This window comes from Marinomonas sp. GJ51-14, from assembly GCF_055808695.1.
This window is the reverse complement of sequence record NZ_CM147879.1, coordinates 786,218-898,794: the sequence shown is the minus strand read 5'-3', so window position 1 is coordinate 898,794 and position 112,577 is coordinate 786,218. Positions and strand designations below refer to the sequence as shown.

At 41.7% G+C, this 112,577-nt stretch carries 121 protein-coding genes, 1 tRNA gene and 2 pseudogenes (2 of these 124 running past the window's edge); 79 read left to right on the top strand and 45 right to left on the bottom strand.

Features of this window, described 5'->3' with window-relative positions; translation table 11 throughout:
* Both AC0L3Y_RS04435 and AC0L3Y_RS04430 read right to left on the bottom strand, forming a co-directional pair.
* Window positions 1-788, bottom strand: the 5' portion of a protein-coding gene (locus AC0L3Y_RS04435) for an ABC transporter ATP-binding protein (RefSeq protein WP_473469267.1). It extends 337 nt beyond the left edge of the window; only the first 788 of its 1,125 coding nucleotides appear in the window; its start codon is at window positions 786-788; its stop codon lies beyond the left edge, outside the window.
* A 2-nt stretch (window positions 789-790) separates the two neighbouring features.
* Window positions 791-1,879, bottom strand: coding sequence for an ABC transporter ATP-binding protein (locus AC0L3Y_RS04430; protein WP_473469264.1), 1,089 nt, complete (start codon window positions 1,877-1,879; stop codon window positions 791-793).
* A gap of 382 nt (window positions 1,880-2,261) precedes the next feature.
* Here AC0L3Y_RS04430 and AC0L3Y_RS04425 point away from each other — a divergent pair, with 382 nt between their 5' ends.
* Window positions 2,262-4,322, top strand: a complete 2,061-nt coding sequence (locus AC0L3Y_RS04425; RefSeq protein WP_473469262.1) for a sigma-54-dependent Fis family transcriptional regulator — start codon at window positions 2,262-2,264, stop codon at window positions 4,320-4,322.
* Window positions 4,323-4,456: 134 nt separating this feature from the next.
* Entirely contained in the window at window positions 4,457-4,984 is a 528-nt protein-coding gene (locus AC0L3Y_RS04420) for a DUF7482 domain-containing protein (protein ID WP_473469259.1), read from the top strand.
* Between the two features lie 19 nt (window positions 4,985-5,003).
* Here the strand turns inward: AC0L3Y_RS04420 and AC0L3Y_RS04415 are convergent, their stop codons facing one another.
* The 3 genes from AC0L3Y_RS04415 to AC0L3Y_RS04405 form a co-directional block, all read right to left on the bottom strand.
* Window positions 5,004-6,053, bottom strand: a complete 1,050-nt coding sequence (locus AC0L3Y_RS04415; RefSeq protein WP_473469256.1) for a peptidase M42 — start codon at window positions 6,051-6,053, stop codon at window positions 5,004-5,006.
* Window positions 6,054-6,143: 90 nt separating this feature from the next.
* Complete coding sequence (locus AC0L3Y_RS04410; protein WP_473469254.1) at window positions 6,144-7,196, bottom strand: DUF21 domain-containing protein; 1,053 nt, start codon at window positions 7,194-7,196, stop codon at window positions 6,144-6,146.
* 378 nt (window positions 7,197-7,574) lie between these two features.
* A complete protein-coding gene (locus AC0L3Y_RS04405) occupies window positions 7,575-8,669 on the bottom strand; it encodes a PA0069 family radical SAM protein (RefSeq protein WP_473469251.1) in 1,095 nt (364 codons plus the stop codon).
* A gap of 132 nt (window positions 8,670-8,801) precedes the next feature.
* Between AC0L3Y_RS04405 and AC0L3Y_RS04400 the strand changes: the two genes are divergently transcribed.
* Window positions 8,802-9,269: an OsmC family protein gene (locus AC0L3Y_RS04400; RefSeq protein WP_473469249.1), complete on the top strand. Its 468-nt coding sequence runs from the start codon at window positions 8,802-8,804 to the stop codon at window positions 9,267-9,269.
* Between the two features lie 24 nt (window positions 9,270-9,293).
* Here the strand turns inward: AC0L3Y_RS04400 and AC0L3Y_RS04395 are convergent, their stop codons facing one another.
* The 5 genes and pseudogenes from AC0L3Y_RS04395 to AC0L3Y_RS04375 all read right to left on the bottom strand — a co-directional run bounded on the left by AC0L3Y_RS04395 (window position 9,294) and on the right by AC0L3Y_RS04375 (window position 13,679).
* A complete protein-coding gene (locus AC0L3Y_RS04395; RefSeq protein ID WP_473469246.1) occupies window positions 9,294-10,352 on the bottom strand; it encodes a FecCD family ABC transporter permease in 1,059 nt (352 codons plus the stop codon).
* Window positions 10,352-11,338: an ABC transporter substrate-binding protein gene (locus AC0L3Y_RS04390; protein WP_473469244.1), complete on the bottom strand. Its 987-nt coding sequence runs from the start codon at window positions 11,336-11,338 to the stop codon at window positions 10,352-10,354. Before AC0L3Y_RS04390 ends, AC0L3Y_RS04395 begins: the two co-directional genes overlap by 1 nt.
* A 3-nt stretch (window positions 11,339-11,341) precedes the next feature.
* A pseudogene (locus AC0L3Y_RS04385) lies at window positions 11,342-12,112 on the bottom strand (ABC transporter ATP-binding protein); the annotation flags it as partial.
* Between the two features lie 418 nt (window positions 12,113-12,530).
* Window positions 12,531-13,142, bottom strand: coding sequence for a glutathione S-transferase family protein (locus AC0L3Y_RS04380; RefSeq protein ID WP_473469242.1), 612 nt, complete (start codon window positions 13,140-13,142; stop codon window positions 12,531-12,533).
* A gap of 258 nt (window positions 13,143-13,400) precedes the next feature.
* The gene (locus AC0L3Y_RS04375; protein WP_473469239.1) at window positions 13,401-13,679 is read right to left on the bottom strand and encodes a putative quinol monooxygenase; all 279 of its coding nucleotides are present in this window, start codon (window positions 13,677-13,679) and stop codon (window positions 13,401-13,403) included.
* A gap of 197 nt (window positions 13,680-13,876) precedes the next feature.
* Between AC0L3Y_RS04375 and AC0L3Y_RS04370 the strand changes: the two genes are divergently transcribed.
* Both AC0L3Y_RS04370 and AC0L3Y_RS04365 read left to right on the top strand, forming a co-directional pair.
* Complete coding sequence (locus AC0L3Y_RS04370; protein ID WP_473469237.1) at window positions 13,877-14,311, top strand: MarR family winged helix-turn-helix transcriptional regulator; 435 nt, start codon at window positions 13,877-13,879, stop codon at window positions 14,309-14,311.
* Window positions 14,312-14,453: 142 nt separating this feature from the next.
* A complete protein-coding gene (locus AC0L3Y_RS04365; RefSeq protein WP_473469235.1) occupies window positions 14,454-14,876 on the top strand; it encodes an organic hydroperoxide resistance protein in 423 nt (140 codons plus the stop codon).
* Window positions 14,877-14,958: 82 nt separating this feature from the next.
* On the opposite strand, the gene AC0L3Y_RS04360 is transcribed toward AC0L3Y_RS04365, so the two are convergent.
* The 4 genes from AC0L3Y_RS04360 to AC0L3Y_RS04345 all read right to left on the bottom strand — a co-directional run bounded on the left by AC0L3Y_RS04360 (window position 14,959) and on the right by AC0L3Y_RS04345 (window position 17,703).
* A complete protein-coding gene (locus tag AC0L3Y_RS04360) occupies window positions 14,959-15,435 on the bottom strand; it encodes a helix-turn-helix transcriptional regulator (protein WP_473469232.1) in 477 nt (158 codons plus the stop codon).
* A gap of 257 nt (window positions 15,436-15,692) precedes the next feature.
* On the bottom strand, window positions 15,693-16,514 hold the full coding sequence (locus AC0L3Y_RS04355) for an amidohydrolase family protein (protein WP_473469230.1): 822 nt from the start codon (window positions 16,512-16,514) through the stop codon (window positions 15,693-15,695).
* Window positions 16,504-16,941 (bottom strand): RbsD/FucU family protein, encoded by a 438-nt coding sequence (locus tag AC0L3Y_RS04350; protein WP_473469227.1) that lies wholly within the window; start codon window positions 16,939-16,941, stop codon window positions 16,504-16,506. The genes AC0L3Y_RS04355 and AC0L3Y_RS04350 overlap by 11 nt, the downstream gene beginning before the upstream one ends.
* 69 nt (window positions 16,942-17,010) lie before the next feature.
* Window positions 17,011-17,703: a GntR family transcriptional regulator gene (locus AC0L3Y_RS04345; RefSeq protein WP_473469225.1), complete on the bottom strand. Its 693-nt coding sequence runs from the start codon at window positions 17,701-17,703 to the stop codon at window positions 17,011-17,013.
* A 109-nt stretch (window positions 17,704-17,812) separates the two neighbouring features.
* Between AC0L3Y_RS04345 and AC0L3Y_RS04340 the strand changes: the two genes are divergently transcribed.
* From AC0L3Y_RS04340 to AC0L3Y_RS04310, 7 genes are all read left to right on the top strand, one after another.
* Entirely contained in the window at window positions 17,813-19,333 is a 1,521-nt protein-coding gene (locus tag AC0L3Y_RS04340) for a UxaA family hydrolase (protein ID WP_473469223.1), read from the top strand.
* A gap of 29 nt (window positions 19,334-19,362) precedes the next feature.
* Entirely contained in the window at window positions 19,363-20,112 is a 750-nt protein-coding gene (locus AC0L3Y_RS04335) for an SDR family oxidoreductase (protein WP_473469221.1), read from the top strand.
* Window positions 20,113-20,168: 56 nt separating this feature from the next.
* Window positions 20,169-21,662 (top strand): sugar ABC transporter ATP-binding protein, encoded by a 1,494-nt coding sequence (locus AC0L3Y_RS04330; protein ID WP_473469218.1) that lies wholly within the window; start codon window positions 20,169-20,171, stop codon window positions 21,660-21,662.
* Window positions 21,663-21,684: 22 nt separating this feature from the next.
* Window positions 21,685-22,692, top strand: coding sequence for an ABC transporter permease (locus AC0L3Y_RS04325; protein WP_473469216.1), 1,008 nt, complete (start codon window positions 21,685-21,687; stop codon window positions 22,690-22,692).
* 91 nt (window positions 22,693-22,783) lie between these two features.
* Window positions 22,784-23,731 (top strand): substrate-binding domain-containing protein, encoded by a 948-nt coding sequence (locus AC0L3Y_RS04320; RefSeq protein WP_473469214.1) that lies wholly within the window; start codon window positions 22,784-22,786, stop codon window positions 23,729-23,731.
* Between the two features lie 61 nt (window positions 23,732-23,792).
* A complete protein-coding gene (locus AC0L3Y_RS04315; protein ID WP_473469212.1) occupies window positions 23,793-24,647 on the top strand; it encodes a fumarylacetoacetate hydrolase family protein in 855 nt (284 codons plus the stop codon).
* A 97-nt stretch (window positions 24,648-24,744) separates the two neighbouring features.
* A complete protein-coding gene (locus tag AC0L3Y_RS04310) occupies window positions 24,745-25,734 on the top strand; it encodes an aldo/keto reductase (protein ID WP_473469209.1) in 990 nt (329 codons plus the stop codon).
* A gap of 86 nt (window positions 25,735-25,820) precedes the next feature.
* On the opposite strand, the gene AC0L3Y_RS04305 is transcribed toward AC0L3Y_RS04310, so the two are convergent.
* Entirely contained in the window at window positions 25,821-26,672 is an 852-nt protein-coding gene (locus AC0L3Y_RS04305; protein ID WP_473469207.1) for a LysR family transcriptional regulator, read from the bottom strand.
* A gap of 179 nt (window positions 26,673-26,851) precedes the next feature.
* On the opposite strand from AC0L3Y_RS04305, the gene AC0L3Y_RS04300 reads away from it, so the two are divergent.
* Complete coding sequence (locus AC0L3Y_RS04300; RefSeq protein WP_473469205.1) at window positions 26,852-27,574, top strand: HPP family protein; 723 nt, start codon at window positions 26,852-26,854, stop codon at window positions 27,572-27,574.
* A gap of 16 nt (window positions 27,575-27,590) precedes the next feature.
* Here the strand turns inward: AC0L3Y_RS04300 and AC0L3Y_RS04295 are convergent, their stop codons facing one another.
* On the bottom strand, window positions 27,591-27,980 hold the full coding sequence (locus AC0L3Y_RS04295; RefSeq protein WP_473469203.1) for an ArsR/SmtB family transcription factor: 390 nt from the start codon (window positions 27,978-27,980) through the stop codon (window positions 27,591-27,593).
* Window positions 27,977-28,258 (bottom strand): hypothetical protein, encoded by a 282-nt coding sequence (locus tag AC0L3Y_RS04290; protein ID WP_473469200.1) that lies wholly within the window; start codon window positions 28,256-28,258, stop codon window positions 27,977-27,979. Before AC0L3Y_RS04290 ends, AC0L3Y_RS04295 begins: the two co-directional genes overlap by 4 nt.
* Before the next feature lie 104 nt (window positions 28,259-28,362).
* Between AC0L3Y_RS04290 and AC0L3Y_RS04285 the strand changes: the two genes are divergently transcribed.
* Complete coding sequence (locus tag AC0L3Y_RS04285; protein WP_473469198.1) at window positions 28,363-29,331, top strand: permease; 969 nt, start codon at window positions 28,363-28,365, stop codon at window positions 29,329-29,331.
* Window positions 29,332-29,367: 36 nt separating this feature from the next.
* Here the strand turns inward: AC0L3Y_RS04285 and AC0L3Y_RS04280 are convergent, their stop codons facing one another.
* A complete protein-coding gene (locus tag AC0L3Y_RS04280; RefSeq protein WP_473469196.1) occupies window positions 29,368-29,901 on the bottom strand; it encodes a YgjV family protein in 534 nt (177 codons plus the stop codon).
* Window positions 29,902-30,165: 264 nt separating this feature from the next.
* On the opposite strand from AC0L3Y_RS04280, the gene AC0L3Y_RS04275 reads away from it, so the two are divergent.
* The 11 genes from AC0L3Y_RS04275 (at window position 30,166) to AC0L3Y_RS04225 (ending at window position 40,847) form a co-directional block, all read left to right on the top strand.
* Window positions 30,166-30,999: a MurR/RpiR family transcriptional regulator gene (locus AC0L3Y_RS04275; RefSeq protein ID WP_473469194.1), complete on the top strand. Its 834-nt coding sequence runs from the start codon at window positions 30,166-30,168 to the stop codon at window positions 30,997-30,999.
* 339 nt (window positions 31,000-31,338) lie between these two features.
* Complete coding sequence (locus AC0L3Y_RS04270; protein WP_473469193.1) at window positions 31,339-32,103, top strand: energy-coupling factor ABC transporter ATP-binding protein; 765 nt, start codon at window positions 31,339-31,341, stop codon at window positions 32,101-32,103.
* Window positions 32,078-32,692, top strand: a complete 615-nt coding sequence (locus tag AC0L3Y_RS04265; protein WP_473469191.1) for an energy-coupling factor transporter transmembrane component T family protein — start codon at window positions 32,078-32,080, stop codon at window positions 32,690-32,692. Before AC0L3Y_RS04270 ends, AC0L3Y_RS04265 begins: the two co-directional genes overlap by 26 nt.
* Window positions 32,692-33,252 (top strand): biotin transporter BioY, encoded by a 561-nt coding sequence (locus AC0L3Y_RS04260; protein ID WP_473469189.1) that lies wholly within the window; start codon window positions 32,692-32,694, stop codon window positions 33,250-33,252. The genes AC0L3Y_RS04265 and AC0L3Y_RS04260 overlap by 1 nt, the downstream gene beginning before the upstream one ends.
* A 3-nt stretch (window positions 33,253-33,255) precedes the next feature.
* Entirely contained in the window at window positions 33,256-34,011 is a 756-nt protein-coding gene (locus AC0L3Y_RS04255) for a BPL-N domain-containing protein (RefSeq protein ID WP_473469187.1), read from the top strand.
* Between the two features lie 147 nt (window positions 34,012-34,158).
* Window positions 34,159-35,382, top strand: coding sequence for an amidase (locus AC0L3Y_RS04250; RefSeq protein ID WP_473469185.1), 1,224 nt, complete (start codon window positions 34,159-34,161; stop codon window positions 35,380-35,382).
* Window positions 35,379-36,980 (top strand): gamma-glutamyltransferase family protein, encoded by a 1,602-nt coding sequence (locus AC0L3Y_RS04245; protein WP_473469183.1) that lies wholly within the window; start codon window positions 35,379-35,381, stop codon window positions 36,978-36,980. Before AC0L3Y_RS04250 ends, AC0L3Y_RS04245 begins: the two co-directional genes overlap by 4 nt.
* A gap of 53 nt (window positions 36,981-37,033) precedes the next feature.
* Window positions 37,034-37,852, top strand: coding sequence for a sulfite exporter TauE/SafE family protein (locus AC0L3Y_RS04240; RefSeq protein ID WP_473469181.1), 819 nt, complete (start codon window positions 37,034-37,036; stop codon window positions 37,850-37,852).
* A 40-nt stretch (window positions 37,853-37,892) separates the two neighbouring features.
* Window positions 37,893-39,113 (top strand): pyridoxal-phosphate-dependent aminotransferase family protein, encoded by a 1,221-nt coding sequence (locus AC0L3Y_RS04235; RefSeq protein ID WP_473469179.1) that lies wholly within the window; start codon window positions 37,893-37,895, stop codon window positions 39,111-39,113.
* A complete protein-coding gene (locus AC0L3Y_RS04230; protein ID WP_473469177.1) occupies window positions 39,113-40,339 on the top strand; it encodes an allantoate amidohydrolase in 1,227 nt (408 codons plus the stop codon). The genes AC0L3Y_RS04235 and AC0L3Y_RS04230 overlap by 1 nt, the downstream gene beginning before the upstream one ends.
* A 142-nt stretch (window positions 40,340-40,481) precedes the next feature.
* Window positions 40,482-40,847, top strand: a complete 366-nt coding sequence (locus AC0L3Y_RS04225) for an AraC family ligand binding domain-containing protein (RefSeq protein WP_473469174.1) — start codon at window positions 40,482-40,484, stop codon at window positions 40,845-40,847.
* Window positions 40,848-41,120: 273 nt separating this feature from the next.
* Here the strand turns inward: AC0L3Y_RS04225 and AC0L3Y_RS04220 are convergent, their stop codons facing one another.
* The 5 genes from AC0L3Y_RS04220 to AC0L3Y_RS04200 all read right to left on the bottom strand — a co-directional run bounded on the left by AC0L3Y_RS04220 (window position 41,121) and on the right by AC0L3Y_RS04200 (window position 46,719).
* Window positions 41,121-41,900: a methyl-accepting chemotaxis protein gene (locus tag AC0L3Y_RS04220; RefSeq protein WP_473470585.1), complete on the bottom strand. Its 780-nt coding sequence runs from the start codon at window positions 41,898-41,900 to the stop codon at window positions 41,121-41,123.
* Between the two features lie 384 nt (window positions 41,901-42,284).
* On the bottom strand, window positions 42,285-43,676 hold the full coding sequence (locus AC0L3Y_RS04215) for an APC family permease (protein ID WP_473469172.1): 1,392 nt from the start codon (window positions 43,674-43,676) through the stop codon (window positions 42,285-42,287).
* Window positions 43,677-43,729: 53 nt separating this feature from the next.
* Window positions 43,730-45,022: an NAD(P)/FAD-dependent oxidoreductase gene (locus tag AC0L3Y_RS04210; RefSeq protein WP_473469170.1), complete on the bottom strand. Its 1,293-nt coding sequence runs from the start codon at window positions 45,020-45,022 to the stop codon at window positions 43,730-43,732.
* A 27-nt stretch (window positions 45,023-45,049) separates the two neighbouring features.
* Window positions 45,050-45,538, bottom strand: a complete 489-nt coding sequence (locus AC0L3Y_RS04205) for a Rid family hydrolase (RefSeq protein ID WP_473469168.1) — start codon at window positions 45,536-45,538, stop codon at window positions 45,050-45,052.
* Between the two features lie 41 nt (window positions 45,539-45,579).
* Window positions 45,580-46,719 (bottom strand): tyramine oxidase subunit B, encoded by a 1,140-nt coding sequence (locus AC0L3Y_RS04200; protein ID WP_473469166.1) that lies wholly within the window; start codon window positions 46,717-46,719, stop codon window positions 45,580-45,582.
* 250 nt (window positions 46,720-46,969) lie between these two features.
* Between AC0L3Y_RS04200 and AC0L3Y_RS04195 the strand changes: the two genes are divergently transcribed.
* Entirely contained in the window at window positions 46,970-47,803 is an 834-nt protein-coding gene (locus AC0L3Y_RS04195; protein WP_473469163.1) for a helix-turn-helix domain-containing protein, read from the top strand.
* A gap of 81 nt (window positions 47,804-47,884) precedes the next feature.
* Here the strand turns inward: AC0L3Y_RS04195 and puuE are convergent, their stop codons facing one another.
* The 4 genes from puuE to AC0L3Y_RS04175 form a co-directional block, all read right to left on the bottom strand.
* Complete coding sequence (puuE, locus tag AC0L3Y_RS04190) at window positions 47,885-48,826, bottom strand: allantoinase PuuE (protein ID WP_473469160.1); 942 nt, start codon at window positions 48,824-48,826, stop codon at window positions 47,885-47,887.
* Between the two features lie 92 nt (window positions 48,827-48,918).
* Window positions 48,919-49,788 carry an ethanolamine ammonia-lyase subunit EutC gene (gene eutC / locus AC0L3Y_RS04185; protein WP_473469157.1) on the bottom strand — a complete coding sequence of 290 codons (870 nt, stop codon included), beginning with the start codon at window positions 49,786-49,788 and terminating at the stop codon, window positions 48,919-48,921.
* Window positions 49,785-51,206: an ethanolamine ammonia-lyase subunit EutB gene (locus AC0L3Y_RS04180; protein WP_473469155.1), complete on the bottom strand. Its 1,422-nt coding sequence runs from the start codon at window positions 51,204-51,206 to the stop codon at window positions 49,785-49,787. The genes eutC and AC0L3Y_RS04180 overlap by 4 nt, the downstream gene beginning before the upstream one ends.
* A 68-nt stretch (window positions 51,207-51,274) precedes the next feature.
* Window positions 51,275-51,610, bottom strand: coding sequence for a winged helix-turn-helix transcriptional regulator (locus AC0L3Y_RS04175; protein WP_473470583.1), 336 nt, complete (start codon window positions 51,608-51,610; stop codon window positions 51,275-51,277).
* 188 nt (window positions 51,611-51,798) lie between these two features.
* Here AC0L3Y_RS04175 and AC0L3Y_RS04170 point away from each other — a divergent pair, with 188 nt between their 5' ends.
* The 7 genes from AC0L3Y_RS04170 to AC0L3Y_RS04140 all read left to right on the top strand — a co-directional run bounded on the left by AC0L3Y_RS04170 (window position 51,799) and on the right by AC0L3Y_RS04140 (window position 57,440).
* The gene (locus tag AC0L3Y_RS04170; protein ID WP_473469153.1) at window positions 51,799-52,518 is read left to right on the top strand and encodes an SDR family NAD(P)-dependent oxidoreductase; all 720 of its coding nucleotides are present in this window, start codon (window positions 51,799-51,801) and stop codon (window positions 52,516-52,518) included.
* 290 nt (window positions 52,519-52,808) lie between these two features.
* Window positions 52,809-53,312: a GNAT family N-acetyltransferase gene (locus tag AC0L3Y_RS04165; RefSeq protein ID WP_473469151.1), complete on the top strand. Its 504-nt coding sequence runs from the start codon at window positions 52,809-52,811 to the stop codon at window positions 53,310-53,312.
* A 144-nt stretch (window positions 53,313-53,456) separates the two neighbouring features.
* The gene (locus AC0L3Y_RS04160) at window positions 53,457-54,332 is read left to right on the top strand and encodes an arylamine N-acetyltransferase family protein (RefSeq protein WP_473469149.1); all 876 of its coding nucleotides are present in this window, start codon (window positions 53,457-53,459) and stop codon (window positions 54,330-54,332) included.
* Complete coding sequence (locus tag AC0L3Y_RS04155; protein ID WP_473469146.1) at window positions 54,329-55,273, top strand: DMT family transporter; 945 nt, start codon at window positions 54,329-54,331, stop codon at window positions 55,271-55,273. Before AC0L3Y_RS04160 ends, AC0L3Y_RS04155 begins: the two co-directional genes overlap by 4 nt.
* Window positions 55,248-55,838: a Crp/Fnr family transcriptional regulator gene (locus AC0L3Y_RS04150; protein WP_473469144.1), complete on the top strand. Its 591-nt coding sequence runs from the start codon at window positions 55,248-55,250 to the stop codon at window positions 55,836-55,838. The genes AC0L3Y_RS04155 and AC0L3Y_RS04150 overlap by 26 nt, the downstream gene beginning before the upstream one ends.
* Window positions 55,839-55,936: 98 nt before the next feature.
* Window positions 55,937-56,524, top strand: a complete 588-nt coding sequence (locus AC0L3Y_RS04145; RefSeq protein ID WP_473469143.1) for a DUF938 domain-containing protein — start codon at window positions 55,937-55,939, stop codon at window positions 56,522-56,524.
* A gap of 166 nt (window positions 56,525-56,690) precedes the next feature.
* Window positions 56,691-57,440 carry a hypothetical protein gene (locus tag AC0L3Y_RS04140; RefSeq protein ID WP_473469141.1) on the top strand — a complete coding sequence of 250 codons (750 nt, stop codon included), beginning with the start codon at window positions 56,691-56,693 and terminating at the stop codon, window positions 57,438-57,440.
* A 64-nt stretch (window positions 57,441-57,504) separates the two neighbouring features.
* Here the strand turns inward: AC0L3Y_RS04140 and AC0L3Y_RS04135 are convergent, their stop codons facing one another.
* On the bottom strand, window positions 57,505-58,167 hold the full coding sequence (locus AC0L3Y_RS04135; protein ID WP_473469138.1) for a DsbA family oxidoreductase: 663 nt from the start codon (window positions 58,165-58,167) through the stop codon (window positions 57,505-57,507).
* Between the two features lie 244 nt (window positions 58,168-58,411).
* On the opposite strand from AC0L3Y_RS04135, the gene AC0L3Y_RS04130 reads away from it, so the two are divergent.
* Complete coding sequence (locus AC0L3Y_RS04130) at window positions 58,412-59,161, top strand: TSUP family transporter (RefSeq protein WP_473469135.1); 750 nt, start codon at window positions 58,412-58,414, stop codon at window positions 59,159-59,161.
* Window positions 59,162-59,288: 127 nt separating this feature from the next.
* On the opposite strand, the gene AC0L3Y_RS04125 is transcribed toward AC0L3Y_RS04130, so the two are convergent.
* Both AC0L3Y_RS04125 and AC0L3Y_RS04120 read right to left on the bottom strand, forming a co-directional pair.
* Window positions 59,289-60,128, bottom strand: a complete 840-nt coding sequence (locus AC0L3Y_RS04125; protein ID WP_473469133.1) for a 2OG-Fe(II) oxygenase family protein — start codon at window positions 60,126-60,128, stop codon at window positions 59,289-59,291.
* A gap of 107 nt (window positions 60,129-60,235) precedes the next feature.
* Window positions 60,236-60,382 carry a hypothetical protein gene (locus AC0L3Y_RS04120; RefSeq protein WP_473469131.1) on the bottom strand — a complete coding sequence of 49 codons (147 nt, stop codon included), beginning with the start codon at window positions 60,380-60,382 and terminating at the stop codon, window positions 60,236-60,238.
* Between the two features lie 322 nt (window positions 60,383-60,704).
* On the opposite strand from AC0L3Y_RS04120, the gene AC0L3Y_RS04115 reads away from it, so the two are divergent.
* From AC0L3Y_RS04115 to AC0L3Y_RS04060, 12 genes are all read left to right on the top strand, one after another.
* Window positions 60,705-61,277, top strand: coding sequence for a YqgE/AlgH family protein (locus tag AC0L3Y_RS04115; protein WP_473469128.1), 573 nt, complete (start codon window positions 60,705-60,707; stop codon window positions 61,275-61,277).
* Window positions 61,277-61,747, top strand: a complete 471-nt coding sequence (gene ruvX / locus AC0L3Y_RS04110; RefSeq protein WP_473469126.1) for a Holliday junction resolvase RuvX — start codon at window positions 61,277-61,279, stop codon at window positions 61,745-61,747. Before AC0L3Y_RS04115 ends, ruvX begins: the two co-directional genes overlap by 1 nt.
* Window positions 61,748-61,809: 62 nt before the next feature.
* Window positions 61,810-62,307, top strand: coding sequence for a bifunctional pyr operon transcriptional regulator/uracil phosphoribosyltransferase PyrR (pyrR, locus tag AC0L3Y_RS04105; RefSeq protein ID WP_473469124.1), 498 nt, complete (start codon window positions 61,810-61,812; stop codon window positions 62,305-62,307).
* 297 nt (window positions 62,308-62,604) lie between these two features.
* A complete protein-coding gene (locus AC0L3Y_RS04100) occupies window positions 62,605-63,609 on the top strand; it encodes an aspartate carbamoyltransferase catalytic subunit (RefSeq protein WP_473469122.1) in 1,005 nt (334 codons plus the stop codon).
* A 1-nt stretch (window position 63,610) separates the two neighbouring features.
* Window positions 63,611-64,888 carry a dihydroorotase gene (locus AC0L3Y_RS04095; protein ID WP_473469119.1) on the top strand — a complete coding sequence of 426 codons (1,278 nt, stop codon included), beginning with the start codon at window positions 63,611-63,613 and terminating at the stop codon, window positions 64,886-64,888.
* Window positions 64,889-65,050: 162 nt separating this feature from the next.
* Window positions 65,051-66,112 carry a diguanylate cyclase domain-containing protein gene (locus AC0L3Y_RS04090; RefSeq protein ID WP_473469117.1) on the top strand — a complete coding sequence of 354 codons (1,062 nt, stop codon included), beginning with the start codon at window positions 65,051-65,053 and terminating at the stop codon, window positions 66,110-66,112.
* Window positions 66,113-66,234: 122 nt separating this feature from the next.
* Complete coding sequence (locus AC0L3Y_RS04085; protein WP_473469114.1) at window positions 66,235-66,963, top strand: YggS family pyridoxal phosphate-dependent enzyme; 729 nt, start codon at window positions 66,235-66,237, stop codon at window positions 66,961-66,963.
* Between the two features lie 49 nt (window positions 66,964-67,012).
* A complete protein-coding gene (proC, locus tag AC0L3Y_RS04080; RefSeq protein WP_473469111.1) occupies window positions 67,013-67,840 on the top strand; it encodes a pyrroline-5-carboxylate reductase in 828 nt (275 codons plus the stop codon).
* Between the two features lie 16 nt (window positions 67,841-67,856).
* A complete protein-coding gene (locus AC0L3Y_RS04075) occupies window positions 67,857-68,399 on the top strand; it encodes a YggT family protein (RefSeq protein ID WP_473469109.1) in 543 nt (180 codons plus the stop codon).
* Window positions 68,400-68,571: 172 nt separating this feature from the next.
* On the top strand, window positions 68,572-69,057 hold the full coding sequence (coaD, locus tag AC0L3Y_RS04070) for a pantetheine-phosphate adenylyltransferase (protein WP_473469107.1): 486 nt from the start codon (window positions 68,572-68,574) through the stop codon (window positions 69,055-69,057).
* Window positions 69,058-69,111: 54 nt separating this feature from the next.
* Complete coding sequence (locus AC0L3Y_RS04065) at window positions 69,112-69,363, top strand: YfhL family 4Fe-4S dicluster ferredoxin (protein ID WP_473469105.1); 252 nt, start codon at window positions 69,112-69,114, stop codon at window positions 69,361-69,363.
* Window positions 69,364-69,381: 18 nt separating this feature from the next.
* Window positions 69,382-71,112: a potassium/proton antiporter gene (locus tag AC0L3Y_RS04060; protein ID WP_473470582.1), complete on the top strand. Its 1,731-nt coding sequence runs from the start codon at window positions 69,382-69,384 to the stop codon at window positions 71,110-71,112.
* A gap of 132 nt (window positions 71,113-71,244) precedes the next feature.
* Here the strand turns inward: AC0L3Y_RS04060 and AC0L3Y_RS04055 are convergent, their stop codons facing one another.
* Window positions 71,245-72,348 carry an ion channel gene (locus tag AC0L3Y_RS04055; protein ID WP_473469103.1) on the bottom strand — a complete coding sequence of 368 codons (1,104 nt, stop codon included), beginning with the start codon at window positions 72,346-72,348 and terminating at the stop codon, window positions 71,245-71,247.
* 14 nt (window positions 72,349-72,362) lie between these two features.
* On the bottom strand, window positions 72,363-72,830 hold the full coding sequence (trmL, locus tag AC0L3Y_RS04050) for a tRNA (uridine(34)/cytosine(34)/5-carboxymethylaminomethyluridine(34)-2'-O)-methyltransferase TrmL (RefSeq protein ID WP_473469101.1): 468 nt from the start codon (window positions 72,828-72,830) through the stop codon (window positions 72,363-72,365).
* Between the two features lie 121 nt (window positions 72,831-72,951).
* Between trmL and AC0L3Y_RS04045 the strand changes: the two genes are divergently transcribed.
* The 14 genes from AC0L3Y_RS04045 (at window position 72,952) to AC0L3Y_RS03980 (ending at window position 85,272) form a co-directional block, all read left to right on the top strand.
* Window positions 72,952-73,027: transfer RNA gene (locus tag AC0L3Y_RS04045), tRNA-Phe, on the top strand.
* A gap of 477 nt (window positions 73,028-73,504) precedes the next feature.
* On the top strand, window positions 73,505-73,756 hold the full coding sequence (locus AC0L3Y_RS04040) for a type II toxin-antitoxin system ParD family antitoxin (RefSeq protein WP_473469098.1): 252 nt from the start codon (window positions 73,505-73,507) through the stop codon (window positions 73,754-73,756).
* A 90-nt stretch (window positions 73,757-73,846) separates the two neighbouring features.
* Window positions 73,847-74,035, top strand: a complete 189-nt coding sequence (locus AC0L3Y_RS04035) for a type II toxin-antitoxin system RelE/ParE family toxin (protein WP_473469094.1) — start codon at window positions 73,847-73,849, stop codon at window positions 74,033-74,035.
* Window positions 74,010-74,297: a type II toxin-antitoxin system ParD family antitoxin gene (locus tag AC0L3Y_RS04030; protein ID WP_473469092.1), complete on the top strand. Its 288-nt coding sequence runs from the start codon at window positions 74,010-74,012 to the stop codon at window positions 74,295-74,297. The genes AC0L3Y_RS04035 and AC0L3Y_RS04030 overlap by 26 nt, the downstream gene beginning before the upstream one ends.
* Window positions 74,298-74,858: 561 nt before the next feature.
* Window positions 74,859-77,222 (top strand): MASE1 domain-containing protein, encoded by a 2,364-nt coding sequence (locus AC0L3Y_RS04025; protein ID WP_473469089.1) that lies wholly within the window; start codon window positions 74,859-74,861, stop codon window positions 77,220-77,222.
* A gap of 73 nt (window positions 77,223-77,295) precedes the next feature.
* Window positions 77,296-78,021, top strand: a complete 726-nt coding sequence (locus AC0L3Y_RS04020) for a response regulator (protein ID WP_473469087.1) — start codon at window positions 77,296-77,298, stop codon at window positions 78,019-78,021.
* A 33-nt stretch (window positions 78,022-78,054) separates the two neighbouring features.
* Window positions 78,055-78,402, top strand: a complete 348-nt coding sequence (locus AC0L3Y_RS04015; protein WP_473469085.1) for an Hpt domain-containing protein — start codon at window positions 78,055-78,057, stop codon at window positions 78,400-78,402.
* A gap of 305 nt (window positions 78,403-78,707) precedes the next feature.
* Entirely contained in the window at window positions 78,708-80,009 is a 1,302-nt protein-coding gene (gene ugpB, locus AC0L3Y_RS04010) for a sn-glycerol-3-phosphate ABC transporter substrate-binding protein UgpB (protein ID WP_473469083.1), read from the top strand.
* Between the two features lie 78 nt (window positions 80,010-80,087).
* Window positions 80,088-80,966 carry a sn-glycerol-3-phosphate ABC transporter permease UgpA gene (gene ugpA / locus AC0L3Y_RS04005; RefSeq protein WP_473469081.1) on the top strand — a complete coding sequence of 293 codons (879 nt, stop codon included), beginning with the start codon at window positions 80,088-80,090 and terminating at the stop codon, window positions 80,964-80,966.
* On the top strand, window positions 80,963-81,811 hold the full coding sequence (ugpE, locus tag AC0L3Y_RS04000) for a sn-glycerol-3-phosphate ABC transporter permease UgpE (RefSeq protein WP_473469079.1): 849 nt from the start codon (window positions 80,963-80,965) through the stop codon (window positions 81,809-81,811). Before ugpA ends, ugpE begins: the two co-directional genes overlap by 4 nt.
* A gap of 2 nt (window positions 81,812-81,813) precedes the next feature.
* Window positions 81,814-82,881, top strand: coding sequence for a sn-glycerol-3-phosphate ABC transporter ATP-binding protein UgpC (ugpC, locus tag AC0L3Y_RS03995; protein WP_473469076.1), 1,068 nt, complete (start codon window positions 81,814-81,816; stop codon window positions 82,879-82,881).
* A gap of 7 nt (window positions 82,882-82,888) precedes the next feature.
* The gene (locus AC0L3Y_RS03990) at window positions 82,889-83,680 is read left to right on the top strand and encodes a glycerophosphoryl diester phosphodiesterase (protein WP_473469074.1); all 792 of its coding nucleotides are present in this window, start codon (window positions 82,889-82,891) and stop codon (window positions 83,678-83,680) included.
* A gap of 22 nt (window positions 83,681-83,702) precedes the next feature.
* Complete coding sequence (locus AC0L3Y_RS03985; protein ID WP_473469072.1) at window positions 83,703-84,461, top strand: DeoR/GlpR family DNA-binding transcription regulator; 759 nt, start codon at window positions 83,703-83,705, stop codon at window positions 84,459-84,461.
* Between the two features lie 7 nt (window positions 84,462-84,468).
* On the top strand, window positions 84,469-85,272 hold the full coding sequence (locus AC0L3Y_RS03980; protein WP_473469070.1) for an HAD-IIB family hydrolase: 804 nt from the start codon (window positions 84,469-84,471) through the stop codon (window positions 85,270-85,272).
* 29 nt (window positions 85,273-85,301) lie between these two features.
* Here AC0L3Y_RS03980 and AC0L3Y_RS03975 read toward each other — a convergent pair whose 3' ends face one another.
* The gene (locus AC0L3Y_RS03975) at window positions 85,302-86,210 is read right to left on the bottom strand and encodes a DUF808 domain-containing protein (protein ID WP_473469068.1); all 909 of its coding nucleotides are present in this window, start codon (window positions 86,208-86,210) and stop codon (window positions 85,302-85,304) included.
* 183 nt (window positions 86,211-86,393) lie between these two features.
* Between AC0L3Y_RS03975 and AC0L3Y_RS03970 the strand changes: the two genes are divergently transcribed.
* The 3 genes from AC0L3Y_RS03970 to AC0L3Y_RS03960 all read left to right on the top strand — a co-directional run bounded on the left by AC0L3Y_RS03970 (window position 86,394) and on the right by AC0L3Y_RS03960 (window position 89,232).
* Complete coding sequence (locus tag AC0L3Y_RS03970; RefSeq protein ID WP_473469066.1) at window positions 86,394-87,578, top strand: GAK system CofD-like protein; 1,185 nt, start codon at window positions 86,394-86,396, stop codon at window positions 87,576-87,578.
* Between the two features lie 158 nt (window positions 87,579-87,736).
* Window positions 87,737-88,750, top strand: coding sequence for a response regulator (locus AC0L3Y_RS03965; protein ID WP_473469063.1), 1,014 nt, complete (start codon window positions 87,737-87,739; stop codon window positions 88,748-88,750).
* Window positions 88,750-89,232 carry a hypothetical protein gene (locus tag AC0L3Y_RS03960; protein WP_473469061.1) on the top strand — a complete coding sequence of 161 codons (483 nt, stop codon included), beginning with the start codon at window positions 88,750-88,752 and terminating at the stop codon, window positions 89,230-89,232. Before AC0L3Y_RS03965 ends, AC0L3Y_RS03960 begins: the two co-directional genes overlap by 1 nt.
* Before the next feature lie 91 nt (window positions 89,233-89,323).
* Here AC0L3Y_RS03960 and AC0L3Y_RS03955 read toward each other — a convergent pair whose 3' ends face one another.
* Window positions 89,324-89,800 carry an ATP-dependent zinc protease family protein gene (locus AC0L3Y_RS03955; RefSeq protein ID WP_473469058.1) on the bottom strand — a complete coding sequence of 159 codons (477 nt, stop codon included), beginning with the start codon at window positions 89,798-89,800 and terminating at the stop codon, window positions 89,324-89,326.
* A gap of 240 nt (window positions 89,801-90,040) precedes the next feature.
* Here AC0L3Y_RS03955 and AC0L3Y_RS03950 point away from each other — a divergent pair, with 240 nt between their 5' ends.
* On the top strand, window positions 90,041-90,967 hold the full coding sequence (locus AC0L3Y_RS03950) for a D-hexose-6-phosphate mutarotase (RefSeq protein WP_473469055.1): 927 nt from the start codon (window positions 90,041-90,043) through the stop codon (window positions 90,965-90,967).
* Between the two features lie 107 nt (window positions 90,968-91,074).
* Here AC0L3Y_RS03950 and AC0L3Y_RS03945 read toward each other — a convergent pair whose 3' ends face one another.
* Window positions 91,075-91,851 carry an exodeoxyribonuclease III gene (locus AC0L3Y_RS03945; protein ID WP_473469053.1) on the bottom strand — a complete coding sequence of 259 codons (777 nt, stop codon included), beginning with the start codon at window positions 91,849-91,851 and terminating at the stop codon, window positions 91,075-91,077.
* A gap of 116 nt (window positions 91,852-91,967) precedes the next feature.
* Here AC0L3Y_RS03945 and pyrE point away from each other — a divergent pair, with 116 nt between their 5' ends.
* On the top strand, window positions 91,968-92,615 hold the full coding sequence (pyrE, locus tag AC0L3Y_RS03940; RefSeq protein ID WP_473469051.1) for an orotate phosphoribosyltransferase: 648 nt from the start codon (window positions 91,968-91,970) through the stop codon (window positions 92,613-92,615).
* A 37-nt stretch (window positions 92,616-92,652) separates the two neighbouring features.
* On the opposite strand, the gene slmA is transcribed toward pyrE, so the two are convergent.
* The 5 genes from slmA to AC0L3Y_RS03915 form a co-directional block, all read right to left on the bottom strand.
* Window positions 92,653-93,246: a nucleoid occlusion factor SlmA gene (gene slmA / locus AC0L3Y_RS03935; protein WP_473469047.1), complete on the bottom strand. Its 594-nt coding sequence runs from the start codon at window positions 93,244-93,246 to the stop codon at window positions 92,653-92,655.
* A 58-nt stretch (window positions 93,247-93,304) separates the two neighbouring features.
* The gene (gene argB, locus AC0L3Y_RS03930) at window positions 93,305-94,213 is read right to left on the bottom strand and encodes an acetylglutamate kinase (protein ID WP_473469045.1); all 909 of its coding nucleotides are present in this window, start codon (window positions 94,211-94,213) and stop codon (window positions 93,305-93,307) included.
* Between the two features lie 322 nt (window positions 94,214-94,535).
* Window positions 94,536-94,994, bottom strand: a complete 459-nt coding sequence (gene dut, locus AC0L3Y_RS03925) for a dUTP diphosphatase (RefSeq protein ID WP_473469043.1) — start codon at window positions 94,992-94,994, stop codon at window positions 94,536-94,538.
* Between the two features lie 56 nt (window positions 94,995-95,050).
* Window positions 95,051-95,965 carry a bifunctional phosphopantothenoylcysteine decarboxylase/phosphopantothenate--cysteine ligase CoaBC gene (gene coaBC, locus AC0L3Y_RS03920; protein ID WP_473469040.1) on the bottom strand — a complete coding sequence of 305 codons (915 nt, stop codon included), beginning with the start codon at window positions 95,963-95,965 and terminating at the stop codon, window positions 95,051-95,053.
* A complete protein-coding gene (locus AC0L3Y_RS03915; protein WP_473469037.1) occupies window positions 95,896-96,270 on the bottom strand; it encodes a flavoprotein in 375 nt (124 codons plus the stop codon). The genes coaBC and AC0L3Y_RS03915 overlap by 70 nt, the downstream gene beginning before the upstream one ends.
* Before the next feature lie 138 nt (window positions 96,271-96,408).
* Between AC0L3Y_RS03915 and radC the strand changes: the two genes are divergently transcribed.
* The 10 genes from radC (at window position 96,409) to AC0L3Y_RS03865 (ending at window position 104,847) form a co-directional block, all read left to right on the top strand.
* Window positions 96,409-97,083 carry a RadC family protein gene (gene radC / locus AC0L3Y_RS03910; RefSeq protein ID WP_473469034.1) on the top strand — a complete coding sequence of 225 codons (675 nt, stop codon included), beginning with the start codon at window positions 96,409-96,411 and terminating at the stop codon, window positions 97,081-97,083.
* 213 nt (window positions 97,084-97,296) lie between these two features.
* Entirely contained in the window at window positions 97,297-97,533 is a 237-nt protein-coding gene (gene rpmB, locus AC0L3Y_RS03905) for a 50S ribosomal protein L28 (protein WP_317005857.1), read from the top strand.
* Window positions 97,534-97,544: 11 nt separating this feature from the next.
* Window positions 97,545-97,715: a 50S ribosomal protein L33 gene (gene rpmG / locus AC0L3Y_RS03900; protein ID WP_024023741.1), complete on the top strand. Its 171-nt coding sequence runs from the start codon at window positions 97,545-97,547 to the stop codon at window positions 97,713-97,715.
* Between the two features lie 118 nt (window positions 97,716-97,833).
* Window positions 97,834-98,652 carry a bifunctional DNA-formamidopyrimidine glycosylase/DNA-(apurinic or apyrimidinic site) lyase gene (gene mutM, locus AC0L3Y_RS03895; protein WP_473469031.1) on the top strand — a complete coding sequence of 273 codons (819 nt, stop codon included), beginning with the start codon at window positions 97,834-97,836 and terminating at the stop codon, window positions 98,650-98,652.
* 216 nt (window positions 98,653-98,868) lie between these two features.
* Window positions 98,869-99,858 (top strand): BMP family lipoprotein, encoded by a 990-nt coding sequence (locus AC0L3Y_RS03890; protein WP_473469029.1) that lies wholly within the window; start codon window positions 98,869-98,871, stop codon window positions 99,856-99,858.
* Between the two features lie 219 nt (window positions 99,859-100,077).
* Window positions 100,078-101,637 (top strand): ABC transporter ATP-binding protein, encoded by a 1,560-nt coding sequence (locus tag AC0L3Y_RS03885; protein WP_473469027.1) that lies wholly within the window; start codon window positions 100,078-100,080, stop codon window positions 101,635-101,637.
* A complete protein-coding gene (locus AC0L3Y_RS03880; protein WP_473469025.1) occupies window positions 101,634-102,731 on the top strand; it encodes an ABC transporter permease in 1,098 nt (365 codons plus the stop codon). Before AC0L3Y_RS03885 ends, AC0L3Y_RS03880 begins: the two co-directional genes overlap by 4 nt.
* Before the next feature lie 9 nt (window positions 102,732-102,740).
* Window positions 102,741-103,709: an ABC transporter permease gene (locus AC0L3Y_RS03875; protein ID WP_473469023.1), complete on the top strand. Its 969-nt coding sequence runs from the start codon at window positions 102,741-102,743 to the stop codon at window positions 103,707-103,709.
* A gap of 2 nt (window positions 103,710-103,711) precedes the next feature.
* The gene (gene cdd / locus AC0L3Y_RS03870) at window positions 103,712-104,119 is read left to right on the top strand and encodes a cytidine deaminase (RefSeq protein WP_473469021.1); all 408 of its coding nucleotides are present in this window, start codon (window positions 103,712-103,714) and stop codon (window positions 104,117-104,119) included.
* Between the two features lie 344 nt (window positions 104,120-104,463).
* On the top strand, window positions 104,464-104,847 hold the full coding sequence (locus AC0L3Y_RS03865; RefSeq protein ID WP_473469018.1) for a septal ring lytic transglycosylase RlpA family protein: 384 nt from the start codon (window positions 104,464-104,466) through the stop codon (window positions 104,845-104,847).
* Here AC0L3Y_RS03865 and AC0L3Y_RS03860 read toward each other — a convergent pair.
* On the bottom strand, window positions 104,844-107,261 hold the full coding sequence (locus tag AC0L3Y_RS03860) for a bifunctional acetate--CoA ligase family protein/GNAT family N-acetyltransferase (RefSeq protein ID WP_473469015.1): 2,418 nt from the start codon (window positions 107,259-107,261) through the stop codon (window positions 104,844-104,846). The two genes, AC0L3Y_RS03865 and AC0L3Y_RS03860, sit on opposite strands and share 4 nt — an antisense overlap.
* A 159-nt stretch (window positions 107,262-107,420) precedes the next feature.
* Here AC0L3Y_RS03860 and AC0L3Y_RS03855 point away from each other — a divergent pair, with 159 nt between their 5' ends.
* Window positions 107,421-108,344: a histone deacetylase family protein gene (locus tag AC0L3Y_RS03855; RefSeq protein ID WP_473469013.1), complete on the top strand. Its 924-nt coding sequence runs from the start codon at window positions 107,421-107,423 to the stop codon at window positions 108,342-108,344.
* A 55-nt stretch (window positions 108,345-108,399) separates the two neighbouring features.
* Here the strand turns inward: AC0L3Y_RS03855 and AC0L3Y_RS03850 are convergent, their stop codons facing one another.
* From AC0L3Y_RS03850 to AC0L3Y_RS03835, 4 genes and pseudogenes are all read right to left on the bottom strand, one after another.
* Window positions 108,400-108,783, bottom strand: coding sequence for a hypothetical protein (locus tag AC0L3Y_RS03850; protein WP_473469009.1), 384 nt, complete (start codon window positions 108,781-108,783; stop codon window positions 108,400-108,402).
* 200 nt (window positions 108,784-108,983) lie between these two features.
* A pseudogene (gene nadS, locus AC0L3Y_RS03845) lies at window positions 108,984-109,238 on the bottom strand (NadS family protein); the annotation flags it as partial.
* Between the two features lie 23 nt (window positions 109,239-109,261).
* Window positions 109,262-109,906, bottom strand: coding sequence for a hypothetical protein (locus AC0L3Y_RS03840; RefSeq protein WP_473469007.1), 645 nt, complete (start codon window positions 109,904-109,906; stop codon window positions 109,262-109,264).
* Window positions 109,890-110,297, bottom strand: a complete 408-nt coding sequence (locus AC0L3Y_RS03835; protein ID WP_473469005.1) for a helix-turn-helix domain-containing protein — start codon at window positions 110,295-110,297, stop codon at window positions 109,890-109,892. Before AC0L3Y_RS03835 ends, AC0L3Y_RS03840 begins: the two co-directional genes overlap by 17 nt.
* 138 nt (window positions 110,298-110,435) lie before the next feature.
* Here AC0L3Y_RS03835 and AC0L3Y_RS03830 point away from each other — a divergent pair, with 138 nt between their 5' ends.
* The 3 genes in view from AC0L3Y_RS03830 to AC0L3Y_RS03820 are tightly spaced (at most 10 nt apart) and all read left to right on the top strand, a layout consistent with a single transcriptional unit that may run on beyond the window.
* Window positions 110,436-110,666 carry a Trp family transcriptional regulator gene (locus AC0L3Y_RS03830; RefSeq protein WP_473469002.1) on the top strand — a complete coding sequence of 77 codons (231 nt, stop codon included), beginning with the start codon at window positions 110,436-110,438 and terminating at the stop codon, window positions 110,664-110,666.
* Window positions 110,663-112,090 carry an anthranilate synthase component I family protein gene (locus AC0L3Y_RS03825; RefSeq protein WP_473469000.1) on the top strand — a complete coding sequence of 476 codons (1,428 nt, stop codon included), beginning with the start codon at window positions 110,663-110,665 and terminating at the stop codon, window positions 112,088-112,090. Before AC0L3Y_RS03830 ends, AC0L3Y_RS03825 begins: the two co-directional genes overlap by 4 nt.
* Before the next feature lie 10 nt (window positions 112,091-112,100).
* Window positions 112,101-112,577: the 5' portion of an anthranilate synthase component II gene (locus AC0L3Y_RS03820; protein ID WP_473468998.1), read on the top strand. Its footprint extends 186 nt past the window's final position; the window shows 477 of its 663 coding nt (coding positions 1-477); its start codon is at window positions 112,101-112,103; its stop codon lies off the right edge, out of view.

The window sequence follows — 112,577 nt, the reverse complement described above, 5'->3', positions numbered from 1 at the left end:
TGTTTACCAAAGACGATTTCATTGTTTCTTAATTCGGCTTCGAAGAAGTTCATCCCTGGGCTACCAATAAAATAACCAACGAAAGTGTGAGCTGGATTTTCAAATAGTTCTCTTGGTGTACCGAATTGCACGATTTGCCCGTTGTACATTACGGCGATTTTATCGGCGAAGGTCGATGCTTCTAACTGATCGTGGGTGACATACACCATGGTGATGTTGAATTGCTCGTGAATCTGCTTGAGCTTACGACGCAGTTTCCACTTTAATTGTGGATCAATAACGGTAAGCGGTTCATCAAACAAAATGGCTGATACATCGTCACGAACTAAACCGCGGCCCATGGAGACTTTTTGTTTCTGGTCAGCAGATAAGCCTTTGGCTTTTCGTTGCAATTGATCAGATAGCTCTAGAATTTCTGCCACTTCATGAACTTTAGAAGTGATCTTATGTTTTGGAACACCAATATTACGCAGTGGGAAGGCAAGGTTATCGAATACCGTCATGGTGTCGTATACCACAGGAAACTGGAAAACCTGAGCAATGTTACGCTCTTCTGGTTTTAGTTCGTTGACGCGTTTTCCGTCGAATAAGACTTCGCCATTGGATGGCTCTAACAAGCCAGAGATGATGTTCAGGAGTGTTGATTTACCACAACCTGAAGGGCCGAGTAATGCAAATGCACCGCCTTGTTCCCAAACATGAGTCATTTCACGAATGGCATAATCTTCTGGCCGTGTTGGGTTTTCCGTATAGGTGTGAGCCAAAGCATTTAATGTGATTTCAGCCATGGTTATTGCTCCCTCATTCGTGCTGGGGAATGCACCATTTTGCCTTGGTCGTCAAAGGCATAAAGTTTGTGCGTTGGAAAGTAAACCTTAATTTCTTGGTCCACTTGGTAAGCGTGAACACCAGATAAATGCAACACCAAATCGAAATGTTGGTTGTGAACGTGCAAGAAGGTTTCTGATCCACTTATCTCTGCTAAATCAACTCGAACTGGTAATTCCAAATCATCATCAGAGTGTGGTACCAAACCAATATGAGAAGCGCGCACACCAAATTGATATTCTCCTGGTGTTAGGCGACGTAAGTCGTTATTTAAACGGAAATGTACAGTGTCATCGAAGGTAACTTCTTCTTCATTGACTCGACCAGGCACAATATTTATTGGCGGTTCAGAAAACATTTCTGCTGTGATGATGTCTTTTGGTTGGTGGTAAACCTCAGCCGTTGGCCCCATTTGTAACAAGCGGCCTTCGTTTAATACTGCGGTGTTACCGCCAAGAGCAAGTGCTTCGTTTGGCTCTGTGGTTGCGTAAATGGCGATACAGTTACGTGCCTTAAATAAAGCTCGTAGCTCTTGGCGTAATTCTTCACGTAATTTGTAATCGAGATTGACCAAAGGTTCATCGAAAAGAATAATTTGAGAATCTTTTACCAGCGCTCGTGCCATGGCAGTACGTTGTTGCTGACCACCAGAAAGCTGTAATGGAAGACGATCTAAGAAAGAATCGATGCGCAACATTTCGGCAGTTTCACGAACTCGACGATCAACTTCCGCTTCATCCATTTTTGCAAGACGAAGTGGTGAGGCGATGTTTTCGTAAACCGTAAGATTGGGATAATTGATGAATTGTTGGTACACCATGGAAATATTGCGTTCACGAACTGCCACACCGGTGACGTCCACGCCATTCATGATAATTTTACCAGTGGTAGGTCTATCAAGACCCGCCATGAGTCGCATCAGCGTCGTCTTACCAGACAGGGTTCTGCCTAGTAGAACATTGAAAGATCCTGGTTCTAGAGTCAGATTGACTTGATCGATCCAGGTTTCACCTTCAACAACGCGCGATACATTCTGCAGCGTCAAAGACATTGTCGATACCTTCTTGTTGTTATTATTTTTTTATTCTGTGTTCACGGTAATACTTTTTGGAAACCGAGTGTTTACGTTGAAAAGTGAACACACACATATCCCAAGTTACATTACAAATCCCATGCCAAAACTATTTTATTTCTCTTGTGTGTTTTTATCTTATTGAAAGTTAAGGTGTTTTTTTGTATTTGTCATACATTTGAGGTGTTTTCATTTTCGAAAGAGGGCTGTTCAGGAGTGTTCAAAGTGTTTACAGTTCATCCATAATAATGAACACCTTGTGCACAGTTCGTACTCTTTTTGACCGTTGCTTTTATGGGTGTCGATGATAGAAAGGCGCATGGGTTTACGCTCCTTCGCCCCAGTGATTTTGGAGCTGGATATGCAAGACGAAGATGAAAAACAACAACAAAATCAACAAGACGTTAACGTATCAGAGGACTCGGATTCCACGCAGGAAGGAGGGCTCAAGCAGAGTCATAAAGATCGAATTCAAGATTCGTGGTATCGCTGTGAGCAGTTTGGATTGGATCATGGCAGTCGTCCTGATTTTGCCACCTTACCTAAGGGCACCTTGAACGATTTAGTGGATCAACATCGTAGTTTGTTGGAAACCACCGAGAACGAAGTACTGCCCTACTATGAAAATATTCTTAGTAATTCTGCCTGTATGATTGTCTTAGCTGATCGTCAAGGGCATGTGCTGAATACGTGGGGACAGCCTCGTTTTGGTAGTGCTGCAGAGCATGGTTTGGTTGGCGGTAATCAATGGAGCGAAATGGGCGCAGGCACCAATGCAATTGGTACTGCTTTGATTACCGGGGAGGCCATTCAAGTTGGCCGAGACGAGCATTTTTTAAGAGCCAATCGTTTTATGGTGGGTTCCGCATCGCCTATTTACAATACGAAAAACGATTTAGTAGGTGTGTTAGATATTTCCTCGGACGCTTATTTACCACAAGACCACACCTTCGGAATGGTGAAGCTTATGTCGCTGAGTGTAGAAAATCGTCTGATTTTTTCCGCCTTTCAACAAGAGCATTTTATTCTGAGTTTTAATACTAACGTGGTCAGTTTGGACAGTCATTGGTCGGGTATTTTGGTGCTAGACGAAAACGGCACTATCGTTTCCGCAAACCGTCGAGCTGAAGTGGTTTTAGCACGAGATTTAGCCTTGTTGAATATTAACCAAATATTCGACATTGAAATGCGTGAAATCAAACATCACCCTTCCAGTTTACCGATGAAATTGATCGCTATGGGACGTTACCAGTTTTATGTCAAAGTGATTCCACCAGTACAACAAGTCATGCGCGTGCCTGATTTTCGTCAGCGTGCCGATTATGTGTCGCCTTCACAGTTAAGTGCCTATGCAGCGAGTAACGATAATCAAGCTGAAAGCACAAAAGAAGAGAGTTTTCAGGTGAAAAGTTCGACAACTCAAAGAACGGTTGAAAAAATGGTTGAAGCGGATAAAAAAACACCTCCAAATGTGCCAGATAATGTTATTCCATTGGCTGAATTACAGCATGGCGATGAAAATGTTGAGCGTCTAGTTAACCAAGCTCATAAGATTATGGAGAAAGATATTCCTATTCTGATTCATGGTGAAACCGGTGCAGGAAAAGAAATTTTTGTACGTAGTTTGCATTATCACAGCTCTCGTTCGAAAGAGATGTTGGTGGCAGTAAACTGTGCAGCTATACCTTCTGATTTAGTTGAATCTGAACTTTTTGGTTATGAAAAAGGCGCTTTTACTGGTGCTCAAAATAAAGGTTCCATTGGACTGATTCGCCGTGCCCATCGAGGTACATTATTTCTTGATGAGATTGGTGAAATGCCCATGGCTGTACAATCGCGGTTGTTGCGAGTTTTACAAGAACGTGTTGTTACTCCTTTGGGGTCCACAGAAGTGTATCCTGTTGATATTAAACTTATTTCAGCAACAAACAGGGCGCTTAAAACCGAAATCAAAGAAGGTCGTTTTCGACAAGATTTATATTATCGGATTTCAGGTTTGAACATTAAATTACCTGCTTTGCGGGAACGCACGGATAAGGCTGAATTGATCAAGTACCTGCATAATCGATTACGAAAAGAAGAACCTGGCCCAGAGTTATCGGAAGAAATGATAGATTTATTGGTTACACATCCATGGCCAGGAAACATACGTCAACTTGCTCATGTACTTAAAGTCGGTATGGCTATGGCGGATGAAGAAACACTCGAAGAGTGGCATTTACCGGATGATTTTTTTGATGACTTAGATGCAATGGAAGAACTGTCATCAAACCTCAATGTTGAGCAAGCAGAACCGCTAGAAAAGTTGATTCCTAGATTGTTAAGCGAATTCAAAGGTAATGTGTCACAAACAGCGAAAACCGCTGGAGTGAGTCGAAATACGGTTTATAAATACGCAAAATTGAAAGAAGAAAGTGATTGAACTCTTATGTTTAAAAACACTCTATTTTCATATAAATACTATAAAGCCTAATAATCACATTAGGCTTTCTCAGAGATGTAGTTAATAATGTGTATTCACAACTTTTTGTTATTCAAAAATCTGGAGTTTAGTTGATGTTTAATCGATGCCTTTTAGGATTATTCGCTGTGTTAGTACTAGCGTCATGCAGTACCTATTCTAATAAGGATCATGGTATTCAACAGGAAACCGTTAGCTTACCTTTGCATCGAGGGTGGCATGATGGTGAAGAAGTTTTATACATAACCACGGATGTCTCTGACCGAGTGATAGCCAAGGCAAAAAATGCCAACTACGCGCCACGTTTGCGCGATGCTGTGCCGAAATATCCAAAGCCACCTCAAGTGAAAACCGCTTTAGAGCGTGTTTATGATTTTCCGAATCAAGAACAAGACAAAGGCGTTTTTGCTTCTGTTCCTAAGCCATTAGGACCAGAGAGTCGCGATCGACATTATTCTCCACTTTGGTTGATGTACACAGTGGTTTGGAATGATCCAAGCAAGGTTTATGAATTGACGTCTGAAGAAGCTATTTTTGTGGCGGAAGATCAGGGCTTGGTTACCATCACTCGAACGGATGTTGTGCTCAATTGCCCTGTTATTCCTTTCGCCTTAGAAAGTTAAAGCGCTATAAAACATTAAATCAAATATTCGATACCACTTTTAGCATGTCTAAAAATGCATCAACAGATTCCACCGCGGCCGATTCATGCATTGTATGATAGCCGATGGTCGGGATTTGTATTGTTGTGCCATCCACTAAGCCATTAGACGCAGCGATAATTCGACCGAGCTCGGTACTGCCCAAGGAATTTGGTGGTAAACCTTGTTCGGCACGTTTACTGTTTTCATTTTCTACATAGCGGTTTTTATACAAATAAGGGACTTTTTTGTGTATGCAAAGCTTTTCAAGTAATTCAGTGCTGTCTTGATTAAAGGTGGCGTTAGCGTCTTTTTCACGTAATACCAAATGTTGTTTGTTGGCCGCTTCGATGTTTGGAAATGGACTGGTATCAACAACAAATAAACGATTGGTTGAACCACCGAAACGACGGAACCATTCAAGTAAATAACGCCAGCTTTTACCCGCTTCTTCTTGAGCGGTAAAAAATGCTGTTCCTTTAAATCCAAGACTAAAAAGATGTACTAATGCCGCCGCTGAGATGACGTTATCGAGCTGGCCTTCTAAACGATTGTCTATGATGTTGAGTTGGTCTTTGAACGCAATGGGAGTGCCAGCAACAACACTTTCTAAACCATCAATCTCGAAGATTAAGTTGTTTCTAAATTCACATACGTAAGATTTTTTGATGACGCCTTTTCCGCGATAAACACCAGACCAAGGTTCGTAAGCGTACACTTCTTCATGATTGAAGCGCTCTGTTACCTTGCTCATTAATTCTTCTGATACAGAGTTGTTTAATAAATCCGTGCGATTGGCAGAGACAAATGCGGCGTATTGAAACTCATTTGGTCCAGTGCAAACCAAACCATGGCGATCAATATGAGCTGAAAACATAGTGCTAAAAGGATCACTGCCTTGAGCCACTAATAAGCCTTCATACCAAGTAACTTTTGCCCCACCTTCTTCTAGCTCGCGCTGTAAGATTCGGAAAAAAGAATGTTCCGCACCGACAACGCTAGGTTGGCGAACAAGGAGTTTAAGCAAATCAATAAAATCATCACTAGGCATGCAATAAGAATCCAATAATAGGAAGAATCTAAAGCATGTTTATAAACTGAATATCGCGATTTACATAACATTTTTTTATCAATTCTTAATTTATTCTTTATTGGTTTTTTTGTCCGTTGATTGCTCTGTAGATGACATGCCTTTTAATAGCAATCCAAAGATATCTCCGCCTGTAATAATGCGTTTTTCCTCTCCCCAAATCAGCAGAACATCATGCTCAATATCGCCATCAAAGTTTTTATCTGTAGAGGTATTCAGTTTCATTTTTAACATGGCGTCATTTAATGCAGTGGAACCATCTTTAATGACTACAGGGCGGTGACAATAGCTGTAAGGATCGAAATTGTCTTTTTGATATATGGCGGCACGTGAAAAACCGTCTGCATCCAAAGCAAGCAAGGGCTCGCCTTTAAGGTCAGTTAATATCACCCAACTGTAATTCGTCTTGTTGATTAATGTAAGAAAAGGATCATCAGGTGTTTGAGTTAACTCTGGAATAATTGGTAAGTCTAATTTGATAGGTAAAGGGATGATTGATTTTGGATCAATTACTTCACCTTCTTGAGCTACGTGTATTTCATCAAGTGCAAAGAAATTTAAAGCACCAATACCTTCAACATGATTTAAATCGGCTTCTTCTGCAGTTATATGTTGACGAATAATATTACGAAGTTCTTTCTCTTCAAGATAAGTAATACCTTCTTTACCTAGCCAAGCATCAAGAATAAGTGCTGTTGGCTTAGCCACAGGGTAAAATAAAAATTGATAGAAGCGAATAATAGGAGATAAGAGACTTCCCATTTTTAATGCGTTACGTGAAAAATAAGCTTGGGGTGTTATTTCACCGATTACGGTAATGGCAATAGTAGAAAATAAAAAAGCACCTAGCCCAGTAAGGACAGAATCAGAAAGCATGGTTAATAAAACATTAATACCAACGTTTCCCCATAAAATGGTTGCTAATAAAAAGTTAGAATCATTTCGAAGCTTCAAAACAATTTTTGCTGCTTTATTACCTTTTTTAGCTTCAACATCTAAATGTAGTCTACTGATTGAAAAAAAGGCGAGATTTAACCCAGAAAAAATTGCAGACTGTGAAATGCAAAGAAAAATTGCACACCAAATTATAATTTCTGTTGTCATTTGATTATCCATTTTTTATATTTCTATTTTTTTTCGATAAAAGTTAACGAAGTAATTACTATGATTTTTTTAATTTTATGGTTTTATGTGAATTTTAATCTATAAAGATTGTAGTGTTTATTAAGTATTAATAATAGCATTTGTTTTAGAATAAATTTTTATAAATCAACAAAAATTTTTTATCGTGTATTTTTTATAGATGTTTTAAATCTAGATGTTTGATTAAATTATGGTTTTTAATCATGCTATGGGTGGTGTTTTTTTAGATTTTTTGGAGTTTAAAATTTAGTTTTTGTTATTTTAAAAATGGATTTTTTTATTTAAATATATAAACCAAATAAAAAATCAAGTGATAGTTTTTTATTTTTAATGATGATTCTAAAAAAGAGCGATTTGATCACCTTTTTTTGGCGGTACCTTAAACTGACGACAATCCAGAAAGCTGAGTCGATTATCATTGAGTCCATATTTCCTTCTTGCTAGGTGAAATCGTTGATTAATAATATCAGAGAAAATTCCTTCACCTGTCATACGTTTTCCAAAACGACTGTCATAAAGTTTTCCTCCACGCATGTCCATAATTCTTTTTAATACATGTTCAGCACGATCTGGATAATGCTGTTTCAACCAATCTTCAAATAAAGGGGCCACTTCATGTGGAAGACGCAACATAATATAATTAATAGATTGAGTACCCGATTTTGCAGTAGCCGCAATAATATCTTCTAACTCATGGTCATTAATAAAAGGAATAATAGGTGCAGCGAGAACACTAACTGGAATGCCAGCGTCACGTAGTTTTTGAATAACTTGCAATCGAATTTTTCCCGATACGGTTCTTGGTTCTAAAATACGTTTTAAATGATTGTCTAATGTTGTCACACTAATCGCGACATGAATGAGTTTTTTTTCTGCCATTTTAGTTAATAAATCTATGTCACGAAGAATTAATGTGCTCTTAGTAATGAGTGAAATAGGTTGATGATGAGACAAGGCAATTTGTAATAACTTGCGAGTAATTTTTAGTTCTTTCTCAATTGGTTGGTATGCGTCTGTGTTAATACCAAGCGCGATCGGTTCACAACGATAATTAGGATTAGCCAGCTCTTCTTCAAACAAATAGGCGGCATTGGTCTTCGCGATTAACTTTGTTTCAAAATCTAATCCAGGTGATAAATCTAAATAGGCATGGGCTGGCCGTGCAAAACAATAAATACAACCATGCTCGCAACCTTTGTAAGGATTGATAGATTGTCTGAATGGAATATCAGGTGAATTATTTCGGCTGATGATGGTTTTTGCTCTTTCATAGCGAACTTCAGTTATTGGCGACGAGGTTTCTAATAATGCTACGGTTTCGTCATTTTCATCTACTTCTACTAAGGTGATCGCAAAACGCCCAACGAGATTGTTGGCTGTACCTCGGCCTTTGATTGGCTGGTGAAAGGGGTTTTTATTGTTCGGAGTAGACATAAATAAGCGACCTTTTACTGTATATATGTACAGTATATTGATTGTTTACAATTCATAATGCAAGGCTTATTAAGTTTGCTTTACTGCTAATATAAGAGTCTTAAAAAATGACAATTACAAGGGTAAGTCTTTATGTCGGAATACTTTGCTACAGTGGAATGGAAACGTCACTCTCAAGATTTTTTGAGCCGAGAATACAGTCGAGCACACGAATGGAAATTCGAAGGTGGCGTAGTGATTCCAGCTTCATCTTCACCGCATATTGTCCCTGTTCCCATGTCGATTGCAGACAATGTTGACCCAGAAGAAGCCTTTGTTGCGTCCATATCAAGTTGTCATATGTTATTTTTTCTCGATTTTGCATCACGTAGAAAATTGATTGTAGATCAATACACAGATAAGGCTGTCGGCACCTTGACCATTGGTTCGAATGGAAAAATGATGATGACGGAAGTGGTATTAAAACCGGATGTGACTTTTGTTGGAGAAAGACCGAGTGCTCAGGTTTTACAAGAGTTGCACCATCAATCCCATGAAGCTTGCTTTATTGCCAATTCAATACTGACTGATGTTCGAGTTGATGATGCTTTTTGTGTCTAGTGGCTCATGACAATGTAGTGAGAGTTATAAGGCCACGTTACGTCTTTGTCTCATTAGGAAGACAAAGGCGATGCCACCCGCCAAGCCAGTTAAAATACCGATTGGCATGTCTTCTGGTGGAATAATGACTCTGGCAATGATGTCGGCGAAGACCAAAAATAATGCGCCGAATAACGCCGACAAAGGTAGGATTTTTCGGTAATCCCCGCCAACCAATAAACGCACAATGTGTGGCACCATCAAACCGACAAAGCCAATCACGCCCGAGAATGCGACTGCGGCTCCAGTTAATAAGGCACACACCACAATCACGATAAGACGAAAGCGCTGCACTGGTACGCCTAAGGTACTGGCGGATTCATCACCTAATATCATGGCATTCAGATACCTTGCTTTGTAAATAAGGTAGCTTGCACCCAATAATAAAGTCAAAAACGGAAACCAGAGTTGTCCCCATTGTGCGAGACCTAATCCGCCTAGCATCCAGAAAATCACTGTGTGCGATGCTCGATGATCGCCCATGAAGATAAACAAATTTCCCAATGCCGTTAGCACAAACGCCACCGCAACACCGGCAAGAATCAATCTACCTGCGCTGTGTGCCATGGAGAAGTTTGCTACGCCTAATACAAGACACATTGCAAAGAGTGCTCCAAGGAAGGCAAATACAGGCACAGTCACCACACCTAAAATCATGCCGGTATGTAACAAGGCAATAATGGCGCCCAATGCGGCACCAGACGAAATCCCCAACAGATGAGGATCAGCCAACGGATTTCGAGTCACTGACTGTAACGCGGCCCCGACAACGGCGAGAGTGGCACCCACAATCGCCGCTAAGATCACTCTAGGCATACGAACTGACCAGACAATGTTTTCTCGCCCCATAGACCAAGTTGGTAAACTATTGGTAAAGGACAGTTTATTACCAATAATGCCCCAAATCGTTGATTGCGAAATCGATACTGAACCAACGCCAATGGCGATGCCCATTAAAATAATGAGTAAAAGGCTCAATGCTAATAATAGAAATCGTAAAGGTATTTTAGCGATGTACATGGTTTTCTGTTTGGGTGCGTTCATTATTCTGTTCTAAAGGCCTTAGCTAAGCGTTTGATCGCTTCAATATTACGCGGACCGGGTGTTGCTTCAACGTATTCTAAAACGACAAAGCGATTATTTTTAACCGCTGGAATATCACTGAACGCAGAGTTGCTGCGTAAGAAATCTATTTTTTGCTGCGCAGTTACTTCGCCATAATTCACGATGACGATCACTTCAGGTGCGCGATCAATGACAGATTCCCAACCAATTTGAATCCAGCTTTTTCGTACATCATCGACGATGTTTTTGCCGCCAGCCGCTTCAATTAAAGCGGTTGGCATGGCATGTCGTCCTGCGGTAAATGGTTGTTCTTCGCCTGAGTCGTAGACAAATACACTGACGGGTTGAGCTAGTGGCGCTAGGTTTTCTTGGAAGGCGTCGAGTTCTTTTTTATAGCCATCGACTAAGTTATTTGCACGTTCTTCGACATTAAAAATACGACCTAAATTTAATAAATCGTTGTACATGTCGTTCAAAGACACTTTTGGTTTGTCCATGATATGAATGCAGCTTTCGGTCAGTTCATACACCTTAATACCTAACGGTGCCAATGTATCAGGCGTCACGCCACCGCCGACTCGCATGCCATAGTTCCAACCAGCAAAATAGAAGTCAGCGTCTGCACCAAGTAAGACTTCTTTAGTTGGGTATTTGGGAGAGAGCTCAGGCAGTTCACCAATGTCTTTGCGTAACTCTGCGTCTAAGGTTTTCCAGCCAGATACACCTGTAAACCCCACCATGTGATTTTGAAGGCGCAATGCCAGCATCATTTCGGTTAAGTTTGAATCGTTTGGAATCGCTGCTTTCGGTGCTTGATTAAAGGTTACCGTACGATCACAACTTTTTACTTGAACTGGGTAATGAGACTCAGCGGCTTGTAATGCATTTGTTTGTAATACACAGAACATCAAACCTGTGATGACAAAATAAGCAGGTTTGATGTGTTGGCGAGTTGAAAGAGTCATAAGCTAATCCTGCTTTTTATCGAGCTGTTTTGCATTTAAGTGCTTTTTGTTTAGCTGCTTATTGTTTAAGTAAAAGGAAAATCGTGGTCGTTGTGTGATTGGGTGTTCATCAATGACGGTTTCCACATCAAATACTTGTCGTATTTGTTCCTGAGTAAATACGCTTTGGGGTGTGGAATAATCTTGCATCTGACCTTCTTTCATCACCAAAACGCGATCCGCGTAAGCCGACGCAAGAGACAGGTCATGCAAAGACACAATAATAGTACAAGGAAGCGTTACGAGTAGTTCCAGCACTTCGAGCTGATGGCGAATGTCCAAATGATTGGTTGGTTCGTCTAGAATCAGAATGTCTGGGTTTTGTACTAAAGCACGGGCAATCATAACGCGCTGGCGTTCGCCGCCAGACAATGAGCTAAATGAGCGATCCACAAGGTGAGATACATCTAACAAGGCTAAGACGTCATTGATAATATCAACGTCTTCGTTTGTACGTTTCCAATTGGTCGACTTTGGCGTTAGACCGATCTCGATCATCTCAAAAACACTCAAACCAAACTCAGCGCCAGTGTCTTGTAAAACGGTTGCGATACGTTGCGCGCATTGGCGAGCAGAAAGCGCCCAGATGTCTTTTCCATCCATTAAAACTTGGCCAGCAGTGGGTTTGTTTACACGATAAAGGCAACGCAATAAGCTGGTTTTTCCTGAACCATTCGGACCCACGACAGCAACAAACTCTCCGGCATTAACCGATAAGCTAATGGGTGCGAGTAAGGGTTTGTCTTTGTAAGGGGACCAAGACACATTATCTAGTATCAAAGCGGCGGGTTGGCAACCTGAAAAACAGGAAGGCAACGCATCATTTTGCTGTGAATGCGGATTGGAATGGGTATTGTCAATCAAGGGTAATCGGATTCCATAAGTTCAATAATGTTATAATATAACATTAAAGGGTGTAAAGACAAACACAGTTTCAACACCGCAGACTATACGTAGCTGGCTTTACATGAACAAGCGACGAAATCGTGAGAATTTTCATCTTTACATGCAGTGATTAAATGAAGAGGCTTAGCAAGGGGATGAATGAAGGTAAGAGTATGGATATTCAGTGTGGATTTTAATAAGGAAGTTAAAGTAAAAGCGACAAGATGTCGCTTTTACTTTTAGAAGAGAATACTCTTTTGAAAAAGTGTTAACGCTGAGAGATTGGAATAAACCAATCTTGTGATTCGATGGTTTTAATCCAACGCTGCACATTTGGGAAGTCACTTAATTGATAAGCGCCGCCTTCTTCTGCCACATGGGTGTAAGCGAACAAACAAATATCTGCCAATGTTATTGCCTCACCAATTAAGAAAGTTTGGTTTTGCAATGTGTTGTCCATTAACTTTAATGCCGCGTTACCTTGCTGAATACGGTCAGGAAGCATCTGCTCTTTTAGCGCGTTCATGGCATTGTGTGTTAACCAAAAACGTACGGAAGCAATGCTTGGTTCGTGACTGTATTGTTCCCAAAATAACCATTTATACACAGCGGCCTTTGCTATTAGGTCTGTTGGTAATAATGGCGATCCATGTTGCTCCGCAAGATATAACAGAATAGCGTTACTCTCGCTCAATACTTCACCATTATCTAATTCTAAAACAGGAATTTTTCCATTAGGGCTAAGCGTCAAAAACGCCTCAGTTCGTGTCTCGCCTTTGGTAATGTCGTATTCTTTTAGTGTCACTTTAAGCCCTAAACAGGCACATAATAAACGGATTTTATAACCGTTCCCTGAAGGTAAAAAGTCGTGTAAAACCATAAAGCATTCCTACATCGTATGGTGTTGATTAATAAGCGCTAAGTTGATTCCTTATCTTCTATTAATAAAGAGACGGAGAAAAGCAAATTTAATTGATAGCAGGTGTAACGTAATTTGATGGATAGAGGGAATTATTAAGAAAGACCTTCTTCCCAGCTGGTTGTTTTTTTAGATTACTTTTAGTCGATCCATGCTTGTACCTGAATGTTGATCGTTATAGCACCCAAAAAAATAGTTGGTGAGTATTTGATATTGCTTCTAATCCTCTGTGATCCTATAAAACCGTTTAACGTTTTGAGTTACTTTACCCCAATGGGAGGCTTTGACTCTGGCTTGGTGCTTTTCAAGGGCGGCCTTATCAATAAATTCTTCATAGACATCAAATCGATATGGTTTTTCTAGGTTTTTGGTTACTGTAAATGTAATGCAGCCCCTTTCTTGCCGAGTCAGTGCTATATGGTTTGGTAGCTCAAGATTGATCGTGTCTGCATCTTCTTTAGGTACTTCAATATAACCACTCAATGTTACTTTCGACATAATGGATTACTCCTTGATGGTTTTAAGGGCGACTTTCAGTGTACAGACAACCAATAAAAAAATACGAATATAGCAGAGATAAATACGCGATATCTGTCCGAATTCTATAAATCATGGTGGTGTGGTAAATCATATAAATGTGTAAAATGCTCAACTATTATCGCTATAATTGTTTGCGCAACGACTTATGAGACCTTATGAAATTAGATAATCCATTACTACTCGATAACCAATTATGTTTTGCTTTGTACTCTACATCTCTTGCTATGACGCAGTTGTATAAAGAGCCTTTGTCAGAAATTGGGCTAACGTATCCGCAATATACAATCATGCTAATTTTGTGGGAACAAGATGGCGTTAGCTTGAAGCACATTGGTGAAGCTCTTGGACAAAAGTCGGGAGCATTAACTCCAGTTATCAAGCGAATGGAAGCCGATGGTTTGGTTAAGCGACTACGTGGTGTAGAAGACGATCGAAGTTTAAGTATTGCTCTGACTGAAAAAGGTCAAAAGCTGAGAGAAAAAGGGTTGATTGTAAATCGCTGCGTAATTGAAGCTTGTGGAATGGATTTAGATGAGATTCAGGCTTTACAGAAGCAACTGGTCGCTTTAAAAAAGAAACTAATAAAATAATTATTGCGCGATAATGTTTATTGCAATAACATAAATTCAACAGCTCAGAACAACTGAGCTTTTATTTAGTAATATTATTATCGCGATAACTATATTGCTAAATGTTTATTCACAAAAAACATCTAATTTAAGGGTATCAATCATGCAAGCAATTTACAGTGCAACAGCAACATCTACTGGTGGCCGTGATGGTCGTTCTACTTCTTCTGACAACAAATTGGACATTTCTTTAAGTACGCCAAAAGAATTAGGTGGTGCTGGTGGCGAAGGTACAAATCCAGAACAGCTTTTCGCCGCGGGTTATTCTGCTTGTTTTATTGGTGCATTAAAGTTGGTGGCTTCACAGAAAAAAATCCACATACCTGCTGACGTAAATGTTACGGCGACAATTGGTATTGGCCCAAATACTAAAGGTGAAGGTTTTACTATAAGTGCAGAGTTGGAAGTTAATATTCCTGGTGTTGAGAAAGACGTAGTAGAGGAATTAGCTGAAGCCGCGCATCAGGTTTGCCCTTATTCAAATGCAACTCGTGGCAACATTGATGTTACAATTTCAGTGAAGTAATAGAAATGAGAAAACCTTCGAGTATAGAAATCATACCGAAGGTTTTTTGTGTTTAAAATATAGAACATTTGATTGTTTTTAATTAACGTAAAAGTGTTTTTAAGGTAGAGCTTGATGTTGGCATTAGAGCCATTTTTAGCTCAAAAGGTTGAAAGACTTTGTTGATGGTTTCTGGTGTGTAGTTACCCTTGTCGTTTTCAATTTCGGATAAGGTTTTACGAGAAACACCAGTGAGTTCTGTATAAGCTTCTTGTTTTAACCCTAGAACACTTACACGTAACTCACGTAATGCAGCGCCTTGGGTAATCTCATCTAATATCAAACTCTTAATTATTTTATTAATGGCGACACGCTGCTGTGCTTTCGTCATTGGTGTTAAGCTTTTTGATGCACGTGTTCGAACTGTTTGAGTATCCGTGGTGTTGGTAATTGGCTGCGTTGTATTTGAAACAGGTGGTTCCGCAATAGATGGTGCGGTCGAAGTAGTCGTTATCTCTTTTGCTGTCGTTGGCTCCTTTACTTTGGATGGCTTTTCTACCTTTTCTGCAGGTGTTGGCAATGGTGCAAGGTTGGCCTGTTTTTTTCTTTTGATTGTTTCTTTGCTTCCAGTTTAGCTCGTTTTTTCTTTTTTAAATCGGCTTTCTTCGATTTAGTCTTGTGCTTTTTCATGGGTTGAGCACTGTCTAATTGATCCTTCATTTTCATTTTATATCATCTCCAATTACTGAAATGGTGTGTATATAAAATGAGCATACATGGCTAATATGACAGATAAGTAACAATAGATGATGAAAGGGTATTTAAGTAAGGCAGTGATTAAATTTCATAAATTCTAAGCGCATTGCCTCCAAGAACAGCGTCGCTAGATTGTTTCTTTTCATACAGGTAAAGCTCAACGAGTTTGAACCATTTCTCATAAGAGCTAGCAAGTAAGCAGACAGGCCAATCACTCCCCCAAAGAACCCGTTGATCACCAAATACTTCGAAGAGTGTGTCGATATAGGGGTATAAGTCTTTTGCTTGCCAATTATCTTTGGCTTCCGTTACCAAGCCAGATAGTTTACAGCTTACTTGCTGGTGCTCGCGAAAGGTGGATATATCAGAGTGCCACTGTGCGAACTCTTGATCTTTTATATTGGGTTTGGCGGCATGGTTTATCACAATGCTTAAGTTTGGGTTTTGTTTGATGACTTGTTTCAGGTTTTTTAAATGTTTGGGCATAACTAGAGCGTCGAATACAAGGCCAGTTTTACTCATCGTCTGTAACGCTTTTGCGACATTCGGTCTTAGCATCCAGTCTATATCTTCAATGTCTTGAATCATGGGACGCAAGCCAACAAGTTTTGGGTGTGTCGCCAAGTTTATGATACGTTTTGAAGCCTCTAAATTATCAAAATCCACCCAGCCGACGACGCCTTTTATGCTGTCATTTTGTTCGCTCAGTTGTAGTAAGAAATCTGTTTCTGCATCGGTTGGTGCCGCCTGTACTAGCACTGTACCATCGATTTTATGTTGTTTTAGTAAAGGGGCTAAATCGTTTGGTTCAAAGTTTTTGTACAGCTTTGTTAATTCTGGAGTAAGCCAGCCGTAGTCATTTCGCTGTAGTCGCCAGAAATGTTGATGAGCATCAATTCGCATGATTAATGACGCCTTTTTTGATGATGATATTGGCATAAGGGCGAATGTCTGAAGTTTGAATAATGACAAAGGCTTTTTTCGCACGTTCATAAAACTCAAAACGTTCCAATCCTATAGGTGAAGAGCTAAAGGCTGTTTTTTTCTGAATGATCTGAGCGAAATCTTGGACAGTCGGGGGTGTTATATCTGGATTGTCGACAACTTCCATTGTAATAAAAGGGTTGTCTACAAAAGTGTCAATTGGCAGTAAAGTTAAAATAGCAATGAGTGCTTCTGAGCTGTCTACGCCACTTAATCGAATACATTCTTGCCCATGACTAGTAGCTGGGAAGTTTGCATCTGTGATGAGTAATTCATCACCGTGCCCCATTGCTCTCATAGCATAAAGTAGTTCTGGAGTGATCAGGCTGGGTATGTTGTAAAGCATTTTGTATCCCTCTTATTTTTATTGGGTATGGACGTGTTTTACGGTCTGTCTATTTTTAAATGTGATGTACTAGGGTTTGAAATACTCGGAATGAGATTCCTCTAAAGGTAGAATTCGCGGAATCAATTGACCAATGTGAGATTTCATTGCTTCTCGTGCTGCATCGACATCTTGGTTTTTAATCGCCGCTAAAATAGCTCTGTGTTCTTTGACTGTTTCTTTTGGTCGTCCTTCGTCTGGTAATACCAGCATACGAGCTCTCGTTAAATGCAAAGAAACACTTTCTAGCACCTGAGGCACACCATTAAACCCAGTAAAATTCATTAACATGGTGTGAAATTCTTCATCGGCTTCATAAAACCCTACAAAGTCTTTATCTTCAATTAACAATTCCTGCATACGAATGTTTCGAGTCAAGGCAGCTAACTGTTTTGGTGTTCGCTCTAGCGTAACTTTTTCTACCGCCGCAATTTCTAATGCCTGTCTTAAGAAGCTAGCTTCACGGATTTCATCCATTGAGAAACAAGATACTTTAGTAGCAGATTGAGGAATGATATCCACCAATCCTTCTGCAGAAAGACGAGCTAAAGCTTCTGCCACTGGTGATCTCGATACACCGAGCTGTTCACAAATAGCGCCTTTTCGAATCACTGTGCCGGGTGGATATTGCATCGACAATATAGCTTCTCGTAATGACTGATAAACGCGTTGAGACAGTGAGCCGCTCAAGTTCTCAACTTTATTAAGCGATGACGCTGCCATAATTTTCTTTCCTTTATACTAACATGTTAGTTGACGACTGATTATGTTGGTGCTAGTTTAAATATACAACAACAATAATTAAATGTGAATTTAGAACAGGGGATAACCCATGATCATTGGGTCCATACAAACCATTCGTTTACATAATAACGATAATGTCGTTATTGCTTTAAGTGATCTTGCCGAAGGCAGTAAACTGAATGATTTCGACGTCACACTGCTTAACTATGTACCTAGAGGCCATAAAGTTGCTATTCAGCAAATTGCCAAAGGGGACAATATCATTCGTTATGGTCAGATCATCGGTCAGGCCACTCAATCTATTGCTATTGGTGAACATGTACATGTGAAAAACATGGGCATGGGTGAGCATCTTCAAGATTATGCTTTTTCTCAACAAAGTACGCCACTTACACCAGCATTAACTCTTCGTACTTTTAACGGTTACCACCGCGCTAATGGCAAAGTGGGAACGCGTAACTATCTCGGTATTTTGACATCGGTAAATTGCGCTGGCTCTGTTGCTCGATTCATTGAAGAAGCAGCTAACAAAGTCGATTTTCTGAAAAACTACCCAAATATTGATGGCATTGTTCCTATTGTTCATAGCACAGGTTGTGGTATGTCCGGTGAAGGCGAAGGCTATCAAACTCTACATCGTACACTGACAGGTTATGCCCAGAATCCTAATTTTGGCGGCATCTTATTAGTGGGGTTGGGTTGCGAAGTATTGCAAGTATCTAGCCTGGTCGAGGGGAAAGAGCCTAGTGCAGCCTTTCGTTATATGACAATTCAATCTGAAGGCGGTACACGTAAAACCATAGAAAAAGGTTTGCAAGAACTCCACCTTTTGGCTGATGAGGCGAATAAAGCTAAACGTTCACCTGCTCCTGTCTCAGAGATTATGGTTGGTATGCAATGTGGCGGGTCAGATGGATATTCTGGTATTACGGCTAATCCAGCACTGGGTTATGCCTCAGATCTACTTGTTCAACATGGCGGTACAACCATTCTTTCCGAAACATCTGAAATCTATGGCGCTGAACACTTATTAACCCGACGTGCTGTTTCTAAGGATGTGGGAGAAAAACTTATTCGCCGTATCCATTGGTGGGAAGATTACTGTGCTCGTAATGGCGGTGAAATGGATAACAATCCAAGCCCAGGTAATAAAACAGGCGGCTTAACTACCATTCTTGAGAAATCATTAGGTGCTGTTGCTAAAAGTGGTAGTGCGCCATTGACGGATGTGTACTTATTTGCAGAACCAATTAATAAGAAAGGTTTTGTATTCATGGATAGTCCTGGCTTTGACCCTTGCTCTGTAACAGGGCAAGTGGCATCTGGTGCCAACATGATTATTTTTACCACCGGTCGAGGTTCTGTTTCAGGCTATAAACCCACACCTTGTATAAAGTTGGCGACAAATACAGAAATGTATAGCCGACTTCAAGAGGACATGGATTTGAACTGTGGTGATATCGTTTCGAGCGGTGTGTCTATCGAAGAAAAAGGTCATGAGTTGTTTGAATTAATTATTCGAATTGCTTCAGGCGAAGAAACAAAAAGTGAAGCGTTAGGTTTTGGTGGGGCAGAATTCGTGCCTTGGCAAATCGGCGCTGTCATGTAGTTGTTACCTATTAAAACGGAGAAATGATTGTGAGACTTAAAGGCAAAACAATATTAATAACAGCCGCGGGTCAAGGTATGGGTCGTGCAAGTGCTGAAGCGTGCATGAATGAAGGTGCAAATGTTATCGCTACCGACATTAATGAAGCGGCATTGAAGTCCTTGAAAAAAGATTGCCCAAGTATCCAGACACACGTACTAGATGTAATGGATGCGAAAGCAATTAAATCATTTGCTGAACAGATGCCTAACCTTGACGGTTTATTTAACTGTGCAGGTGTTGTTCATAACGGTACAGTGCTAGACATCAGTGATGAAGACTGGGAATTCAGTGTAAATTTGAACGTCACATCAATGATGCGTATGTGCCGAGTATTTCTTCCAGGCATGATAGAACAAGCCAAAATTACAGGTACTGCTTCTGTATTAAATATGGCTTCAATGGCGTCTTCTATTAAAGGCTTTCCAATGCGAACGGCCTACGGAGCAACAAAAGCAGCGGTAATTGGTTTGTCAAAAGGTATTGCTGCTGATTTCGTAACACAAGGTATACGTTGTAATACGATTTGTCCTGGTACGGTTGATACGCCTTCTTTGCGTGGACGAATTAATTCGGCACCAGATCCAGTACAGGCTCAGAAAAATTTCATTGCTCGCCAGCCAATGGGGCGTCTTGCAGAAGTAAGCGATATTACTCCTATGATTGTTTATCTATTATCGGATGAAAGCGCGTTTGTAACTGGGCAGTCTTTATTAGTCGATGGTGGCGTGACTATTTAGGTCTATTTTTATTAGATGCTAAACCGAGTCAATCTACTATTTGTTACGGAGTGAAGATGATGCCGTTATTGGTTGAAATGCGTGGAATAGAAAAACGATTTCCCGGTGTTTATTGTCTTAAAGGTGTGGATTTCGACCTGTATAAAGGTGAAGTACATGCACTGATGGGAGAGAACGGTGCCGGAAAGTCGACTTTAATGAAGATACTGTCTGGCGTTTATCAAAAAGACGGTGGCACAGTTAAAGTGGATGACATCGCGACTTCATTTGATGGCCCTAAAGCGGCTCAAAAGGCAGGGATTGGCATTATCCATCAAGAACTTAGTTTGATGAATGATCTGACTGTTGCTCAGAATGTATTTATTGGTCGTGAGCCTCGTTCATTATTTGGTGTCATTGACGAAAAAGCTTTGAATAATCAAGCTGAAGACATCTTCAAAAAAATGAACTTTGATCTTAATCCAACGACTGAGATTGGGTCTCTGACCGTGGCAAAACAGCAAATGGTTGAAATTGCCAAAGCACTTTCATACCAATCACGAGTGCTGATTATGGATGAGCCAACAGCCGCATTAAATGATGCTGAAATTGCTGAGTTGTTTGTCATTATTCGTCGCTTAAAGTCAGAAGGTGTTGGCATTATTTACATCAGCCACAAAATGGACGAGATCAAGAAGATTGCGGACCGAGTGACTGTAATGCGTGATGGCGAGTACATAGGTACTGTTGAAGCTGAAAATACACCATTGACTAAAATCATTTCCATGATGGTAGGCCGAGAAGTCAAAGACGAGCACGTCAATATTCCAGACTTGTCAGATGCTCAAACCTTGCTAGAAGTTAGAAATTTGAATCGTGGCAAAGAAATAAAAGATGTAAATTTTTCTTTGAAGAAAGGCGAAATACTTGGCTTCGCAGGTTTGATGGGAGCAGGGCGAACGGAAGTAGCACGAGCTATTTTTGGCGCTGATCCTATCGATTCTGGTGAGATATTAGTGAACGGTAAAACATGTCAAATTGCATCACCTAATGATGCGGTAGCGGCAGGTATTGGTTATTTATCAGAAGACCGTAAGCACTTTGGGCTGGCGTTAGGTATGGATGTTAGAGCAAACGTCGCCATGGCAACTTTGAGCAAATTTACCAATTCTTTTGGTGTGTTGAATGAGCCTGAAATGGAAGATGTTGCTAATGATTACATCCAGAAACTGGGTATTCGAACACCATCAGATAAGCAGGAAGTTGGCTTTCTTTCCGGCGGTAATCAGCAAAAAGTGGTTATCGCCAAATGGTTATTAAGAGATTGCGATATTTTGATTTTTGATGAGCCAACCCGTGGGATTGATGTGGGTGCTAAAGCAGAAATCTATAAATTACTCGAGTCATTAGCGGAGCAAGGTAGAGCCATCATAGTGATCTCTTCTGAGTTACCTGAAGTGATGCGTTTGAGTCATCGAATCGCAGTTATGTGCCAAGGCAAATTAACCGGTATTTTGCCTGGTGGAAAAGATACAACACAAGAACAAATTATGGCATTAGCCACTCAATAACGGCTAACAGGAGATAAAAATAATGACAACCGAAGGCCAAGCAACGTCCCCAACGTTAATCAGAAAACTGATAAACATAACAGCCCATCAGCGGTTATTAGCATTTACCAGTTTGATCGTTTTACTGGCGGTTTTTTCTGTCGCCTCCCCTAACTTTATGCAAACGTCGAATATGTTAGCCATTTTACAGGCGACCTCTGTTAATGGCGTGCTAGCAGTGGCAGCCACTCTGGTTATTATCTCCGGTGGTATTGATCTATCTGTTGGTACCTTAATGACCTTTACCGCGGTGATTGCAGGAGTGTTATTAACCAATATGAACCTGCCTTTACCTGTCGGTGTACTTGGTGCTGTGTTGGCTGGTGCATTTTGCGGTTTTTGTTCAGGCTCCTTTGTTGCCAAAATGAAAATTCCACCATTTATCGCAACCTTAGGCATGATGCTGATATTAAAAGGTTTGTCTTTAGTCGTTAGTGGCGCACGTCCTATTTATTTTAACAATACGGAAGGTTATGACGCTATTTCACGAGGCTCGTTAATTGGTGAGGTATTACCTTTCCTACCGATCCCAAATGGCGTACTGATTCTATTCGTCGTCGCAGGTGTGGCTAGCTATGTTTTAAGTAAAACAGTGCTAGGTCGTTACTGCTTTGGTATTGGCTCCAATGAAGAAGCAGTACGTTTATCCGGCGTAAATACGGATCGTTGGAAAATTGCTATTTACTCTGTGGCTGGTGGCATCTGTGGTATTGCTGGCATTTTGATTTCGTCACGTTTGAATTCAGCTCAGCCAGCTCTTGGTTTGGGTTATGAGTTGGAGGCCATTGCTGCTGTTGTTATTGGTGGTACGTCTTTATCTGGTGGTCGAGGAACCATTATAGGGACTCTTATTGGAGCTCTTATTATGGCAGTACTAACCAACGGCTTACGGGTTTTGTCTGTGGCACAAGAATGGCAGACAGTTATTACTGGCATCATCATTATTTTGGCTGTGTATGCGGACATGGTTCGTCGCCAGAAATCAAAGTAATGCAAAAGAATTAAGTTTAATAAAAGAATGGTGGCATTCCGCCACGTTAGAAAGTGAACCTCAAAAATAAAAAGTAAATGGAGGAACAGATATGTTTTCACGTCGTATGCTAATCGGTTTAATCAGCGCTGCATCTATTATGGCTACATCGTCTCTTGTAAAAGCGGATGACCAACTATATATCCCATTGGTTTCAAAGGGTTTTCAGCATCAATTTTGGCAAGCTGTTAAGCAAGGTGCAGACCAGGCTGCTGAAGAGTTTGATGTTCGAGTGACTTTTGAAGGGCCGGATACAGAGGCGCAAGTGGATCGTCAAATAGATATGCTTGCCGCAGCATTAGCGAACAAGCCTGCAGCCATTGGTTTTGCTGCATTGGATAGCCAAGCCGCTATTCCATTGCTACGTAAAGCTCAAAAAGCTGGCATTCCAGTTGTGGCGTTTGATAGTGGTGTAGCGAGTAATATTCCTGTCACAACGGCAACAACAGATAACATTGCTGCTTCTGCTTTGGCTGCAGATAAAATGGCTGCTTTGATTGGTGGTAAAGGTCAAGTGGCAGTTGTTGCTCACAGCCAAACAGGAACAACTGGCATGGATCGCCGCGATGGTTTTCTTAATCGTATGAAACAAGCCTACCCAAATATAGACGTTGTAACCGTTCAATATGGTGATGGCGATCAGCTTAAGTCGACTGAAGTAGCACGCGCTATTCTGACTTCTTATCCAAAATTAGCAGGTATGTTTGGTACTAACGAAGGTTCTGCTGTTGGTGTTGTAAATGCAGCGCGAGAATCAAATGCCAAAGACCTCGTTATTATCGGTTTCGACTCTGGTCGAGCTCAAGTTGATGCCATTCGTAGTGGTTTGATGGCAGGTGCTATTACTCAGAATCCAGTGGGTATCGGTTATGAAACAGTAAAAGCAGCTGTATTAACGCTTCAGGGAAAATCTGTACCAAAAATTATTGATACTGGTTTCTACTATTACACAGCTGAAAACGTTGACGATCCAAAAATCGCTGCGGTTCTTTACGATTAATTGTTATCAAGAAATGACCTGTTAATACAGGTCATTTTCTTTTTTATAAGAGGAATTAATAATGAAATTAGTACGTTTCGGCCCATTAGGACAAGAGAAACCAGGCTTGCTTGATAATGACGGACGCGTTCGTGATTTATCATCCATCATTCCGGATCTTGCTGATGAACATTTAAGTGCGGCGACTATGGCGCATTTACAATCTATTGATATCAATTCATTACCATTAGTTGAAGGGACACCTCAAGAAGATTTACGTCTAGGCGCTTGTGTAACCAATGTGGGTAAATTCATTTGTATTGGCCTTAACTATGCTGACCATGCAGCAGAGTCTGGAATGCCTGTACCTGCAGAGCCTGTTATTTTCGGTAAATGGACCTCAGCAATGGTGGGGCCGAATGATGATGTAAAAATTCCAAAAGGCTCAGAAAAAACAGATTGGGAAGTGGAGTTAGGTGTTGTTATTGGTGAAGGTGGTAGTGACATCTCCGAAGCGGATGCAATGAAACACGTTGCTGGTTTTTGTGTCATCAATGATGTCTCAGAACGCGCTTTTCAACTAGAAGGCACGGGAACCTGGGACAAGGGTAAGGGGTGCGATACGTTTGGTCCAACAGGCCCTTGGTTAGTGACGCCTGATGAAGTGGGTGATTTCAATGATCTTGGCATTTGGTTAGAAGTAGATGGTAAGCGTTACCAGAATGGTTCTACATCCACTATGGTTTTTAAAGTCCCACATTTAATTGCTTACTGTAGTCGTTTTATGAGCCTGCAACCAGGTGACATTATTTCAACGGGTACACCACCAGGCGTTGGCCTAGGTTTCAACCCTCCTATTTATTTGAAAGGTGGTGAGGAAATGAAATTGGGCATTGATAAGCTTGGTGTGCAATGTCAAAAAGTGGTTAAGGCTTAATTGAATAAAAGCCATATTGGTATCTGTATTTAGATGTGACTAACCCAACCTCTTTTGAACCTATGTGATTAAGAGGTTGTGACTTAGAGAGTGGATAATGAAAACAAGAATAATAAACAGCAGTGGTTCCATCATCACGGAACTGGGTTTTGGTAGTGCTGGGGCAGGTAATTTATTCCGCCCAGTGTCTTATGATGAGATTACGAAAGCCATCAATAAAGCTCACTCTCTTGGTATTCAGTATTTTGATACCGCTCCTCATTATGGTGCTGGCCTTGCTGAACGTCGCCTTGGTGTGGCTTTAGATGAAATGCCACGCGCCGATATTTTCTTATCGACCAAAGTCGGTCGAGTGTTGCATGCCGATAAAAATAGCGTAAAAAAAGACGCCGATTGCTATGTAGAAGCCAGTCCTTTTGATCGTGAATACGATTACTCCTATGACGGTATTATGCGTTCATTTGAAGATTCTTTGCAGCGTTTAGGTGTGAGTCAGGTAGACATGCTTTTGATGCACGATATCGGTGAGTTAACCCATAAAGAAAAGCATCAAGCCTATTTACAGCAAGCGATTGATGGTGGTTTTAAAGCCATGACCGAGCTACGTGAACAAGGTGCTGTGCGCAATATCGGCTTAGGCGTTAACGAATGGCAAATTTGTGATCAAGTAATGGAGCATGCTCCATTTGACTGTTTCATGGTGGCAAATTGTTTCACTCTTTTAAACAATGATATTACTGATTATTTCACCGATAAATGCTCTAAAAACCAAGTGTCTTTGATCGCTGCTGCGCCTTTTAATTCGGGTATATTGGCAAAAGGCTCCAAGGGGTTAGGACATTATTTTTATGGTGAGGCGCCACAAGACATTGTGAAAAAAGTGATTGCCATAGAAGCTGTTTGTGAACAGTTTAATGTCTCACTTCAGGCCGCTGCCATTCAATACGCACTTCGTTATGACTGCGTTAAATCTATTCTAATTGGCATGACGAATGAAAGCCGAGTGGCACAAAATATCGCTTGGTATGAAGAAGACATTCCTGAGTCATTCTGGTTGTCATTAGAAGGTGTGATCTCATCTCGTTAACCTTTTAAAAAAGAGTGATCAATGAAATAAAAAAGTGTCTTTGGGCACTTTTTTTATTTCCAGTTTGAGTCAAAAAACAGAGACAGTTAAATCGGCCAGTTTGAGAAGTTTTTTACCTTATCTAAGAGCATTTCTTTAGCCTGCTCAAATCCGTCTGGCAACGTGTTGTTTTTATGATAGACAAGGTAAAGAGGATAAGTGAATTCCGCGGCATCATTCACTTTTATCAATGACCCATTTTGAAGGTATTGAGCTACGACGCGAGTGCGGAAGTAGCCATTTCCACCATTCGCCAAGAGATATTTCAACGCCATGGGGCCGAGTGAAAACTGCATGGCAGACTTGCGGTTAAAAGGCACACAGCGATCAAATTGTAATGTGAACTCCTCTCCCCAATCTATAAATAAATCTGGTGTTGGTTGTTTTATTGATGCCACATGAATGAGCTTTTCTTCGGCAATTTGTTCAACAATTAAATTAGATAAGTAGCGCGGACTATGAACAATAATGGCATCCATTTCTTGTTTCTGAAGAGACTCATAAAGCATGTCAGTGGTTGTTACCGAGCTATGAATAATCCAGTGGGACATTTCTGCATTAATCGCCAAGAGCCAGTCGATTAATATTGGATTCCAAAGACTGATCTCACCACCAATTCTGAGCGTGTTTTGTATCTGATAGTCTGAATTACCACACACTTGTTTTGCTTGTTCCCAAGCTTCGATCATTTTCTGAGCTGGTTTGACAAAAGCTTCTCCGTCTTTTGTGAGCTTTGCTCCCGCTCTATTACGAATAAATAAAGTGCAATTTAAAGCGGATTCTAGAGCTTTTACTCTTGCTGTAATCGTAGTCTGAGTGACATGTAAATGCTCAGAAGCTCGTGCAAAGGTACCGGAATGAATAATCTCTAAAAAGGTTTTTGCCTGCTCAATATCCATTTTGACTTGCTTTAAATGCAACAATATTGCATTTAATCCTCATTTTAATTCGTTATACATGAGGCTATTTTAATCATTAAAATGGCGCCATTACTAGGTAAATGTTCAGCGAAATAAGCTTGTGACATTGTTACTGTTGTTTTAAATGCGTGTTATTTTAGTAAGGCTTATTTGTTTTTATGTTCATTTCCCTATGTCGTAGTGTTGCCCGGTTTATTGGTATTGAAACGAACAAAACTTCTCACTTCGAACGTTTTCTGTCTGGTACAACGGCTTGTGTGGCTTTGGTCGGTGTGTTTTATCTTTCAAATCTATTTTTATCGCTACCCGATTCGCTATTAGTGGTTTCTTCTATTGGAGCCAGTGCTGTTTTACTTTTTGCCGTGCCCCATGGTGCTTTGTCACAGCCTTGGCCTTTTGCTGTTGGGCACCTTATTTCTGCGTTTATTGGTATTAGCTTTTATCAGGAATTTGGCTCGTCTTTTATCTCTGGAGCGATGGCTGTTGGTGCATCGATTATCGTGATGCACTACCTCGGATGTTTACATCCACCAGGAGGATCAACCGCATTGTCTTGTGTCGTTGGCGGAAGCAGCATACATACTATGGGTTATGAATTTTTATTGTATCCATTACTGATTAATTTACTGGTGATGTTGGCGTTAGCTTTTATTCTTAATAATGGATTTCACTGGCGACGTTATCCATTATTTTTGAACTCGACAGTTCGCAATGAAACTAATGAAAAACACCTGTTCGAGATTGACGATCTCTATCATGTGCTAGAAGAAGAGAATGTTTTTATTGATGCGAGTGCAGAAGAGCTTATGCACATATATAACGTGGCAAGAGACAGTGCGAAAACCCGACACAAAAAGCTTGTGTCACGACTGCCTAAATAAAACTTGTGATCTTATTTTAAGATATCTTATCGAACCACTCTTCACTGTTCGGCCCAACCATACATTCGCCATTCACTCGCATGGAAAGTCGTTTTTTACAACGGGACATAATGTCTACAAATCCTTCTTGTGGCAGGCTGCGAACGGATTCTACTAATTTTTCCAAATGCGGTTCGAATTGAGGCATCAGAGTATAGTAGACCCATTTTCCTCGTTTTTCTTGCGTTAGCAGCTTGGCTTTGTAGAGTGTTTTTAAGTTTCTTGACGCGCTGTATTGTGTGTCTCCAGTTACATCCATTGCTTCAGCAATAGTAATACGCTGATTGACTTGGATGAGTAACCAAAGCAGGCGGAGTCGATTAGGTTCTGCGAGCGCTTTAAGCGCATCTATATAATGTTCGTTCATTCATGCCTTTTTCGCTTTATTAAACTGATGATCATTATAACGACTCCAATTAGAAAAACGATACTAGAATGTGCCGCATGAAATATCAGTGTTGTACCACTTGCTCCAGAGAAAAGTGCTATCCAAAAGAAAGGACAGAAGAGACCGAGTAATGCAATGTTACGGCCTGTCCGAGTTTGTCCTGACAAGCTTTTTCCGTGAATGAACATAGAAATTATGTTGGCGATATGACTGTAAGCACACCATTTTTTTAATTCCATCACTCTTGTTTTGAACATGAACTTTATCCTAACACCTAAATGATATATGCATACTTGCACAAATGTGCTTATATGTATATATTTCGAATCTCTTTTTAATCAAGATGGTTTAGGGTGATATTGTGGATACAGAAAAGCTCATGGTTGCGCTCAACGAATTTATCCACGTTGGTGGCGCGTTAGTTTTAGTTATTGCGGTGGTTTCGGTTCTTACTGGCTTTATGCGTGAGTACACTCCGCAGGATAAATTACAGAAAACACTTAGCAAGCATGAAAAATGGGGCCCATTACTAGGAAGTTTATGCGGTATGTTGACGCCGTTTTGTAGTGCGTCTGTTGTGCCAGTCACCATGGGAATGGCGACAATGGGGGTTTCGCTTGGAACCGTGTTGAGCTTTTTAATCTCGGCTCCGCTATGTAACTTCGTTGTTCTTGCCATGGTATACGTAACATTTGGCTTTAAAATCACAGCAAGCTATCTGGCTATCACCTTTATCGCGGCGGTTTTTGGCGGATGGTTTATTACAAAAACGCCTTGGCGCAATGAAATTAAACGGGGTGAGGAGCTATTAGAGGGGAAAAAAGCAAAGTCGAGCTGCTCTGCGGCACCAGTATGTGGTGCTGCGCCAACATCGAGCCAAGGCTGTGGCGGTGTAATTAACAATGATTCAGCTAGCAAACCAAGCAAAACAAAACCTGCATTGCGCTTTGCGTGGGCCTTGTTTAAAAAAATTATTCCCTATGTTTTGATCGGTGCCTTTATTAGCGGCTTGTCTGCGGCTTACCTTCCTGCAGAAATGGTTGAAAAATATGTGGGCGGCGACAGCATTATGTCGATCGTTTTTGCGGCATTGATCGGTGTGCCTTTGTATTTGCGAATTGAAATGGCGATCCCGTTGCTAAATGTATTAATTGTAAAAGGCATGGGGATGGGACCTGCAATGGCGCTTATTATTGGTGGTACTGGCGCAAGCTTGCCAGAAATTGCTTTGGTGTCTTCTGTGCTCAAACCGAAAGCCGTTTTTGCTTTCGTTTCGATTATTTTGACGACCGCTATTATTGGCGGTGTATTGTTTCAATATGTGATTTGATTTTTACTGAGAAACCTTTACTCAATGTAGTTGAAGCTATTTAACTTTAATGGTTTCAACTACATTGTTTGCGCTGCGTTTATCTCTTAGTAGTCGAATAATTGTAGTGATATTAACACTTATTAAAGTTGCTTCTAGAAACGTTCCACCGATGGAACCAACCAATATATTGTTGATTAACCAGCATATTGCGCCGATCAAAAATCCCACTCGCATCTGAATACCTTTCAATACAAAGAAAGAATAAGTGCCAATGCACATACCGAGCATTGCCCACAAATCCCATATGCTATCCGCTAGATAAATACCGCTGATCAAACCAAATAGGATGAATGTAAAAGCCAGCCATTTTGATGAAATATAAATGGAAAGCCCTGTTCGTAAAGCGGAAAGTAAGGCACTGAGCGCGGAAACCATAGAGCCTAATAATAGGTAATGAAGTGTGTGATTGAGGCTAAAAATAAACATGATGATTTTTAGTTTTTTGTCATCCTTTTGAAAAAAGGCGTACATACCAATCGCAAAGCTGGCGAATCCTAATAACTGAGCGATAAAGGGCTGGTCTATCATGTTGTTCCTATGGTTTTAATTCTTATGTCTGCAGCTAGAGTAAATTGAAACGCTGTTTTATCCAAACGTTATTGTCGCTTTTAGTAAGATATTCTGTATTGATACGCTGATAAAGGAAGATGGCTTTAGATGATTAAAAGCAGTTCATTGATGAAACTTCCGTTTCTTTTTTGCTGCATGATGAAATAAAGCACGAATCTAAGTTGGCAGGCAGTCTACAATCGATTACCTTATTAGAAATAATTATCAAACTGAGGTTCTTACGTGACGACAAAGCTGGTGACGACAAAGCAGGATGTGTTATCCCTTATCGAGAAAAACTACCCTAATCTCTCTCCTTCTGCGCGTTCGATTGCGAATTATTTACAGCAGAATCCGTTGGCGATTGTCAGTCAGACGTCTGCTGAAATCGCAGATAACACCAATACCTCTAAAGCGACAGTGAGTCGGTTTTTTCGTCAACTTGGTTACGATTCCCATCAAGGCGCGAAACAAGCCCAACTGGCCCTAAGAGAAAGCGGCGTGCCGATTTTCACTCAAGGTTCGTCTTTGGATCAGACCTCGCAGGAATTGAAAAATTTAGCCTCAACCTTTGAAGGTTTACGTCCTGAAATATTGAATGACATTAGTCAGCGTTTGGCGAAAGCGAGCCGAGTGACTTTAATAGGTTTCAGGAACGCGTACCCATTGGCACTGCATTTTCGTCAGCAACTACAACAAGTACGCCACTCCGTGCGTTTGTTACCTCAACCGGGACAAACATTAGGAGAAGACTTACACGATATTTTGGATGATGAAGTCATCGTCTTACTTGGTTTTCGTCGACGTACTCGCCAGTTCAAGCAGATTGTTGCCGCGCTGGAAGGGCGAAACACTATATTGATTACCGATCCGACAGGGCAGGTTTATAACCAACAAGTGGCTCATGTGTTGATCTGCCACCTTGGCAGCGACAGCCCATTTGACAGTTACGCCGCACCAATGAGTTTGATTTCTATGCTTTGTAATCGGGTTTATGGCTACCTTGGTGATGGCGCCAGCCGTCAAGCGCAAGACATTGCAGCCTTATATGAGTCTTTAGATGAATTAGAACCTTAAATCTGTCTGTTAGTTTTTGTTTTACTTTATTATTTTCATGGGGCTTTTGCTGCATAAATTAAGCATGGACAGTTTGATCTAGTATTCCCTGTGATTAACTCTAAAATCCTTCATCAGGGTATTTCAAGTAGTGAGTTAATAATTTACCCAGTAGATGAATTTTACCTATTTGTTTGTTTTTTAATCATCAGTATTCCATTAATAATTTTGAAGTTTACATTCATTGCTGGTGTTGCTAATATCTCGCGCTCAAAGTGTATGGATGCGCGCATTTCCCCCGTGATTTTTAACGGGGCGTGTGTCCACGGCACGTTTTATCTGTGATTAACGCTGGTGTGCATGATCAATAATATAAACAGCCCTGCAGAAGAACTAACCACGACTGGTTGTGCCATTCGGTTAGATCAGGTTTGCCTAGAGATTGAAGGTAAACAAGTGATCAATCAGTTGTCTCTGGATACTAATGTCCGTCGGCTTGGAGTGATTGGTCGTAATGGCTCGGGCAAGTCCACTTTATCCCGCTTGCTTTCAGGTTTGATTGACACTACCTCTGGGCAGCTTGAAATTGCTGGTTTCAACCCATTTAAAGACCGCCGCGCTGCATTGCGGGAGGTCGGCCTGTTGTTTCAAAATCCAGACCATCAGATTATTTTTCCAACTGTCTTAGAAGAATTAACATTCGGGTTGCGCCAATTGGGCCAAGATAAAACCGATGCCAAAAAGAATGCGTTGGAAATGTTGTCGGCGTTTGGTAAAGAGCACTGGCAGGATGTACATTGCTCTGCTTTATCTCATGGACAAAAACATCTGGTCTGCCTGATGTCGATTGTCGCCATGAAACCTAACCTAATTATTCTCGATGAGCCGTTTGCTGGCTTGGATATTCCTACCAAACGCCAATTGCAGCGTTACCTCGATACGTTTTCCGGTAGCCTTATTCACATCAGTCACGACCCAGACGATCTTCAGAATTATGACCAACTTTTATGGTTGGAAGCTGGTCAAGTGGCGGCTTTAGGGGATTCTGACGAAATTATGCCACGTTATTTAGCGGCCATGTACGAACTGGGAGAAAGCGATGATATCTCTGACCTCGCCAGTTAAAACCCGTGCACATCATTGGCCTGCAGGGTTAAAACTAGGGTTGATGAGCCTGGTGACCTTTGGCTTGTTCTTTGTTGATAGTGTTGTCTTTCACGGCCTGTTTTTGATTTTTGTCGCTGTGCTCTATGCATTACCGGGAGCACTGTTCTTTAAAAATGGCTGGAAGCATCTGAAGATCTTGTGGCCGTTTGTTTTTATGGTGATTGTTTGGCACCTATTCACAGATGAGCTACCGCTGGGTTTAACCGTTGCCTTTCGTATGATTTCTGCGGTGGGGATGGCGAATCTGGTGACCATGACAACACGCCTTTCCGACATGATTGATGTTGTACATTGGCTAACTCGACCGCTGCAACGACTAGGTTTTAACCCTCGTGTGCTAGAGCTGGCAATTGCCTTGGTGATTCGCATGACACCTGTGCTTGTTTCCAAAGGTCAAAATCTGACTTTGGCTTGGCGCGCTCGCTCAACTCGTCGTTCTGGCTGGCGAATTATTTTACCCTTTACGGTCCTCGCGCTCGACGATGCGGATCATGTTGCCGAAGCTTTAAAGGCTCGCGGCGGATTAACAAACCAAGAGAGAGAATAATGGAAAAAAATATTGCCTATATCGCTTTGTTTGCGGCTTTGGTTGCAGCACTGGGCTTGATACCTAAACTAACCCTTGGCTTTGGTGTGCCGATTACTGCACAGAGCCTTGGTATTATGCTTTGCGGTACGATACTGGGAGCCAAACGCGGTGCTTTAGCTGTGTTATTGTTGCTGTTACTGGTCGCAATTGGCCTGCCTTTATTGGCGGGTGGTCGCGGCGGTTTGGGGCTGTTTTTTGGCGTAACGGGTGGTTTTCTAATTGGCTGGCCGATCGCTGCTTATGTGACGGGTTTGATTGTTGAGAAGTGGCGCACTGGTTCTATTGTCCTTGTCTCAATCATTGCCTCCATTGTCGGCGGCATCTTCGTGAGCTACTTGTTTGGTATTGTTGGTATGGCGATCGTCTTGGAAAAAACATTCCTTGAGTCCGCAGCACTGATGGTTGCTTTTATTCCTGGAGGCATTATTAAAGTGATTATTGCTGGCTTGCTCACTGGGGCCATCGCTAAAGCTCGCCCTGCAAGCTTGCTGTCACGCCAGATTAAAACGAAACCGTAACAGATGAATATTCAGATTTATGCCGATAATGTCTCCGCTAACCACATCCTTTATTATGCGCTGACACGGCTTTACGGTAAAAACAGCGTTTGCTTCATTAATGCCAATGAAATTTTAAACGGTGCTTTAAGCAAGGATGTGGATCTGTTTGTAATGCCCGGCGGTGCCAGCCGCTACAAAGCAGATAAACTCAATGGCACAGCAAACCGCATGATTAAAACCTATGTTGAGCAGGGCGGCCGCTATTTAGGTATTTGTGGCGGCGCCTACATGGGCTGTAATGTGACGAAATGGGCGCAAGGTCTGCCCCATGAAATCATTGTTCGCAATGAACTGAATTTTTTCTCGGGGGCTGCTATAGGCCCGATTGAGGCGTTTGGCCGCGGCGATAATTACAACCAGACCGATGCTCATTTAGTGACTCTAGAATACCAAGGTAAATTGGTCTCCTCACTGTATTTGGGCGGTTGTGTTTTTCAGCCCAATGTCGCGGATGACCATGATAAAAGTGGTTATAAAGTACTGGCGTCTTTTGCCGATTTACCGGACAAGCCAGCCGCTATTGTCTCTGGCCGTTACGGTCAGGGGCGATGGTTACTTTGCTCAACACATCCCGAGTACGATAACGAAGCGATTGAACTGGTTGATTTTAATGTGATCGGTAATCAGTACGAACATTTTTCTCGGTTGCCAAACGGTGCCGATTTACGACTTGAGCTGCTGGAGAGCTTATTAGTTAATCTAGACCTTCCTTCCTGAGACCTCTTTCTGTTAATAAGACGTCCATTTCAAGAATATCTGGCTCAGTGTGTTCATAACATCCTACCTAACACATAGCACCTAGTGCTGTTTCAGTTGACTTTTTAGTGAAACGATTGTTTCATAGTTCTTCACCAAGGGGGAAGCATGAAACATTTCATCGTAAAAAATCCATTTCTTACGTTAAGCGATCAAGACGGAAGTAGCGCTCTTTTTACTAGTACAACAGCGGATTCAGTTACTCATAAAGATCAGCCTTTAAAAGGCCTTCGCTTAGCCGTGAAAGACTTGTTTCATATGGCAGGATTACCCACTTCCGCAGGCAATCCAACTTGGCTAGCCAGTCATGACATCCCAACTCAAACATCATCAAGCGTAACGGCATTACTTGCGGCTGACGTTGAATTCTGTGGCAAAACCATTACCGATGAACTGGCTTACAGTTTAAATGGCCAGAATATTCATTACGGAACCCCTGAAAATCCTATTACAGCTGATCGTTTACCGGGTGGATCCTCGTCTGGTTCAGCGGTAGCGGTATCTTCTGGAATGGCGGATATTGGCTTAGGAACAGATACGGGTGGTTCGATCCGCGTGCCTTCTAGTTACAACGGTTTATTTGGTTTACGCCCTACTCATGGTGCGATTGATTCTGACAACATGGTTGCTCTAGCACCGTCTTTTGATACGGTCGGATGGATGACGAAAGATCTAGAGACTTTAGAAAATGTCGCTAAGGTTTTACTTACCAAAGCCTTACCAGAAAACGTCCTAACTTCCTTTAATCAGGTTCTGATTTGCGACAACTTAGTCGATCAAGTTGCCCATAGTCGCGAGCTACATACGCAACTTGATATATGGCGTCATCAAGGATTGTTAACAAACGAAGCCTCTTTGCTTATTGATACTCAAGCGTGGAAAGCCAGTGAAATTTTTCGTACTTTACAAGGTGCAGAGATTTGGCAAGAACATGGTAATTGGATTACAGAAGTGCAGCCAGAATTTGCGCCTGATATTCAGTTACGTTTTGAATGGTGTGCAACCATTTCCGCGGATGAAATAGCCGCAGCAAAGCAACAGCGCAAAGATTTCGCTGATTGGATTCAAGGCGAGTTAAAAGACTCTGTTCTTATTATTCCAACAACACCGGGCTTATCGCCTTTATTTACAGCGTCTGCGGACGATTTGGCAACTTATCGTAATCAACTGATGGACATGACGGCCATTGCTGGATTGGCGGGTTTACCGCAATTGCATTTACCTGTTTGTGAATTAGAGGGTGCACCCTGTGGCTTGTCTTTGATTGGGTCAAAGGGCAGTGATTTGGCGCTTATCGAATTTGCAAAAACATTGATGGAGCAGAGCTTGTGAGCCAAGATAATAGGAATAAAAGCGGGATAGCCTTTACGGCACCGCATTTTAAAGCGACAGAAGCAGGGCAAAAAATACTAGAACAAGGCGGCACCGCGATAGAAGCTATGGTGGCCGCTGCCGCTGCTATTGCTGTGGTTTATCCGCACATGAATGGTTTAGGCGGTGATGGTTTTTGGCTGATCAGTGAGCCGGGAAAAGCGCCAGTTGGCATCGATGCCTCTGGTAAAGCGGCACAAGCTGCGACGCTTGATTTCTATCAGAACAGTGGCTGCGAAAGCATTCCAACACGAGGAGGAAAAGCCGCGTTGACGATGGCGGGCGCGGTAGCTGGTTGGCAAGAAGCTTTATCCATCAGCGAAACGTGGCAATCGCCTTTACCTTTATCGGGTTTATTGGAAGACGCTGTTCAATTTGCTGAAAACGGCAGTGCGGTGACGCAAACCTATGTGGACGCCAGTAATAAAGTTTTTGATGATTTAGCCGACGTTCAAGGCTTTTCGGTATTTTTAAAAGACGGTAGTGTCTATCAGAAAGACGACAATTTAATACTTCCAGCTTTAGGAAAAACGCTAAAACGCCTTGCTGGAAATGGTTTAGATGATTTCTATCATGGTGAAATCGCGCAAGAATTGGCAAAAGACTTAGAAGCTGCCGGTTCGCCAATTCGATTGGAAGACTTCCATTCTTATGAAGCAAAACAGGTAAAACCACTACAAGTAAAAACTGGCGTAGGAACTTTATATAACTTGTCTGCGCCGACTCAAGGCATTGCGTCGTTATTGATTTTAGCTTTGTACGATCGTTTGCATACGCAAGCTAAAACGCCAACCGACATGGCGCATTTGTTAATTGAATCGACCAAACAAGCCTTTATTGCACGTAACCAATACGTGACGGACGAGTCTCGTTTAACGACGGATTTAGAAGCTTTATTGGAAGATAAATCGCTGGAAGAAATGCTGAGCAATATTTCTTTAGACTGCGCACAGACTTGGCCTCATATGGCGAAGCATGGCGACACCATTTGGATGGGCGCGTGTGATAGTGAAGGACGCATGGTGAGTTACATCCAGAGCCTTTACTGGGAATTCGGTTGCGGTGTGGTGAGCCCTTCTACTGGTATTGTTTGGAATAACCGAGGCTCGTCTTTCTCATTGGAAGAAGGCTCACTTCAAGAGCTTGGACCAAACCTGAAGCCTTTCCATACATTGAACCCTGCATTCGCTGAACTGAACGATGGCCGTCGTATGAGCTACGGCACCATGGGCGGAGAAGGTCAGCCACAAACTCAAGCGGCGCTGTTTAGTCGTTATGTTTATCACAATATGCCGTTAGACAAAGCCATTAGCGAAGGTCGCTGGTTGTTGGGTCGCACTTGGGGTGACGTGAGTCATAACTTGAAAGTCGAAGAAGACTTTGCCGAAATTGTTGCGGACGGATTGAAAACACGCGGACATGATTTGGTCGTTGTCGATTCGCAAAGTGAGATGATGGGACATGCTGGTGCAGTCGTGCAAATGACGGGTGGCCAAATGCTAGCGGCAACGGATTCTCGTAGCGATGGTTCTGCCATTGCCAAAAATGATCCATTGTAGGTATTTAAAATACCCATAAATTTAAGAACACTCGAATGAGTTAGGAGAAAGAAATGTCGTTTTTGATGGAAAATATTCCCATGTTGTTGGCCATGATGGGAACCGGTGTTGTTGGCGGTGTTCTGGCGGGTTTGTTGGGCGTTGGTGGTGGTATCGTCATTGTCCCTGTGTTGTTCTTTATTTATCAAGGGCTTGGTGTGAACAGTGATTCAGCCATGTTGGTAGCGACCGCGACATCGTTGGCGACGATTATTCCAACCTCGATCAGTTCGATTCGTGCTCACCAAGCGAAAGGCAACGTAGACTTTGCCTTACTGAAACATTGGGGTGTGTTTATTTTTATCGGTGTTGTTGTCGGCAGTGTGATTGTAACGCGAGTAAACGGTGAATGGCTGACCTTGTTGTTCGGCGTGATTGCCTGTTTGTCTGCTCTGAATATGTTGTTTGCTCGTAAAGAAGCCATGTTTAAATCTTTACCAGGTAAAACAGGCCAAAGTGTCATGGCAACCTTGATTGGCTTATTCAGCAGTATGGTCGGTATTGGTGGCGGGACGTTAACGGTTCCAACACTGACTTTTTGTAATTATCCAGCCCATCGAGCAGTCGGAACTGCGGCCGCTGTTGGCTTAATTATTTCTCTTCCAGCCGCGTTGACTATGTTGATCATGGGTGAGCGTCCACTGGATGCGCCATTTGGTACCGTTGGATTGGTTAACTTGATTGGTTTTGCGTTTATCGTTCCGTTAACAGTTTTCTTCGCACCGATTGGTGCAAGCCTTGGTCAGAAGCTGAATGCTGGTCGACTTAAAAAAGTCTTCGCTGTTGTGCTGATCCTGACTGGGTTACGCATGCTTTATCAATCCATTTTTTAGACGTTTTTATCATTAGGCGTTTCTCTCATTAGGAGTACTGATGCAACCTCTTTCATTTCCACCGAGATTATTAATGGGCCCAGGTCCAATTAACTGTTATCCACGAGTTTTGTCGGCGATGTCGACTCAGCTTGTTGGGCAATATGATCCGACCATGACGAGCTACATGAATGAAACCATGGCCTTGTATCGTCGAGTATTTAATACCCAAAATCAGCAGACCTTCCTAATTGATGGAACGTCTCGTGCCGGAATTGAAGCGGCGCTGATCTCTTGTTTAGAACCAGGCGATAAAGTCTTGGTGCCGATCTTTGGTCGCTTTGGGCACTTGTTGGCGGAGATCGCAGAACGTGCGGATGCGGAAGTTCATACAATTGAAGTGCCTTGGGGCGAGGTATTCGATCCTCAGCAAATTGAAGATGCAATAAAACGAATACAACCAAAGTTGTTAGCGATTGTTCAAGGCGATACCTCGACAACCATGTTGCAGCCATTGGAAGAACTCGGTGATATTTGCCGTGCTAACGATGTATTGTTTTACACGGATGCGACGGCGTCAATCGGCGGAAACCGATTTGAAACAGACGCGTGGAAAGTCGACGCGGTGTCGGTTGGCTTACAAAAATGCCTTGGTGGCCCTTCTGGAAGCGCACCCATTTCATTAAGCGAACGTTTTGTCTCGACGGTTCGTAAACGTGCTCATGTGGAAGCAGGTATTCGTGATGCACATCATCAAGAATCTTCTGGCATGCGTATTCGATCAAACTATTTCGACTTGCCAATGATCATGGATTACTGGGGCGAAGAACGCTTAAACCATCACACAGAAGCAGCCACCATGTTGTTTGGTGCGCGTGAGTGTGCGGTTGGTTTGTTAACCGAAGGTCAAGATGCCGTCTTGAAACGTCACCAATTAGCAGGTGACGCTATGTTAAAAGGCATTCAAGCGATGGGGCTTCAGCCATTTGGTGATTTGAGCCATAAAATGAACAATGTAGTTGGTGTGAATATTCCAGATTCGGTCGACGGCGAAGCGATTCGTCATGAATTGTTGAATACGTTCAACATCGAAATCGGTACCAGCTTTGGTCCATTAAAAGGCAAAGTATGGCGTATCGGCACCATGGGGTTCAACGCTCGCCAAGACGCGGTATTGCAAACGCTGCAATCCCTTGAAACGGTATTGCGTCGTGGTGGATTTTCGCTTCCAGCAGGCGAAGGTGTTGACGCGGCCATGTCGGTTTATACTGGAGATATGTAATGACAGATTACGGCAAAATCGCACAGCAAGTAATGTCCCGTTGTGACGAGCTTGGCAAAATCAGTCAGTCAGATGAGTATTTGGATCGTCGTTATTTAACGGCGGAACACAAGCAAGCCAATGAATTAGTTGGTGGCTGGATGACTCAAGCAGGCATGCAAACATGGCAAGACGAAGCGGGTAACTTGTGTGGGCGTTTAGAAAGCAAAACGCCTAACGCACCGCGTTATTTGATTGGTAGTCATTTGGACACAGTACCGAATGGTGGAAAATATGACGGCATGTTGGGCGTATTAGCGCCCATTTCCTTGATTCAGGCAATAACGGATCAATCGATTGAGTTACCTTTTCATTTGGATCTAGTTGGATTTGGTGACGAAGAAGGCACACGCTTTCGTTCTACCTTACTTGGTAGCCGAGCCTTAACAGGAAAATGGCCAGATGAATGGCGTAATGTTGAAGACAGCGAAGGAGTGAGCTTACCAGACGCCTTAAAAGCCTTTGGTTTAGACTTCGATAAAGTAAAAAATGCTGCTATCGATAACACTAATTTATTGGGTTATTTAGAGCTTCATATCGAACAAGGCCCGGTGTTAGAAGACGAAAATTTACCGGTTGGCGTGGTCAGTGCGATTGCTGGCGCGAAGCGTTTTGATTTGTCTGTCAAAGGCATGGCGGGACACGCAGGCACAGTACCAATGCCACTACGCCAAGACGCATTATGCGCCGTGAGTGAAATGATTCTGGTCGTAGAAAAAGTCGCTCAAGAACACGGTATTGTTGCTACTGTCGGCCAGATAAACAACCGACCCAATGGCGTCAACGTTATCTCAGGCAACACGCAATTTTCATTAGACATTCGCAGTGAATTCGATGAAAGACGAGACGCAGGATTAGCGCAAATCATGGAAGAAATACACGGCATTGCAGCGCGTCGAAACGTCACGCTCGATATGACACAAACCCATTCGGCAACGGCCGTACATTGTGACCCAGCATTGCAAAGCGTACTTCGTAACGCCATAGAACATGCAGGACACAAAGTACTGACATTACCCTCTGGCGCAGGACACGACGCCATGGCGATTGCCGATATTTGCCCCGTTGCCATGTTGTTTATGCGTTGCGATAAAGGCATTAGCCACAACCCAGCAGAATCGATCACTACGCCAGATGTCGCAGTGGCGCTAGAAGTGTTGGATCATGCTATTAAAAATTTGAGCTAGCGGCTGATGGATAATTTGTGTTTTTGAAACGCTCAACACAACACCTCGCTCCCCGAGCAGCAGGCTGAAGAGTAGTCGCTCTGATGCTATGTTGGATTTCTCTCATAGGCTATAAAAAACATTCAATATTTGTGAGGTAAAAATGAAGTTCACAAGAATTTATAACGATAAAGAAGGCAAAAGCCACTTTGGTGAATTGGAACTCGCACTGAAAGATGGCGGCCCGATTGGTTTTTTATCAGAACGATTTCCAGCGGGCGACATCATCTTTCGTGAAACCCCAAGCGACTACGATTTTAAATGGCATCCAGCACCACAACGTCAGTTGCTTTTCATCATCAAAGGGCGTTGTGAATTTAAAGTCTCTTCAGGTGAAACACGCCAATTCGGTGGCGGTGATTTACTCCTTCTAGAAGACACAGAAGGCGAAGGCCATTGCAGCAAAGCGTTATTCAACGAAATCCGTCACTCCATCTTTGTCACCGTACCGGAAGATGTGATTTTCTAATTCCTACACTCGTATACTCTACTGAGTAGGGCTGCATGAGCGAAGCGTGATCTGCCGATGAAAACGAAGTTTTCATTATTTAATGCAGATTGGTCTTCAGGACAAAAAAATACTTGATATTGAATTAGCCGTATTTAAGACAAAAGCCACGAACAACACATCATTTCGACACTGGCGTGAACCCTTTATGATGTGTTGCGTGTGGTTTTTTGTCTTCCTTGGAGCCAAGGTCCGTTGTCTGTGGCTGTTGAAACCGAAAAAACGTATTGATGATTAAATGTGTGAGAACAAGAAAGCTTGTAGTTCGTCTAGTTCTTTATCTATTGCTAAAATATGTGCGGTTGCTTTAGCGTCCAATGTTGTTAGTGTCTCTTTATCTGATGTTTCCGATATCTGTTTTGTTAGTATGTCGACTTGTTCAAGTTCTCGGCCCATATTCGTAAAAATCGTATGGGAGCGGAAATCAAATTCATTGTCTGTTCCTTTGTAATACCAGTCTCCAAATCGGGTTTCTTTTATGTCTAGATGTGATGTTTGAGCGTTGCCTTGTAGGGCATCGATGAGGAATTGTGTTTTCCAACTTTGCAGTTCAAGCAAACAAGATGCCGTATGCGCAAAGGCCATGGATTTATAGCCAGCCGCCATTAATTCTTCGGCATTTTTGGCTGTTTTATCAAATGAACTACTCAGTTTTTTACAAGATTCGCTCACTTCGACGGTTAAGTTGTGTAGGTTTCCAATTTGAAGGCTGACTTTATTGGTTCGCTCATCGATGTTGTTGACGAGTGTGGATATTTGTTCACTAGAGTCTCTAGATTTTGTTGCCAGAGCTCTTACTTCATCGGCCACAACCGCGAAACCGCGACCATGTTCGCCTGCTCGTGCGGCTTCAATAGCGGCATTAAGTGCGAGTAAATTTGTTTGATCGGAAATACTTTGAATCGTATCGGTAAAGCCTTTTATTTCACTGGCCGTGCTTTTTAGTCCATTTACTTCTTCAGCACTACTATTGGTTAACGATGTAATGTTTGCTAATGATTCCACTAATTGCATGATTTCTTTTTTATTACGTGCAACGTCTTCGTTGTCTCCTTCAGCCGCGCTCATTGGTTCGAATAACAGGTCAGATATCTTGTTTACAGACTTTAACGAACGTGTAATAACGTCTTGTTGTGGCAAGATAAGTTGATCTTCGACTTGGGGCGTATTTTTTAAAATTAAACTGTCTTCCGTCAGAACCTGAACTTCCACTTTTAGCGTTTCGATTTCTCGCTCTAATGCATTTTTTTCTATTTCTACTGTACTTAATGCTTTTTCTAATTCTTGGATACGCTTTTTTCCAAATATCATATAACTTCCTTTTCTAAGCAAATAAGATGGCAAAAATGCCAGCATCATTAGGGTGATACTGGCATTTATATGAGCTTATCTTTTGGGTTAATCCATATCTGGTTCAAACAAACCGCGTTTCATGTACAGCTTGACCCACACTGCTGCGATGACGCTAATGACAAGTAACATGCCACCCGCGATACTGAATATCATCTGCGTCATTTCTGGTGCTGGTGAGTTATTGATGATGACGTATACCATCGCCACGATACCTGCAATTTGAGGAAGTGGATAAAACGGTGTTTTATACGGACGAGCATGGTTTGGCATGCGTTTACGAAGCACGATCACATCAATATGAGAGATGATGTAAGCCAGTAAATAACTTGTTGTCGCCGCAATCACCAAAATAATCAAGGAGTCGATATCAAGAGATAAGAAAGGAATCATGGTGAAAACCGCCATCATTACAATACCTACCCAAGGGGTCTCATATCGGTTTAATGCTTTCAGTTGAGGGAAGGCTTGCTTTTGCTCTGCCATGCCATGAAGCATTCTAGGTAATGCTGCAAAAATCGTATTGATTGTGCTACAAGTCGCCGCTAATGCCATTAATGTAGCAATAAATAATCCCGCATCACCAAAAACCGCATTGGCGTAATCCAAATAGGGAATAGGAGAGCCAAGCAATGTTTCTGTGCTTAAAAATAAACTTGCGCCAAATATGAACGCGAGAAAGATTCCGAAAATAGCAAACAATGACAAATGCATCGCACGTGGGATGTTTTTGGTAGGGTCTTTTACTTCGTTAATCATAGGACAAATGTATTCTGCCCCTACGAATAACCACATAGCGAGAGCAATTAGGCTAATAAAACTACCATCTGCTACTCCTGCAAAGCCCCAATCTACAGGTGTACCTGCCATTTCTGATGGAAAAGTACCAACAATTGCTATGAGAGCAAGTAGAACAAGCGCACTAACAAGGATAAATGCCACAACGTTCTGTACTTTGGCGAACACATTTGTTCCAACAAGGTTAGTGATCATCAAAATGACAACGATCAGAATTGGGATAACTTTTTCTGGAAACAAGCCTGGTAGTAGTTCAGATAGCATTGCATCGACTAAGAATAGCTCTACAGGTATCGCCAGACTTGCCACAATCACGTAGCCGGCGAAAACCGAGATAATCGCAGGGAAGTGCCCGATGGCTTTTTGAGTATAGGTTGCTAATGTACCCTCTTGTGGAAACATGAGAGACAGCTCGGCAAAACTCATTGCATTAAACTGCGAAATAATTAGAGCGGCAATCATGGCAAAAACAAAAGTGGTTCCTCCCATGCCTACGCCTTGCATCGCCGAAATCATTGCACCCTGTACAATGACGAGACCAATACAAATTGCCATCATAGTTGGCAATCCCATTTTTGCTTTATTCTTTATCGCTGATTGATCAGCTGTTTTTATGGTTCCTGAATTTGCGATATCGCTCATGTTCCTATTCCTCTTGTGAGTAAAACGTTCTTATGATGTCCGTTTTTACGATGTTAGAGCCGATCAAACCGATAAGGGCTTGGGTCGATAAGGGGTATTGCATTAGAGACAAGGTCTGCCGCTAATTGTCCTGCTGCTGGACCCGTACCAAATCCGTGCCCTGAAAATCCTGTTGCTATGGTCAGGCCCGGTATTTCTTTGATGCGATCAATAACAGGATTGGAGTCTGGAGTAATGTCGATGACACCAGCCCAGGCTTCTTCTATTTCTGCTTGGTCGAAAATCGGCCAAGCATTACGAAGGTTGGTAAGTGCTTCTTGATTCAAATCTGGATTGAATGAAGGATCGAAAGTACGAATTTTTTCAAATGGTGATGGGCTGTTAGCACTCCAGCTGCGTGCTAGTCCGAGATCCTTGATGAACTCGCGTCCTAAAGACGGACGGAGGAAGCTTCTTTGTGCACGAAGCTGGCTCAGATAGCGCCAACCAATTAATAGATGGTCTAGCGTAATGGGAGCATCAAGCGCTCCTCGTTGGGTGATGATAAAACCACCATCCTGATGTTTTCGAAACGAGAAATCTGGGCCGCCTACGGAAATATCTGTTGGACCGTCCATTGGTTTGGTGCGTAACACAGAGCAAATTACGGGAAGAGTCGGTAAAGAAACGCCATGGTTTCCTAAGAAACGTCTAGACCAAGCACCGCCAGCCAGTAGAACTTGTTCGCAGCGTATTTCTCCTTTTTCAGTGACTACTCCACTGATTTTTCCACCCGATGTAGACAGCATTCGTACCGCGCAGTTTTGAACCATAATGGCGCCTTTTTTCATGGCTGATTTGGCAATAGAACTTGCTGCAATGGAAGGTTCAGCACGACCATCAGAAGGCGTATAAATCCCGCCTAACCAATTACCTTTGCCACCAGGGACGGTTTGATCGATTTCTTTTGAACTCATCATTTTTGAATCTAAAGACAGCGAATCAACCGACTTTAACCAATCTTCGTGCATGGCCACTTGTTCTTCAGTTTTGGCTAAGAACATGATTCCGGATTTTTTATAACCTACTTCTCTGCCGATACGTTCAGGCATATCTGTCCAGATTTTATCGGCTGCCATCGCCAATGGAACGTCATCGAAATGACGACTGGTTTTGCGTATCCAGCCTAAGTTTCGAGAAGACTGTTCGCCAGCGATATGGCCTTTTTCCAATAGCACAACAGGAATATTTCGTTCAGTTAGCGTTAATGCAGCAGTCACACCAATGATGCCTCCGCCAATAATGACAACAGTTGTAGAATCTGGCAGTTGATCCGTTGTGTGAACTGTCTCAAGTGTCTTGGTCATCAGGTCGATTCCTATGAGTTTGCTTGATCAAGCTAGGTTGATTTTCGTAACGTTGGCGGAAGACGCGCCTCGGTACGCGGTCACTTCGATCTCCACTTTATAAACTGTAGAACCTAGTGGTGGGCAAGTTACTGTTGTTGATGGATCAATGCCGTGAAATCGTGATCCTATGTATTCCATAACCATATTTGTGTCTGCTGGATCCTGAATAAACACCCGTGACATAACAACGTCTTCTAACGATGCATCTACTGCTGCTAAAGCGGATTCAATATTCCGAAAGACTTGCTCGGTTTGTTCAATTAAGTCATTTGAAATTTCTTTGTTTTCTGGATTGCGTCCAGCGGTGTTTGAGACATAAATCCAGTTATCAACAGAAACGAGGCGAGAATAGCTGCCCATGATTTCAAACTTGGAGCCTGTTTTTACCTTAGTGATTGTTGTCATTTGGTTTTCCAATAAAAATCTACGAATGAAAATAAGTGCAAGATAACTGGCGTGAATTAAATCTGACATTCACGCCAACCTCTTAAAAGTCTTTAGGCTGTTTAAATGGTTTACCTTAGCTCTGGGGTTTCCCAAAGGTTGAGTTTTACTCCGATATTTTTCTTAAGTGCGTTTTGATAGACCTTGGTTGCCCAAGCAACGTCTTCCGTTGGTAAGCCTCCAACTGATAAAACGATGATTTCATCATCATTTTGGCGGCCCGGTTTGTCCCCTGTTACGATGGAACCCAAATCTTCCAGTTGGTCTTTTGTCATCAAACCTTCGTCGATCATGTCCATAAAGCGACAGCCAATAATAGGGATATACATGTGGGCCGGTTTCGGCGCTTCTTCATGCCAGGCTTCATAAAGACCAATGTTGTCCATGACTTTTCTAACGTCGTGTTTCTCTAAATCTTCATCGAATCGGCAATAGGCTGGCATGGAAATATAAGCCCCTGCTTTCACCCATTCACGTTTCACAATTGGATAGGATGAAACGTCACCGGTTTCGCCTGAGTTGCAGTAGGTGACGATGTCCGCATCACGAACAACATCTTCAAGCGAGTTGACAACCTGTACATTAGTGATTTGAGGGAAGGTTTCTTTAACCCATTCAAGGAAACTATCTAGGCTTTTCTGACCACGGCCTTTTACTTTTAGAGTGTCAATGTTTGGGCAGACAGCCATGAAGGCCGCAACAGAGGTTTTTCCCATAACACCAGGTCCAAGCAGGCCAATTACTTTGGAATCTTTACGAGCTAAATGGCGTGCGCCAACACCCGGGACGGCGCCAGTACGATAAGCAGAAAGAAGGTTGGCAGACATGTGAGCAAGCGGTGCGCCGGTATCAATGTCATTTAGGGTAAACATTAAAATAGAGCGTGGTAGGCCTATTTCGCGGTTGGCTATATTAGATCCATACCATTTTACTCCACAGGTTTGATAGTCACCTCCAAGATAGGCTGGCATGGCCATCAAACGGCGATCTGGTGTATGACGTGGCATGGTAGATATTTCTGGCTCTTCAGGGAATGTCACCATAGCCCCATGGGAATCGTTATTCGCGCCAGCCATGCGATAGTCACCCTTATGCATTAAGGCAAACATATCTTCCATTGCATCGACACATTTAGGCATGTCTGTCACGCCTGCTTTGATCATGTCTGGTTCAGACAGGTATATAAAATCGATTTGTGTACTTTCTGACATAACATCACCTCAAAAATATGAAATAGAGTTTTTATCTGTCGCTGTTGGTCTCGATTTAGGGGAATAACAGGCAATGTTCTTGGCCTGATTAACCTTAATCAAACAGCAGATGATTTCGATCCTAGACCTCTAAAATCTTTCCGTATTGAACTTTTGCGACATGACTTTGTGAATGTTAGTGATTTGTAAGTTGGCATTGAGTTTGCAGAAGATAGCGTATCTTAAGCATATTTATAAGCAGGATTCAGTTATGTCAGATTTTCCTCTTATTAGTCATCTTGCTGGAATTCGTTCTAAGCAACCTTGGTTAGTCATGAACGCGGCTGACAAGTTTTTGCTGTCAGGCTCTGATGACCAAACCATTTCCCATTTCTATAGTTTTGAATCTAGAAACACGGAAGAACAAACCTTTGCGATCCCAGACGGTTGTGTGGACATATTATTTGACTGCGATGAAAGCCGACCTAGCGCTGAAGTTTTTGGTACGCCAATGGAAGCCATCACTATCGAGTTGAATAAGAACCATAGATATTTTGGGGTACGGTTTGCATCAGGTGTAATGCCAGATTTTTTGAATGCTTCGGCAGGTGATTTAGTCGGTCACCATTATAACCTTTTAGACATTGTTCCCCATGCAAATCAAATGTTTGAAGACATAGTGAGCAGTTCTGATTTTGCTGAACAAGCGGCTTTATTTGGACGCTTTTCTAACAATAAAGAAATACGAAAACCTTCAGACTTAACATCTCAAGCTTTACGTAGTATTTGTGAAACGAATGGCACCATTCGCATTAATGATTTAGAAGATTTAACGGGTTACACCTCTCGTACTTTACAGCGACAGTTTCGGGCTGATATGGGAATGTCGCCCAAAGCATTTTGTCGAATTATACGTTGCCAATCTGCGGTTTATGATATTAACCATGGCGATGAGGTGGCGTTTTCAGACTTGGCTTGTGATCTAGGATTTAGTGACCAAGCACACTTTCAGCGAGAATTTAAAAAGCTTGTGAATGCGACTCCGTTGGATTATTTAAACCGTGTTAAGCACGAAACCTATTTAAAACGAATACAGTATTTGTGAACAATAAAGAACCGTTTCGTATTTCGTCGCACTAGATTTGTGCTCAACTTAGTTTGTCGTATAGTGTTTTAATAGTGGTTTTTAATTTTGTGGCGGATGATTCTTTATCCAATGATCAGCAATATCACCTCGACGAGCAATCCAAACATCGTCATGGGACTGAACGTAATCTAAGAAACGCTTTAGCGCCATGAAGCGACTCGGTTTACCTAGCGTTCGACAATGCATGCCAATCGACATCATCTTTGGTGACGTTGCCCCTTCTTCGTATAAACAATCAAAGTTGTCTTTTAAATATTGGAAAAATTCGTCCCCGTGACTAAATCCATAAGGCGAAGAGAACTTCATATCGTTACAGTCAAGCGTGTACGGCACAATGAGATGTGGTTTGGTTTTTCCTTCACTTCTATGAGCCGCGTCATGATGAGGAACTTGTACCCAATAAGGCAGATCATCGCCGTAGTTGTCTGAGTCGTATTTTAGCTGTGTTTGCTCTGCCACTAAGGCGCGAGTGTTTGGCGAATCACGTCCTGTATACCAACCTGCTGGTTTTACGCCAGTGACTTCTTCGATCAGAGCCAGCGCTTCTTTCATGTGCTCGCGTTCTTCTTCAATGCTCATGTCTTGGTAGTGAATCCATTTTAAACCGTGGCAAACGATTTCATGGTTGCCATCAACAAAGGCTTTGGCTATATCAGGATTGCGCTGCAATGCGGTTGCAATGGCAAAAATAGAAAGGGGCAATCCGCGACGCTCGAATTCATTCAATATGCGCCAAACACCAGACCGAGAGCCATATTCGTATAACGATTCCATACTCATATGACGATCTTTAAAAGGTTGTGCACCGAAAATTTCAGACAAAAATGTTTCGGCGTGCTCATCACCATGAAGAACACAATTTTCACCGCCTTCTTCAAAGTTCAAAACAAACTGTACAGCGATTCTGGCATTGTTAGGCCAATTTACTTTAGGTTGTTGGCGCCCGTAACCGGCATAATCTCGTTCTAAATAATGTTTCATCTATCGTCCTACTTCTTTATAGAGAGCCTCAAGGAGAGTTTGATCTATTTATCCTGATATTTCATGCAATTAACGTGCGAACTGGAGCGCGTTCAGTCGATTAGAAAGTTTTGAGGTTTGTCTGTGTTTTCTGTAATTAAGTCATCGTCTGATCTGTCTTTCAATTTCACGCCAGATAATTTTAATTTGTGAGCTTCATTTAAGAGGTAATAAGCTTTTCGAGCGGCTTCTTGATGAACCAAGCCAGCAGGGCGAACATTTGAAATACAGTTTCGATAAGCGTCAGTAAAACCTACTTTTCCGCCCCAAGTGAGATACAAACCCAAACTATCAGGCGAACTTAGTCCTGGACGTTCACCGATAAGAACCAATACACATTTTGCATTGAGCCGCTGGCAGACGTCGTCACCAATAGCAACGCGCCCTTGTTCGATAATGCAAATTGGCGCGACATTCCAGTCATTTTTTTGATGGTTTTTTATTTGAGAAAATAAGGCGTCTAAAAAAGGTAAGGTGTTTTGCTCAATAGCCAAAGACGACAAGCCATCAACCACGACAATAGCAAGATCATAGATATCGTTTGATGATGCTCTGTGTGCATCCAGTTTTGCAGCAGAGGCTTCATCAAGTAGGCGCCCATAATCAGGACGCTGTAAATAGGTTGCTCGATCTGTCGCGCGACTGTGCAAAATTAAAGGTGCCCAGTCAGGGGCCCAATCTTGTTCTATAAGTGTTTTGGTAAGTTGATTTGTATCGAGTTTAGTGTGAACTGCGTCAATAGCTTGTGCGTGAGCCAGTTGGAAAGCCAATAAATGTGACGTCGGAACACTGATGCCTGAGCGCCCCAAACCAACACGGGCATCGGTAAATGCGTTAAGTTTACGCCACGGGTTTTCTGTTACCGCTTCTTCAATGGAGTCAAGGTTATTAGGGTCAATAAATAGATCTTTATCTTGGCTCATGAGCGACCTCCAATGATGCGATTAAGGGATTGATGGAAGGCATCAGGTAGCTGGTGGTTTAGACTGAAGGTGTCGTTATTTTTGAAAATTTCCATTTTCGCTAACCAAGCATCGAATTCAGGTGCGGGTTTTAAACCTAATACTCGACGAGCGTATAAAGCGTCATGGAATGACGTGGTTTGATAATTCAACATGATGTCATCAGAGCCAGGAATGCCCATAATAAAGGTGCAACCAGCGACGCCTAAAAGAGTTAGCAAGTTGTCCATGTCGTTTTGGTCGGCTTCAGCATGGTTGGTGTAACAAACATCGCAACCCATTGGTAAGCCGAGCAGTTTTCCGCAAAAATGATCTTCTAGACCCGCGCGAGTGATTTCTTTGCCATCGTATAAATATTCGGGGCCGATAAAACCAACCACGGTATTGACTAACAGCGGATCAAATTTACGGGCTACGGCATAAGCTCGGGTTTCGCAGGTTTGCTGATCTAAGCCGTGATTAGCATTGGCAGATAAGGCACTGCCTTGGCCAGTTTCAAAATACATGACGTTATTACCAACGGTGCCACGATTAAGAGACAAGGCTGCATCCTGTGCTTCCGCGAGATTGGCGAGATTAAAACCAAAGCTGTGATTGGTAGCTTGGGTTCCGCCGATAGACTGGAAGACCAAGTCCACTGGTGCACCTTGTTCTATGCACTCAATAGTATTGGTAACGTGAGTTAAGACACAGGATTGAGTTGGAATGTCATAATGCTGGATGACTTCGTCCATCATCTTAATCAAACGAGTGGCTTGCTGTACGTTGTCTGTGGCTGGGTTTATACCAATCACAGCGTCACCACTGGCGTATAAAAGGCCATCGAGCATGCTGGCAGCGATACCGGTTAAGTCGTCTGTTGGGTGGTTCGGTTGTAAACGCGTTGATAAATGCCCTGGTAAACCTATGGTGTTGCGAAAGGCGGTTTTGACGTGACATTTTTTCGCCACCAAAATGAGATCTTGGTTGCGCATTATTTTACTGACCGCAGCGGCCATCTCTGGTGTTATACCTTGGCGAATGCTGGTTAAAACTTCAGGTGTTGCAAGGTCACTGAGTAGCCAGTCGCGAAAGCCTCCAACAGTTAAATGGGAAATGGGTGAAAATGCGAGTTTGTCGTGATCGTCAATAATTAAGCGGGTAATTTCGTCTTTTTCGTAAGGTATGAGCATTTGCTCAAGAAAAAGCTTCAAGGGAACATCGGCCAATGTCATTTGTGCAATGGCGCGTTCTTCTGCGCTTTGAGCCGCAACACCAGCTAAGCGGTCACCTGAGCGAGCAGGTGTTGCTTTCGCCATTAAATCGGCAAGATCAATAAAACCAAAAGTGCGCTCTCCCACTATGTGACGAAATTGAAAAGTAGAATGTGGTTGACTCATAGCATTTTCTCGTACGGATTAATATTTTTAACTCTCAAACTACGACAACCAAAAAACAATCATAAAGTTTAACTAATTGACCGATTCTTTTGTTCAGATTTCTGTTGCGCCTGTTCCAGTTCAGGTCCGTATTGAATTGCCCAGTCATATAAACCGGCAATCGGCTGTTGTAATGAGCGACCCAGCTCTGTCAGACGATATTCGACCCCTACTGGCATAGTGTCTAAGACTGTTCGATTGACAAGGCCGTTGCGTTCGAGTCGCTTCAATGCATCGGCCAGTGCTTTGTGTGTAATGCCGCCCAAGTGACGTTTGATGGCATTAAAGCGCAAAGGGTTAGTGCAGAGTACATTCAAAATAAGTACCGACCACTTGTTGGTAATTTGCTCAAGAACCAACCGCATCCGGTCAACATCAATATTATGACGATTATCCCCAGCGACATCTTGGGCAGTGCTTGGGACACTATTTTCGGACACTGTCATCACTATACTCCAGTATATCTAGGCTATATTTAGTGCGTATTTTTAACTAAATATAATTTATATACAATTCATTCTCAACCTTAATATGGATACAAATAGGAGTGAGAATGAGTCAATTAAACAATAAAGTTGCTGTTGTTATCGGTGGTGTTTCGGGTATCGGAGGGGCGGTATCAGAGCGCTTAGTAGCAGAAGGAGCCCTGGTCTATGCCACCAGTCGTTCGGTGCACAGATCGCAAGATAAGGATAGCAATATCCGACTTGTACAGACCGATGCGTCTCAAATCGATAAACTTATACATGCACTTGAATCAATACAGGCGGAAGCCGGACGTATTGATATTTTGGTTGTTAATGCTGGTCTTACAGAACTAGCTCCGCTTGGTGAAGTAAGCCAACAACATTTTGATGATCTCTTTAATCTAAACGTGCGCTCATTACTGATGGCAGTGCAACAGGTATCCGGTCAAATGGAAACCGGTAGTAGTATTGTCTTGATTGGATCAGTTGCTGGTGCACGCGGTGCGCCGGGTTTTGCTACCTATGCAGCGAGTAAAGCGGCTGTTCGGGCTCTGGCCCGCACGTGGTCTGTTGAACTTGCTGCAAAAGGTGTAAGAGTGAATGTCGTCAGCCCCGGCCCGACAGATACTGCCATGTTTGAATCCGTATCAGATGCGGTGCGAGAGAGTTTGGCTAGCCGCATACCAATGGGACGACTCGCTAGGGCGGAAGAAGTGGCTGCTACGGTTCTGTTTTTAGCCAGTGATCAAAGTAGCTTTATAACCGGAGAAGAGATAAGGGTAGATGGTGGCCTGACTCAGTTGTAACATTATTTGCGCTGTTTTAAATTGTTGGGAAAATAAACAGGATTTCCTTTTGAATCATTTCTTGTGGGAGTCCTGTTCTTTACGGATTCGTAGTGTAAGAGAGAGGATTACGAAAGGCTAAAGAGGTTTATCCAGTGGAGCCTAATTCAACTCATCCATATTTGTGAACTCTGAAGGGATAAATTTCGGCTGATTTGCTATTTTTACTAAAGACTGCAAATAGCCTTTTGGCGAGCAACCGTCTCAAATACTAGAATCACACGCTAAATTAATAAAAGGAAGTGAATTCAATGAACACATTTCAAATTCGTACAGGGCGTATTGATGATTTAGTCGCTTTAACTGATCTCTATAATTATTACATTACCCATACGGCAACCACTTTTGACATTGAACCTTACACATTAGAAAGCCGAGGAGTATGGTTCGCACAATTTGCTCCGACAGGAAGACATCAGCTGTTGGTTGTTGAAGAAGCGGGAGCAGTCCTAGGTTATGCGTGTAGTGGCCAATTTAAAGCCAAGAAAGCCTACGAAACCTCAGTGGAAGTAAGTATTTACCTAAAGCCAAACACACAAGGTCGTGGTTTAGGGAAGGCTTTATACACTGAGTTATTTAAACGGTTGGAAGTTGAAGATGTGCATCGTGCTTATGCTGGCATTACATTACCTAATGACGCATCGCTTATTATTCATCAAAAATTTGGTTTTGAATCAGTAGGTGTTTCTCGCGAAGTGGGTCGTAAGTTTGATAAGTATTGGGATGTTGAAATGCTGGAAAAAGAAATTGGTTAATATAGCCAATTTGAATTACTCAGACTATTTTTATGAATTTTTTACCTCAAAGTTAGGGAAATCGAAATTACTTAACTTAGGTTAATTCCTTCCTTCTTGTGCTCCTATATTCTGTTTCTATTGATTACATCACAGGGGCACATCATGTCATTACCATTGAGTTTGCAAAATTACATTTCGGATCTTGGCTTAGCCATTCCCGCACCATTAGACATTGCTTTCGTTGAGGCATTACAGGCTTCGCATATTGCTCGTTATAGCTTTAATAGTTTGGCCGTGGCGATGGGGGAAGATATTTCTTTGGAGCTAGACGATATCAGTAAAAAAATTGTCGAACGCGGCTTAGGTGGTTATTGCTTTGAACATAATAAATTAACATTTGAACTGCTCAAAGCATTAGGCTATGACGTCAAGCTGGTGATGGCTCGCGTATTAAATAATAAAGAGCATGATGTTCCAAGAACGCATCGATTGACCTTGTTAAATCATCAAGGCAACCAATACCTAGTCGACACAGGGTTTGGTGGGAGCTGCCCAATTTCCCCTTTGCTTTTGCAACCTGATTTGCAGCAAACAGCGGGTAATGATGTGTATCGTATTTTGGCTAAAGAGAACGGAGAATACGATTTACAGATTTTGAAAGAAGACGATTATCAGACCATGTATCGTTTCGATCTCGCCGTTTATACCGATGCAGATTGTCTGGCCGGTAACTTTTATTCTCATCGATACCCAACCGCTGGTTTCGTAAATAATTTAATGGTTGGATTGAAAAATGCCACTCGTACGGTTTTTCTAATGAACCATGAATTAATGGAAAGAGGGCAAGGAGAATTACAAAAACAGGTTATATCTTCTCCTGAAGCGCTGCACAAGGTATTAACCGATACGTTTGGTTTTGATATGGAACTGGTGATTGCTGAGCATTTTTTTGATCGTTTCTTAGCGAATAAATTGCTAGAGCTTAAAAATGAGAGTGAGAGCGAAAGAAAACCTCAGTCGGCAGGGGCTGCATCATGAGCCAAATGTTTACCTTGTTACTTTGGACTTGGTTAATGGCTTCATCCTTTATCGTTTCTGGCTTTATTGTCGACTATGCAAGCCCGATTGCAACGTCTGCATTTCGCTTCTTCTTAGCGTGCTTGATTATGTTGTGTGTTCTTATCGTTAATTGGCGCAAGAAGAAGTTAGAGATTAAAAATCAATTTAACATGTTATTCGCTTCACGAAATCGCCTTTTTCATTATGTGATTATTAGTGGTTCGCTGGTGGGTTTCTTTATTGGTTTGTTCGTTGCGTTGCAATCGACAACACCGCTGAATACGTCGGTTCTTTATACCTTAGTGCCTTTGATAGGTGTTTTTATTGCGAGAGTGTGGTTGCGTGAAGTCTTGCCATGGTTGCGTGTTTTGGGTTTTGTAATAGGTTCTTGTGGTGCCATGCTGGTGTTGTTTTCGACCCAAGGTATTGAGAATTTCACATGGCATTCAGGTGATCTTCTTTTCATTGGCGCGTGTTTTCTATTAGCGTTGCATGTGGTGTCTGTTCAAAAATGGGGACGGTCTTTGGATGCCTTATCAGGTGCTTTCATGATCATGTTATTTGGCAGTCTTTGGTTGTTGCCTATTGCTTTATTATGGGGTGATCTAGGGCAAGTGAAGTGGCATACCAGTGGCTTTTGGTTCTACGGATTATATTTAACGATTTTTACGACCTTATTTACTTTTGTGTTACAACAGCGTCTTGTGATAACTGTAGGCGCAAGTCGGTTATTGGCCTTCTCTTACACAATACCTGTTTGGGTTGCGTTGTTTGTTGCCATCACGAATGTTCGCTTATCAGGTTTGTTTGATTGGGGCTTTATGGCTGGGCTGTTATGCCTGTGTATTGCATTGTATCTTATTGATGGAAGTATAAAGAAAGTGACGTTATCTTATGGATCAAATTCAGTTACAAAATAGCTTCAAAGGGTATTTTAATGCTCTAGGGTATAACATCAATTGGTCACTTCTTACCTTATCGATAGATGTTCGCTTTATTTCAAAAGATGATTATCTTTTCCAACAAGGTGGTGTTGCTGATCGTCTTTATTTTTTGTCTTCAGGGTTAGTTCGTTATGTTAGTGTGTCAGATGAAGGCAAAGAGTTTACTCAAAGCTTTGTAAAAGGACCTCGAATTATTGGTTCGACAAAATCTATGGTGACAAAATCGAATGCTTTGTTTGGTATTCAAGCCTTAGAAGACTCTGTTGTTTTGTCTTATCCTTGGGAAATATTTTATTCACAGATGCGTCATGATAAATCTTTTCTTGAATTTTATGTGGCCTTATTAGAGCGGATTTTTATAGAGAAAGAAGAGCGAGAAAGTGCTTTTATGAAACACTCTGCTGAGCGGCGTTATCTTGACTTTTGTGTGGCGTACCCAGAATTAAAAAACACGATTCAGCAGCAACAAATCGCCTCTTATATTGGTATTACGCCTGTGGCCTTGAGCCGTATTCGCCAAAAGTTAAAGTTTGATCGATAAGAATCGATACGCATTTTATTTGCTTCGTTTGGTAATTTGTAAGGAACTTAACCTTGCTTTGTCTTTCCAATACGGACATTTTTATTAGGTGATTTTTTATGACTAAACGCTTTTCTCCTTCTTGTGATCGTAACCAGCAAGTCATTATTGATCAACTTACTGTCTACTTTAAAAGTGCTAAACAGGTATTGGAAATTGGCTCTGGAACTGGTCAGCATGCGGTGTTTTTTGCCCAGCGTTTACCTCATGTCACTTGGCATACAAGCGATATGTTGGAAAATCATGACAGTATTAATGCGTGGATGGATGAGGCACAGTTAAGTAATCTTGTTGCTCCTTTTGAATTTCATTTCGGCAAACATGTTTGGCCAAAGCAACTCTCCTTAGATGCTATTTTTACAGCTAACACGACTCACATTATGCAGCGGGAAGACGCGAAGTTGATGATGCAAACGGTCGCTCAGAATCTGCCAGAAGGTGGTGTTTTTTGCCAATACGGGCCGATGAATGTGGATGGCGAATACACCAGTGAAGGCAATCGAGATTTTGACCAAAGTTTACAGGAAGGCGGTTACGGTGGTATTCGTGATATTAATGAATTAATCGAATGGGCGACAGGCATGACGCTTGTTGAGAAGGTATCCATGCCAGCCAACAATTTCTTGTTGGTATGGAAAGTCGTCTAGTATTAAGTTTTGGCGTTATCATACCGTTCAGTTTGTTACTTGTGACTTTAATTTTTTCTTCTTAATTGGGTGATTAAAAGGTAGTGTTTACCGTCTTTCGTCATTGCATCGACTGGAAAATAGAAGTGTTATTTTCCATCTGTTAGTTTTCGTTTAAGGAATAAATATGTCTGCGTATAAGCAAGCTGCACAAGCGTTATTAAGTCGTCGTGAAGCGGGTGTTAAAGCCTCTCGCCTTGAAGCATCTATTCGTCCAGCCAGTATTGATGATGCTCTATTGATTCATGCCGAAATGATGACATTGAAAAAAGTCAGTGGCTGGAAGTGCTTGTTACCGTTACAGGAAGACACCATTATTGTGGCACCTATTTTCAATGTGCAAAGTGGTGCTGTGGCTGAGCTTTTTGAAGATAACGACGTTGCTCGTGTTGAGCCTGAAATTGGTTTTCTATTGTCAAAAGATTTACCTGTTAAAGCGGATGGCTACAGCGAAGCAGAGATTATCGACGCGATTGGCAGTGCTCACATGGCGTTAGAGTTAATGCAAAGTCGCTTTGCTGATGATGCTGGGCAAAGTGCTCATGAGAGCTTGGCGGATGGCCTACTTAATCAAGGTGTTTTTATCGGCCCTGAGATCGATAAAACCAAAGCGATCAATACAAGTCATCTTAAGATCACAGTGACTCAAGGTAATGAGGTACGTGAGTTAGATGGTAAACATCCTAATGATCGTGCTATCGATGGATTGGTTTGGTTAGTGAACTATATGGGTAAACGTGGAGTCAGTTTAGAAGCCGGTGCAGCGATTATCACAGGTTCATTTAAAGGCATTGTGAACATGGCTTTTGATGTGGAAACAAAGATTGCTTATGAAGGTTTGGGTGACTATCAAGTCACGTTTAAACGTCCTGTTTAATTTTATTTAATGGGTATTCAAAAAAATGGCTTCAATCAATTGAAGCCATTTTTTCAAAGAATATTTATTCTGTTGCGTTACGCTCGCTTTCAAGAATTTCTTCCAGCGCTTGTTTAAAACTTTCCGCTGGCTGTCCTCCTGTAATGGCGTATTTACTGTTAATGACAACAGTAGGTACCGAGTTGATGCCGCTTTGTTGCCAATGCTGTTTTAGCTTTTTCACTTCTTCTTTGTATTGTCCGCTTTCCAGTACGCCTTTCGCTGCGCTTGGATCTAGATCTACACTGGCGGCTATTTTAGATAAAATAGTGTAATCACTAACGTCTTGGTTATGGGTAAAATGTGCTTTGAATAATGCTGCTTTTAGTTCTGCTTGCTTGCCTTCCAAATGTGCCCAATGCAATAAGCGATGAGCGTCGAAAGAATTTCGCATGCGACTTTCGTCGTTGAAGTTAAAATCAAAATCGAGTTCTTTGCCGCGTTCTTGAATGGCTGCTCGGTTTTCTTCAGATTGTTCTTTTGTAATGCCGTATTTTTCCGTGATGTGTTCACTGAAACCCTGACCCTCTGGCGGCATTGACGGATTGAGTTCGAACGGTTGAAACGTGATGTTTACTTCAACCTTGTCACCCAGTTCTGCAATTGCTTTGTTTAAGTTACCAAGTCCAACTACGCACCAAGGGCACATAACATCGGAAACAAATTGGATATCTAATGAATCTTTCATGATCAATGACCTTGATGTTGGGTAGATTTATATTGATATGGGCTAAGCTCGGGAATAAAAGTGCTTAGAGGGGTAAAACGCTGTCTTCATGGTTATTTACATAATCCATGCAATATTCAGTGTAAAAGACATCTTCGATTTTAGCTTGCCTAATCAATACTTATTTGAACTTTATTAAGACGGTTTATGATTTAATGTGCGGCAATAAATTATTCCATTCATATTGTTTTTAGTTGAGTTTCCTATGCATGATATTTCTATATGGCTTCTTATCGTATTTATAGTTGGAAGTTACGTTCAGAGTATAACTGGCTTTGCTTTTGGTTTGATCGTGATGAGCGTGGCCGGATTATTTTCTTTGGTATCTCTAGACGTAGCGGCTTTTTCAGTTAGCGTATTAAGCATGGTAAATGCTGCTACTGGATTGTATGGCGGTGTATGGAAGCAAGTTAATCCTAAAAATTTAATTGTGTATTTTATTGCCTCCACGCCAGCGATCGCGATTGGCGTTTATCTACTGGATTATTTCGGTGAAAATGCATTGGATTGGTTGCAACTCTTCTTGGGTATTACCATAGTGTTAGCGTGTTTGATGAGTTTGATAAAGCCTAAGAAAGGAGCCGAACCTTCACGGCCTTGGGTGTATTTTGTGTTTGGTGGTATTTCTGGAATATTTGGTGGTTTGTTTGCCACATCAGGGCCGCCAATTTCTTATTTAATGTATCGCCAGCCTATTGCTATTAGTGTAATTCGCGCCACTTTGTTGAGCGTTTTCTTTATCTCATGCTTGATGCGAATTGCAATTATGGGCGTGGGCGGACAAATTACTGCACCCATGATTTGGGTAAGTCTATTAGGGTTGCCTTGTGTTCTTATTACCTCTGTATTGGCGAAGCGCTATCCGCCGAATATATCGCCTCAGGTGATCAAACGGATCGCTCTTATTTTATTGCTGTTATCTGGTGTTAGCTTATCGTTAAAGGCATTGCTTTAATCAGAAAGTTCAAGCATTCAAGGCTTAGAGGTGTGACAGGCTACAATAAAAAAGACACGTTATATTTTAAATTTAACGTGTCTTTTTTTAGATAGTGAATTTTTATTTCCAGTAGAAATAGGTTTTTCTAGATAACCCCAAGCTCTACTAAACGTTCATGTAAATAGCTGCCAGCAGTGTGACGTTCTGATAACACAACTTCAGGATGTGGGTGCAAGAATAATGGTAACGAAATTCGTGACTTCGTTTTATCAGCACCTTCAGGGTTAACCACGCGGTGAGATGTGGATGGGAAGTAACCTGCAGAAGCTTCTTGCAACATGTCACCAATATTAATCACTAAAGTGCCAAAGTCACAAGGCACGTCCATCCAGCTACCGTCTTTGGCTTTTACTTGTAAGCCGGGTTCATTTGCTGATGGTAAAATAGTTAATAGGTTAATGTCTTCGTGAGCGCCAGCACGAATTGCACCTAACTCCTCGTCACCTTTTAGTGGTGGATAATGTAATACGCGAAGAAGCGTTTGTTCACTGCCATCCACCATGCTGGAAAGTGATTGTGAATAATTCCCAGCGATGTCCGCGGGTGTGTGTTTTTCTACCCAAGCAAGTAGCTCTGATGCCAGAGTATTTGCTTCTGCATAATATTGACTCAATAGGGCCTTTTTATCTTCTGGGCACTGTCCCCATGGGTAATAGTGGAAATATTCTTTGATGTCTTTTTTCGTGTGACCTTTTGCTGTTTCCGATACATCAGGTGGGAAAAATCCATCTTGTGTACCCTTGTTGTATCGATAGTCGTATTTTTCTTCACTATCAAAGAATGACAGCCATTCATTGTAAATAGCGCTAACAAGAGCTTGTTGAATTGGGTGGTTTTTTAGAACGCCAAAGCCTGTTTCATGAAGAGATTTTACGAAATCTTCTTGGGCAGTTGGGCTAGTGTAATCGATGGCTTGTAGTTGCATGCTTGTTTCCTTTGTCGCTTTTTGGCAGACAGTATTGTTTATTTACATAAAGGCTTCTTTTCATGGGAAAAGAAATAATTTGTATTTTAAGACAATATTTAAGGAGATTAAGAAGACCAGCCGCTATGGAAAAAGTAGCGTAAATCGACGGTTTCAGCTTGGTAGTGTTGTGCCCATGTTATCATTTTTAGACGATCAAGAGGTCCGATTAATATCGAGTGGCCTTGTGCGCTTTGTAATGAAATTAGGGGCATTTTGGGCTTCCTAAGCATAAAAAGTAGAGATTTCTAAAACAATACATCATTTTTGATGTGTAATGGTAGTTTACTGCCTGAATTGTGTTTTTTGAAGGCAGTTGGTAAAAAAAAGGTATATTTTGGAATGGTTTACCGTTAGTTTGGTCTATACTGTTTTGGTCGAATCGTTTTTCTGATCGGCTTTTTTACACTTCTTCAATATCAGCACTACTGCGTTAAAGGAAGCTTTTTCAGCTTCAGATATGGTTCAGATCTCAGTTCTTTTTAAGCTTAGGCAATTAGCACACTCCTTGTGTTTTCATCTAATTAAAGAGGGTTCATGACTATGAATACATTTTTCGATTCGTTTAAAAATCACTTTTTAATCTCCATGCCCCACCTTGACGACCCACACTTTGAACATACGGTTATTTATCTTTGCCAACATACAGAAGATGGCGCGATGGGAATAATCATTAATCGTCCTTCTAATATCGATTTTACTGAATTAGCTAATCATCTTGATATGTCAATTAGCGCCCATCATTTGGCAGCAGAATCAATTTATACTGGTGGCCCTGTGGAAGCAGAGCGAGGTTTTATTCTTCATACTACAGATAAAAAGTGGAGCAATACTCTACCTGTAACAGATGAGGTTTCTTTATCGGCTTCTTTGGAGGCGCTAGAAGACATAGGGCAAGGTAATGGTCCAAATGCTTTTCGCATTACATTAGGGTGTGCTGGTTGGGATGCTGGACAATTAGAATCTGAAATTGCAAATAATGATTGGCTGGTATGTGAGGCGGATTTAGACGTATTATTCCATACACCAAGTGATATGCAATTTACCGCTGCAACTCAAGTACTGGGAATTGATATGACAAGACTTTCACCGGATATAGGACATGGTTAATGACAGCGTCAATCTCGACAGAAACGTCTTTAAAGGATAGTCAGAAACCCAATACTGTTCGTTCAGTATTGGGTTTTGATTTTGGTACAACCCGAATGGGGCTCGCTATTGGTCAAAGCATTACCGGTACTGCTCAACCATTGGATCCGATTAAAGCAAAAGACGGCATTCCTAACTGGGATGAAATCACGAAAGTGGTCGAAGAATGGAGACCAGATGCGTTTGTGGTTGGATTACCATTAGACATGGATGGCGCTGAAAATGAGATGTGTCAACGGGCACGTAAATTTGCCAAACGATTACATGGACGTTTTAATCTCCCTTACCATATGATGGATGAACGATTGTCTTCTTACGAAGCAAAAGGGCAGGTAATCGCACGAGGCGGGAACCGTAATTTCAAGGACAACTCTGTTGACGGTTTGGCAGCTCAAATGATTCTAGAAACTTGGTTTGCAGAATCTCTCTAAATCATCCATTAATAAACTGTTAAGATAGAAACAGTGATTTTATAAGCAAGGTATGAGTAATAATGAAGTTAGATTTAGAACATTCTCTAGCGTCAATGAAAACGCAATTGGCTGAGTATTGTAAAAAGAAAAATATTGAAGATGCCATTGTTGTCGGAATTCATACTGGTGGCGTTTGGGTGGCTGAACACCTAATGTCTGCCGTACCAACAAGCGAACCACTTGCGACATTGGATATTACTTTTTACCGTGATGATTTCACGAAAGCGGGATTAAACCCCAAAGTAAATCAAACGCAGTTGCCGGCTATTGAAGATCGACACGTTATTTTGGTTGATGATGTTTTGATGTCTGGTCGAACGATTCGTGCGGCGATGAATGAGATTTTTGACTTTGGTCGTCCAGCCAGTATTACCTTGGCTATCCTATATGATCTTGGGCAACATGAATTGCCTATTTCTGCAGACGTAGTGGGTGAGCATTTAACGCTTAATCCTGATCAAAGGGTTAAGTTAACTGGGCCTCAACCCATGAAGGTTTCCTTAGTGGATGCGCATTAATATAGCTTATAGCGCTTTATTTTTTACTTAACAAATACGACAATTAGAAAATGGATAAGATTAACGATCAAATAGCTGAAGAGAATTCGATTTTGCCAGTCATTCTGGTGAAGTCACTATTTGCGTTACTGTTTTGCATTTTTAATGCCCGGTTTTAGTTTTACTGACCGGGCATTTTTCTATCTAAATGCAGGCTTCTGATTGTGAGGTTCTTTCAGAATAAAAACGATTCAATACAAAAAGACTATTTTAAATGAGAAAGACGATACCGTCTTTGCAGTTTGAGGAAAGCAAACCATGATGCGATCCGACCCTCGGGCATTACAGTTAAATGAACACGGTCAACTAAAACACTTCCTGACACTAGATGGACTTGATAAAACCATTTTGACTGAGATTCTTGATAGAGCAGAATCTTTCCTTTCGATGGGGGAACAGTCTGTTAAGAAAGTGCCATTACTGCGAGGCAAGACAGTAGTTAATCTGTTTTTTGAAAACTCCACTCGAACTCGTACAACATTTGAGTTGGCCGCTAAGCGCTTATCAGCGGATGTTATTAATTTGAATATTGAAACTTCGGCGACGTCGAAGGGTGAGTCTTTACTCGATACTCTAAAAAACCTAGAAGCCATGCAAAGTGACATGTTTATTGTTCGACACTCTGATAGCGGTGCCCCTCATTTTATTGCGGAACACTGTACGCCAAACGTTGCGATAATTAATGCGGGTGATGGCCGTCACGCTCACCCAACTCAAGCTATGTTAGACATGTTGACGATTCGTCGTCATAAAGGCAGTTTTGATGGTCTTAAAATCGCTATTGTTGGTGATATTTTGCATTCACGGGTGGCTCGTTCTCAGCTACAGGCACTCACTACATTAGGTGTGGATGATATTCGTTTGGTTGGGCCAAAAACCTTAGTGCCAAGCTTTTTTTCAGAAATGGGTGCGACCATTTGTCATGATCTAGAAGCGGGTTTGAAAGACGTTGATGTGGTCGTCATGCTGCGCTTACAGAAAGAGCGTATGAAAGGCGCATTATTACCAAGTGAAGGTGAGTTCTACCGTTTGTATGGTTTGACGGAAGAATCCCTTGCATGGGCAAAGCCCGATGCCATTGTTATGCACCCAGGTCCAATTAACCGAGGTGTAGAGATTTCTTCAGAAGTGGCGGATGGCAAACACTCTGTGATTTTGAATCAGGTTACCAATGGTATTGCTGTGCGTATGGCAGTTATGTCTATGGCAATGAGTGGACAGTTGCAAAGTGATGAAACGCCAGCAGCGAAGGATGAAAAATAGCATGAAATTACGTATTCAAAATGGTCGTTTAATCGACCCTAGCCAAAACCTTGATAAAGTCACAGACTTATTCATAGACAACCATAAAATTGTTGCCATTGATGAAGCTCCTGCAGGTTTTGAGAATGCAGAAATCGTTGATGCATCTGGACATTGGGTATTACCCGGTTTGGTGGATCTTGCTGTGTCATTGCGTGAACCTGGTCAAACTCAAAAAGGCAATATTGCAACAGAAGGTCGGGCTGCTGTTTCTGGTGGGGTGACAACGGTTATTTGCCCTCCTGATACTCGTCCTATTGTTGATACACCAGCCGTTGCTGCGCTTATTCAAGACAAAGCAGATGAAGCAGGTATGGCCAATGTCTTTCCTATCGGTGCGTTAACGCAAGGCTTAGAGGGCGCGCAGCTAAGTAACATGGTTGCTCTAACAGATGCAGGTTGTGTCGCCTTGTCGAATGATAGGCATGCAATGGTGAATACAAAGGTCTTGTCGCGAGCGCTTGAATACGCCGCTACCCATGATTTATTGGTTGTCTTTCATCCTGATGAAAAGAGTTTATCCGAAGGTGGTTGTGCTCATGAAGGCTTGATGTCTACGATGCACGGTTTAGGTGGCATTCCGGACACTGCGGAAACGGTCGCGTTAATGCGAGATTTATTGTTGGTTGAAAAAACTGGAGTACGGGCACATTTTGCCCGTTTGTCCTGTGCGAAATCTGTTGAAATGGTTGCTGATGCAAAAGCTGCTGGCTTAGACGTTACAGCTGATGTGGCAGTCCACAACTTATTGCTCAGTGACGATGTATTGAATCAATTTGATGGTCGTTATCATGTGTTGCCACCATTGCGTGGTGAAAATGATCGTTTGACGTTAATCGAAGGTATTAAGCAAGGTGTGATTTCTGCCATTTGTTCTGATCATCAACCACATGAAAAAATGGCAAAAGTTGCGCCATTTGCGGCAACTGAGCCTGGTATGGCGAATGTGGAAATATTGCTGCCACTAGCGATGAAGCTGATGGATGAAGGTGATTTAGACTTCTCTACTTTGTTGATGTGTTTAACTTCTGGTCCAGCCGCATGCTTTGGGTTGGAAGCAGGTTCTTTATCCGTAGGTAGTTTTGCTGACTTTATGTTGTTTGATAGTACTGCCCGTTGGACATGGAATTACGAAGATAGAAAGACCAAAGGACATAACTCACCTTACTTTGGTGATGAATTTGTTGGTCGAGTTGTGAGCACTTATATCTCAGGTCAGCGTGTTTATCAGGCTATTTAACCCAATATTTAAGGTATAGTTGAGCTTTTAATGCATATTGTGCTTACTATACCTTTACTTTTCTTATTAGGTGTTTAATCTAGTTTGAACTACAGTTTACTATGGTTTTAATTTTTTATGCCTATCGACACTACGAGTTCATCACTGAAGGAACAGCAGATCTTGCGTTCTCGTGTAGCCTCTCTTGAAAAAGAGAAAGAGTTTATAAAGAAGCTTTATGCCGATATGCCCAAAATGCTTTTGGCCGTAACAAAAGGTGCTCCTTTGAGTGCTTTGCTTAATCGTTTTAAAGATAAACTACAAACTCAATTACCTAATACATATTGTCTTTTTATCGTTTGTGATAAAGATTGTACTCAATGGCGACTGCAATATATTGATCCTATCAACGATGAATTATTGAATTCAAACGGTCAGCTGGCTACCTTGCCTCAAGCTTTGATAACGTTTGCAGCTAAATCTTCTTGTCTTAAACGCCATGATGCTGATATTCAAAATTCAGCAGATTGGAATCTTTGGCATAGCTTTCTAGATGCACACTCTTTTTCTGACGTCTCTATGGTGAGTGTGCCTGATGGTCGTGGTTTTATTTATTTGATGCTGTCTTTTCAGAAAAAAGAGACAAGTCTCGAAGAAAATTTAATGTCACTTGCATTGGATAATTATACCGCCTGGGTTAATGCTGCATTCGAACGTGAAAAAGCTGATTTTTTATTATTGGAAGACAGTCATAGAGATCCAGAAACAGGACTGCTTCGCCGTTATAGTTTTGAAAACAGCTTTAACATCGTTTTGAAAGATTCTCGTCGCCATTTTCAAAGAGCAGCCTTGTTGTCTTTACGTTTATTATCAAATGAAAAAATAGAAAACGCAGAGTTAAAAGTATTAGCAGAAGTTATGCAGGATGCGGTGCGTGATAATGATCTAATGGCTCATTATGATGAACGTGAGCTGGTTATGGGGATTCGTATTCGCCATTTAGAAGATGCTGAAGTCGTTGCTACTAAACTCTTAGAGTCGATACAAAAGCCTGAGTATGCAAAAAATCGTTTAATTCGTGCAGGTCTTTCTATCGGTATTGCTTTTTATCCGGAACATTCTTCTCTCGACTCACTTCATCAAGCGGCTTTTTCAGCAGCGAATTCTTTAAAAAATGTATCGGGTTATCGTCTTGAATTTCATGATGCATTCTATGACTCTAGCTCAGAGTGTTATTCCTTATAAGCTTTTTTTGTCTTTTTAAATAGTGTTATGATGCGCATCTAATTGCCTTCTCATGTCGAGAAAGAAATTAGATGCGCATTGTATAAACGTTATATTTTAATTAGAAAGAGGAAATAGGTGCGATGACCATTGGTGTTGAAACGACTGAATCGATAAATATTAAATCAAACCTAAACCTTGTTTCTAAACAAATTGAACAGCTAGCTCAACGACATCATCGTGAAGTGAAAAGTGTTCGGTTGTTGGCTGTGAGTAAAACGAAACCAGTATCAGCATTGAAAGCTGCTTATGATGCAGGCCAAAGAGCATTTGGTGAAAACTATGTTCAAGAAGCTGTCGATAAACATCAGGCTTTGTCTCACCTTACTGATATTGAATGGCACTTTATTGGGCCTATACAATCAAACAAATCGCGCCTGATTGCTGAAACCATGCACTGGGTACATTCTGTAGATCGTGAAAAAATTGCACGTCGACTTAGTGAACAGCGTCCCAAGGGTCTGCCTCTATTAAATGTGTGCATTCAGGTAAACATTAGTGGCGAAGAGAGTAAATCTGGGATTTTGTTATCGAATTTAGACAGTATGGTTGATTTAATTGCTAGCTTACCGAATTTACAACTCAGAGGCTTAATGGCAATACCTGCACCGCAAGATAACCATGAAGCACAATGTGCAGTTTATCGACCTTTGACACAGGCTTATCTTGAATTAGCCAAATCCGATAGCATGATAGATACCTTATCGATTGGTATGTCTGGAGATCTGTCTGCAGCGATTCAATCTGGTAGTACCATGGTTCGTGTTGGTACCGCTATTTTTGGAGAACGAGATTACTCGACCAGTGTGTAATGTTTTTTGGTTTACGCTACTTTCTTAAAGAAAACAAATAGGATATGAAATGACACCGAGTATTGCTTTTATTGGCGTGGGAAATATGGCGAGAGCTATTTTTAGTGGCATGCTAGCTAGTGGTTATCCTGCGGAGAAAATTATAGGAACGTCGAGAACACCAGAAAAGCGTGAGTATTATCACGACCAATATGGCATCTCTATGTTAGCAGATAATGATTTAGCCATAGAGCAAGCTGACGTGGTTGTGTTATGCGTTAAACCAGCTCAAATGCAAGCGGTAGTCGAAGAGTTTTCAGCCCAAGTACGAGATGATCAAATGTTTATCTCGGTTGCAGCAGGTATTGAACTAGATGCGCTCGCATTCTGGCTAGGGAAACCTGTTGCTGTCGTAAGAAGTATGCCAAATACACCTTCACAGTTAGGTGCCGGTATGACAGGGTTAATCGCTAATGAACATACCTCGGAAGAACAAAAAGCCTTGGTTAGTAAGTTGTTCTCTAGTATTGGCAACTCAGTATGGGTGAAAGATGAGGCTCATATGCATACAGTGACTAGCTTATCAGGCAGCGCTCCTGCTTATTTTTTCCGCTTCTTAGAAGCCATGATTAGTAATGGTAAAGCTCAGGGGTTGGATGAAAAAACAAGCAGAGAATTAGCCAGCTACACAATGCTGGGTGCGGCAAGAATGGTCATTGAATTAGATGAGCCAATTTCTCAACTGCGTAAAAATATTACCTCGCCAAATGGGACAACAGAGCAGGCTTTGTTATCTCTTGAGGCATCCGACATTGATAAAGTGGTTGCTGATGCAATGATTGCATGTGTCAATCGATCAAAAGAAATGACAGAAAACTTCTCTGTCAAGAATGACTGATTAAGGAATACCTAGCATGAATGCCGATCCATTTGTTACGTTAGTAAAGGTTGTTTTGAACCTATACTTATTTATTGTTTTATTGCGTTTAGTGCTTCAACTCACTCGAGCTGACTTTTATAACCCAATAAGCCAAGGTGTTGTAAAGGCGACAAGCCCTTTAGTGCTGCCTTTACGGAAAATTATTCCAGCGATTGGCCGTATTGATACCGCTTCTCTTGTATTGGCGTTGGCAGTGCAATTGTTAACTGTTTTCGTCATTGTTTTGATGAAGGGAGCGACACTATCTGCTGTTGGTTACACCATATATACGGTTGCAGGAACCTTCTATCATTTGCTAGATTTGTATTTCTGGGCCATGCTAATTTCTGTCATATTAAGTTGGGTGGCACCTGGTGCGAATCATCCGGGAGCCATGTTGGTTGGACAGATTACTGAGCCTTTGTATCGCGTGTGTCAGCGTGTGATTCCGCCTTTAGGTGGATTGGATTTATCGCCTATTTTTATCTTCCTTGCGATTTCTTTTTTAAAACAAATATTGGGCCCTTACAGTATTTAATATCGCAAAATATTCAGAGTCATTAAGAAGGTTAAAAATCTTAAGTTACTCAGTGAATTGAGAACGGGGTCATATTCCTATATGATGCGACCCCTAATTGGGAACTACAGCGGACAACTAGGTCGTCAGCTACCCCAACTCCTTCTCCCTTATTTAATGTTGGATGAAAGCTATGAGTACGATTGCGGTTTATCCGGGGACATTTGACCCGATTACAAACGGCCATACGGATTTGGTGGAGCGCGCATCAAAGTTGTTCGAAAAGGTTATTGTTGCCGTTGCAGCAAGCCCAAAGAAACGCCCTGTACTAACTCATGAAATGCGTATTTCATTAGCTAAAAAAGTATTAGGACATTTACCGAACGTTGAAGTGGTTGGTTTTGATAACCTACTTACGGAGTTTACTCGTTCAGTGAGTGGCAAGGTCGTAATTCGTGGATTACGTGCTGTTTCTGATTTTGAATATGAATTTCAGTTAGCAAACATGAACCGTGCCATTGCGCCTGATGTAGAAAGTATCTTTTTAACACCTTCTGAAAAGCACTCTTACATATCGTCAACATTAGTAAGAGAAATTGCGTCTTTGAATGGTGATTTTGGGCAATTTGTTAACCCAGAAGTAAAACGTATTCTGCAAGAGCATTATCAGACAGCATAATAGTTGTTATCTGGATATGCTGTGGAAACATGAAGTGTTTTTTAGGAGAGAATAATGTCTCTTATCATTACTGATGAATGTATAAACTGTGATGTTTGTGAACCTGAGTGCCCAAATGAAGCCATCTCTCAGGGTGATGAAATTTATGTGATTGAGCCGTCAAAATGTACAGAGTGCATCGGCCATTTTGATGAACCTCAGTGCCAACAGGTTTGTCCAGTAGATTGCATACCATTGGACCCTAATCACAAAGAAAGTGAAGAGCAACTGATGGAAAAGTACTTAACGCTTACCGGTCAACTTTAGTCAAAGGTTGTTACAACTATCGATACAAATGGATTTATATTTTTAGCTGGTATTTTGCTGCTTGTCAGTATTTTAGCCAGCTCTTTAACGATACGTGTTGGTCTACCCTTGTTACTTGTTTTCCTCGGAATGGGGATGTTAGCAGGTGAAGAGGGGATTGGCCGACTGGCTTTTGACAACCCAAATCTTGCTTTTTTTGTTGGTAATCTTGCTCTTGCTGTCATCTTATTAGATGGTGGCATGCGCACCAAAACCAGTACTTTTCGAGTGGCTTTATGGCCTTCTTTCTCTCTAGCAACTCTTGGTGTTGTTCTCACTACAGCTGCTGTTGGCTCATTTGCCGCTTGGTTGCTTGATGTGCAACTTATCTATGGTTTATTACTAGGGGCTATTGTTGGCTCGACTGATGCCGCCGCTGTATTTAATTTGCTTCGCAATAGTGGTGTTAGTCTGAATGAGCGTGTTGGCGGTACGTTAGAGATAGAGTCTGGAGCCAATGACCCGATGGCTATCTTGTTGGTGGTGATGCTGACAGGACTGTTGCAAAGTAATGATCATTTAGGTGTTTGGGCATTTTTAGGGCAAATGCTTCAGCAATTTGCCATTGGTGGTGTGGCTGGTGTTTTAGGTGGAAAACTACTGTTACTGGTATTGCGTAAAGTACCTTTAGTGGAAGGCTTGTATGCCTTACTGATTATTTCTTTTGGCCTTGCTGTATTTTCCGGCGTTAATATTATTGGTGGCAGTGGTTTTCTAGCGGTCTACCTAGTTGGTTTGACTGTTGGTAATGGTCGTATCAAACAGCTTGAATCTATTTCTCAAGTTATGGACGGCTTGGCTTGGTTGGCTCAGGCCGGAATGTTCCTCTTGCTAGGGCTTTTGGTGACACCATCTAGCTTGCTGATTCATGGCTTTGAAGCTGTTGCGATTGCTGCTTTCTTGATTTTTATCGCACGCCCTGTTGCTGTGATGATTTGTTTATTGCCATTTGATTTTCGTTGGCCAGAACGTTTTTATATTAGTTGGGTTGGATTGCGTGGTGCTGTGCCCATTGTCTTGGCGCTTTATCCTGTTATTGCTGGTCTCTCAAATTCCGAACTACTATTTGAAATTACTTTCACTGTTGTACTGATTTCCCTGTTATTACAAGGTTCGACTGTTCCTTGGATGGCCCGTTGGTTAAAAGTGGTCGTGCCTCCAGCGCCAGCACCGACAACTCGCTTCTCTTTGATTGACGATGTTAGTTCTCATCATTCGTTAGAACTGTATGAATTCTTAGTTCAAGCTGAGTCTGTACGTATTCCTGCTGCGATTGTTCAAAATATACCAAGTGAAACTGTCTCAACGCCTCAGTTGGTCGCTTTAGTACGAGATCAACAACCTATTGTGGTGAATACAGAAACAGCTCTGAAGGCTGGAGATCGCATCTGGATGCTATTGCACCCAGAGGATGTGAACGACGTAGCCGTTATTTTCTCTCAACAAACATCAGGATCCTTCTTCTTACAGAACTTCTTTGGTGAGTTCGCGATTCGTGGTGATGCTTCTTTATTAGATTTGGCTAAAGTCTATGGTGTTTCGATAGAGGGTATTAACGAAGGTGATACAGCCGCAGAGCTGTTGCAACAACAGCTTGGTAAAGGTTTGGTGGTTGGCGATAGAGCTCGTTTTGGTAATCTCCGTCTTACCATTCGAGAGATGAAAGGTAATCAAATTGAAATGATAGGGCTTAAATTACAGAGTAAGTAACATTAAGCATTAAGCATTAAGCATTAAGCATTAAGCATTAAGCATTAAGCATTAAGCATTAAGCATTAAGCATTAAGCATTAAGCATTAAGCATTAAGCATTAAGCCCCACCATTTTTATTTAAACTTGCTGTTAGTCATCAAATAACTTTCCAATCTCACCCAAGGGTGGAATGACTTGATCATCATTGATTAACACAATTAGCCCTGCTGCATTGATGACATCATTGGTTTGAGGATGCGTCACTACCTCACCATTGGTTTGTACATAGCCTAATGCTGTCCCAATGTCTTTTTGAATTAAGGTGGTAACTACCCTTGCCCAAGTGACATTAGAAAGTCGAACATTCAAACGAATCGTATGATCGCCTTGATGGCGAAATAGATCTTCCAGTACTTGTTCTGTTCCTGGCGCCATTAATGAGCGTACCAGCATTTCTGGATAAGCTCTGACGGGTCTAATAACTGCATTTGCGCCTGCATTTTTGAATCGAGGTCGATTCGAATCATTAATGGCTTCCGCCATAATAAATGCTGACGAGTTTAACGCTTGAATACGATGCAAAATATCAAAGGTTAAGCTGTCACTATGACTGTCTTGTGCATCAGAAGATAAAACAATGATGTACTTAGCTTTATCTGTTCCCGCGGACAACAACATACCATCTTCTAATGCATCACCTGTATGATGAACCACACCTTGTGCTCTTAGATCCAACGGCAGTCCTTCGGGAAACGCCGTTGTTAAGATTTGAATTGGAGTATCGGCAAATTCAGGCGTTTGTGTAATCTGACTAACCAAGAGACCTAAATAGCGCTCAGCGTCGTATTTTGGTGTGTTGATAATCAATATATGGTTTTGCATTTCATTCCACCTTATAAAGCCTTTAACGCGCATTTCTTTTTTGACCATTCTGAGTTCGACATAGTCACTGGCCATTTGCGCGAGTAAGGTTATTCCCATGCCATAAATTAAGACAATGGTTGAGAGTTGCCCCCAAAAAGTAACTGCTGAGATATCGCCATAACCTGTTGTGCTTGCTGATGTCATGGTTAGCCAAAAGGCTTGCCACCAGTTTAGATCCTCGAAAAACACCATGGTTAAACTGTGTAAGCCAATGACACCTGCTAACAAAATAAGGCGTTTTCTTAAATCACTAGACTCATGCAAATGTACTTTGTCACGAAACCTTCGACGGCTGTTTTTTCGTTTTAAGAGCAGTCTAAGAGCGTCCATTTTACCTCAGTGTATTATTCGGCTGGCATAGCGTAGTCAAGCTGACGCCATGATTCATAAACCATCACAGCGACGGTATTCGAGAGGTTCAAGCTACGCGAATTTGCCTGCATAGGTAAACGCAGTCTTTGAGGAAGTGGTAAGGCCTCAATGAACTCAGCAGGCAAGCCACGAGTTTCAGGGCCAAAAACCAACACATCATTTGCTACAAAACTGGCTTCGCTATGGATTCGGCTGCCTTTAGTTGTTAGCGCATAAATAGTGCCTATGTCGTTTTGATCAACAAAAGCCTGAAAATCAGGATAGCGTTTTAAGCGAGTAAACTCGTGATAATCTAGTCCAGCTCGGCGTAGTTTTTTATCATCTAGATCAAAACCAAAAGGTTCGATTAAATGTAATTGATAACCTGTGTTGGCACACAGGCGAATTACGTTACCCGTGTTCGGTGGAATCTCTGGTTGGTAAAGTACAATATGAAGCATTAGTTTTATCTCCTTGATATTAGAGAGATAATAGCAGAGGAGTAGAAGAAACTAAGTTTTTAATTTTTTTTCAAAAAAACAGTTGACCAGAAAAACGGTTTCTCTATAATACGCCCCACTTGCCCAGATAGCTCAGTCGGTAGAGCAGAGGATTGAAAATCCTCGTGTCGGCGGTTCGATTCCGTCTCTGGGCACCATGATTAAAGAAAGCTCGCTTTTTATAAGCGGGCTTTTTTTATGTCTGGAGTTTGTGGAGGTTTTATTTTTAAAACCATATAAGATTTTGATTTATATGTTTTTTATTTCTATTTTGTGGTTTGTCTGTGTTTTTGTCTTTTCTTTTTTCTCTTCTGGTTTTTTGTAATTGCTGTATTTTCCTTCTTCTTTTTAAATGGGTTAGGTGAACAAAAGTTTAACTATTTGATTTTGTTGCATTTGGGCGGTGGTTTTTTGGTTTTTGTATCGAGGTAATCTGGGGAAATGCTTTACCTGCTCACTCAATAGGGGATAGGTCAAAAGGCAGGTTAACCAGTGTGTCATTCATGTAGCTGCTTTCTTGTTCCCCGATATCTCATGATCAATCGTACGGCGATTGGATGCTGTTATGCTAAATATGTCCAAAATTGACAATCTCATTTACCATGGTAAGAGAGCTATGGCGAGAGGAGAAGGTGATGAATGTTAATTTAAGTTCGGTTTTTGAAGACTATATAAAGCAACAGCTTGATACGGGCATGTACAACAATGCCAGTGAAGTTATCCGCGAGGCTTTGCGTATCAAAATGCAGCAAGATGAAGTTTATGAGGCTAAATTAGGCTCATTACGTGCTGCGGTAACGGCTGGGTTAGAAAGTGGTGAGCCTGAGGCGTTTGACGTGAATAGTATCCTCGCAGAGGCGAAAGGACGCGCGGGTCTTGATGCTTAAGGTTTTTATTCGTCCCCTTGCTCGTCAGGATATGTTGGGTATTTGGCAGTACACGTTTGAAGCATGGGGGATTTCAGTTATCTCAAAGGAATGGCTTCAACGTATGACAAGCTTGCTGGTGCACCGCAGTTAGGCCGAGCAGCAGACTTTATTCAAAAAGGCATACGACTCTATTTCTTTAAACACCACATCATTTTGTATCAGGTCACTGAGACACAATTAGACATCATTCGCGTTTTGCATGAGCGCATGGATGTTAGCCGCCATAAAATGGTTTAACGTTAATATAGAGGTAGTAATGCCAACAATCTGTGTTGATTTTGATGAACATTTCACGAGTTTTCTATCGGATTTAAAGGCAACGGGGCGTTATCGCAATGCAAGTGAAGCGGTGCGTGCAGTTCTTCGTCTTTTGGAAGAACAAGAGGCGGAATATCAGACTAAACTGGAGACTTTACGCCAAGCTTTGCAAGCCGGAGAGGACAGCGGTGAGAGTGGTCTCACGCATGCACAAATCATCGCCAAGGTAAATGCCCAATAACTACATCTATCCAACGCTTGCCGAACAAGACCTCATTGGTATTTATCTTTATACCGCTCAAAAATAGGGAGAGAAACAAGCTGATACTTATGATTTAGAGCTTGAGTTAGCTGTAAACATACTGGCGGGCTCGCCTAATATTGGCCGCGCTTCTCATGAAATAGAAGTAGGTTGTTGCTGTTTTGAACATAAACATCACACCCTCTTTTAGCGTCAGAAACAAACCGATATTTTGATTGTGCGCTTTTGCATGAAGCAATGGATATCCATCATCACATATCAGGCTAAAATCCCCCCTTGTTTAATTTTCACTCCCATTTTTTCTAGCTGTTGCCTGAATTTACTTTATTTCACCGAATATCCTTATCTGATTAGACAATAAAGTTGTAAACAAAAAGTGACTATCAATATGTTAAGGCGCTCTTTTTTGTGATGTTGTAAGGTATCGGTTCCATTTGTACATTTCATGTACATAATCACTACATAACGTAACTATTAATCAACGCTTCATGTTCTCTACTTTCGTTATTCTTTAAAGTCTATTTAAAGGAGTAAGTGAAGATGATGAAGGCAGTCACTGTGGTATTGTTAACTGCACTTGGGTATTTCTTGCTCGGGGTGGCGGGGTTGTCGGTCGCAATCTCTCCAGGTTATTCCTCCATTATTTGGCCCGCTTCTGGCCTTGCTGTTGCCGCAGTGATGTTTTTTCCTCGATTTGCTCCATTTGGTGTGCTGCTGGGTTCCTTTTTGGTCAATATGGGAGGAACTTGGGTAAATCATGATGCCATTGCTTTTCTGTTACCTTTTCTTATCGCTGTCGGCTCTACACTGCAAGCCTGTATTGGCGCTTATTTAGTGCATCGTTTTATTGGTGTTCCCTTTCGTTTTCATCGAATCCGTTTGGTGTCGCGTTTTGTTTTCATGGTGGCGGTTTTATCGACCATGATAGGTGCGAGTGTTGGTGCTGGTGCTCTATTGTATTTGGGAGTGATTGACGAAGGTGCTTTGTTAACTAATTGGTTGATTTGGTGGGTGGGAAATATCATTGGTGTGTTGATCTTTGTGCCTTTCCTGGCTATCTGCTTCCCTCGTTATTTTGATAACCATTTTGAACACCCTCTGCGTTTGTTGGGCGGTTTTTTGTTTGTGTTGGTGCTGACATCCGTTTTATCTCTTGGCGCGAGCTATTCTGAATGGAATAAACAGACTAAGGAGTTTAGAGCTAACGCTGAGTTGCTTGAGGTGCTGCTCAATAATCGTATTAAAAATACGGTGGATATTTTGTACAGTTTTGTAGGTTTGATGAGAGGCAGTGAGCATCTTGAAGCCAATGAGTTTGAATCATTTGCAAGTAGTGTGATGCAAAGGGACGACTCAATTCGTGGCGTATCGTTAAACTTTAAAGTGTCTGGTAAGGACATTGCTGCTTTTGAAAAGGACATTCAAAAAACTCATTCAGATTTTATTTTTAAGGTAAAAGAAAGAAATACGGAAGGGGAGCTTGTTCCTGTAACGCTAAGAGATAAGCACATAGTTGTTACCTTTATTTCACCCGTTAGCCGTAACCGAGCCGTTCTTGGTTACGATATCTATTCTCAATCTGATCGACAGCTTGCTCTTGATCAAGCGATTTCGCTGAGAGATGTATATCCTACAACGCCCATTAGGCTTATTCAGCGGTCAGATGGGGTATTACTTTTTTTACCTTTTTTCGATCAAACAACGGATGAATTTTTAGGTGTAGCAACGGCCGTTATTGAGATTGATGAATTGACACATTTGATTGTTGAGCAGGGATTGTTGCCAAATACTGAACTGTATTTGGTTGATATGAATGAGACCGGTCAGCCTATCCTAGTAACAAAAAGTGAGTCAGCAAGTTTGTCCATAGATGAACTTATTACGCGCTATGGGGCTAATGAGTTCAATCATGCTGTTGGTTTCGATATTGATGTTGGTGGCAAGTCATGGCACCTGTTTCAAACCAGTGACAGTTACTTTTTTAAACAGCCTTGGATTGTTCATTTCATTTTAGCTTGTGGTTTTCTTATTTCAGGATTGTTTGGCTGGTTCTTATTAATAGTGGGTGGCTATGCCGCAGAGGTTGAGAATAAAGTTAGATTAAGAACGCAAGATTTACAGTTAGCGAACGAATCTTTAAAAAAATCTGAGCTAGAACAAAGTAAGGCGAAAAACGAAGCGGAAGAAGCAAATCATGCAAAAAGTGAGTTTCTGGCTAACATGAGCCATGAAATTCGCACGCCGTTAAATGGGGTAATTGGTTGTTTATCTTTATTAATGAGTACCAAGCTGCAAGATGAGCAGATGAGCTTGGCAAAACTGTCTCAGCGGAGTGCTGAATCTTTATTGGATATTGTTAACGATATTCTCGATTTGTCTAAAATTGAGATGGGTAATTTAATATTAGAGAAAGAAGTCTTTGAACTGAGTGATCTTATTGAAGACGTAGCAAGTGTATTTACTCTCAAAGCTGAAGAAAAAGGGGTTACGCTAAATGTGCCCGCTACTGTTATTCCTGAATTGAATTTACGTGGGGATCGTCTGCGTATTAAGCAAGTTTTGGTTAATCTTGTTGGTAACGCTGTTAAGTTCACAGAAAAAGGCGAGGTGTCATTATATCTTGAGGTTGATCCTTTATCAGATGAATCAATTATTTTACGTATTGCTATTGTTGATACTGGTATTGGGGTTTCTGAAGAAGATCAAAGGCACTTATTTCGACGTTTTAAGCAGGCTGACGGTTCAACAACACGACGATTTGGTGGAACGGGTCTTGGTTTAGCGATCAGCAAGGAAATGATAGAGGCAATGGAGGGGAGTATCAACTTAATCTCCGTAGAGGGTGAGGGGTCTACTTTTACCTTTAATATTCCGCTTGATCTGGGGGGATTCCGAAAAGGTTGAAGCACTCAATTATGATGCTAGTGTCATTTTAATTTATCAAAACAACACGGGACGGAAGTATTTAGAAGATTTATTGGCTTCATTAAACGTCAAATACGATTCTTATGAGAGTCTCAATGATGCTTTATCAGAGAGTCTATGGAGTGGTCATTGTGTTTTGTTGGATTCACAAGCTCTAAGGCATGCTGACTCTTCTGATATTTTTAAGTTGAAAGCGCTCTGTAAAGAAAAAGAACTGTCTCAAGTATTTCTGCATGAGCATTCAAATATAAATTTTAATCTAGAGGGGTATGATGCATCTCTAATTAAGCCTATATTTAGTAAATCATTAGTGGATGTATTGGATAATCTAAACCCCTTATATTTAGGAGCTCCTAGTATGGTGCTAAAGGAAGTTGAAATGACGGCTGAGGGCCGACCTGTATTTAAGGCAAAAGTGCTGTTAGCAGAAGATAATTTAACGAATCAAATTGTGGCTCGTGGGTTGTTGAGCTTATACGGAGTAGAAGTTGTTGTTGCCGAGAATGGCCAAAAGGCCGTTGAACAAGCCATGTCTACTAAGTTCGACTTGATTTTCATGGATTGTCAGATGCCTATTATGGACGGTTATGAAGCCACCAGAAAAATTCGACAATTAATAGAAGGCCAAACAGCACAAGATGTTCCTATTGTTGCGTTAAGCGCTAATGCAATGACAGGCGATGAGGATGAATGTTTCTCTGCTGGTATGAATGATCATATTGCAAAACCTGTGTCACAAGATAAGCTAGTTGCCATTTTAATGAAATGGCTCTCTTAATATGGTTGTTGGATAGAAAGGAGTTCTTTTACCATGTTTGAACAAGAAGTATTTAATGGCGCAGATTATGAGACCCGTCTTGCTCGTAACCATGATTTGATGGTTCTGGTTGCTGGTGAGTTTATTATGGAAGCGACAGAATTGTATGAATGCCTACAAGTGCATTTGGCGTCTCATGACTGGGTTAACCTTGCGATTGTTGCACATCGATTGAAAGGCGCTAGTTTGGAAGTATCTGGTTATCGCTTTTGTCAGCTTATTACGGAAGTTGAAGCGCTAGTGAAAGTGCATGATTTTGATAGATTAACTGCACGCCTTACCTCTCTTACTGTTGAATTTGATAAGTTAGTGATTGCTCTTAATCAAGAGGTATTAGCTTAAAACGATTGCTTTTATTTCGCTTTATTTTTCTATTAGGCTAAAGCCTTTAGTGGCTTTTTTTGATTTTTTTCCTGTCTTATTTTCTCTTTTGAGTTGCCACAAGTTCATTCGTTTTTTTACATCGTTTTTCATTTCTGAGCGTGATTCTTCTCCTTTCGTTTCATATTTGTATTATTTTTAATAAAAAACTTTCATTTGAAAATAATTGTATTTCAAATGAAACCTAACTATCATCAAATTGAAACATTTGCTGTTTATAGTCGTTCTTTCTTTTCTAATAAAAACTCATTGTGAGGAACACAGAAATGCATAAATTTAAGTTAGCGTCAGTTGTTGTTGGTATGTCTCTTGCGAGCTCAGCGTTCGCAGCGACAGAAGTTGAATGGTGGCACGCAATGGGTGGGGCCAATGGCGAAAAAGTAAATGAAATCGCTCAAAGCTTTAATGATTCCCAAGATGCTTATGTTGTAAAGCCTGTTTATAAAGGGAATTACACTGAAACCATGACATCGGCAATTGCGGCATTCCGAGCGAAACAACAACCTGCTATTGTTCAAGTATTCGAAGTGGGTACGGCGAGTATGATGGCAGCGAAAGGCGCTATCTATCCAGTACACCAATTAATGCGTGAATCTGGTCAGCCTTTCGATGAAAGTACTTATCTAAGTGCTGTCACAGGTTACTACACAAGTAGTGAAGGCAAAATGCTTTCTATGCCATTTAACAGTTCAACACCAGTCTTGTACTACAACAAAGATTTGTTCAAAAAAGCAGGTATTACTCAAGCCCCTAAAACGTGGCAAGAAGTAGAAACGACTGCGAAAAAATTACAACAATCAGGTGTGTCTTGTGGTTTTACAACAGCTTGGCAATCTTGGGTTCATCTAGAAAACCTTAGCTCTCGTCACAACGTACCATTCGCGTCTTTGGATAACGGCTTTGGCGGTTTGAAAACAGAATTAACTTTCAATGGTCCACTGCAAGTTGCTCATGTTAAGAAAATGGGTGAATGGCAAAAAAATGGCATATTTAGTTATTCTGGCCGTACAAACGATGGTGCCGCTAAATTCTATAGTGAAGAGTGTGCCATGTTTACTGAATCGTCTGCTGGTTATGCAGGCATCAAACGTAATGCTAAGTTTGATTTTGGTGTGACTGAGCTTCCTTATTGGGAGGGTAAAGTTAAACAGCCTTCTAATACCATTATTGGTGGCGCGTCTTTATGGGTTCTTCAAGGTCATTCAAAAGAAGAATACAAAGGAGTGGCTTCTTTTCTAAGTTTCTTATCTCGAGCTTCTGTTCAAGCTGATTGGCACCAATTTTCAGGCTACTTGCCAATTACCAAAGCGGCTTATAGCTTAACGAAAGGTGAAGGTTTCTATGCTGCCAATCCTGGTACAGAAACGGGTGTTACTCAGATGACAACAGGTACACCAACAGCAAATACGAAAGGGTTACGTTTAGGTAACTTTGTTCAAATTCGTGGCGTAATTGATGAAGAGCTTGAGTCTGTATGGAGTGGTAAGGTTGACGCTCAAACAGCTCTTGATACTGCGGTTAAACGTGGTAATGCACTTCTTCGTAAGTTTGAAAGAGCAAACGACTAAATAAAACGGTCGCCCTTATGTTTGTACATAAGGGCGATTTTTTTAGGTGTTCTTTCGTTTTTTTGTTTGGATATTTCTATGACGGTTACCTTCCCCCAAAAAGGCCTTCCTTGGTTATTGCTCTTGCCTCAGCTATTGGTGACGGCGATTTTTTTCCTTTGGCCTGCAGAGCAAGCATTAGAGCAAGCGTTTTATCAAGAAGACGCATTTGGTTTAAGCCGAGAGTTTATTGGTTTTGAAAATTTTATCGATTTGTTTACTGATCCTCTATATTACCAATCGATGCTAACCACATTGCTTTTCAGTTTTTCTGTTGCCATTTTAGGTATGTCTGTCGCGTTATTATTGGCTGTCATGGCAGATCGAGTTATTCGCGGAAAGTTAGCGTATCAAACCTTGTTGATTTGGCCTTACGCTGTTGCGCCTGCGTTGGCTGGTGTGCTTTGGTGGATTTTATTTGATCCAAGTATGGGGCCGATTGCCCTGTGGCTAGAGTCATCAGGTGTGGAGTGGAATCATTACCTTAATGGTAATCAAGCCATGATACTGGTGGTGATTGCTTCTACGTGGAAGCAGATTAGTTATAACTTTTTATTCTTTCTTGCTGGCTTGCAAGCTGTACCTCGTTCACTGATTGAAGCGGCTTCGATTGATGGAGCTAGCCCATTTAAACGCTTCTGGACGATCGTATTTCCACTTTTGTCACCGACGACTTTCTTTTTACTCGTGGTGAATTTAGTTTATGCCTTCTTTGAAACCTTCGGTGTAATTGATGCAACCACGAAGGGTGGTCCAGGCCAGAGTACAAATACTTTAGTTTATAAGGTATTTGAAGATGGTTTTGTCGGTTTAGATCTTGGTGGCTCTGCGGCTCAGTCTGTTGTGCTGATGGGTATTGTTGGTCTTATGACAGTTATTCAGTTCCGTTTCATTGAGCGCAAGGTGCAGTACTCATGATAGAAAATCGCCCTTGGTTAACTTTTGTTAGCCACGCAACTTTATTATTAGGCATCGCTTTAGTGGCGTTGCCAGTGTGGATGGCGCTTGTTGCTTCAACTCATCCGGCGTCTGCTTTTGGTGTTGGTCACATTCCATTGTGGTTTGGTGATGCCGGTGTGGATACGTGGAAAACTGTGTTACTTGAGAAAGCTGGTAACGGTATTGATACGCCCGTATTTTTCATGATGTTGAACTCTTTGGTGATGGCATTGGGGATTACGTTCGGAAAAATCGCCATTTCATTGTTGTCTGCTTATGCGATTGTGTTCTTCCGCTTTCCTTTTCGGAATCTGTGTTTTTGGATCATCTTCATGACACTGATGCTACCTGTTGAGGTTCGTATCGTGCCGACTTATGAGGTGGTGGCAAATCTTAACTTGTTAAACAGTTATACCGGTTTGACTCTGCCTTTGATTGCCAGTGCAACAGCAACTTTTTTGTTTCGTCAGTGCTTCTTGAGCATTCCAGGAGAGTTGGTAGAGGCGGCACGAATTGATGGCGCTGGGCCGTTTCGTTTTTTCTTTGATATTTTGTTGCCGTTATCGCGTACAAATATCGCAGCGCTGTTTGTGATCTTGTTTATTTATGGTTGGAATCAATATTTATGGCCTTTGTTGATTACCACGGATGATGCTTATTACACCCTAGTTATGAGTATTAAACGAATGTTATCTGTTACAGATGGTGATATTGCGTGGAACCAAATTATGGCGACCACCTTACTTGCTATGTTGCCGCCTGTTGCCGTTGTTATTGGTATGCAGAAGTTATTTGTCAAAGGTTTAGTGGATTCGGAGAAGTAGTGATGACGGATGTTATTTTAGAAAAAATAGGTAAAACATACCCCAATGGTTATCACGCAATTCCAAGTGTGGATCTATCTATTGAAGAAGGTGAGTTTATTGTTTTGGTTGGTCCATCAGGCTGCGGTAAATCAACGTTATTGCGCATGGTAGCAGGACTCGAAAGTATTTCGGATGGCGAGCTACGTATTCGTGGCGAACGTATGAATGAAAAAGAGCCTGCTGAGCGAGATATCGCGATGGTATTTCAAAACTACGCTTTGTACCCGCATATGACGGTTTACAACAACATGGCGTATGGTTTGAAGAACCGCAAAGTATCGAAAGAGATTATCGAGCAAAAAGTCACTGATGTAGCCGAAATGTTAGGACTCACCGACTTGTTACAACGCAAACCAGGTCAATTGTCTGGCGGTCAACGTCAGCGTGTGGCGATGGGGCGTGCCATGGTACGTGATCCAAAAGTCTTCTTGTTTGATGAACCCTTGTCTAACCTTGATGCCAAATTACGCGTTCAGATGCGTGTGGAAATACGACAGCTGCAACGTAAATTAGGTACGACAACTTTGTACGTTACCCATGATCAGGTCGAAGCCATGACCTTGGCGGACCGTTTGGTTGTGTTGAATAAAGGTAATGCGGAACAAATCGGCACGCCAATGGATTTGTACAATAAACCGGCAACGCCTTTTGTCGCGTCTTTTATTGGTTCCCCTTCGATGAATCTTCTTCCAGCGAATTTGGTTGAACAAGGTGTTAAAATTTCAGATTCATTAACCTTGCCATTGCCTCATGACCACCGTGGTGGCGTAGTGTGGGGAATTCGTCCAGAACATTTAGAAGTGACAGATGGGCAAAATGCTGATTTCGCTTTGCGTATTCAAGCGGTAGAATCTCTAGGCGCTGAGACCCTGATACATGGTGTATTAGAGGAAGAGTCTAAAAAAGGCATTCCTATGGTTGTTCGTTTGTCTGGACCGCACTTGCCTGAGCTAAATAGTCTCATATGGTTAAAGGCACCAGTCAAACACTGGCATTTATTTGACGAAATAACTCAACAAAGGCTGTGAGAGCAAGATGCAAAAAGACCATGTTTTAGATGGGAATGTTTCAGGTGAAAAGGTTACTAGTGAAAAAGTGTTGAATACAAAAGTAATGGGACACCGAGGCGCAGCCTTGTTAGCACCTGAGAATACCTTGTCGTCGATTCGTGCTGCGGCCGATGCGGGTGCAACTTGGGTGGAAATTGATGTGTATTTGATTGCTGAAGGTGCCCTCGTTATTTTTCATGATGATACACTGGAGCGATGTACAAATGGTCAAGGTGTGACTCGTGATGCAAAGCTAAGCTATGTTATTGGGTTGGATGCAGGCACGAAATTTTCAGCTGATTTTGCTGGTGAAAAAGTACCAACACTCTTAGAAGCATTAGAGTGTATTCAGTCTCTAGGTCTTGGTTTAAACCTTGAAATCAAACACGACAGTACCGATGTTGAAACCATTGTTCCAGCTGTTATGGAAATGTTGAAAACTCACTGGATAGATAATGACAAGCTAATGATTTCCAGCTTTAACCACGGGGCTTTGCTGATGAGCTATGAGATCGACAGTGATCGTCATTTGGCTCAGTTGTATGAAGATATTCCAGCCAATTGGTTGGAAGAGCTTGAAAGTATTAAGGCTTACAGTTTGAACTGCGATTATTCTCGATTAACGCAAGTTCAAGCTCAAGCTGTGAAGACAGCGGGCTATAAACTACTTTGTTATACCGCGAATGATCCGCAAGCTGTGGAATCTCATTGGGCTTGGGGTATGGATGCTGTTATTACTGATGATCCAACAAAATTTGCGTTTTTATTAGCACCTTAATGAATAGAGATAAGGCACCTTTGTGGGCTTAAATGAACGGCAAAACCAGATATTGAACTGGGTGCAGCAAGAAGATGCTTTATTAGTAGAAGAGATGGTGGCACGTTTTAACGTGTCATCACAAACCATTCGTAAAGACATCAATCAATTGGCTGAACGTCACCTTGTACGACGAACCCATGGTGGAATTTCGCCTGTATCGAGTACTGAAAACTTATCTTTTGATAATCGACAGTTTTTAAACAGTGATGCAAAGGAAGCGATTGCTGCGCACGTTGCCGAGTTGATTCCTGATGGTGCGTCAGTCTTTTTAGGTATTGGAACCACAGTGGAATATGTTGCCAAGGCGCTAGTTTCTCATCAGCGTTTGCAAGTATTCACTAATAATCTCACTGTGGCTGGTATCTTAGGGAATTATCCAGATATTAGAGTACGTGTTTTGGCTGGCAAGTTGCGACACCGTCATCATGATTTGGTTGGCGAAGAAACCTTATCTGGTTTGAGGCAATACTATTTTGACTATGGCGTATTGGGCTGTGGTGGCATAGATGAAATGCAGGGAATATTGGATTTTGATCCAGAAGAAGCCGCTGTGAGTCGAGTTATTGTTGAACAAAGTCGTCACAGCCTTTTGGTTGTAGATCAACACAAATGGGGGCGCAAGGCTATGGCACGGGTTCATCCTTTTGCTGCTATTGATTGGTTCTTTAGTGATCTACTGACTCCAGCGCAAGCTCATTTACTCACCTCTCAAGGTGTCAAAATTCAACTTTGTTCATAGGATGAATATGTCCATTCATGATCTTTCTCAGCTAGTCAGTGATGACTGTAAAGGTTTACGTTTTATCTTAACGGATTTCGACGATACCCTAACTTGGCAAGGACAATTGCCTGTGGAAACATTACGGGCGTTGACTGTATTAAAAGAAAAGGGAGTTAAAGTTATTCCCGTCACAGGTGGTTGTGCTGGGTGGTCTGACATGATTGCTAGAGCGTTGCCCGTTGATGGTGTGATTACAGAAGGTGGTGCCTGCTTTATTGGAAAAACCTTAGACCAGCACCTTACTTATGAATTTTGGCGTGAAGAATCAATTATGCGAGCTGAACAAGCTCGTTTATTGAGTGAAGTGAATAAGGTGTTAGTGCAATTCCCTCGATTGAAACTCGCCAGAGATCAATCTTATCGGTTAACTGATGTGGCGATTGACTATGCGCAAGATGTAAAGCCTGCTGCAGTTGAGGAAAAGAATGCATGTTTGTCTAAGCTTGCTGCTTTAGGTTTAAATGTGAAAGCTAGCTCAATACACATCAATGTTTGCTCCGAAGGGTATGATAAATTTTCAATGGCTCAGCGAGTCTTAAGTCAAGTCTATGGTTTAAGTGAGTTGGAGCAACGAGAGCAAGTCTTGTACGTTGGTGATGCACCTAACGATGAAAGTATGTTTGCACGTTTTCCTCTGAGTGTGGGGGTAGCGAACATAGCGGAACACTTGTCGATTATGACACACCGTCCGCGCTACCAAACTTCTCAACCGGGAGGTTTAGGCTTTGCGGAACTGGCTGACTATATTTTGGCTAGGCGTTCTTTCTAGAGCCTAGCTATAGAGTTTATAACTCTTTTTTATGTGCGTTTTTTTGGTAAAAAGGACGCTATTCCCACAGCAATACCACCTAGCAATAAGCCGACTAATAAACTGATTCCAGTGTTAATTAAACTGCCTAGAATTGGGTAGTTAGCTATCTCACCTGAAATGGCTAGTTCTGCAGCATGATGTAAAGCAGGTAAACCATGAACGAAGATTCCACCGCCAACCAAAAACATAGCAATGGTTCCGACAATCGAAAGTAAACGTATGAGCATCGGGGCGCTTTTTAGAATGCCAAACCCGATGGTTTGGATGGATTTTTTACTGGATTGATGTAAATGCAAACCAATATCATCAAGACGGACGATCATCCCAACTAATAGATAAACACCCACAGTAACAATAAAGGCAATTAGGCTGACCACAATGGCTTGAGTTAGCAAATCGAGACCTGCAACAGTGCCGAGGGCGATGACAATAATTTCGGCAGAGAGTACAAAGTCAGTTCGAATGGCACCGCGTATTTTGTTTTTTTCTAGTGCTAGCATTTCTGTGTCTGATTTCGCTTCTTTCACTATTTTTGTGAGAGCATGCTTGTCGCCTTTGTCTTTTTGAAAACTATGTAGAACTTTTTCTACTCCTTCAAAACATAAATACAAGCCGCCAGCCATTAATAAGGGTTGAATTAACCAAGGAATAAAAGCGCTGATGGCAAGGGCTAAAGGCACAAGAATGAGTTTGTTTAGAAAGGAACCTTTGGCGACCGCCCAAACAACAGGGAGTTCTCTATCTGCTTTTACTCCGGAAACTTGTTCAGCATTGAGTGCAAGATCATCACCAAGTACCCCTGCAGTTTTCTTTGCAGCAACTTTTGAGAAAACAGCAATATCATCCAATAACACAGTAATGTCATCTAATAATGCTAATAAACCTGTCATTGCCATAATGTTTCTCTTTAGTGAATTAAAGGAAAAGCTGAAATTAAGAGTGTTATTTTTTGCGTAGTCTGATTTTCATTTTAGCATTGTGTATCATTAGAAGATAACATCAAGTCGATTCGTTTTGGTGCATGTAAGTGTTTCATTCTTTGGTTTTATTTGTCCGTCACTTTTAATAATGAGGTTTTTATGGCCGGTTCTCTGCGTATTTTTCGTCGCATGATGATGCCAGATCTTGTTCGTGTGCATCGTTATCAAAGTTTGCCAGAACAAGGTCCAAAAGTGTTGTTTTTTAGTGGCGGCTCAGCGCTAAATAAAATCAGCCGAGTGTTTAAAGAATACACGCATCATTCTATTCATTTGGTAACGCCTTTTGATTCTGGTGGTAGTTCTGCACGTTTACGTGCTGAATTTGATATTCCAGCAGTGGGAGATCTACGTAGCCGTTTAATGGCATTAGCAGATGAGACTGTTATGGGGCAGCCAGCAGTGTATGCCCTATTTACTCATCGTCTAAGTCAACATGAAACCTCGGCTGAGTTGAAAGCACAATTGCAGCATCTTGTATTAGGTGAACATCCACTCATTGAAAGCATTCCTAACCCGATGAAGGCGTTAATTCAATCTCATCTCGCTGTCACTCAGCAGCGTATCAATGATGATTTTGATTTACGAGGCGCAAGTATTGGGAATCTGATTATTGCTGGTGGCTATTTGAATAATCAGCAGCAATTGGACCCTATTGTCTTTTTGTTCTCTCGATTAGTGAAAACCTTGGGGGATGTGAAAACCACATTGGATGCTAGTTTGCATTTAGGTGTTGAACTAGACAATGGCGACATCGTTTTAGGGCAACATAATATTACTGGTAAAGAAACAACTGTATTACCTAGTCCAATCAAGCGTATGTGGCTTAATAGCGGATTACGTAGAACGCAATTAACTAACCAACATATTGCAGATGACCGTAAAGATGCGATAGAGTGCGCGGATTTGATTTGTTATCCGCCAGGTAGTTTTTATAGCAGTCTTCTCGCTAACCTAATGCCAGAAGGGGTTGGTCGTGCAATTTGCAATAATTCAAACCCTAAAGTGTATCTGCCTAATTTAGGGATTGATCCTGAACAGCAGGGTTTATCTTTAATGGAAAGAATACGAAGGTTGGTAGCTGCCGTCGAAGTAGATAAAGAAGGTCAAGAGGCCTATTCTGCATTGGATTTTTTACTGCTTGATAGTAGTTACGATTACGGTGAAGTGGATGTTAAGCAATTAAAAGAATTGAATATTGAAGTCATTAGAACGCCATTAATCACTTCAAAATTAAATAAATACGATGAGCGGTTAGTAACAAAAGCACTATTATCTTTTACCTAATTTAAGCGAGGAAAAGTGATAACTGAAAAATATTTGCTATGTTTTAAGTAACACAGATACAAAAGTGGTACGTGAAATAACATTTATACGTTATTAGGAGCAATAGCTAAAGTGGCATAGTAGGAAGCTAGGCCACTACAACAAGAAAAGGGAGTAGTATGAGTAAACGGGTACTTATTTGTGATGATTCGGCAATTGCCAGAAAGCAATTAGCACGAGTATTGCCGACAGACTGGGATGTTGATGTCGAGTACGCTGAAAATGGTCAAGAAGCCTTAGATTTAATATCGACATCTGTTTTTGATGTGTTGTTTTTAGATCTGAATATGCCAATTAAAGACGGCTATGAGACGCTTGAGGCTTTGCAGTCTTTTGCTCAATCCCCCGCTGTTATTGTTGTGTCTGGTGATGTACAACCCAAAGCGATTGAACGTGTTAAAAACATGGGCGCGATGGCATTTCATAAAAAACCTGCGTTAGCTAAAGATCTTCGTGATTTACTCATTTCATTAGGTTTGTTTGTTGCTGGAAGCACTGGTAATTCAATAGTGATTCCTCAAAGCTCAGCCGCAGAACAATTTACTCTTAACGAATGCCTGCAAGAAATATCAAACATCGCAATGGGGCGTGCAGCCAGTGTCCTTGCTGAAATGTTAAATGTGTTTGTTAAATTGCCAGTGCCCACGGTAAATATTCTAGAAGTTAGCGAGTTACAAATGGCGCTTGATTACAGCGTGAAAGCAGATAGCTGTTCAGCTGTATCGCAAGGGTTTGTTGGGTCCGGTATCGCATTTGAAGCCTTATTAATCTTTAGTGATTCGAGTTTTCCTGATATGGCAAAACTTCTTGGAGTTACTGAGAGAATCACTAGAGAGTTAGAAACCGAACTTTTAATGGATGTTTCCTCTATTTTAGTTGGCCCTTTTATGGCCGCTATTGGCAAACAGCTCAATATCGATTTTAGTCACAGTCACCCAGCTTTGTTGGGACAGCATGTCAAGATTGCTGACTTAATTAATGTTAAAAAAGCGACATGGCGACGTACGCTCGCTGTTGAAATTGTCTATGAAGTGGAAAATTATCAGATTAGCTGTGACTTGATGCTGCTGTTCACAGAAGATTCTGTGCCAACACTTGAGAACTTGTTGTCGTTTTTAGTGGAGGATGAATAATGAATAATGGCGAAGGATTAGCGGATTTTCATTGGATGTTCGATATGCTTCATCATATCGATGTAGGTCTAGTGGTATTAAATTCGAAGTACGAAGTTCAACTGTGGAATAGTTTTATGGAAAACCACAGTGGTGTTAGTTCATCAATTGCGAAACAGCAGTCCTTGTTAACCTTATTTCCCAGTTTAGATACAAGCTGGCTACGTCAAAAATTCGATAATGTATTTGGATTAAAAACGCCTATTTTTGTTTCTTGGGAACAACGTGCGTATTTATTTCCATTTAAAAGCTATCGTCCGATTACTGGTATTGCTAATAAGATGTATCAGAATGTAGCGATACGCCCAATATCAAGCCCTGATGGTTCTATTAAGCATATTTGTTTGGTGGTTTATGATGTAACGGACATTGCGACTAACAAATTGGCATTATCTGCTGCTAACCAAAAATTACAACGTTTGAGCAAGGCTTTATCTAAATAGGCTTGTGAAGCCTTCCATCTCCTTTTATTAAAAAGTTGGATGGAAGGCAGATAGCGTTTTTTTGTCGATGTCTTTTAGGCTGGGTTATATTTTAACTCAGATATAGATTCTTCAACTCGTCTTGTTGTCTGTCACCTAACAAGCACTGGCCTTGTGGGTCAATTAGAACGCGTCCGCTCATTGCTTCTCGTCCAAGTAACATTCGATAACCCATACTGTCTCTGTTTGTGAGAGTGACCTCAATTTCCCATGATTTGTCGCCAAGGGAAAGAGGGACGCGAATCACTGGGCGCTGTTCTTTATCTCCGCTTGAGCTTTTGATGACTCGCTGGTCAATAAGAGGTGCTTCACAATGAACTGTGATTTTCTTGTTCTTTTGCAGAGGATGTACCTCAAATCGTACCCACTGTTCACCATTATGAGAGAACTTTTGGATATTGACTGCGTGCATTGAAGAAGTTTTTGCGCCAGAATCAACCCGTGCTTTGATTGCTGGAATCTTGATGGAGGTGAATGTACACCATTCGTCGCTACCGATAACCATTTTTGGCTCGTTTAGTTGATCCATAGAAAAAGTGCACCTTTACTTTTGAAAAAGAAAACAGAAAACGTTAAAAGTTGTTTTTTTAGATTTACACGATAAATGCAATTGCTATGCTTTATAGCCTAAAAGGGCGATCAGGTTAAGTTTTTATTGATTCATAACAGTGTTATTTGCGTTGTTGAATTGTCAGTATAAGCAGAAACTATTGTAATCATTCTGTCGAAAGTTACTATGTGCCCCCAATAAATGTTTATGGAGTTGTAGATGAATGGCCAACTGATGAAAGCGTTGGAAGAGCTGGGAGGCGAAATACGCCCAGCAAGCTTTAAAAAATGCGATGAGATTATCATCGATCAACCGGGCTTTAGCGCTGTTATTGCGCTTTGGGGCGGGCATTTAGCGAGCTTTATTCCTGCTGGTCAAGAGGACCTTTTGTTTCAATCAGACCATCAAGGTGGAGAAGGGCGTTTTGAACGTCGTCACTTTGGTATTCCCGTGTGTTGGCCTTGGTTTAGCGCCCATGCAAAGCATGATGATTATCCAACACATGGTCTTGCTCGTTATTTTCGTTGGGAACTTATCGAAGCGGGTCGTTTTAAAAATGGTGATGTAAAGGTTGTGATTCGTTTAGCCTCTGAAGATCATCCATTAATAGAAGAAATGTGGCCTTTGGCCTTTGAGCTACGACAGGTTTTCCGTTTTTCTAGTAAGGGCTTTAGAGTCAACTTCTCTGCCGCTAACTTGTCTGATCAGCCAATGCCAATTAGTGAAGCACTTCATACTTATTTTAATGTTTCAGATAATTTATTAACGGAAGTTCATGGGCTGGATCAGGTGGTCTATGTTGATAAATTAGATAAGAGTAGCCGTCATATACAAAAAGGCGCTATAGCACCCTGTGATAGCCTTGATCGCGTGTATTTATCTGCACCTGAGAAATGTGAAATACAAGACGCAGGCTTACAAAGAAAAATAGTGATTAGTACCGAAGGCAGTGAAAGTACTGTTGTATGGAATCCAGGGGCAGAGCTAGCGAAAAAACGCCCAGATATGGAAGATGATGAATATCGTCAGTTTGTCTGTGTTGAAGCGGCCAATGTGATGAGTGACTCTTATGAAATTGCACCAGGTGGAATTCATCAGCTTAAACTCAAGGTAAGACACAAACCGCTCTACGAAGACGAACGTTAACATTTAAGCGTTTAATTCGCCTTTATAAAAAAGCCCGCAGGTAATCTGAAGAGATCCAGCGGGCTTTTTTTGATAAGAAGTTATTGGCTTAAATAAGTAACCAATTTTTAATCAATGTTGTATTCCATAATCAGTGGTGCATGATCTGAAAAGCGTTGGCCTTTATAAATGGAGCCACCTTGGATTAGGTTTTTAATGCCTGGAGTAGCGATTTGGTAATCTAAGCGACCACCTTCATCCAGTTTCCATGCGCGCTCGTAATCAGGCCACCAAGTATATTGTTTGTCTTGTTTGTTTACTTGACGGAAAGCGTCGATATATTCCATTTCATTGAATATTTCGTTTATCCATTTACGCTCTTCTGGTAAAAAACCAGAGTTGCGCTGATTAACAAACCAGCTACTCACATCAATTGGTGAGCGGGCTACATTGCCAGTACCGCAAAATATGAATTCACGACGCTTGCGACGCGTTTTTATCAAATGGTTTTTAAATCCTTCCATAAAGCGATACTTATGTTCTTGTAAGGCTTCTTCATGGTTAGATCCGTGCGGTGTTAAGAATGCACCAATGCTGACTTTATCGAAATCCGCTTGAATAAAGCGACCTTCAAAGTCACATTCAGGAAACCCCATACCAGTCATGATTGCTTTAGGCATGCTTTTACAATAAATCGCAACGCCCGCTTGCTCTGGGTTTTCCATTGAATCAAAGAAGTATGTATTGTATCCAGGCGGAAAAAACACACTATCATTTAGTGAGCGTTCATCTGCCTGTATATCCTGTAGACATACAACATCTGGGTCCTGACGAACCATCCATTCAAAAAAGCCGCGATCGGCTGCTTGTCTTATACCGTTTACATTAAGGCTGATGACCTTCATTTATGGTCCCTACAATTCCTAGCCGTGTGTTATATTAGCGCCTATACAATGTTGGCATGGCTTCGCTCGTTCTTGGCGGCGCTTTGTTGTGTACTTTTTATCTTTCTGGAGTTGGCATGAAACCTTACCAAAGAGACTTTATTGAATTCGCTATTGAACAGAATGTACTGCGCTTTGGCGAATTTACTCTTAAATCAGGCCGTGTAAGCCCTTACTTTTTTAATGCAGGCCTTTTTAGTTCTGGGCAAGCATTAGCTAAGTTAGGTCGCTTTTACGCGGCCTCATTAATGGAAGCAAATGTTCCATTTGATGTTCTATTCGGTCCCGCCTACAAAGGGATCCCATTAGCAACAACAACTGCTGTTGCGCTTTATGATCACCATAATGTAGATACACCATACGTTTTCAATCGTAAAGAAGCAAAAGCGCATGGTGAAGGCGGTTCACTTGTCGGTGCACCATTAGCAGGCAACGTCATGATTATTGATGATGTTATTACTGCTGGCACAGCCATTCGCGAGGTAATGACAATTATCCAAGAGGCTAACGCCGCTCCCGCAGGTGTACTTATTGCCTTAGATCGTCAAGAACGGGGCCAAGGCAAATTGTCGGCAATACAAGAAGTCGAACGTGACTTCGGTATGCCTGTTATTAGCATAGTGTCTCTAAATGACATTATGACCTACTTAGCAGAACAGGATTCTCCTGAGTTTGCTAAGTATCTTGATGCTGTAACAGCCTACCGTACCGAATACGGCATCTAGTGACTGAATGTTAAGGTTTTCGGCTTTGCCGTCAACCTTAACGATTTAGCATCAAATTTTGTGCCAAAACATTCCATTGTTCGTTCCAAATGTCCATTGGCTTCACTTTGAACTCACTGCGAACATAGTGGCGTATTTTTCCTTCGATTACTGCGATCAGAATATTTGCACAGGGCGCAACACCCATCGCAGGACGTAAACCTTGTTTTAGATCTGCTTCACGAAGTACTTGTTTAAGTTGTGTTTCAATCCGATCGAATACTTGTGTGATACGAACACGTAATCGTTCAGTTTCTCCTGCTAACGCATCAGCTGTAAGCAAGCGGCACATACCTGGATTTTGTTCGGCAAAACCCAGTACTAACGTTAGAATCATTTCTACTCGAGTAATGACATTGCTTTCGTCTTGAATAATACGAGTAATACGAGTGAAGATGGTTTCTTCAATAAACTCAATCAAGCCTTCAAACATCTTTGCCTTACTGGGAAAATGACGATATAGCGCCGCTTCAGATACACCTACTTGTTTTGCCAAGGCGGCGGTTGTAATTCGCGCTCCTGGGCTGCTTTCCAGCATTTCAGCAAGTGCTTGTAATATCTGTGTGCGACGATCCGTTTTTTTGTTGCTCATTTGTCGTATCCAGTGTTTTGCTAGTATTGTTAATCGCTTATCAACAAAATCTAAAAGTCTATTCGCCAGTTTTGGTGTTAGAAATCAAAGTACCGACACCTGTATCTGTGAATATTTCTAATAACGTAGCGTGTGGCACTCGTCCGTCAATAATATGAGCGCTGGTTACGCCGGCATTAACTGCGGATAGGGCACAACTGATTTTCGGTAGCATACCACCGTATATTGTACCGTCAGCAATAAGGGCATCAACTTGAGCTGTACTTAAACCAGTTAACACATTACCTTGCTTATCTTGTACACCAGAAATATTGGTTAGCAACATTAATTTTTCAGCGCCGACGGCTTCAGCCACTTTTCCGGCGACTAAATCTGCATTAATGTTGTACGAGTTACCTTGATCGTCTACACCAATTGGGGCAATAACTGGAATCAAATCACTGTTTTCGAATAACTTCAAAAAGCTTGTGTCAATACTGGCCACTTCACCAACATGGCCAATATCAACCTGTTCTGGCGTTGTCATGCCTTCTGCTTGATGTTTAACGAAAAGCTTCTTCGCTTTAATAAAGCGACTGTCTTTACCTGTAATGCCAATGGCTTTACCACCTGCTTCACAGATTAAGTTTACGATCTCTTTATTTACTTGGCCGCCAAGTACCATTTCAACCACATCCATGGTTGCAGTGTCGGTAACACGCATGCCATTAATGAATTTTGATTCTATATTCAGTTTCGTCAGCATGTCGCCGATTTGTGGACCGCCACCATGTACTACAATAGGGTTGATACCAATAGCTTTCATCAAAACGATGTCTCGTGCGAATCCTGCTTGCAAGGCTTCATCTGTCATAGCATTGCCACCGTATTTGATGACCAATGTTTTACCAGCAAAGCGTTGGATATAAGGAAGCGATTCACTTAAAACCTTAGCAACATCTAAAGCAGATTCACGAGAAAAAGCCACGGATTACATACTCCTGTAAATAAAAACGGATACCACCTGCATCTTAATAATTTACAATAAAAGAATAAGGCGCATCAGGTATAAAATTATCGGGTTACTGTGGCAAAACGATGACAGCCAAGGCAAACAACGAGTGTAAGCAACCACTTAGGGTTGAAATAATAACGTGATCTAATCGGATTAACTATAGAAATTTGTATGAAACTTACGAAGTTTAGACTGAAAAAACTAAATTAGGTTTTCGTGCTGAGTAATGGATGAGGGAATCTAGTGAGAGAAGTTAAAAAGATGAGATATTCTCATCTTTTTAACTTTGTTTTGGTTATTTTGTTCCAGTATGGCCAAAGCCACCTTCACCACGCTCAGTGCTTTCGAATTCAGTCACAATATTAAATTCGGCTTGAACAACAGGTAAAAGTACAAGTTGAGCAACGCGCTCACCTGGCTCTATTGTGAAAGTGGTTTTACCACGATTCCAGCAAGATACCATGAGTTCGCCTTGATAATCTGAATCGATTAGACCGACAAGATTACCTAAAACGATACCGTGTTTATGGCCTAATCCAGAGCGAGGTAAAATTGTAGCGGCTAAACCTGGGTCTTGGATGTAGATGGACAAGCCTGTTGGTAATAATATTGTTTCACCAGGAGCAAGTTCAATTGGGGCATCTAAACAGGCGCGAAGGTCCAAGCCTGCGGAACCTTCTGTTGCATATGTTGGTAAAGGGATCTCTTTGCCGATTTTGTCGCTCAATATTTTTAATTGAATAGCTTGCTTCATGTTGCTCTCTTTTAATGTCTTCAATGTATTAAGGGAAACGTATCAAAGGAAAACGTTTAGTTCGTTTTGGAGTGTTCATGGATAAAGTTTACCAGCTGATTAGCGAGTTCACTCTTGGCTGCTTGGGCTGGCTCCCATGTTTTTTCTTTGGTGATTACTGTGACTTGGTTTTCATCTTGATTAAAACCAATGTCTGAACGAGAGACATCGTTGGCGATGATAATGTCTAATCCTTTGCGTTCCAGTTTACCTTTCGCGTATTCGATCACATTTTGTGTTTCGGCTGCAAAGCCTACGATAATTTTTGAACGCTTTTGTTGGGCAAGTGTAGCGATAATATCGGGGTTCTTAATAAGAGTGAGTTGAATTTCGTCTGTATTAGATTGTTTTTTCATTTTCTGATCTGTTGCTGCTTTCATTTTAAAGTCTGCAACCGCAGCAGCGCCAATGAATACGTCCGCTTGTTTTTCCATGACTTGTTCACAAGCGGCCAACATATCGTCAGCGCTTTTGACGGAAATTAGTTTGACGCCTTTTGGTGGCGTACACTGTACTGGTCCACTGATGAGGGTGACGGTAGCTCCTCGTCTTAAAGCCGAAGAAGCTAATGCGTAGCCCATTTTTCCTGAACTGTGGTTGCTGATGTAGCGGACTGGATCGATAGCTTCCATGGTTGGGCCTGCTGTGATTACCCAGTGTTGCCCAGCAAGATCTTGTTTTATCTTTGTTGTTTGAAAGTGTTCCACTATGGTGTTGAAAATGTCTGACGGTTCACTCATTCGTCCTGGGCCAATATCGCCACAAGCTTGTGCGCCGTCGGCAGGACCAATACTCAACACGTTGCGCTCCTTTAGTAGCTTTGCATTAGCCTGAGTAGCTGGATGACGCCACATGGCTTGATTCATTGCTGGGGCAATAAGTACTGGAGATTCTGTTGCGATGCACAAAGTAGAAAGTAAGTCATTTGCCATACCTTGTGTGTAGCTGCGATGAAATCAGCTGATGCTGGGGCGATAACAATCAGATCTGCCCATTTTGCTAATTCAATATGCCCCATCCCAGCTTCTGCATTAGGATCTAATAAGGTGCTGCGTACAGGTTGTCCAGAAATAGCCTGTAATGTCATCTCTGTGACGAATGCTTTTGCCCCTTCAGTTAAAACGACTTGTACGTCAGCCCCAGCCTTAGTTAATAAACGAATTAGCTCGATACTTTTATAAGCAGCAATGCCGCCAGTAATGCCTAATAGAATGCGTTTTTGGGCTAGATTTGACATAAAAAACTTCTCAATTCGCTCTGTGGTAGATAAGGTTAGTAGAGGCAGGATGCCGACTGTTTTTTTCGTTCTTTTATTTTTGCTGTTGCTTGAGTTTATAAGGCTTAAGCAAGATTACCATGGATCAAGGAGTAGATCATGAGTATAAAACATTGGCCAGAACAAGAAAGACCTCGCGAGAAACTCATACATCAAGGTGCAGAAGCTTTAACGGATGCCGAGCTGCTGGCTATTTTTCTTCGTACTGGAACGCAAGGGATCAGTGCTGTTGAGCTTGCTCGACAAGTATTGACCCAATTTGGCGGATTACGTTCCCTTTTATCCGCTTCACGAGAAGAGTTTTGCAAGGGGTTTGGTTTAGGGGATGCTAAATATACCCAGCTTCAAGCTGTGCTTGAAATGTCTAAACGGCACCTGCAAGAGCACCTCATGCGCGAAACCGTCTTTACCAGCGCAGAACATGTTCGAACTTATCTCTCCTCTCAACTGCGGCATTCTCCTCGCGAAATCTTCGCTGTACTTTTTTTAGATACTCAGCATAGGCTGATTCGGTATCAAGAGCTCTTTATGGGGACGATAGATGCCGCAGCGGTTTATCCGCGAGAAGTCGTTAAAGCAGCGTTGAAGTATAATGCCTCTGCGGTGATCCTTGCCCATAATCACCCAAGTGGTGTTGCCGAACCAAGTCAGGCAGATATATCTATTACAGGGAAAATAAAAGATGCATTAAACCTTGTGGATGTCAGGTTATTGGATCATTTTGTTGTTGGAGATGGTGCGCCTGTTTCGTTGGCAGAAAGAGGGTTGGTGTAACTTTAATTTTTTCGATGAGATTGATTAATTTGCTGTCTAGGGTTGTTAATTGATCATTTTTTAACAAAAGGTTTGCCGAATGGTTAAGGTTATGGGAGAATTCGCGCCGCTATATCCTCGGTATGGGATTTTTTGATTCATAAGGAATCATGCTCCGCCTGAGGAAGTGAAACACTTCCAATAATCTTTCTGGATAGCAAAAGGTATTTAATTATGTCTCGCGTATGTCAAGTTACTGGGAAACGCCCTGTTACAGGTAATAACGTTTCTCACTCAAAGCGTCGTACTAAACGTCGTTTTCTTCCTAACCTTCATTGGCACCGTTTTTGGGTCGAAGGTGAAAACCGTTACATCCGTTTACGTGTATCTTCTAAAGGTATGCGTATTATCGATAAAAAAGGCATTGAAGCAGTTCTTGTTGAAATGCGTGCTAACGGCGAAAAAGTATAAGGATCTGAATCATGGCTTCTAAAGGCGCTCGCGATTTAATTCGCATGGTATCTTCTGCTGGTACTGGTCACTTTTACACAACTGACAAGAACAAGCGAAATACTCCGGACAAACTTGAAATGAGAAAGTTTGATCCAGTTGTACGTAAACACGTTATGTACAAAGAAGCGAAAATCAAATAATTTTTGTTTTTTGCCAGAAAAAACCGACTCCTTGAGTCGGTTTTTTTGTATCTAGTAGAACACCTTTGTCATTTTTTCAGTATTGTTGATGTTTACCTAATGTCTATCGAGGTTACTTATGCCTGAATTGCCAGAAGTAGAAACCACATTACGTGGCATCGAGCCTCATCTTGTCGGACGAACACTTTCTAATATCGATATTCGCCAACCAAAACTGAGATGGCAAATTACACCAGAGCTAAGCTCTGAAATGGTTGGGCAAGAGATTACACACCTTTCTCGACGTGGTAAGTATATTGGAGTTCATACAGATAAAGGTACCTTGATTGTTCATCTTGGTATGTCAGGTAGCTTGTATTTTGTGCCAGCCAAAACACCGCCACTGTTTCATGATCATGTGGATTTTTGTTTTGAAGAAGATGAGCCTTTGTTACGTTATACGGATCCACGTCGCTTCGGTGCTATTTTGTGGACAAGGAAAAATTGGCTAGAACACGATTTAATAAGAAATCTTGGCCCAGAGCCCTTGTCTGACGCATTTAATGTCGACATGTTGCATGCTCGAGCCAAAGGTCGAAAAGTACCGATCAAGACTTTCATTATGGACAGTAAAGTCGTAGTTGGTGCCGGGAATATTTATGCTAACGAAGCTTTGTTTGCTGCAGGTATTCGACCCAATCGAATGGCTGGAAGCATTAGCAAGGTCCGTTTAGCTCGATTGGTTGAATGCATTAAATTGGTGCTTGCTGCGGCTATTAAACAGGGCGGAACCACATTAAAAGACTTTGTTGGTGGTGACGGTAAGCCGGGGTATTTTAAGCAAGAACTGCTGGTGTATGGTCGTGCAGGCAAGCCTTGTACGGTGTGTGGTACTTCACTGAAAGAAATTAGACAAGCTCAGCGTAGTACTGTGTATTGCGTAAAATGCCAAACCTGACCATTTGATTATGTTTCGGCATGAGAATTGCTATCTTATTTCGCTATAGTCTAACCAGAAATGAATAAGATTTTAAATTAACCTTACCGTTTGCGTAAGAATCTTGGTTAAACTGTGCATATTAGATTGCAGAATTTTTTCAATCGGTTTATTTTTGACCAGTTGGGCAAGATTGTAAGTTATCTAAATTTAATTACACATATAAGGGGAATTGGAATGAAAGGTGTATTTCTTGCGTCCGTAACGGCGCTAGCCATCTCAGCAAGCATGGCTCAAGCAGCAGAACCAGCAGTTGTATATGACCAAGCTGGTAAATTTGATAAATCTTTTAACGAAGGTGTTTATAACGGCGTTAAAAAATACACTTCTGAAACTGGTATTCAAGTTCGCGAATTTGAACCTAAGAACGAAGCTCAAGTTGAGCAAGGCCTACGTCGTCTTGCTAAACGTGGTTACTCTCCGATTGTGACCGTTGGTTTCAATATGACATCTGCTGTCGAGAAAGTAGCGAAAGACTTCCCTGAAGTGAACTTCACTATTATCGATGGTGTGATTAATCTGCCAAATGTTCAGTCTGTTGTTTTTAAAGAACATGAAGGTTCTTTCGTAGTTGGTGCTGTTGCAGCTATGGCTTCTAAAACAGATGCTGTTGGCTTCATTGGTGGTATGGATATTCCTCTTATCCGTAAATTTGGTTGTGGTTTTGAGCAAGGCGTTAAATACGTTTCTTCAAGCGCAACAGTATTTCAAAACATGACGGGTTCTACTGGTGCGGCGTTTAACGACCCGACTAAAGGCTCTGAACTTGCGAAAAGTCAGTTCTCTAAAGGCGCTGACGTTGTCTTCGCTGCGGCTGGTGGTACTGGTATCGGTGTATATCAAGCGGCAAAAGATGCAGGTAAATTAGCAATTGGTGTGGATTCAAACCAGAATCACGTACAACCAGGTACTATGCTAACCTCTATGGTTAAGCGTGTTGATTTGGCTGCTTATAATACCTATAAAGATTCTGCAGCAGGTACTTGGGCGCCAGGTTTGGTTGTTCTAGGTCTAGCTGAAGGTGGTGTTGATTGGGCAATTGATGAGAATAACGCAAGCTTGATTACTTCGAACATGAAAGCGAAAGTTCAAGACATTCGTTCTAAAATCGTGAGCGGCGATATTAAAGTTCATGACTACATGTCAGACAGTACTTGTAACTATTAAGTTATAAAATCAAACAGGTGCCTGCGCTTTGCAGGTACCTGTTTTTTTTGCACTTATACTTTTTTATTGGATGCTACTGTAGAACGTTTTTTATAAACGTATGTAGAAGACAATGGTTACTGCGAAAGAGAGACAGAAACAAAAAAGCACATAATGTGTTTTTGCTCTTGATATACACTTAGAGCGTTCCATTTTTAAGCAGATGAATTATTTTTTGATATGACAAATAAAACAACGCCATACGCAATTGAATTGCAAGATATCAGCAAACGCTTTGGTGCCGTTCAGGCTAATAAAGACATTTGCTTACAAGTTCCGGCTGGCTCTATTCACGGTATTATTGGTGAAAACGGCGCGGGCAAATCTACTTTGATGAGTATCATTTATGGCTTTTATGAAGCAGATACAGGTCATATTGAAGTGGATGGGAAGCGTGTTGATATACGTAGCTCCCAAGATGCCATTAATGCTGGTATAGGTATGGTGCATCAGCATTTCATGCTGGTTGAGAATTTTAGTGTGCTTGAGAATGTTATTTTAGGCGCTGAAGGTGGAGCATTACTTAAAGGTGGTGTCGATGCAGCACGTGTCGAATTACAGCGCTTGGCTCAAGAGTACAGTCTAGACATAGATGTGGATGCGATAGTGGAAGAGCTTCCAGTCGGTCTACAACAACGAGTAGAAATTTTAAAAGCCCTTTATCGTGGCGCTCGTATTTTAATATTGGATGAACCAACGGGTGTGTTAACCCCGCAAGAAGCAGATCATCTTTTTCGTATTTTAAAAGCTTTAAAAGATCAGGGTGTGACGGTTTTACTTATTACCCATAAGCTTCGTGAAATTATGGCATCCACAGACAATGTTTCTGTGATGCGCCAAGGTCAAATGGTTGCTCATCGTGAAACGGCGAAGACAGATAAAGAAGAATTGGCCGAGTTAATGGTGGGTAAAAAAGTTCGTCTTACCGTGGATAAAGATGAAGCTAAGCCAACGGATGTATTCCTTTCTGCTAGAAACCTTTCTCAATTTGATAGCCAAGGCGTAAAACGTCTGAAAAATGTCAGCTTAGAATTACGCGCAGGTGAAATTCTAGGTATTGCTGGCGTATCTGGTAATGGTCAAAGTGAATTATTAAATGTGCTTTCTGGCATTGAGCCAATGAGTGAAGGTGAGATTCATATTGCAGGCCAAGTAATTACTGCGAAAGCGCCGAAAAATGCAGCACAAATGCGTGAACTTAAAATGGCCCATGTTCCTGAAGACCGTCATAAAATGGGTTTGGTAACAGGCTTTGAAGCTTATGAAGCGGCAGTGCTTGGTTACCATAATTCTGATGCATATAACGGGAAAATTTTGATGCATCGTAAAGTGATGGTTGATGAATGTAATGAGCGTATGGCTGCTTGGGATGTTCGTCCACCGAATCCTCATTTAAAAACGGCAAATTTTTCTGGCGGGAATCAACAAAAAATCGTTATCGCTAGAGAAGTTGAGCAGAATCCAGATATCTTGCTAATTGGTCAACCGACTCGCGGTGTTGATATTGGGGCGATTGAAAATATCCACGAACAAATTGTTAAATTACGAGATTCCGGCAAAGCGATTTTGTTGGTATCTGTTGAATTGGATGAAATTATGGCACTGAGTGATCGCATCATAGTGATGTTTGATGGCGCGGTTGTGGGTGAGCTTGATGCGAAAGACGCTGATGAACGAACCCTTGGTTTAATGATGGCGAATGCCTATAGCGAAGAAGAAAAAGAAGAGGTGTCGGCATGAGTCAGGCAAAAGTTCCTGCTTGGGTAAACATTGCGCTTATTCCTTTCTTAAATATCATGCTGGCTTTCATTGTGTCTGGTTTGGTTATTTTAGCCATAGGTGAAGATCCAATAGAAGCAGCGGGATATCTTATTTACGGTGCTTTCGGTTATAACGAAGGTGTTGGTTATACCTTGTATTATGCGACTAACTTGATCTTTACCGGTTTGGCTGTCTCTGTTGCTTTTAAAGGCGGTTTATTCAATATCGGTGGTGAAGGTCAGGCGTATATTGGTGGGTTAGGTGTTGGATTAGTGTGTTTGGCACTGGATCACACCATGCCTTTTTATATTATCGCGCCTTTAGCGATTCTTGGCGCAGCAGCGTTTGGTGCGGCATGGGCTTATGTACCTGCTTATTTACAAGCGCGTCGCGGTAGTCACATTGTAATCACGACTATCATGTTTAACTTTATCGCCTCTTCGTTAATGGTTTATCTGATCGTAAACTGGCTAAAAGAAGACGGACGCATGGCTCCGAACAGTCGTACGTTTGGTGAAAATGCTTGGATGCCTTATTTGCACGAATTCTTTTCACCTTTGGGTATCGATATTGGTGATTCGCCGCTTAACTTTGCGTTTATTATTGCTTTGATATGTTGTGTTTTTGTGTGGGGATTGCTTTGGCATACTCGCTGGGGTTACCAATTACGCACATTAGGAACTAACCCAACAGCAGCAAAGTATGCAGGTATAGATACGGCAAAAGTAACTATTTGGGCGATGTTGATTTCTGGTGGTTTAGCCGGTTTTGTTGGAATTAATGAAATAATGGGTGTGAACCATAGTTTATTACTTAACTTCACCGCAGGTTACGGTTTTGCCGGTATTGCAGTTTCCTTGATGGGGCGAAATCATCCGATTGGAATTATTTTGGCCGCGGTTTTATTTGGAGCCTTGTATCAAGGTGGCTCTGAGTTGGCGTTTGAAATTCCGACTATCACGCCTGAGATTGTGGTCGTGATTCAAGGTTTAGTTATTTTATTCTCTGGTGCGCTTGAACACATGTTTAAAGATCGTATCGAAGGCTTTTTTATTCGCAGAGCAGTGGCGTAGGGGAAAAATATGTTTGAAACATTAATACTTATGCTAGATGCAACAATGCGTGTGTCTACGCCTTTGATTTTTGCTGCATTAGCAGGCTTGTATTCTGAGCGTGCTGGTATTGTTGATATCGGTTTGGAAGGTAAAATTCTTGGCAGTGCATTTGCTGCTGCTGCCGGCGCTGCTGTTTTTGGGTCTGCGTGGATCGGTTTGTGCTTTGGTATTATGGCATCTGTCTTTTTGGCTATGATCCATGGTTTTGCCTGTATTACACACCGCGGTGACCATATCGTTTCAGGTGTTGCCATTAATACGATAGTGGCTGGTTTGACAGTAACCTTATCAATGAATTGGTTTGGTATGGGTGGTCAAACACCTACGCTATCTGGCGATTCACGATTCCTTTCTGTTACCTTACCTTTTGCTGATGCCTTAGCGAATGTGCCAGTGATAGGTTTGATTTATTCAGAGTTACTAAGTGGTCATAATATTCTGGTCTATTTAGCTTTTGCTATGGTTCCTGTGACCTATTGGGTAATTTACAAAACACGTTTTGGTCTACGTCTTCGTGCGGTTGGTGAAAATCCTCATGCTGTTGATACAGCGGGTATTTCAGTTGCCTTTATTCGCTACCGTGCCTTGATTGTTTGTGGCATCTTGTGTGGACTTGCAGGTGCTTATTTATCAACAGCGCACAACGCTGGTTTCTTGAAAGACATGAGTGCCGGTAAAGGCTACATGGCACTTGCAGCTCTTATCTTTGGTAAGTGGCGTCCTGTTCCTGTGCTATTGGCTTGTTTGTTATTTGGTTTCTTAGATGCTGTGGCAATTCGTATGCAAGGTGTGGTGATTCCAGGTATTGGTGAAGTGCCAGTGCAAGCGATCGAAGTGCTTCCTTACGTCTTGACTGTATTGTTGCTTGCTGGGTTTATTGGTAAAGCGATAGGGCCAAAAGCCGTTGGTCGGCCTTATGTGAAAGAGCGAGCCTAAATATGTCTGTTGTAAAACAAGACGAGGTGCTTTTCCAATTGGCAAAAGAGGCGATGAGTAAGGCTTACGTGCCTTACTCTCATTTCAATGTCGGTGCTGCTATTTCGACGAAAAATGGTCATATTTATTCAGGTTGTAACGTAGAAAACGCAGCTTACCCAGAAGGCACTTGTGCTGAAGCGGGCGCGATTGCTTCTATGGTGCTTGGCGGCGATACTGAAATCAAAGACATTTATGTAATTGGTAAAGGTGATGGACTTGTTACGCCTTGTGGTGGCTGTCGCCAGAAGATCCGTGAGTTTTCGTCTACTGATACTATGATTCACATTTGTGGTCCGGAAGGCGTGCGTAAATCACTTTCTATGAATGAATTATTACCTTTCTCGTTTGGTCCTGAAAATCTGAAGTGACAAAGTACTAATAGCCGAAAGATATTCTTTTAAAACCACGCTAAGCGTGGTTTTTTGTTTATGGGTAGCTAGATATTTTTGAACGATTCATTTCGTGTCATTTGTTTGAAAAACTTGTCCAGTCTTCTTGTCAGAAAATATACGCAAAATATTATTATGAACCTTCTAAACCTTGGCAGTATCAAATATTTTTTTGTTTTTCTTGGTGGATCTTGCTCTTTTGTTTATATCTAGATTTAAACCTTGACTGATAATTGACGAAAGATCCGAGGTGCTAAATTGGTTTGTATCACACATCAGGTTAAGATGATGTTATTGACCTTAGCTTTAAAGGAATAGTGGTTATGAAAAAAATAACAATCCTGTATTGGATCTTGTTATCTCTTACCCTTGTCGCATGTGCAAGTGGCCCAATTTCAAAGGATGATGCTATTGGTTTTGAAGAAAGTGGTGGTGCCAGTTATTACGCAATGAAATACCAAGGACGTAAAACAGCCAGTGGTGAATTATTTGATCAAAAAGCCATGACTGCAGCACACAAACGCTTGCCATTTGGCTCAAAAGTAAAAGTGACGAACGCCGCAAATGGTAAAAGCGTGGTTGTAAAAGTTAACGACAGAGGCCCTTTTGTTAGTGGTCGTATTATCGATCTCAGTAAGTCTGCATTTCAGCGCATAGGTAACACGAACTTAGGAGTTATTGACGTCGAAATTGAAGTACTGCGCTAGTTCAATTTATTCAGCATGTTCGGGGTGAGCCTAATTGTCGCAACCACTTGTCCAAAGTCATCAGGGTCGCGTTTGATAGTGAAACCCAGGTGACGACAGAATTCGATCATGCGTTTGTTTTCTGCCAGCACTATGCCTTTCATTACCTTGATACCTTTGTCTGCAGCAACTTGGAAAAGTTGTCGCATGAGATAGGAAGCTAAGCCTAGACCTTGGAATTCATCCCCTAATACAACAGCAAACTCACAGCTTTGATCATCAAAATTGTCTATGTATCTGGCGGTACCAATTAGTAAGTCTTTGCCATCTCGATTGATGACGGCCAACAACGCCATTTCCCTGTCGTAATCAATATGAGACATGCTCGCAAGCATACGCGGTGTGAGTTCTGAGATATTGGAGATGAATCGGAAGTAACGGGTTTCATGAGACATACTCCGGACAAAATCCGCCAAAATAACTGCGTCTCTCGGTAGTACGGGTCTAACGGTAGCGACTTCGTCATTTTTCAAAACGCGCTCAGATACCCATTGTCTAGGGTAAGGGTGAATGGCTAGGTGTTCGTAACGACGTTCGCTTTTGCGCGCTTGTAAGTTTGCGGTCACATCGGCATACACACTACCGCTTTCATGTACCCTCAAGTCGGCCAGTTCTAAGCTTCCTATTTCAGGTAGTTCACATACCATGGTTGATAAATTACGTAGTAAGCTTTCTAGTTCAAAGGATTCTTCACCAGGAAACGCCCGCTGAATTAGGTCTTTTGCCAGCACGGTATTTAATGGTGGTAAGGCGACTGCTTCGACTTGTTTATGCTGATGAGCACCTTCTAAAGATAAACCAATCGCAGGGCCAAAAACAGCATCTTGGAAAACACGTAAGTGAATCGGCGCAGACAGTTGATGGGAGGCTTGTCTGCGAGAAATTAGGGGAATATGGAACAGCTCAAAAATACTCCGTAAATCGTCTGCAGTTGCTGTGTGTTGTCCCGCTTTTAATAATGCATTCAGGTTGTTTGTTGCTTCAGAAACATCGATTTTAAAACGAAATGCATGGCTGTCTGGTGATTGTTTTGCAAGTAACTGATTGCGTTGGAATTGTACTAAGAATTGGAAACCTTCGATGGCCGTTTCTGGTGTACGAAAGGTAGGAATGCCTGCTTCGTTGATGCGGGTTCGCATGTTGGTCATATTACCGCCGCCAAGCAAACACACCATGACGAGTTTTTTCTGGTCTCGATGAAGCTTGGTAATGAGAGCGTACAACGAATCTATATCGATCAGTGCGGTAGGACTCAAGGTAAGTAATACGGCACCGCATTGAGGACTGCTTAGGGCATCTGCGGCTAAATCAATAAACAAATCTGTGGCACAACTCGCCCAAACTGTAGTTACTGGGCCAATGCAGCCTCGTCCCATCATGGTGGATTCTAATTTTTCGCAGAGCTCACCTTCTGGTGTAAGCAAATCGATATTTAATTCCATCGCACGTTGGGCGGCTAGTTCGCCAGGACCAGCACCGTTCCCGATAATCAATAAAGAACCATCTTTGACGCGACGGGCATTTGTCATTACCGACGCGGCAGCGATTAAATCATTTAGGCGGCGACCACGGACTGCACCAGTTCGGCTTAACGCCGCATCGAGTACTCGTTCGTCGGCACCAATAGAATGCTCAGTAACAACTGCGACAGGCTTACTGCGACCTGTTGCCCGAAGGCTGCTCAAGAAACGAGTTGGGCTGCCTATTTTTTGCAGATACATCAGAATTGCCTGACTGTCGAAATCAGTCGATAAATAATCCAGTACTTGTGACGGCATCACATCAACCGGTGATCCCATGGACACGATTTGAGAAAAGCCGATGCCTTGCCACGTCGCCCAATCAACCAAGGCGCTGGCGACGGTTCCGGATTGAGACATCAGAGCCAATCGTCCTGTTAAAGGTTGTGTTAAACCAAGCCAAGCATAGACACCTAGTTTCGGACGACAAATTCCAAAGCTGTTTGGGCCGAGTAGGCGAACATTGTTTTTGCGTAATATCGGAATCAACTTGGCTTCTGATTCCTCAGTCCAAGACAACATCAACAAAGAGCCAATACCAGCGTTGCCACAAACCGTAATAATATCTTCCATGGATGAATCTGGATGCGTACCAACCAGCACAGCAAGGTCTGGGCTAGGTTTTGCTCCATTTGAAGCAATGTATTCATCCAAAGACGTAAACAGAGGAAAAGAGAAGGAGGTCGCAGGTTCAACACCGACCAAGCTAACAGGGCAAGATTTTCCGTTATTGGATTTGTCTTTATGGAGTAGGGATTTTAGCAACGCCAGCATAAGAGGGTCTTGTGCATCGTCACCGGTCAAAACCACCATGGATTTTGGCGCGAGTAAAGGTTGCAATGCATGTTGGCTCATTGGGCATTCTCCTAATGACAGATGCTAGACAAAAGCTAAAATTACCATGGTCTTTATCTTTAAGGATTGTAGACCATGGTAGGGTAGACTGTCTTTGTAGTTTTGTGGCTTGATATAAAACAATCAAAGTAAAAAAATAAAAAATCATTGAGATATGAGATGACAACCGCCTACATTACACATACTTATTGTGATCGTCACAACATGGGTGATGATCATCCAGAATCACCGCAGCGCCTTGGTGCGATTCAGAATCGTTTGATTATGGGACAGCTGATGGATTTTGTCCGTCGTTTAGAAGGAGAACCAGCTACATACGAACAGCTTGTTCAAACCCATGATGCTACTTATGTTGATTCTATTTTTGCCCGAGCGCCAGAATCTGGGCACATTGAATTAGAACCAGAAACCTTGATGATGCCACACACTTTAGACGCTGCTCTTCATGCCGCTGGTTCAGTAGTTAAGGCCGTGGATTTAGTCATGGCAGGTGAAGTGGATAATGCTTTTTGTGCGATTCGTCCGCCGGGACATCATGCTGAATTTGATAAAGCCATGGGTTTTTGTTTGTTTAACAACATTGCCGTTGGTACACGCCATGCGGTTCATCAATACGGTTTGAAACGCGTTGCCATTGTCGATTTTGATGTTCATCATGGCAATGGTACGGAAGATATTTTTAAAGCAGATGCTAATGTCATGTATGCATCGAGTTACCAGCATCCATTCTATCCTTACAGTGATCCAGGTGATTCTCACGACAATATTCTGCACATGCCTCTCGCTGCAGGGTCAGGTCGCACTGAGTTTCAAGCCATCATTAATGAACAACTTTTACCCGCACTCGATGCCTTTAAACCTGAATTAATTATGATTTCAGCTGGCTTTGATGCCCACAAAGAAGATCCAATGGGGCAGCTAAGGTTAGACGAAGCAGACTTTACTTGGATTACCGATGTATTAATGGATGTGGCTGATAAGCATTGCCAAGGGCGTGTGATCTCTGTGCTTGAAGGTGGCTACAACATAGATGCCTTAGGGCGTGCTGCGTTTTGTCATATTAAGAGCCTGATGAGGCTCTAATGAATGTTTTTTCACCGTCGCTTCGATTGATGTGACGGTGAAAAAATTATCGGGGTTACTGAAGATTAAGAGCTATTAATGTGTAACCATAAATGCCAACACACCCAAATAACATCAATAATGTTAATTCCTTGAAACCCCGTGGTAGAGAGTTCACTTTAGATTGTAGCCAGCCAAATACAGTTTTGATGGAAGCTGGAGCGTTTTCCAGTGATACATTTGATAAACTGGTTAGCATCATCAATACACCTGATATCATCGCTGCCATTCCCCAAAAATCATAAATATGCTGCGCGCCATACCAAAACGCATTCCACGCACCCAATAAAAACGCCACCAAAAAAATACTATATTGAAACTTCTTGAGTGTTCTTTCCACTGGGCCAGGCACAGATAGAAATAAAATAAGTGTCATAAAAATAGTAACAACAATGCCCATGTGCTTGCTCCGTGAATCTTTTATATCGGTATTTAAGTTATAGATGTTTGTGTATTTTAGACGTGAGAAGTTCAACATTCTTACGTTTTTTTATAATTGATTGTAAATGCAGGTTTTACTAAACGCTTCCGCTTTTTTAAATGATTAAAATACCAGCCTCACCAAATAGAATGAGCAAGATGTTCCGCTCTTATCTGACTCTATGAATGCGCAGACAGCGCTTTATAAAAATTCGGGTTCTCTTGAATCGTTGCTAATACTTTAGCAGCCAGCCCTGTAGGGGGTCGGCGTCTGCTTTCCCAGCTCTTGATAGTATCAACATTGGTGCCAAGCGCTTTGGCAAAATCCGCTTGAGAGACTTGTAAACTTTGGCGAATACTTTTCACATCCGCGATGTCAAAACGCGTCACTCTCGTCACTTTTTTATCGCCCTGATGTATCTCTATGGCTTCTTCTAAAGAGAATTTAAATGCTCATGTTAAAATATTATCCCTAATCGGCTTAAGCGACTTTCAATTTTTACATATGTTTCTTCATCATATTCGATGTCAGAAAGCCTAAAGGCTATTTGATATTTTTTGGAGAAGGGGACTTTCTGCGACAAAGTGAATTTTTCTTTTTGGGAGCAAAATAGATCTAGAAAATAAATTGTTTCTATGCAATCCAAAATTAATTGTAGGGTATGGGTTGGATTTAATCGAAAGAAGTTTACTCCAGTATTATCCATTGCGTTATATGCTTCATCATCTCTATTTTTATAGGTTTTTTCAAAGCCATAAAGTTTTGCTTTGAGGTTGTGCGTGAGATCAAGTTGTTCACTGGTTAAAGAATATTTTGTAGCCATTAGTTCAATGATTATTGCCTCTAAAAAGTTCAAAAAAATAGGCTTTGTACCTTCTATTATCTCTTGTTTAGGCTTATGAAGTTGATTTAGTAATATAGGTAAATAGTCTTTGAATTGTTTATTGATACGATCTGCTTCTTGGTACAAAGATATTTTTAGATTTTTTTGTTTCCTATTCTCTATATTATTTGAAGCTAAGAAGCCCAAAAAAGCACCAATTAATACGTGAGTTACGGGAGATGTAATAACCATACAAATTAAACTAAGCGTTTGCTCCATTCTTCTTTTCCTCCGTGTATTTAATTTTTTCTAAAATATGATTTCTGGAATCTCGATTAGAGACGCCTAACCCTTCTGAAAATTGCTTTTTGGCGATTTTTATTTCTTCTAATAACTCTACTTTTTCTGCTTTCAGTGAAAGCTCAAACCCACAAGCATGAGCGTACTTTTGCAAAGTTGCCCAGCTTGGGTTGGCGTTGCCTCGTTCTAAGCGACTGATATTACTCTTCTGGGTTTTCATGAGTTTTGCCAGTTGTTCCTGAGTTAAGGCTGCTTCATTCCTCATTGATAATAATTGATCGATGAGCGAAAACTCACTTTCTAGTTCATCGTATGCGCTTTTTACCTTGTCGTTTTGAAGCGCTTTTTCTTTTGCCTCTGTAAAATTCATTCTGTCTCTCGTAGTTATCATAAAAGATAACTTTAATGTTAATTCCTTTCTAGCCATTTCTCCAGTTGCCTAATGATACAAAATCAATTACTGTACTAGTACGTGAATACATAACTATTTCATTAGATAGAAGTGCGTATGAAAAATTTGATTGAATTTTTATCCGAAGTGGATGATGTCGCTGAGTTAGAGAAGCGTTTAACTGTGTTGCTGACACCGAATGAGATCAGTGAAATGGTGCGTCGTTTAAATATTATCGAGTTGTTAGATCAAGGCGTTGCACAACGCGACATTGCGAAGCAGTTGGGTGTGGGTATTGCCACGGTGACTCGTGGCTCCCGAGCATTGAAGGAATTAAAAGAAGAATGAGTACAAATCATAAAAAGCCGGAGCGCATCACGCTGCCGCGCAAACCTAAGTACATTACTATCAGTTCCGATTGCGATTTTTTTGCCTTGTTTAAGAAGGTCGAAAAGCGCTTTGATAACTGTTTTATGTTGGAATCCCTTGGCGAAGAGAGCTTCATTTCCCGCCATTCTATTATTGGTTTTGACCCTGAAAAGTTGATTTGGGCAGAAGGAAAAAAGCTGTTCATTCAAGAACGCACTGGCGAGACAGAAGCTTACGATTCGGACAATCCGTATTATTTATTGCGTGATATCGTGCCACAAAATATTTTGTCCCGTGGCTTTGCTGGTGGGTTAACGGGTTATATCGGTTACGACAGTATGAATTACTTCGAGCCAACCTTGGATCTGCAATCCAGCGAAATGTTTGATGCGTTCCGCTTCGGCTTGTACAAAGACGGTTTGATCCTCGACAAGATGACAGGCGAAGTTTTCTATTTTTACTACGAAGATGGCGAAGGCTCACAAGGTAATCGCGTCGACCTAGTGAATAAGATGATGGCGGAACCTACGCCAGAAAACGGCCCGTTTGTGGTTCGTCCAGTTGGCGAGTCTATGAGCAAAGCAGACCACGCGGATGCGGTTGCGAAGGTGAAACAAGACATTGTGGAAGGTAAAATTTTCCAATGTGAAGTGGGCTTCAAAAAGTGGTTCGATATGGAAGGCGACACCATTAACTTGTATGAAGAACTGCGCCAAGTGAATCCATCGCCGCAAATGTATTACATCAAATTCGGTGAGCAAAAAGTGATAGGCGCGAGCCCAGAGCTCTTGTTCCGAGTTCGCCAAGGTGAAATGGAAACCTTCCCGCTTGCGGGCACGGCGAAGCGCGGTAAAGACGCCACAGAAGACACGGCGTTGGCTCGCGCTTTGTTGAACGATCCAAAAGAAATCGCTGAGCACAATATGATTGTGGATTTGCATCGTAACGACATCGGCCGAGTGGCGCGCTTTGGAACAGTAAAAGTTCGCTCTTTGATGGACATTAAACGTTTTAGCCACGTTCAACACATTTCCAGTGAAATTGTTGGCATCATGGCAGAAGATCACGACATGTTTTCTGCCTTGGCAAGTAACTTCCCAGCGGGAACCTTAACAGGCGCACCTAAAATTGAAGCGATGAAAATCATCGACGATTTGGAAAGTGACGGTCGCGGCCCGTATGGCGGCGCAGTCGGTCAGTTCTCTTTCAATGGCGATTGCATGTTTGCCATTCCTATTCGTACGGTATTCGCCAAGGGCAATAAAGCCTATGTGCAAACTTGTGGCGGTAACGTATACGACTCAAACGCGGAAGACGAATACGAAGAAATTCAGCGTAAATTTGCTGGCACCAAACGTGTGTTAGACAGTTTCGCACCGACAGATACTCAAGATAAGGTTTAAGGAAGGCGACATGAAAGTTTATATTATCGACAACTACGATTCCTTTACTTACAACCTTTATCAGTTTATTGGCGAAGTATTGGAAACCGAAAAAAGCAAAGGCGAGATCGAGCAATTTGAAGTGATCGTAAAACGCAATGACGAAGTGACGTTAGACGACATTCGCCAAGCCGCGCCAGATCGCATCATCATCTCTCCAGGGCCGGGTTCGCCAGACGACAAAGCGTATTTTGGTGTCTGTGCCGACGTGATTTTAGAATTTGGTAAAACCATTCCATTGATGGGCGTTTGCCTTGGTATGCAAGGGATTTGTCACGTATTTGGTGGCAAAGTCGTGAAAGCGCCATTGCCAATGCACGGTAAAACCAGCCCAATTACTCATAATGGGGAAGGTATTTTTCATGATATTCCAGACCAACTTGAAGTCATGCGTTACCACTCATTAATCGCTGAAGCAGAAAGCTTCCCTGATGTATTGGAAGTCACC

Bases quoted from the DNA above. Each gene is read 5' to 3' on its own strand.
- AC0L3Y_RS04430 (WP_473469264.1), bottom strand. From the start codon at position 1,879: ATGTCTTTGACGCTGCAGAATGTATCGCGCGTTGTTGAAGGTGAAACC.
- AC0L3Y_RS04425 (WP_473469262.1), top strand. From the start codon at position 2,262: ATGCAAGACGAAGATGAAAAACAACAACAAAATCAACAAGACGTTAAC.
- AC0L3Y_RS04420 (WP_473469259.1), top strand. From the start codon at position 4,457: ATGTTTAATCGATGCCTTTTAGGATTATTCGCTGTGTTAGTACTAGCG.
- AC0L3Y_RS04415 (WP_473469256.1), bottom strand. From the start codon at position 6,053: ATGCCTAGTGATGATTTTATTGATTTGCTTAAACTCCTTGTTCGCCAA.
- AC0L3Y_RS04410 (WP_473469254.1), bottom strand. From the start codon at position 7,196: ATGACAACAGAAATTATAATTTGGTGTGCAATTTTTCTTTGCATTTCA.
- AC0L3Y_RS04405 (WP_473469251.1), bottom strand. From the start codon at position 8,669: ATGTCTACTCCGAACAATAAAAACCCCTTTCACCAGCCAATCAAAGGC.
- AC0L3Y_RS04400 (WP_473469249.1), top strand. From the start codon at position 8,802: ATGTCGGAATACTTTGCTACAGTGGAATGGAAACGTCACTCTCAAGAT.
- AC0L3Y_RS04395 (WP_473469246.1), bottom strand. From the start codon at position 10,352: ATGAACGCACCCAAACAGAAAACCATGTACATCGCTAAAATACCTTTA.
- AC0L3Y_RS04390 (WP_473469244.1), bottom strand. From the start codon at position 11,338: ATGACTCTTTCAACTCGCCAACACATCAAACCTGCTTATTTTGTCATC.
- AC0L3Y_RS04380 (WP_473469242.1), bottom strand. From the start codon at position 13,142: ATGGTTTTACACGACTTTTTACCTTCAGGGAACGGTTATAAAATCCGT.
- AC0L3Y_RS04375 (WP_473469239.1), bottom strand. From the start codon at position 13,679: ATGTCGAAAGTAACATTGAGTGGTTATATTGAAGTACCTAAAGAAGAT.
- AC0L3Y_RS04370 (WP_473469237.1), top strand. From the start codon at position 13,877: ATGAAATTAGATAATCCATTACTACTCGATAACCAATTATGTTTTGCT.
- AC0L3Y_RS04365 (WP_473469235.1), top strand. From the start codon at position 14,454: ATGCAAGCAATTTACAGTGCAACAGCAACATCTACTGGTGGCCGTGAT.
- AC0L3Y_RS04355 (WP_473469230.1), bottom strand. From the start codon at position 16,514: ATGCGAATTGATGCTCATCAACATTTCTGGCGACTACAGCGAAATGAC.
- AC0L3Y_RS04350 (WP_473469227.1), bottom strand. From the start codon at position 16,941: ATGCTTTACAACATACCCAGCCTGATCACTCCAGAACTACTTTATGCT.
- AC0L3Y_RS04345 (WP_473469225.1), bottom strand. From the start codon at position 17,703: ATGGCAGCGTCATCGCTTAATAAAGTTGAGAACTTGAGCGGCTCACTG.
- AC0L3Y_RS04340 (WP_473469223.1), top strand. From the start codon at position 17,813: ATGATCATTGGGTCCATACAAACCATTCGTTTACATAATAACGATAAT.
- AC0L3Y_RS04330 (WP_473469218.1), top strand. From the start codon at position 20,169: ATGATGCCGTTATTGGTTGAAATGCGTGGAATAGAAAAACGATTTCCC.
- AC0L3Y_RS04325 (WP_473469216.1), top strand. From the start codon at position 21,685: ATGACAACCGAAGGCCAAGCAACGTCCCCAACGTTAATCAGAAAACTG.
- AC0L3Y_RS04320 (WP_473469214.1), top strand. From the start codon at position 22,784: ATGTTTTCACGTCGTATGCTAATCGGTTTAATCAGCGCTGCATCTATT.
- AC0L3Y_RS04315 (WP_473469212.1), top strand. From the start codon at position 23,793: ATGAAATTAGTACGTTTCGGCCCATTAGGACAAGAGAAACCAGGCTTG.
- AC0L3Y_RS04310 (WP_473469209.1), top strand. From the start codon at position 24,745: ATGAAAACAAGAATAATAAACAGCAGTGGTTCCATCATCACGGAACTG.
- AC0L3Y_RS04305 (WP_473469207.1), bottom strand. From the start codon at position 26,672: ATGGATATTGAGCAGGCAAAAACCTTTTTAGAGATTATTCATTCCGGT.
- AC0L3Y_RS04300 (WP_473469205.1), top strand. From the start codon at position 26,852: ATGTTCATTTCCCTATGTCGTAGTGTTGCCCGGTTTATTGGTATTGAA.
- AC0L3Y_RS04295 (WP_473469203.1), bottom strand. From the start codon at position 27,980: ATGAACGAACATTATATAGATGCGCTTAAAGCGCTCGCAGAACCTAAT.
- AC0L3Y_RS04290 (WP_473469200.1), bottom strand. From the start codon at position 28,258: ATGTTCAAAACAAGAGTGATGGAATTAAAAAAATGGTGTGCTTACAGT.
- AC0L3Y_RS04280 (WP_473469196.1), bottom strand. From the start codon at position 29,901: ATGATAGACCAGCCCTTTATCGCTCAGTTATTAGGATTCGCCAGCTTT.
- AC0L3Y_RS04270 (WP_473469193.1), top strand. From the start codon at position 31,339: ATGATCAATAATATAAACAGCCCTGCAGAAGAACTAACCACGACTGGT.
- AC0L3Y_RS04265 (WP_473469191.1), top strand. From the start codon at position 32,078: ATGATATCTCTGACCTCGCCAGTTAAAACCCGTGCACATCATTGGCCT.
- AC0L3Y_RS04260 (WP_473469189.1), top strand. From the start codon at position 32,692: ATGGAAAAAAATATTGCCTATATCGCTTTGTTTGCGGCTTTGGTTGCA.
- AC0L3Y_RS04255 (WP_473469187.1), top strand. From the start codon at position 33,256: ATGAATATTCAGATTTATGCCGATAATGTCTCCGCTAACCACATCCTT.
- AC0L3Y_RS04250 (WP_473469185.1), top strand. From the start codon at position 34,159: ATGAAACATTTCATCGTAAAAAATCCATTTCTTACGTTAAGCGATCAA.
- AC0L3Y_RS04240 (WP_473469181.1), top strand. From the start codon at position 37,034: ATGTCGTTTTTGATGGAAAATATTCCCATGTTGTTGGCCATGATGGGA.
- AC0L3Y_RS04235 (WP_473469179.1), top strand. From the start codon at position 37,893: ATGCAACCTCTTTCATTTCCACCGAGATTATTAATGGGCCCAGGTCCA.
- AC0L3Y_RS04230 (WP_473469177.1), top strand. From the start codon at position 39,113: ATGACAGATTACGGCAAAATCGCACAGCAAGTAATGTCCCGTTGTGAC.
- AC0L3Y_RS04225 (WP_473469174.1), top strand. From the start codon at position 40,482: ATGAAGTTCACAAGAATTTATAACGATAAAGAAGGCAAAAGCCACTTT.
- AC0L3Y_RS04220 (WP_473470585.1), bottom strand. From the start codon at position 41,900: ATGCAATTAGTGGAATCATTAGCAAACATTACATCGTTAACCAATAGT.
- AC0L3Y_RS04215 (WP_473469172.1), bottom strand. From the start codon at position 43,676: ATGAGCGATATCGCAAATTCAGGAACCATAAAAACAGCTGATCAATCA.
- AC0L3Y_RS04210 (WP_473469170.1), bottom strand. From the start codon at position 45,022: ATGACCAAGACACTTGAGACAGTTCACACAACGGATCAACTGCCAGAT.
- AC0L3Y_RS04205 (WP_473469168.1), bottom strand. From the start codon at position 45,538: ATGTCAGATTTAATTCACGCCAGTTATCTTGCACTTATTTTCATTCGT.
- AC0L3Y_RS04200 (WP_473469166.1), bottom strand. From the start codon at position 46,719: ATGTCAGAAAGTACACAAATCGATTTTATATACCTGTCTGAACCAGAC.
- AC0L3Y_RS04195 (WP_473469163.1), top strand. From the start codon at position 46,970: ATGTCAGATTTTCCTCTTATTAGTCATCTTGCTGGAATTCGTTCTAAG.
- puuE (WP_473469160.1), bottom strand. From the start codon at position 48,826: ATGAAACATTATTTAGAACGAGATTATGCCGGTTACGGGCGCCAACAA.
- eutC (WP_473469157.1), bottom strand. From the start codon at position 49,788: ATGAGCCAAGATAAAGATCTATTTATTGACCCTAATAACCTTGACTCC.
- AC0L3Y_RS04180 (WP_473469155.1), bottom strand. From the start codon at position 51,206: ATGAGTCAACCACATTCTACTTTTCAATTTCGTCACATAGTGGGAGAG.
- AC0L3Y_RS04175 (WP_473470583.1), bottom strand. From the start codon at position 51,610: ATGCGGTTGGTTCTTGAGCAAATTACCAACAAGTGGTCGGTACTTATT.
- AC0L3Y_RS04170 (WP_473469153.1), top strand. From the start codon at position 51,799: ATGAGTCAATTAAACAATAAAGTTGCTGTTGTTATCGGTGGTGTTTCG.
- AC0L3Y_RS04165 (WP_473469151.1), top strand. From the start codon at position 52,809: ATGAACACATTTCAAATTCGTACAGGGCGTATTGATGATTTAGTCGCT.
- AC0L3Y_RS04160 (WP_473469149.1), top strand. From the start codon at position 53,457: ATGTCATTACCATTGAGTTTGCAAAATTACATTTCGGATCTTGGCTTA.
- AC0L3Y_RS04155 (WP_473469146.1), top strand. From the start codon at position 54,329: ATGAGCCAAATGTTTACCTTGTTACTTTGGACTTGGTTAATGGCTTCA.
- AC0L3Y_RS04150 (WP_473469144.1), top strand. From the start codon at position 55,248: ATGGATCAAATTCAGTTACAAAATAGCTTCAAAGGGTATTTTAATGCT.
- AC0L3Y_RS04145 (WP_473469143.1), top strand. From the start codon at position 55,937: ATGACTAAACGCTTTTCTCCTTCTTGTGATCGTAACCAGCAAGTCATT.
- AC0L3Y_RS04140 (WP_473469141.1), top strand. From the start codon at position 56,691: ATGTCTGCGTATAAGCAAGCTGCACAAGCGTTATTAAGTCGTCGTGAA.
- AC0L3Y_RS04135 (WP_473469138.1), bottom strand. From the start codon at position 58,167: ATGAAAGATTCATTAGATATCCAATTTGTTTCCGATGTTATGTGCCCT.
- AC0L3Y_RS04130 (WP_473469135.1), top strand. From the start codon at position 58,412: ATGCATGATATTTCTATATGGCTTCTTATCGTATTTATAGTTGGAAGT.
- AC0L3Y_RS04125 (WP_473469133.1), bottom strand. From the start codon at position 60,128: ATGCAACTACAAGCCATCGATTACACTAGCCCAACTGCCCAAGAAGAT.
- AC0L3Y_RS04120 (WP_473469131.1), bottom strand. From the start codon at position 60,382: ATGCCCCTAATTTCATTACAAAGCGCACAAGGCCACTCGATATTAATC.
- AC0L3Y_RS04115 (WP_473469128.1), top strand. From the start codon at position 60,705: ATGACTATGAATACATTTTTCGATTCGTTTAAAAATCACTTTTTAATC.
- ruvX (WP_473469126.1), top strand. From the start codon at position 61,277: ATGACAGCGTCAATCTCGACAGAAACGTCTTTAAAGGATAGTCAGAAA.
- pyrR (WP_473469124.1), top strand. From the start codon at position 61,810: ATGAAGTTAGATTTAGAACATTCTCTAGCGTCAATGAAAACGCAATTG.
- AC0L3Y_RS04100 (WP_473469122.1), top strand. From the start codon at position 62,605: ATGATGCGATCCGACCCTCGGGCATTACAGTTAAATGAACACGGTCAA.
- AC0L3Y_RS04095 (WP_473469119.1), top strand. From the start codon at position 63,611: ATGAAATTACGTATTCAAAATGGTCGTTTAATCGACCCTAGCCAAAAC.
- AC0L3Y_RS04085 (WP_473469114.1), top strand. From the start codon at position 66,235: ATGACCATTGGTGTTGAAACGACTGAATCGATAAATATTAAATCAAAC.
- proC (WP_473469111.1), top strand. From the start codon at position 67,013: ATGACACCGAGTATTGCTTTTATTGGCGTGGGAAATATGGCGAGAGCT.
- AC0L3Y_RS04075 (WP_473469109.1), top strand. From the start codon at position 67,857: ATGAATGCCGATCCATTTGTTACGTTAGTAAAGGTTGTTTTGAACCTA.
- coaD (WP_473469107.1), top strand. From the start codon at position 68,572: ATGAGTACGATTGCGGTTTATCCGGGGACATTTGACCCGATTACAAAC.
- AC0L3Y_RS04065 (WP_473469105.1), top strand. From the start codon at position 69,112: ATGTCTCTTATCATTACTGATGAATGTATAAACTGTGATGTTTGTGAA.
- AC0L3Y_RS04055 (WP_473469103.1), bottom strand. From the start codon at position 72,348: ATGGACGCTCTTAGACTGCTCTTAAAACGAAAAAACAGCCGTCGAAGG.
- trmL (WP_473469101.1), bottom strand. From the start codon at position 72,830: ATGCTTCATATTGTACTTTACCAACCAGAGATTCCACCGAACACGGGT.
- AC0L3Y_RS04040 (WP_473469098.1), top strand. From the start codon at position 73,505: ATGAATGTTAATTTAAGTTCGGTTTTTGAAGACTATATAAAGCAACAG.
- AC0L3Y_RS04035 (WP_473469094.1), top strand. From the start codon at position 73,847: ATGGCTTCAACGTATGACAAGCTTGCTGGTGCACCGCAGTTAGGCCGA.
- AC0L3Y_RS04030 (WP_473469092.1), top strand. From the start codon at position 74,010: ATGTTAGCCGCCATAAAATGGTTTAACGTTAATATAGAGGTAGTAATG.
- AC0L3Y_RS04025 (WP_473469089.1), top strand. From the start codon at position 74,859: ATGATGAAGGCAGTCACTGTGGTATTGTTAACTGCACTTGGGTATTTC.
- AC0L3Y_RS04015 (WP_473469085.1), top strand. From the start codon at position 78,055: ATGTTTGAACAAGAAGTATTTAATGGCGCAGATTATGAGACCCGTCTT.
- ugpB (WP_473469083.1), top strand. From the start codon at position 78,708: ATGCATAAATTTAAGTTAGCGTCAGTTGTTGTTGGTATGTCTCTTGCG.
- ugpA (WP_473469081.1), top strand. From the start codon at position 80,088: ATGACGGTTACCTTCCCCCAAAAAGGCCTTCCTTGGTTATTGCTCTTG.
- ugpE (WP_473469079.1), top strand. From the start codon at position 80,963: ATGATAGAAAATCGCCCTTGGTTAACTTTTGTTAGCCACGCAACTTTA.
- ugpC (WP_473469076.1), top strand. From the start codon at position 81,814: ATGACGGATGTTATTTTAGAAAAAATAGGTAAAACATACCCCAATGGT.
- AC0L3Y_RS03990 (WP_473469074.1), top strand. From the start codon at position 82,889: ATGCAAAAAGACCATGTTTTAGATGGGAATGTTTCAGGTGAAAAGGTT.
- AC0L3Y_RS03980 (WP_473469070.1), top strand. From the start codon at position 84,469: ATGTCCATTCATGATCTTTCTCAGCTAGTCAGTGATGACTGTAAAGGT.
- AC0L3Y_RS03975 (WP_473469068.1), bottom strand. From the start codon at position 86,210: ATGGCAATGACAGGTTTATTAGCATTATTAGATGACATTACTGTGTTA.
- AC0L3Y_RS03970 (WP_473469066.1), top strand. From the start codon at position 86,394: ATGGCCGGTTCTCTGCGTATTTTTCGTCGCATGATGATGCCAGATCTT.
- AC0L3Y_RS03965 (WP_473469063.1), top strand. From the start codon at position 87,737: ATGAGTAAACGGGTACTTATTTGTGATGATTCGGCAATTGCCAGAAAG.
- AC0L3Y_RS03960 (WP_473469061.1), top strand. From the start codon at position 88,750: ATGAATAATGGCGAAGGATTAGCGGATTTTCATTGGATGTTCGATATG.
- AC0L3Y_RS03955 (WP_473469058.1), bottom strand. From the start codon at position 89,800: ATGGATCAACTAAACGAGCCAAAAATGGTTATCGGTAGCGACGAATGG.
- AC0L3Y_RS03950 (WP_473469055.1), top strand. From the start codon at position 90,041: ATGAATGGCCAACTGATGAAAGCGTTGGAAGAGCTGGGAGGCGAAATA.
- AC0L3Y_RS03945 (WP_473469053.1), bottom strand. From the start codon at position 91,851: ATGAAGGTCATCAGCCTTAATGTAAACGGTATAAGACAAGCAGCCGAT.
- pyrE (WP_473469051.1), top strand. From the start codon at position 91,968: ATGAAACCTTACCAAAGAGACTTTATTGAATTCGCTATTGAACAGAAT.
- slmA (WP_473469047.1), bottom strand. From the start codon at position 93,246: ATGAGCAACAAAAAAACGGATCGTCGCACACAGATATTACAAGCACTT.
- dut (WP_473469043.1), bottom strand. From the start codon at position 94,994: ATGAAGCAAGCTATTCAATTAAAAATATTGAGCGACAAAATCGGCAAA.
- coaBC (WP_473469040.1), bottom strand. From the start codon at position 95,965: ATGGCAAATGACTTACTTTCTACTTTGTGCATCGCAACAGAATCTCCA.
- AC0L3Y_RS03915 (WP_473469037.1), bottom strand. From the start codon at position 96,270: ATGTCAAATCTAGCCCAAAAACGCATTCTATTAGGCATTACTGGCGGC.
- radC (WP_473469034.1), top strand. From the start codon at position 96,409: ATGAGTATAAAACATTGGCCAGAACAAGAAAGACCTCGCGAGAAACTC.
- rpmB (WP_317005857.1), top strand. From the start codon at position 97,297: ATGTCTCGCGTATGTCAAGTTACTGGGAAACGCCCTGTTACAGGTAAT.
- rpmG (WP_024023741.1), top strand. From the start codon at position 97,545: ATGGCTTCTAAAGGCGCTCGCGATTTAATTCGCATGGTATCTTCTGCT.
- mutM (WP_473469031.1), top strand. From the start codon at position 97,834: ATGCCTGAATTGCCAGAAGTAGAAACCACATTACGTGGCATCGAGCCT.
- AC0L3Y_RS03890 (WP_473469029.1), top strand. From the start codon at position 98,869: ATGAAAGGTGTATTTCTTGCGTCCGTAACGGCGCTAGCCATCTCAGCA.
- AC0L3Y_RS03885 (WP_473469027.1), top strand. From the start codon at position 100,078: ATGACAAATAAAACAACGCCATACGCAATTGAATTGCAAGATATCAGC.
- AC0L3Y_RS03880 (WP_473469025.1), top strand. From the start codon at position 101,634: ATGAGTCAGGCAAAAGTTCCTGCTTGGGTAAACATTGCGCTTATTCCT.
- AC0L3Y_RS03875 (WP_473469023.1), top strand. From the start codon at position 102,741: ATGTTTGAAACATTAATACTTATGCTAGATGCAACAATGCGTGTGTCT.
- cdd (WP_473469021.1), top strand. From the start codon at position 103,712: ATGTCTGTTGTAAAACAAGACGAGGTGCTTTTCCAATTGGCAAAAGAG.
- AC0L3Y_RS03865 (WP_473469018.1), top strand. From the start codon at position 104,464: ATGAAAAAAATAACAATCCTGTATTGGATCTTGTTATCTCTTACCCTT.
- AC0L3Y_RS03860 (WP_473469015.1), bottom strand. From the start codon at position 107,261: ATGAGCCAACATGCATTGCAACCTTTACTCGCGCCAAAATCCATGGTG.
- AC0L3Y_RS03855 (WP_473469013.1), top strand. From the start codon at position 107,421: ATGACAACCGCCTACATTACACATACTTATTGTGATCGTCACAACATG.
- AC0L3Y_RS03850 (WP_473469009.1), bottom strand. From the start codon at position 108,783: ATGGGCATTGTTGTTACTATTTTTATGACACTTATTTTATTTCTATCT.
- AC0L3Y_RS03840 (WP_473469007.1), bottom strand. From the start codon at position 109,906: ATGGAGCAAACGCTTAGTTTAATTTGTATGGTTATTACATCTCCCGTA.
- AC0L3Y_RS03835 (WP_473469005.1), bottom strand. From the start codon at position 110,297: ATGAATTTTACAGAGGCAAAAGAAAAAGCGCTTCAAAACGACAAGGTA.
- AC0L3Y_RS03830 (WP_473469002.1), top strand. From the start codon at position 110,436: ATGAAAAATTTGATTGAATTTTTATCCGAAGTGGATGATGTCGCTGAG.
- AC0L3Y_RS03825 (WP_473469000.1), top strand. From the start codon at position 110,663: ATGAGTACAAATCATAAAAAGCCGGAGCGCATCACGCTGCCGCGCAAA.